At 42.4% G+C, this 115,343-nt stretch carries 84 protein-coding genes, 2 tRNA genes and 2 pseudogenes (2 of these 88 only partly in view); 35 read left to right on the top strand and 53 right to left on the bottom strand.

The features are described 5' to 3' along the window. The 3 genes from AACU32_RS24020 to AACU32_RS24010 all read right to left on the bottom strand — a co-directional run. Positions 1-464 carry the 5' end (the start) of a beta-ketoacyl-ACP synthase gene (locus AACU32_RS24020; RefSeq protein WP_096608150.1) on the bottom strand. Its footprint begins 754 nt before the window's first position, so the window shows 464 of its 1,218 coding nt (coding positions 1-464); its start codon is at positions 462-464; its stop codon lies off the left edge, out of view. Positions 465-505: 41 nt separating this feature from the next. Beyond that, positions 506-1,306, bottom strand: coding sequence for a peptidylprolyl isomerase (locus AACU32_RS24015; RefSeq protein WP_096603723.1), 801 nt, complete (start codon positions 1,304-1,306; stop codon positions 506-508). Positions 1,307-1,644: 338 nt separating this feature from the next. After that, complete coding sequence (locus AACU32_RS24010; RefSeq protein ID WP_096603722.1) at positions 1,645-2,238, bottom strand: photosystem I assembly protein Ycf4; 594 nt, start codon at positions 2,236-2,238, stop codon at positions 1,645-1,647. A gap of 560 nt (positions 2,239-2,798) precedes the next feature. Here AACU32_RS24010 and psbD point away from each other — a divergent pair. From psbD to AACU32_RS23995, 3 genes are all read left to right on the top strand, one after another. Further along, a complete protein-coding gene (gene psbD / locus AACU32_RS24005; RefSeq protein ID WP_096600033.1) occupies positions 2,799-3,854 on the top strand; it encodes a photosystem II D2 protein (photosystem q(a) protein) in 1,056 nt (351 codons plus the stop codon). Further along, positions 3,838-5,217, top strand: coding sequence for a photosystem II reaction center protein CP43 (psbC, locus tag AACU32_RS24000; RefSeq protein ID WP_096603721.1), 1,380 nt, complete (start codon positions 3,838-3,840; stop codon positions 5,215-5,217). Before psbD ends, psbC begins: the two co-directional genes overlap by 17 nt. A 220-nt stretch (positions 5,218-5,437) precedes the next feature. Continuing rightward, entirely contained in the window at positions 5,438-5,623 is a 186-nt protein-coding gene (locus tag AACU32_RS23995) for a PCP reductase family protein (protein WP_096603720.1), read from the top strand. 181 nt (positions 5,624-5,804) lie between these two features. On the opposite strand, the gene AACU32_RS23990 is transcribed toward AACU32_RS23995, so the two are convergent. The 6 genes from AACU32_RS23990 to AACU32_RS23965 form a co-directional block, all read right to left on the bottom strand. Next, positions 5,805-6,158 carry a CU044_2847 family protein gene (locus tag AACU32_RS23990; protein ID WP_096603719.1) on the bottom strand — a complete coding sequence of 118 codons (354 nt, stop codon included), beginning with the start codon at positions 6,156-6,158 and terminating at the stop codon, positions 5,805-5,807. A gap of 168 nt (positions 6,159-6,326) precedes the next feature. Beyond that, on the bottom strand, positions 6,327-7,163 hold the full coding sequence (locus tag AACU32_RS23985; RefSeq protein ID WP_096603718.1) for an SWIM zinc finger family protein: 837 nt from the start codon (positions 7,161-7,163) through the stop codon (positions 6,327-6,329). Between the two features lie 36 nt (positions 7,164-7,199). Next, positions 7,200-9,413 carry a tetratricopeptide repeat protein gene (locus AACU32_RS23980; RefSeq protein WP_096603717.1) on the bottom strand — a complete coding sequence of 738 codons (2,214 nt, stop codon included), beginning with the start codon at positions 9,411-9,413 and terminating at the stop codon, positions 7,200-7,202. Positions 9,414-9,501: 88 nt separating this feature from the next. Next, complete coding sequence (locus tag AACU32_RS23975; RefSeq protein ID WP_339378221.1) at positions 9,502-9,840, bottom strand: hypothetical protein; 339 nt, start codon at positions 9,838-9,840, stop codon at positions 9,502-9,504. A gap of 166 nt (positions 9,841-10,006) precedes the next feature. After that, positions 10,007-11,020, bottom strand: a complete 1,014-nt coding sequence (locus AACU32_RS23970) for a caspase family protein (RefSeq protein WP_096603716.1) — start codon at positions 11,018-11,020, stop codon at positions 10,007-10,009. A gap of 315 nt (positions 11,021-11,335) precedes the next feature. After that, positions 11,336-14,551, bottom strand: coding sequence for a DEAD/DEAH box helicase (locus AACU32_RS23965; protein ID WP_096603715.1), 3,216 nt, complete (start codon positions 14,549-14,551; stop codon positions 11,336-11,338). Positions 14,552-14,857: 306 nt separating this feature from the next. Here AACU32_RS23965 and AACU32_RS23960 point away from each other — a divergent pair, with 306 nt between their 5' ends. After that, the gene (locus AACU32_RS23960; protein ID WP_096603714.1) at positions 14,858-17,014 is read left to right on the top strand and encodes a polyribonucleotide nucleotidyltransferase; all 2,157 of its coding nucleotides are present in this window, start codon (positions 14,858-14,860) and stop codon (positions 17,012-17,014) included. Positions 17,015-17,392: 378 nt separating this feature from the next. On the opposite strand, the gene AACU32_RS23955 is transcribed toward AACU32_RS23960, so the two are convergent. Next, positions 17,393-18,472, bottom strand: coding sequence for a S1 RNA-binding domain-containing protein (locus AACU32_RS23955; RefSeq protein WP_339378220.1), 1,080 nt, complete (start codon positions 18,470-18,472; stop codon positions 17,393-17,395). Positions 18,473-18,839: 367 nt separating this feature from the next. On the opposite strand from AACU32_RS23955, the gene AACU32_RS23950 reads away from it, so the two are divergent. After that, positions 18,840-19,103 carry a DUF3146 family protein gene (locus tag AACU32_RS23950; RefSeq protein WP_045872646.1) on the top strand — a complete coding sequence of 88 codons (264 nt, stop codon included), beginning with the start codon at positions 18,840-18,842 and terminating at the stop codon, positions 19,101-19,103. Positions 19,104-19,126: 23 nt separating this feature from the next. On the opposite strand, the gene AACU32_RS23945 is transcribed toward AACU32_RS23950, so the two are convergent. From AACU32_RS23945 to ntcA, 3 genes are all read right to left on the bottom strand, one after another. Further along, the gene (locus AACU32_RS23945; RefSeq protein ID WP_096608149.1) at positions 19,127-19,573 is read right to left on the bottom strand and encodes a pre-16S rRNA-processing nuclease YqgF; all 447 of its coding nucleotides are present in this window, start codon (positions 19,571-19,573) and stop codon (positions 19,127-19,129) included. Positions 19,574-19,802: 229 nt separating this feature from the next. Continuing rightward, positions 19,803-21,296 (bottom strand): DUF3084 domain-containing protein, encoded by a 1,494-nt coding sequence (locus AACU32_RS23940; RefSeq protein WP_096603712.1) that lies wholly within the window; start codon positions 21,294-21,296, stop codon positions 19,803-19,805. A 384-nt stretch (positions 21,297-21,680) separates the two neighbouring features. Next, positions 21,681-22,352 carry a global nitrogen regulator NtcA gene (gene ntcA / locus AACU32_RS23935; RefSeq protein WP_010998529.1) on the bottom strand — a complete coding sequence of 224 codons (672 nt, stop codon included), beginning with the start codon at positions 22,350-22,352 and terminating at the stop codon, positions 21,681-21,683. A gap of 585 nt (positions 22,353-22,937) precedes the next feature. Here ntcA and fabI point away from each other — a divergent pair. The 6 genes from fabI (at position 22,938) to AACU32_RS23905 (ending at position 30,673) form a co-directional block, all read left to right on the top strand. Beyond that, the gene (fabI, locus tag AACU32_RS23930; protein WP_096603711.1) at positions 22,938-23,714 is read left to right on the top strand and encodes an enoyl-ACP reductase FabI; all 777 of its coding nucleotides are present in this window, start codon (positions 22,938-22,940) and stop codon (positions 23,712-23,714) included. Positions 23,715-23,844: 130 nt separating this feature from the next. Further along, positions 23,845-24,489 carry an imidazoleglycerol-phosphate dehydratase HisB gene (gene hisB, locus AACU32_RS23925; protein WP_096603710.1) on the top strand — a complete coding sequence of 215 codons (645 nt, stop codon included), beginning with the start codon at positions 23,845-23,847 and terminating at the stop codon, positions 24,487-24,489. A 251-nt stretch (positions 24,490-24,740) separates the two neighbouring features. Then, a complete protein-coding gene (locus AACU32_RS23920) occupies positions 24,741-25,727 on the top strand; it encodes an ABC transporter ATP-binding protein (RefSeq protein ID WP_096603709.1) in 987 nt (328 codons plus the stop codon). Between the two features lie 486 nt (positions 25,728-26,213). Next, a complete protein-coding gene (locus tag AACU32_RS23915; RefSeq protein WP_096603708.1) occupies positions 26,214-27,674 on the top strand; it encodes an SLBB domain-containing protein in 1,461 nt (486 codons plus the stop codon). Between the two features lie 118 nt (positions 27,675-27,792). Next, positions 27,793-29,457 carry an alpha/beta fold hydrolase gene (locus AACU32_RS23910; protein ID WP_096608148.1) on the top strand — a complete coding sequence of 555 codons (1,665 nt, stop codon included), beginning with the start codon at positions 27,793-27,795 and terminating at the stop codon, positions 29,455-29,457. Between the two features lie 373 nt (positions 29,458-29,830). Beyond that, positions 29,831-30,673, top strand: coding sequence for an SPFH domain-containing protein (locus AACU32_RS23905; protein ID WP_096603707.1), 843 nt, complete (start codon positions 29,831-29,833; stop codon positions 30,671-30,673). Here the strand turns inward: AACU32_RS23905 and folP are convergent. After that, entirely contained in the window at positions 30,670-31,512 is an 843-nt protein-coding gene (gene folP / locus AACU32_RS23900) for a dihydropteroate synthase (RefSeq protein WP_096603706.1), read from the bottom strand. The genes AACU32_RS23905 and folP overlap by 4 nt on opposite strands. A gap of 139 nt (positions 31,513-31,651) precedes the next feature. After that, positions 31,652-32,377, bottom strand: coding sequence for a triose-phosphate isomerase (tpiA, locus tag AACU32_RS23895; protein WP_096608147.1), 726 nt, complete (start codon positions 32,375-32,377; stop codon positions 31,652-31,654). A 484-nt stretch (positions 32,378-32,861) separates the two neighbouring features. On the opposite strand from tpiA, the pseudogene AACU32_RS23890 reads away from it, so the two are divergent. The 4 genes and pseudogenes from AACU32_RS23890 to AACU32_RS23875 all read left to right on the top strand — a co-directional run bounded on the left by AACU32_RS23890 (position 32,862) and on the right by AACU32_RS23875 (position 36,764). Further along, positions 32,862-33,463: pseudogene (locus AACU32_RS23890) on the top strand (hypothetical protein). 47 nt (positions 33,464-33,510) lie between these two features. Then, positions 33,511-34,965 carry a GTP-binding protein gene (locus AACU32_RS23885; RefSeq protein WP_096603705.1) on the top strand — a complete coding sequence of 485 codons (1,455 nt, stop codon included), beginning with the start codon at positions 33,511-33,513 and terminating at the stop codon, positions 34,963-34,965. Between the two features lie 255 nt (positions 34,966-35,220). Next, positions 35,221-35,913, top strand: a complete 693-nt coding sequence (locus tag AACU32_RS23880) for a histidine phosphatase family protein (RefSeq protein ID WP_339378218.1) — start codon at positions 35,221-35,223, stop codon at positions 35,911-35,913. Positions 35,914-36,404: 491 nt separating this feature from the next. Next, positions 36,405-36,764 carry a hypothetical protein gene (locus tag AACU32_RS23875; RefSeq protein WP_096603704.1) on the top strand — a complete coding sequence of 120 codons (360 nt, stop codon included), beginning with the start codon at positions 36,405-36,407 and terminating at the stop codon, positions 36,762-36,764. A gap of 72 nt (positions 36,765-36,836) precedes the next feature. Here the strand turns inward: AACU32_RS23875 and AACU32_RS23870 are convergent, their stop codons facing one another. After that, positions 36,837-38,027 carry an aminotransferase class V-fold PLP-dependent enzyme gene (locus tag AACU32_RS23870; RefSeq protein WP_096603703.1) on the bottom strand — a complete coding sequence of 397 codons (1,191 nt, stop codon included), beginning with the start codon at positions 38,025-38,027 and terminating at the stop codon, positions 36,837-36,839. Between the two features lie 186 nt (positions 38,028-38,213). Between AACU32_RS23870 and AACU32_RS23865 the strand changes: the two genes are divergently transcribed. The 10 genes from AACU32_RS23865 to ftsH2 all read left to right on the top strand — a co-directional run bounded on the left by AACU32_RS23865 (position 38,214) and on the right by ftsH2 (position 50,683). Next, positions 38,214-39,722: a TM0106 family RecB-like putative nuclease gene (locus AACU32_RS23865; RefSeq protein ID WP_096603702.1), complete on the top strand. Its 1,509-nt coding sequence runs from the start codon at positions 38,214-38,216 to the stop codon at positions 39,720-39,722. Positions 39,723-39,783: 61 nt separating this feature from the next. Next, positions 39,784-39,939: a hypothetical protein gene (locus AACU32_RS23860; RefSeq protein WP_339378217.1), complete on the top strand. Its 156-nt coding sequence runs from the start codon at positions 39,784-39,786 to the stop codon at positions 39,937-39,939. A gap of 40 nt (positions 39,940-39,979) precedes the next feature. Continuing rightward, positions 39,980-41,011: an esterase-like activity of phytase family protein gene (locus AACU32_RS23855; protein ID WP_339378216.1), complete on the top strand. Its 1,032-nt coding sequence runs from the start codon at positions 39,980-39,982 to the stop codon at positions 41,009-41,011. Positions 41,012-41,180: 169 nt separating this feature from the next. Continuing rightward, the gene (locus tag AACU32_RS23850; RefSeq protein ID WP_096603700.1) at positions 41,181-41,402 is read left to right on the top strand and encodes a hypothetical protein; all 222 of its coding nucleotides are present in this window, start codon (positions 41,181-41,183) and stop codon (positions 41,400-41,402) included. Between the two features lie 513 nt (positions 41,403-41,915). Then, the gene (locus tag AACU32_RS23845) at positions 41,916-43,532 is read left to right on the top strand and encodes a serine/threonine protein kinase (protein ID WP_096603699.1); all 1,617 of its coding nucleotides are present in this window, start codon (positions 41,916-41,918) and stop codon (positions 43,530-43,532) included. A gap of 85 nt (positions 43,533-43,617) precedes the next feature. Beyond that, positions 43,618-45,162, top strand: a complete 1,545-nt coding sequence (locus AACU32_RS23840) for a serine/threonine protein kinase (RefSeq protein ID WP_096603698.1) — start codon at positions 43,618-43,620, stop codon at positions 45,160-45,162. Positions 45,163-45,422: 260 nt separating this feature from the next. Next, positions 45,423-45,496 (top strand) — tRNA-Asp (locus AACU32_RS23835). Positions 45,497-45,630: 134 nt separating this feature from the next. Beyond that, positions 45,631-47,076 carry a glutamate--tRNA ligase gene (gltX, locus tag AACU32_RS23830; RefSeq protein WP_096603696.1) on the top strand — a complete coding sequence of 482 codons (1,446 nt, stop codon included), beginning with the start codon at positions 45,631-45,633 and terminating at the stop codon, positions 47,074-47,076. A 518-nt stretch (positions 47,077-47,594) separates the two neighbouring features. Then, positions 47,595-48,089: a hypothetical protein gene (locus tag AACU32_RS23825; protein ID WP_096603695.1), complete on the top strand. Its 495-nt coding sequence runs from the start codon at positions 47,595-47,597 to the stop codon at positions 48,087-48,089. Between the two features lie 707 nt (positions 48,090-48,796). Next, a complete protein-coding gene (gene ftsH2, locus AACU32_RS23820; protein WP_096603694.1) occupies positions 48,797-50,683 on the top strand; it encodes an ATP-dependent zinc metalloprotease FtsH2 in 1,887 nt (628 codons plus the stop codon). Between the two features lie 547 nt (positions 50,684-51,230). Here ftsH2 and AACU32_RS23815 read toward each other — a convergent pair. Next, positions 51,231-52,802, bottom strand: coding sequence for a WG repeat-containing protein (locus AACU32_RS23815; protein WP_096603693.1), 1,572 nt, complete (start codon positions 52,800-52,802; stop codon positions 51,231-51,233). Positions 52,803-53,206: 404 nt separating this feature from the next. Here AACU32_RS23815 and recR point away from each other — a divergent pair, with 404 nt between their 5' ends. Beyond that, on the top strand, positions 53,207-53,764 hold the full coding sequence (recR, locus tag AACU32_RS23810; protein ID WP_242045537.1) for a recombination mediator RecR: 558 nt from the start codon (positions 53,207-53,209) through the stop codon (positions 53,762-53,764). A 171-nt stretch (positions 53,765-53,935) separates the two neighbouring features. Here the strand turns inward: recR and AACU32_RS23805 are convergent, their stop codons facing one another. Next, positions 53,936-55,348 (bottom strand): sensor histidine kinase, encoded by a 1,413-nt coding sequence (locus AACU32_RS23805; RefSeq protein ID WP_096603691.1) that lies wholly within the window; start codon positions 55,346-55,348, stop codon positions 53,936-53,938. A gap of 584 nt (positions 55,349-55,932) precedes the next feature. Between AACU32_RS23805 and AACU32_RS23800 the strand changes: the two genes are divergently transcribed. The 5 genes from AACU32_RS23800 to AACU32_RS23780 all read left to right on the top strand — a co-directional run bounded on the left by AACU32_RS23800 (position 55,933) and on the right by AACU32_RS23780 (position 62,022). Then, positions 55,933-56,373 (top strand): BON domain-containing protein, encoded by a 441-nt coding sequence (locus AACU32_RS23800; RefSeq protein WP_096603690.1) that lies wholly within the window; start codon positions 55,933-55,935, stop codon positions 56,371-56,373. Between the two features lie 915 nt (positions 56,374-57,288). Further along, positions 57,289-59,028, top strand: coding sequence for a calcium-binding protein (locus AACU32_RS23795; RefSeq protein WP_096603689.1), 1,740 nt, complete (start codon positions 57,289-57,291; stop codon positions 59,026-59,028). A gap of 246 nt (positions 59,029-59,274) precedes the next feature. After that, positions 59,275-59,616 carry a microviridin/marinostatin family tricyclic proteinase inhibitor gene (locus AACU32_RS23790; RefSeq protein ID WP_096603688.1) on the top strand — a complete coding sequence of 114 codons (342 nt, stop codon included), beginning with the start codon at positions 59,275-59,277 and terminating at the stop codon, positions 59,614-59,616. A gap of 373 nt (positions 59,617-59,989) precedes the next feature. After that, on the top strand, positions 59,990-60,985 hold the full coding sequence (locus tag AACU32_RS23785) for an MvdC family ATP-grasp ribosomal peptide maturase (RefSeq protein WP_096603687.1): 996 nt from the start codon (positions 59,990-59,992) through the stop codon (positions 60,983-60,985). A gap of 65 nt (positions 60,986-61,050) precedes the next feature. Further along, complete coding sequence (locus AACU32_RS23780) at positions 61,051-62,022, top strand: MvdD family ATP-grasp ribosomal peptide maturase (protein ID WP_096603686.1); 972 nt, start codon at positions 61,051-61,053, stop codon at positions 62,020-62,022. A gap of 245 nt (positions 62,023-62,267) precedes the next feature. Here the strand turns inward: AACU32_RS23780 and AACU32_RS23775 are convergent, their stop codons facing one another. The 11 genes from AACU32_RS23775 to AACU32_RS23725 all read right to left on the bottom strand — a co-directional run bounded on the left by AACU32_RS23775 (position 62,268) and on the right by AACU32_RS23725 (position 87,251). Then, the gene (locus AACU32_RS23775; protein ID WP_096603685.1) at positions 62,268-66,254 is read right to left on the bottom strand and encodes a M10 family metallopeptidase C-terminal domain-containing protein; all 3,987 of its coding nucleotides are present in this window, start codon (positions 66,252-66,254) and stop codon (positions 62,268-62,270) included. 566 nt (positions 66,255-66,820) lie between these two features. Beyond that, the gene (locus AACU32_RS23770; protein ID WP_096603684.1) at positions 66,821-70,975 is read right to left on the bottom strand and encodes a DUF6519 domain-containing protein; all 4,155 of its coding nucleotides are present in this window, start codon (positions 70,973-70,975) and stop codon (positions 66,821-66,823) included. A 14-nt stretch (positions 70,976-70,989) separates the two neighbouring features. Next, positions 70,990-75,135: a hypothetical protein gene (locus AACU32_RS23765; protein ID WP_096603683.1), complete on the bottom strand. Its 4,146-nt coding sequence runs from the start codon at positions 75,133-75,135 to the stop codon at positions 70,990-70,992. Between the two features lie 254 nt (positions 75,136-75,389). Further along, positions 75,390-80,555 carry a putative baseplate assembly protein gene (locus AACU32_RS23760; RefSeq protein ID WP_096603682.1) on the bottom strand — a complete coding sequence of 1,722 codons (5,166 nt, stop codon included), beginning with the start codon at positions 80,553-80,555 and terminating at the stop codon, positions 75,390-75,392. 245 nt (positions 80,556-80,800) lie between these two features. Beyond that, positions 80,801-83,356, bottom strand: coding sequence for a putative baseplate assembly protein (locus tag AACU32_RS23755; RefSeq protein WP_096603681.1), 2,556 nt, complete (start codon positions 83,354-83,356; stop codon positions 80,801-80,803). Between the two features lies 1 nt (position 83,357). Further along, complete coding sequence (locus tag AACU32_RS23750) at positions 83,358-83,714, bottom strand: GPW/gp25 family protein (RefSeq protein WP_096603680.1); 357 nt, start codon at positions 83,712-83,714, stop codon at positions 83,358-83,360. A gap of 116 nt (positions 83,715-83,830) precedes the next feature. After that, the gene (locus AACU32_RS23745) at positions 83,831-84,154 is read right to left on the bottom strand and encodes a hypothetical protein (protein ID WP_096603679.1); all 324 of its coding nucleotides are present in this window, start codon (positions 84,152-84,154) and stop codon (positions 83,831-83,833) included. Then, entirely contained in the window at positions 84,154-84,978 is an 825-nt protein-coding gene (locus AACU32_RS23740) for a phage baseplate assembly protein V (RefSeq protein ID WP_339378214.1), read from the bottom strand. The genes AACU32_RS23745 and AACU32_RS23740 overlap by 1 nt, the downstream gene beginning before the upstream one ends. 30 nt (positions 84,979-85,008) lie before the next feature. Then, positions 85,009-86,163 carry a phage late control D family protein gene (locus tag AACU32_RS23735; RefSeq protein ID WP_096603678.1) on the bottom strand — a complete coding sequence of 385 codons (1,155 nt, stop codon included), beginning with the start codon at positions 86,161-86,163 and terminating at the stop codon, positions 85,009-85,011. Positions 86,164-86,197: 34 nt separating this feature from the next. Continuing rightward, a complete protein-coding gene (locus AACU32_RS23730) occupies positions 86,198-86,488 on the bottom strand; it encodes a hypothetical protein (RefSeq protein ID WP_096603677.1) in 291 nt (96 codons plus the stop codon). A 106-nt stretch (positions 86,489-86,594) separates the two neighbouring features. Then, positions 86,595-87,251, bottom strand: coding sequence for a CIS tube protein (locus tag AACU32_RS23725; RefSeq protein WP_096603676.1), 657 nt, complete (start codon positions 87,249-87,251; stop codon positions 86,595-86,597). Positions 87,252-87,833: 582 nt separating this feature from the next. On the opposite strand from AACU32_RS23725, the gene AACU32_RS23720 reads away from it, so the two are divergent. Next, a complete protein-coding gene (locus AACU32_RS23720) occupies positions 87,834-88,286 on the top strand; it encodes a hypothetical protein (protein ID WP_096603675.1) in 453 nt (150 codons plus the stop codon). An 82-nt stretch (positions 88,287-88,368) separates the two neighbouring features. Here AACU32_RS23720 and AACU32_RS23715 read toward each other — a convergent pair whose 3' ends face one another. The 19 genes and pseudogenes from AACU32_RS23715 to AACU32_RS23630 form a co-directional block, all read right to left on the bottom strand. Then, positions 88,369-88,515 carry a hypothetical protein gene (locus AACU32_RS23715; protein WP_339378213.1) on the bottom strand — a complete coding sequence of 49 codons (147 nt, stop codon included), beginning with the start codon at positions 88,513-88,515 and terminating at the stop codon, positions 88,369-88,371. A gap of 147 nt (positions 88,516-88,662) precedes the next feature. Further along, on the bottom strand, positions 88,663-89,445 hold the full coding sequence (locus AACU32_RS23710) for an eCIS core domain-containing protein (RefSeq protein ID WP_096603674.1): 783 nt from the start codon (positions 89,443-89,445) through the stop codon (positions 88,663-88,665). A gap of 69 nt (positions 89,446-89,514) precedes the next feature. Further along, the gene (locus tag AACU32_RS23705; protein ID WP_339378212.1) at positions 89,515-89,640 is read right to left on the bottom strand and encodes a hypothetical protein; all 126 of its coding nucleotides are present in this window, start codon (positions 89,638-89,640) and stop codon (positions 89,515-89,517) included. A 20-nt stretch (positions 89,641-89,660) separates the two neighbouring features. Next, positions 89,661-90,029 carry a hypothetical protein gene (locus AACU32_RS23700; protein ID WP_096603673.1) on the bottom strand — a complete coding sequence of 123 codons (369 nt, stop codon included), beginning with the start codon at positions 90,027-90,029 and terminating at the stop codon, positions 89,661-89,663. A gap of 24 nt (positions 90,030-90,053) precedes the next feature. Beyond that, the gene (locus tag AACU32_RS23695; protein ID WP_339378704.1) at positions 90,054-90,353 is read right to left on the bottom strand and encodes a papain fold toxin domain-containing protein; all 300 of its coding nucleotides are present in this window, start codon (positions 90,351-90,353) and stop codon (positions 90,054-90,056) included. 159 nt (positions 90,354-90,512) lie between these two features. After that, positions 90,513-90,722 (bottom strand): hypothetical protein, encoded by a 210-nt coding sequence (locus tag AACU32_RS23690; protein WP_339378211.1) that lies wholly within the window; start codon positions 90,720-90,722, stop codon positions 90,513-90,515. Positions 90,723-90,751: 29 nt separating this feature from the next. Continuing rightward, a complete protein-coding gene (locus AACU32_RS23685) occupies positions 90,752-92,731 on the bottom strand; it encodes an eCIS core domain-containing protein (RefSeq protein ID WP_096603672.1) in 1,980 nt (659 codons plus the stop codon). Beyond that, a complete protein-coding gene (locus AACU32_RS23680; protein WP_096603671.1) occupies positions 92,728-92,970 on the bottom strand; it encodes a hypothetical protein in 243 nt (80 codons plus the stop codon). Before AACU32_RS23680 ends, AACU32_RS23685 begins: the two co-directional genes overlap by 4 nt. Beyond that, on the bottom strand, positions 92,967-94,988 hold the full coding sequence (locus tag AACU32_RS23675; RefSeq protein ID WP_096603670.1) for an ATP-binding protein: 2,022 nt from the start codon (positions 94,986-94,988) through the stop codon (positions 92,967-92,969). The genes AACU32_RS23680 and AACU32_RS23675 overlap by 4 nt, the downstream gene beginning before the upstream one ends. Then, the gene (locus tag AACU32_RS23670; protein WP_096603669.1) at positions 94,985-96,199 is read right to left on the bottom strand and encodes a DUF4255 domain-containing protein; all 1,215 of its coding nucleotides are present in this window, start codon (positions 96,197-96,199) and stop codon (positions 94,985-94,987) included. Before AACU32_RS23670 ends, AACU32_RS23675 begins: the two co-directional genes overlap by 4 nt. Then, on the bottom strand, positions 96,196-99,273 hold the full coding sequence (locus tag AACU32_RS23665) for a hypothetical protein (RefSeq protein WP_096603668.1): 3,078 nt from the start codon (positions 99,271-99,273) through the stop codon (positions 96,196-96,198). Before AACU32_RS23665 ends, AACU32_RS23670 begins: the two co-directional genes overlap by 4 nt. A 28-nt stretch (positions 99,274-99,301) precedes the next feature. Then, positions 99,302-100,036, bottom strand: a complete 735-nt coding sequence (locus AACU32_RS23660; RefSeq protein WP_096603667.1) for a T4 family baseplate hub assembly chaperone — start codon at positions 100,034-100,036, stop codon at positions 99,302-99,304. Between the two features lie 336 nt (positions 100,037-100,372). After that, positions 100,373-100,903: a phage tail protein gene (locus AACU32_RS23655; protein WP_096603666.1), complete on the bottom strand. Its 531-nt coding sequence runs from the start codon at positions 100,901-100,903 to the stop codon at positions 100,373-100,375. Between the two features lie 109 nt (positions 100,904-101,012). After that, entirely contained in the window at positions 101,013-102,893 is a 1,881-nt protein-coding gene (locus AACU32_RS23650) for a phage tail sheath subtilisin-like domain-containing protein (RefSeq protein ID WP_096603665.1), read from the bottom strand. 36 nt (positions 102,894-102,929) lie between these two features. Then, on the bottom strand, positions 102,930-103,070 hold the full coding sequence (locus AACU32_RS23645) for a hypothetical protein (protein WP_339378210.1): 141 nt from the start codon (positions 103,068-103,070) through the stop codon (positions 102,930-102,932). Positions 103,071-103,683: 613 nt separating this feature from the next. Further along, positions 103,684-103,773 (bottom strand): annotated as a pseudogene (locus AACU32_RS40775) (hypothetical protein); the annotation flags it as partial. 64 nt (positions 103,774-103,837) lie between these two features. Beyond that, complete coding sequence (locus AACU32_RS23640) at positions 103,838-104,986, bottom strand: BMP family ABC transporter substrate-binding protein (protein WP_096603664.1); 1,149 nt, start codon at positions 104,984-104,986, stop codon at positions 103,838-103,840. Positions 104,987-105,081: 95 nt separating this feature from the next. Then, on the bottom strand, positions 105,082-105,453 hold the full coding sequence (locus tag AACU32_RS23635; RefSeq protein WP_096603663.1) for a TSUP family transporter: 372 nt from the start codon (positions 105,451-105,453) through the stop codon (positions 105,082-105,084). Positions 105,454-105,563: 110 nt separating this feature from the next. After that, entirely contained in the window at positions 105,564-106,550 is a 987-nt protein-coding gene (locus AACU32_RS23630; RefSeq protein WP_096603662.1) for an acetamidase/formamidase family protein, read from the bottom strand. A gap of 484 nt (positions 106,551-107,034) precedes the next feature. Here AACU32_RS23630 and AACU32_RS23625 point away from each other — a divergent pair, with 484 nt between their 5' ends. Next, on the top strand, positions 107,035-109,008 hold the full coding sequence (locus tag AACU32_RS23625; protein WP_339378209.1) for a M10 family metallopeptidase: 1,974 nt from the start codon (positions 107,035-107,037) through the stop codon (positions 109,006-109,008). A gap of 72 nt (positions 109,009-109,080) precedes the next feature. Here the strand turns inward: AACU32_RS23625 and AACU32_RS23620 are convergent, their stop codons facing one another. Further along, positions 109,081-111,027 (bottom strand): APC family permease, encoded by a 1,947-nt coding sequence (locus AACU32_RS23620; RefSeq protein WP_096603661.1) that lies wholly within the window; start codon positions 111,025-111,027, stop codon positions 109,081-109,083. A 300-nt stretch (positions 111,028-111,327) separates the two neighbouring features. Here AACU32_RS23620 and AACU32_RS23615 point away from each other — a divergent pair, with 300 nt between their 5' ends. Further along, positions 111,328-111,498: a hypothetical protein gene (locus AACU32_RS23615; protein ID WP_339378208.1), complete on the top strand. Its 171-nt coding sequence runs from the start codon at positions 111,328-111,330 to the stop codon at positions 111,496-111,498. Positions 111,499-111,690: 192 nt separating this feature from the next. Here the strand turns inward: AACU32_RS23615 and AACU32_RS23610 are convergent, their stop codons facing one another. The 4 genes from AACU32_RS23610 to AACU32_RS23595 form a co-directional block, all read right to left on the bottom strand. Continuing rightward, a complete protein-coding gene (locus AACU32_RS23610; protein WP_339378207.1) occupies positions 111,691-112,221 on the bottom strand; it encodes a PEP-CTERM sorting domain-containing protein in 531 nt (176 codons plus the stop codon). 328 nt (positions 112,222-112,549) lie between these two features. Next, positions 112,550-113,128, bottom strand: a complete 579-nt coding sequence (locus AACU32_RS23605) for a Uma2 family endonuclease (RefSeq protein WP_096603659.1) — start codon at positions 113,126-113,128, stop codon at positions 112,550-112,552. 95 nt (positions 113,129-113,223) lie between these two features. Beyond that, positions 113,224-113,296: transfer RNA gene (locus tag AACU32_RS23600), tRNA-Arg, on the bottom strand. 108 nt (positions 113,297-113,404) lie between these two features. Next, a complete protein-coding gene (locus AACU32_RS23595; RefSeq protein ID WP_096603658.1) occupies positions 113,405-114,577 on the bottom strand; it encodes a murein hydrolase activator EnvC family protein in 1,173 nt (390 codons plus the stop codon). Positions 114,578-114,886: 309 nt separating this feature from the next. On the opposite strand from AACU32_RS23595, the gene AACU32_RS23590 reads away from it, so the two are divergent. After that, a protein-coding gene (locus AACU32_RS23590) for an ATP-binding protein (protein ID WP_096603657.1) crosses the window boundary here: on the top strand, positions 114,887-115,343 show its start. It continues 1,817 nt past the right edge of the window; the window shows 457 of its 2,274 coding nt (coding positions 1-457); it begins with the start codon at positions 114,887-114,889; its stop codon lies off the right edge, out of view.

Raw genomic sequence — 115,343 nt, 5'->3', positions numbered from 1 at the left:
AATACGCTCCCAACTGCGCCGATTTGCCTGGCGGCGGCGATCGCATTCATATGCGGTAATGTCTCTAACCAATTTTCCATTTCCCTAGTTTTTAAGGGGTATGAAAGGCGATCGCTTTCGGACATTTGTCGCGCCAACATTTCCCACTCAGCTTGATGACTCCGACTTGAGCCGATGACCACAGCACAGTCAGCTAAAGGTGGTGATAACCCAGCATCTTTTAATGCATCTGAGACTACCAATTGTGTCAGTTTTTTTACTGAGGTTGGTTTTTCACCAATTAACCCTATAGGAAGAGGTTCTAGTTCTGGAAACAGTTGATGTAATGTAATTCCAGATTTACCTGCTATCAACTTTTGCCAGCTAGCTTCTAAACTTTCTCCTAACGCAGAAACTAAACCGATACCAGTGACAACTACCTTAACCAATTTGGGCTTTTGAATTGGGGATTTTGGATTGGTCATGGGTAATGAGAAAAAACTATTACCCATTACCCAATCGCTAACTATTGACCGGGGGTTTTTAAGTTTTCTGCGCCTTTGGTGACTTTAGCAGAATCAATGCGATCGCCTTGCTGAATCTTATTCACGACATCAAAGCCTTCGGTGACTTTGCCAAACACAGCATAATTCCCATCTAAAAAGCCCAGATCTGCTAGGGCAAAGTAAAACTGAGAAGATGCAGAGTCTGGTTGTTGCGATCGCGCCATTGCGATCGCCCCCTGTTTATGGGGCAATACAACAGCTTGAGCACTAGCATCAAATGTTTTATTGTAAAGCGGTGTATCTGAACCTTTTACCTTAATTTCTAAGGGTATATAGCGCGCGTTCTGGGTTTTAGGGTCAATAAAGCTACCCCCTCCCAGCCTATTTGCCGGAAATTTCGGGTCTTTACTTTGGGGATCGCCACCTTGAGCTACAAATGGTTGGGGATCGCGCACTACTCTATGAAACACTAACCCATCGTACACACCCCGTTGGACTAAATCTACGAAGTTGCCTGCCGTAATCGGCGCATTAGTACCGTCTACTTCGATAGTAATTGGTGAGCCTTTCACCGTCATCACCACCGTAGCTTGTCCTTCGAGCCGTGGTAAATCTTTCATTCCAGGAATACTCTCACTAGTAGTGTCTGATACGGACGTTGCTTCAGCGCTTGTTTTGCTGCTTGTCTCGGTTGCTGTTGAGGTAGCTGTTGAAGCTTGGGAAGAAGCTTTAGAAACAGCTTGCTGTGTTGAACATCCACCCAACGCCAACGCCCCAACAATTACAAGTGCAACCAAAAATTGTGGAAATTTTAACCGCATTACCAATTACTGACTCAACCAGAGTATCTTATCGTTACCCAACGATTATAGATTTTGAATTTACTCACTGAGCGTTTCAATTTGGGAGATGAGGGAAGGGGGAGTCTGGGGAATGTGGGGAGTTTTCTTCCCCATCTCTTCCCCATACCCAATGATGCCACTTGCTTCTCACTCGGGGAGACGCTGCGCGAACAAGCCGGGAAACCCTTTCGGCAGTTCCTCCTGGGGGAAACCACGCCACTTGCTCCACTTGGGGAAACCCCAAGACCGCAGTGGCTCCCCAAGATCGGACTGCCTCACCAACGCAGTGGCTCCCCAATGCCCATTGTTAAAATTCTTTACAAACCTTCTAGAGGTACGCCCAAAAAGCGAGCTAACTCTGCTCCTTGAATTTCTAATTCTTTTAAGGGTAAAGGTTGACCAACCCTAGTTAGAGGAATATCTCGTCGTCCTTTAACGCGTAAGTAGAGGGCGCGACGAGGATTTAGCCCTTCTTTCACAGTGAGTTGTACAGATTGCGCGTCTTGGATGCGATTTTCTACCTCAATTCGTCGGTTTTTCCCAGGAAATCCATTGCGAAAAATTTTGATTGTGCCGGTTTCCTGATTAAACTCGTTGTATCCGCCGCCTACATCCCATAAAATCACTAACCACTGGTATAGAGCTAAAAGTAAGCCAGCTCCTCCGTATAACCCCATGACTAAGCCTTGGGGGACAAAAACCAGTTGTGTTGGATCGGTAACTATGAGTAAATTAACTTGTAGGTAACTGGAGACCGCAGCCAATACAAAGCCTGTAGCTCCTAGGGTAACGACCGTTGCCCACCAGTAGTTGCTGAACCGACGAGAACCTAAAACATTTTGATGCAGAATCCGTGCCGTAGAGCGATCGCCATTAGGTGAATCGCCTTTGTTAATTGCTGATGCCGTCATGGAACTACCTTGGCCTGTGACATATACCCTTTAAAAGTCTGCCATTGCAGCAGTACCTATTGCAAGTTGATTTTGGGGATTGGGGATTGGGCAAGAAGGCATAGGCGAAACATTTCTTAATTCGTGAATTCTTTGCCTCCCTTGTCCCCTTTGTCTTCCTTCCCTCATCTCCCTCATCTTCTCATGATGCCCCATGCCCTATGCCCCATGCCCCATGCCCAATCCCCAATACTAATTGTTTAGATTTCTGAGAAAACTTGTGTCAGATTGTAAAATTTCTGATATTCATAATATTTAATAGCTTCGTGTTAAATCACCTGATTCACTTGCGTGGCTCGGTCAAAAACCCGAAGGAATGTGATAAGTTAAGAATCATTAAGTTACCACAAACTAGATTACTAGCTAATGGTACGGGTAATGGCATAACCCTGAGAAACGCTGACTGAATCAGCGGTAATTTCTCAGAATCTCAGTAGTTTTCTGGCTGCTGTAAATTGTCAAAAAAAACGTTAATTCCTCAGAAACGCTGAAATTTTAGTAAAAAAGAGGATTTTAGTGCAATGACCATCGCAGTTGGACGCGCCCCCAGTAGAGGGTGGTTTGACGTTCTAGACGACTGGTTGAAGCGCGATCGCTTCGTGTTTGTCGGTTGGTCAGGGGTACTGTTGTTCCCCTGTGCTTTCCTGGCACTAGGCGGTTGGCTCACAGGTACAACCTTCGTCACGTCATGGTACACCCACGGTTTAGCATCTTCTTATTTAGAAGGCTGTAACTTTATCACCGTAGCCGTATCCACACCAGCAGATAGTTTGGGACATTCCCTATTATTGCTGTGGGGACCAGAAGCACAGGGAGATTTCACCCGGTGGTGTCAACTCGGCGGCTTATGGCCATTCGTCGCCCTACACGGAGCCTTTGGATTAATCGGCTTCATGTTACGGCAATTTGAAATCGCCCGTCTAGTCGGAATTCGCCCTTATAACGCTTTGGCATTTTCTGCCCCAATCGCGGTATTCGTCAGCGTCTTCTTGATGTACCCATTGGGACAATCAAGCTGGTTCTTTGCACCCAGCTTTGGAGTAGCAGGTATTTTCCGGTTCATTTTGTTCGTGCAAGGTTTCCATAACTTCACCCTCAACCCCTTCCACATGATGGGAGTAGCAGGTGTGTTGGGTGGTGCATTGTTGTGTGCGATTCATGGAGCAACAGTCGAAAACACCCTGTTTGAAGACGGCGAAGCAGCTAACACCTTCCGCGCCTTCAATCCGACTCAATCAGAAGAAACCTATTCAATGGTGACAGCAAACCGATTCTGGTCACAGATTTTCGGGATTGCCTTCTCCAACAAACGCTGGTTACACTTCTTCATGTTGTTTGTACCAGTAACTGGACTGTGGATGGCAGCAATTGGCATCGTCGGCATTGCACTCAACCTGCGGGCTTACGACTTTGTGTCCCAAGAATTGCGCGCCGCTGAAGACCCAGAGTTTGAAACATTTTATACCAAGAATATTTTGCTGAACGAGGGTATCCGCGCTTGGATGGCTCCTCAAGATCAGCCCCACGAACAATTTGTATTCCCTGAGGAGGTTCTACCTCGTGGTAACGCTCTCTAATAGATTGGGCACTGGACGTGACATAGAATCAACAGGTTTTGCCTGGTGGTCTGGTAACGCTCGTTTAATTAACCTATCTGGCAAACTGCTTGGTGCACACGTTGCCCATGCTGGTTTGATCGTATTCTGGGCTGGAGCAATGACTTTATTTGAAGTCGCTCACTTCATCCCTGAAAAGCCCATGTACGAACAGGGCTTAATCCTCCTACCTCACATCGCTACTTTAGGCTGGGGCGTTGGTACTGGTGGCGAAGTCATCGACACCTTCCCCTACTTTGTTGTTGGTGTAGTCCACTTAATTTCCTCAGCTGTATTGGGTTTTGGCGGTATTTATCATGCCGTGCGTGGCCCAGAAACCTTAGAAGAGTATTCTTCCTTCTTTGGTTATGACTGGAAAGACAAGAACAAGATGACCAACATCATTGGGTTCCACCTGATCATCTTAGGATGTGGTGCGCTCTTGTTGGTGCTGAAGGCAATGTTCTTCGGTGGTGTATACGACACTTGGGCACCTGGTGGTGGTGACGTTCGTGTTATTACCAACCCAACACTGAACCCAGCTATCATCTTTGGTTATCTCATCAAGTCTCCTTTTGGTGGCGAAGGCTGGATTGTCAGCGTTGATAACATGGAAGATGTTATCGGTGGTCACATCTGGATTGCCTTCATCTGTATTGCTGGTGGTATTTGGCACATCTTCACTAAGCCTTTCGCTTGGTCTCGTCGTGCATCCATCTGGTCTGGTGAAGCTTACCTTTCCTACAGCTTGGGCGCTCTGTCTTTGATGGGCTTCATTGCCTCCTGTATGGTTTGGTACAACAACACTGTTTACCCCAGCGAATTCTACGGTCCTACTGGCCCTGAAGCTTCACAAGCTCAAGCTTTAACCTTCTTGATCCGTGACCAACGCTTAGGTGCTAACGTTGGTTCTGCTCAAGGCCCCACAGGTCTGGGTAAATACTTGATGCGATCGCCTACAGGTGAAATCATCTTCGGCGGTGAAACCATGCGCTTCTGGGATTTCCGTGGCCCTTGGTTAGAGCCTCTACGCGGACCTAACGGTCTTGACCTCGAAAAAATTAAGAATGATATTCAGCCTTGGCAAGCTCGTCGTGCTGCTGAATACATGACACACGCTCCTCTGGGTTCTTTGAACTCCGTGGGTGGTGTGGCTACTGAAATCAACTCTTTCAACTACGTATCTCCTCGTGCTTGGTTGTCAACTTCTCACTTCGTCTTAGGTTTCTTCTTCCTCATTGGTCACTTGTGGCACGCTGGTCGCGCTAGAGCAGCAGCAGGTGGTTTTGAGAAAGGTATTGACCGTGAGAACGAGCCAGTTATGTCTATGACCGAACTCGACTAGTTCAGAAGTTTTCTTTCATCACTGACAATTAAATGTTTCTAGCTCTTGTGTAAAAGCAAGAGCTTTTTTATTAATTGTTAATAGTTGCTACCGCTGCAATGTGACACAATCAAATTAATCAGAAACCAAATTTAAAAAATTAATCTTATTAATTTTTATTGCTCAGTTGTTATAGCAACTGCTACATAAAAACCGCAATTAAACAAAAGGAATCTTCAATATGAGTGACTCAACTTTTTCAGATGCTTTGGGCTGGACAGCAGAAGCCAAGGAAAAATTAAAAAATATTCCCTTTTTTGTTCGCACTCAAGCAAAAGCAAGAATTGAGCAGCTAGCCCGTCAAGCAAAGCAAGATGTTATTACAGCAGAGTTCGTTGAACAAGCACGATTGGAGTTTGGACAGTAAGGTATTTAACAGGAGTAATCACAAACTAGAAAATGGGCATTGGGCATAGGAAAGAGAGATTTTCATATTCTCGTTGTGTGATTTATCACATGACAGTCTAACTAGAAAATAGACGCAGAGAATGAGATTTTGATGTTTAGTTGTGAGATTTTCCTGTAATTAGCTAACTTGCAACTAGCATTTATAGAGATTCCTGCCTAAATTTTGAATTTTGAATTTTCAATTCTCCCACCGAATGTTGACCCCATTCTAAAGTAATCTCTAGATTGGCTGTAGAAGTACCTTTGACTAGTACAGGTGTGAGTTTACCTGATTCCATAGCAATTTCTATACCAAACTTAACACTAGCCTTATCTGGTTTAACGTTTTGGATTACTTCTGCAATTTCCTTGCTGAGAGATTCAATCGCGACGGTCACTTCATGAAACGGTCGGGTGGGGATACTAAATTTGCGTTCGCCAATTAGCGTAGCTTCGACTCTGACATTTGTACCATCAGATAGTTCTACTGTAATAACTTTATTTTGCGCTTCCATGTGGGTGTGACAGGATTACTCTGCATTTATATCATTCAATCATGTGTAATAAATATAACTACCCATACAAAATAACTTTTGTCATTGGTCATTTGTCATTTGTCATTTGTTCCCCTTGTCCTCCTTGTCTCCCTTGTCCCCCTTGTCCCCCTCATCCCGCCATACCCCTCATCCTTCTCCCACATTCATCGCGGCTAAAACAGCTTTCTGTCTGACATCTTGGTAAATTGTCTGCAAATACTTCATTACTACATCAGCAGAGGTGACATTTACTACATTTTCCTCTTCTTTGGCTAAGGGTATTGCGCCCAATACATCTAATACAGTCTCGCTGGCACTAGGCACAATTACTACTAAAGAAGAATCGAGTGGTTCGTTGTACTGCCAAAATGAGTCAAGTTTAATTGTGTTTTGATTGTTAGTAATTGGCTGTTGAGTATCAGATTTTTCTGTGGCGGAAACGTCAATTTTAGCGCTGCGTAATTGGCGTAAATCGCTGATAATTTGCTCTTTGGTACGTCCGCGCAATTTAAATAGGACAAAGGGGTCTTCGCTGAATCTATCGCCTAACTGATAATACACTGCACCTACGTGTTTACAAGGATTCGCTTTATCAGGGCAGGAACATTTGCTGCGGACATCTGATAAGGTAAAGGGAAATAAAGAAAGTCCATTAGAAGTGAAGACTTCTTCAATATTTTGGGGCATTTCTCCGGCTAATAATTTAGCAGCAAAAATCGCCTTTTTGGACATTGTTTCAATGACGTAACTCCATTCTTCATCGCTAAATGGATCTAAAGAAAGGGAAACTTTATAAGGTTCCACTTCGCTACCTTGTACCCTGGCTAATACTTTGGCTCCTTTAAATTCAATGCTGAGGACATTTCCCTGACGAGAATAGTTCCTTGCACGTTCCAAGCGTTTTTTAAAGCGATAGGAATCTAATAAATCCAGCCATCTTTGAGACCACCATTCACGGCTTGCTTGTAGGGTGTAATTAGTCATATTACGAATTATGAATTATGAATTATCAATTATGAATTATTGCTTTTCTGCCTTGCGCCGTAACCTCTCAACCAGTTGGCGCGTCCAATCCAAGCGACTATAGCGTAGACGCTCGCTAATTTCCAGAGCAGCCTGTGCCAAGGGTAGCGCCTCCGTGTAGCGCTTCTCTGCTTCCAGGACTTGCGCCAGCCCCGCTTGAGCATGAGCCACTAAGTTTTGTTGTCCCACTTCCTGCGCTAAGGCTAATTCACGCTCGTACCAGGGGCGGGCTTCTGTGGGCTGGTTGCGGTAAAAGGCGAGAAGTCCCAAGTTGCCGCAATAAGTTGCTTGTGTTTCTTTATGTCCTAGTTTTTCTGGGATCGCCAATCCTTGCTTGTAGTAGGATTCTGCGCGATCGTATTGTCCCTGCAATCGCGCAACTCTTCCCAGATCGTTGAGAGCGATCGCCTCATCTTGTTCCTTCCCCAACTCTCGGTAAATTGCTAACGCCTCCTGATACAGCCGCTCCGCCTCCGCCCAATTCTGGCGTTGCTCTGCAATTAATCCTTGAAACCGAATTGCAACAGCCTGATCCCGACGGCTACCGCCCCGTTCCATAGCCTCTGCCATCTGTGCTGCCCAAATTGCTGCCCGTTCCGTCTCAGCGCGATTGTAGTAAATAAAGGCAACATCATAGGCTCCCCAACCAGCATCACTCCACTGATTCAGCGCCTTTCCTGCCTGATATCGCCACTCACTCAAGCGCACCCGCTCATCCCAGTAACCGCGAAACCAGAGGAAGTTATACAAAGCTGTTTCCAAATCGATGAGCATCTGGGCAGCCTGTCGGTCTTTCAGCGTACCGGGGATACCGGCTATTTCCCGTAAGGTTGTTGCCACACTCTCTAGGTTTTGCCATTCGGCTTCCAGCTTGTCATAGGTTTTGTAAGTATCTTTACCGTCACCCCCATACTTTTGCGCGTAGTCCACCCAGTAGCGCAGGACTTTGCGTTGAGCAGCAGAGTCAAAGAGAATTTTACCAAGCGGCTGTGTTCCTATAATATCTGTGCCACCGATAGCTGCGCGAATATAGGTGCGGGTAAGGGGATGCAGTCCAAACCGTTCGCCATCCAAGTCATTTACTAAAGATAAAGTAACTAACTGTTCAACAGCAACTTGGATTTCAGTGGGGGCTAAATCTGTAGCATCTGCCAGCGCTGCTTTTGTTGCTGGTGTGCGAAATACAGCTAGGGCAGACAGCACTGTGCGGTCATTTTTAGAGAGAGTTTTGGCAGCATCGGCAAACAGAAAGGCGTAAATATCGCTGGATTTGGCAGCATCCCGCAACCGTTCTAGGGCAAAATTGATCGAGTAGCCTTTGTGTGCCACCTGTCCCAGAGTCCAGTCCAAAGCTAGGGGGTTACCACCAGCAGCTTCATATAAAGCGGTCAATATTTCTGGCTGGGTTGCGTTTAATTCTTGGGCTAGGCGAGGATATAACCGTCCCTTCGCTTGCATTAATTCTAAAGCCTCGGTTTGCGAGAGACGATCTAAGCGGATGGTGAGGGCGCTTTCTCCTGTACGGCGACGGCTGGTGATGATGGCTTTATTGGGGGTGGGCAGTTTCCGCAGAAACTCGGCAATCATCTCGCGTTCTTCTGTATTTAGGGTTTCCAGGTTGTCCCAAATTAGCAAGACACGCCTTCCCCGCAGGGAATCTAAAAGGGCGCGGCGGCGTTCGGTGCTATCAGTGATATTTACAATATCTGTTTGCCCTAAGCCTTTGGCAAATTCTCGGCAGAAGCTATCGAGGGAAGATAGGGCGAGGGTTTCTTGTCGTACTCCCTCAGTTGTCAGCCAAGTAGTCTTGGCAGAAACAAATAGATAAGCATCAAACAGCGCTTGCTTACGGGCTAGGTGGGCTACCTCCAGGGCTAAGGCTGTTTTGCCCATACCACCAATACCATCAATCGCCACACCCCAGCCCCGTTCCTCTGGTGAAAGTGCTTCCATGCAACGGGCAATTTCGGCTTTGCGTCCGACAAATACATCGGTGTAGCGGGGAAGGTTATCGGGCACTGTTACGGTGTTATTTCCCTGTAACTGATTTAATCGCGCTTCTAGGCTAGCTACTTCTTTTTGTTTCTCCTCTAGTTCAATTTGCAAATCTACTGGAACTCGAATGCCATAACTAGCTTTTTCTTCTTCTATTAGCTGGAGGGCGCGACGGGCACGGTTGAGTGTGCGCTGTAGTGCTTCTCGATCATCCATAAAGTTATATCAATAATAAAAAAATATGCAATTAATTGTGATGGAATTAGCTTTTTAGTTTATTTGTGTGCCTGGGTAGGGAAGATTTTCATCTCATTTGATTGTATAAGTTTTTCGCGGCATCCCTGGAAGGGGGAAGTTGGTGTTTGGAACTCGGCGTTTTGTGTTCAGAACTCGGCGCTTGCTGTTCGGAACTCGAAGGTTCGTGCAAATTACTCGGCGCTTGCTGTTCGGAACTTGAAAGTTTGTGTTCAGAACTCGGCGCTTGCTGTTCGGAACTCGAAGGTTCGTGCAAATTACTCGGCGCTTGCTGTTCGGAACTCGAAGGTTCGTGTAAATTACTCGGCGCTTGGTGAAATGAAGGCGAAAGTTTGTGTAAATTACTCGGCGCTTGGTGTTCCGTCGCCCGCCTTGGAATGAATTCCAAGGCTAATAGCCCAAGTCTACTAAAGTAGACTCAAGATTTTGAGGATATCTAGTCATCTTTAGATGACTTTCGCTATGAGCAAGGAACTTCAGTTCCTTGCGGTAAATGGGTTTCAGGTTAAGTTGACACCAATGAGCAATGCCATGCCCCTACCTGTGGACTTTAATTAATCTAATCCAGTTCTTTGATGTCGGGATTCTAATTCAATTACTTGTCGGCGTTTTTCTTCCAATTCAATCTGCAAATCTACGGGAATCCTGATTCCATAGGAAGCGGCTTGTTCTTCCAAAATAGCTAATGCTCGTTTTGCTCTTGCGAGTGCTGGTGTGACGACTTCGCGATCGCTCATAATTTTAGGCAAGTCTGGGGTTGCGTTTGCTAGTCCTTTTCCGCCGCGCAACATCGCAATGGGGAAATCTTCCATTGCTGTATCAAAAAATGGCGTTTGTTCTTTTCTACACAGGGTTCTAGCGCTTTCTGGCACAGTTTTCCCTAAATGATTGATCAGGTTTGAGAGCATAACTGTGGTGTCTCCTGGCTTGTTAGCGGCTCCCTGCAATGCTTCCATGAGATGATAAGTGTAGACGCTCATGGTAGCATCAGGGCGAATGTAAGAACTCTGATTACCCCTGGATGATGTAAAGACTGCCCTTCCTTCCCCATGCTTCAAGTCATCTATAACACCCTTAGGTAAGGCTGTGGCGATAAAATCCGCAGGTAGTTCGCCTTTGGAAGTAGCCATACCTTCTGCATGACAGCTATCAATTACTACCCACAACCGCTTTGCTGGAATTTGTCGCAAGGCTTGTGTAAATTCTGGGGCAGATAGGGCGGTGTTAGCAATATCTGAGGATTTGAAGTCATGTTGCAGTAAGTAATAACACTGGCTTGCTAAGTCAAAGCATCCATGACCAGAGTAATAAACTACTATTGTGGCATTGCGATCGCCTGCTGCTTTTTCTTGTAACCAGGTTAATCCAGCGACAATTGCGCTACGTGTTGTTTGCTCATTCTGCAATAAGCGAATATTTGCAGAATTATAGGCACACAAATTTGCATCGGTTAGCACGGTTTTTATTGCTTGCACATCTTTGACTGTAACGGGTAATGACCATTTTGGTTCGGCTGTTCTACCAACTCCAATTAACAAAGCATAACCGTGGGCAAATTGGTTAGACATAATCGTAGAGTCTAGAGAATAAAGGTATGTTATTTTCTATTAAATATAAATTTGTATTTTGTGTTATTGCTGAGGGTATAGCACCTTAAATTTTGAATGGTGCGGCGCTTGGCGACAACACACCCTACATTGAGAATTATTAAGTCCTGAATAATTTGGTTGTAATACCAATTCTTTATGAAGCTGCATAGAATTCGATCCCCCCTAACCCCCCTTAAAAAAGGGGGGAAAAGAATCAAAGTCCCCGTTTTTCAGGGGGATTTAAGGGGATCAGGATATGTGCAACTTCACATTAAATTGGTTGAAACTCCGAAATTATTCTGCATCTTCTTCAATTACAGAACTGCGATCGAGTAAAAGTAAATTGCGGAGTTGGTCTGTATCTAGTTCAGTGAGCCAATCTTCCCCAGCACCTACTACTTGTTCTGCTAGTTGTTTTTTACTTTCAATCATGTCATGAATCTTTTCTTCCAATGTGCCAGTACAAACAAATTTATGTACTTGGACATTGCGGGTTTGTCCAATCCGAAATACTCGGTCTGTAGCTTGATTTTCAACTGCGGGGTTCCACCATCTATCAAAGTGGAAGACATGATTTGCTCTGGTTAAATTTAACCCCACACCACCAGCTTTTAAAGAAAGAATCATAATCGGTGGCCCTTGGGGGTCGTGTTGAAAACGGTCGATCATTTCCTCACGTTGTTTTTTGCTGGTGCTACCATACAAGAAAAAGATTTCTTTTCCTAGCTGCTTTTCTAAATGGGGTTTAAGTAACTTACCCCATTCGGCAAATTGGGTGAAGATTAAAGCGCGATCGCCTTCTGCTAATGCCTCTTCTAACATTTCATCCAAGCGCTGAAGTTTGGCTGAATGATATTTTCCTAACGAACTTTCTTTTAAATATTGGGCTGGATGATTGCAGACTTGTTTTAGCTTAATTAATAAAGCTAAAATCATTCCCCGGCGTTGTAATCCTGTAGCGGTATCAATTTCAGCTAAAGACTCTTCCACGACTTTTTGATAAAGTGTCGCTTGTTCAGGAGTAAGTCCACAAAATACCGTCATTTCTTGCTTTTCTGGCAAGTCTTGAATAATATCACGGTCTGTTTTCAGTCGCCGCAGAATAAACGGTTGGACTAAGGAACGCAATTGATTTAAAGAAGAGGAATCACCATACTTTTCAATTGGCATAGCAAACCGTCGTTGAAAGAATTGCTTATTCCCTAAATAACCAGGATTGAGAAAATCTAAAATAGACCAAAGTTCTTGCAATCTATTTTCTACTGGTGTACCAGTCAAAGCAATGCGGAATGCTGCTTCTAATTGTCGTACTGCTTGAGATTGCTTGGCATCAGAATTTTTCACATTCTGTGCTTCATCTAATACTATCGCTTGCCAATCAACACTTTGTAATGATTTAAGGTCACGATGAATTAGTGAGTAACTTGTGACGATTAAATCATACTTTTTCACTGCATCTGTAAACGCCTTACCTTTGGGGCGCTTATCACCGTGATATTGTAAAATTTTGAGTGTGGGAGCAAATTTTTTAACTTCTCTTTCCCAGTTACCTAATACAGAAGTCGGGCAAACTAGTAAAGTGGGTTTTTCTAATGCATCCTCTTCTTTGAGGTGTAGCAAAAATGCGATAAATTGGATGGTTTTACCTAAACCCATGTCGTCTGCGAGACATGCGCCCAAACCCCAACGTTCTAGGAAAGCTAGCCAAGCAGCACCTCGCTGTTGATAAGGTCGCAACTGTCCTTTAAAGTTAGCTGGTGTGGGTAAAGGTGCGATCGCCTGATTATTGGTTAACGCCCCAATTAATTCTTGTAATGCACCAGAGGCTTCAAAGCTGACTACTGGTAATTTTTCAATAGCTTGGGTATCTCCTGTACTTAAGCGTAAAGCATCTTCTAAGGACAGGGACATTTTCTCTTTCCGAGAGGCAAAAAATCCTTGGGCTGTTTTAATATCTTGGGGACGTAACTCTACCCACTCGCCGTTGATTTCTACCAGTGGGCTATTTAATGCTACCAGCCTGTCAAATTGCGCTTTAGAAATTGTTTGCCCACCGATCGCCAATTTCCACTGAAAATTTAGCAAACTCTGTAATCCTAAGCGTCCCTGTTTTTGATTTGGTGTTTCCGCAGTTATTTTCAAGCCTAAACGGTTCGCCCATCCCTCACGGTTCGCTAAACTCGTTGGTAAAACCACGCCTAAACCGCTATCTTCCAAGCGCCAAGCCACAGACTTAATAAAATCGTATGCTTGGATGGGGTTAAGACTTAAAGATTGGGGATATTCATTTTCCAAACTGGATGCGATCGCCGGATACAATCGGGAAGCTAACCCCAAACCCCGCATAAAAGTTTCTTGGGGTTGTTCGATGGTGCGATTTTGATAGATTAATTGTTCAACTGGATGCTGCCAAATTGTTGCTGCATCTACTAAAAATTCTGGATCGTCCGCAGCTTGGAGATAATATACCAATTTCCATTCTGATTCCCCAACTTCTGGCGATCGCAATTCAAAACAGGTGCGAAATAGCGCTTTATGAGTTAATTGATATTGTAGCGGCATCGTCCAAGCTGTCAGTGCCGCTTGTAGTCTTTCTACTCCCATTGCATCTGCACTAACTATTGGCGATTCATTCGTTAAGCCTTGCAACCACTGTAGCACTGCCGCTGGTAGGGAAGCCATAATCTTGGTTTCAATTGGGAGTTGAGAACCTACCATTTCCCGGACTTGGGCATCAATTGTACTATTGAGAAATCCTAAAAGTAATTCTTGTGGCTGCAAAGGTAAGTCTACATATAGTTGAGATTGAGTAAATTCCTCACTCCCCAGTCCTAGTTGATACATCCGACAAGCCAATGGCATCAACCCAGAAAACTTTTCTAATCTTGTCCCATCAACAGCACTATCTAAAAGTACTTGCCAAGTAGCAACTATTGAACTATCCGCTTGTTTTTGGGTTGTAGGTAAAAACTTACACCGAGAAATTAAATCCAAACTCCAACGGGCTACCTGTGACCAAAAGCGTAAATCTCCTGCTAAAAATGCATCATCGCCGCTAATAGTACTGAGAGGAAGAGAGGAAAGAAATTTTATGGCTGCGGTAGGATGAAGACAAAAACCCTCAACTCGCCAAGGGTATAGGTATGGTGCGGAGTCTGTTTGTGTTTCCACAACAGCCGAATGCAGGGGAAAAATGCTGCTTGCTGATATTTGAGATGGTAAAGCAATTATTTGAGATTGTGTGGCTAGGACTTCAGTTACACTTGCACTTTGACGTTTTCGCCCCGCGCTAACAGCCACCTGGGGTTGCTGAATCAAGTTGGCAATTTTGAGATTTTGGGAACGCAACCACTCACTTAACTCCACTGGTGTCATTGCCAATGGATGTGGTGGAATATCAAAAGCGGCACTAGACTCAGAATTGACCTGTGCAGAACGCCAAGTTTCCCCCCAAATAAATAAACAACCATTTTGCTTTTTATTTAACCAAATACCGTGTAAAATTGCCATTTTTCCACTACCGATCAACTATTTATCTGTATTGCTGCAATCAAGTATCAATTCGTAAATATATGCCTGCGTGTCATAGTTTTCTAGTGAGGCTGTCAATAGTCAATAGTCAAGAGATTCTCGATTATGGACTATGGACTATTAACTCTTGACAACCTTAACCTTTATTTATTGTGCCAGTTGCGTCAGTCCTATTGAGATTGACAAAGTTGTGGATCTTTGTATTTACCTAAAGCCAGCTAGAGTGCATAAATGTTAGGATTGCCACAGAGAGAGAATAGCGTGCATAGAAGGAAAAAAAACTGAATGACAGAAGTTGATAAGTCAATATCCTTTGACGGACGGGATATTCGACTGAAGGTAGGCCTACTAGCACCCCAAGCTGGTGGGTCGGTTTTGATACAATCAGGGGATACAGCTGTTTTGGTGACGGCTACGCGATCGCAAGCCAGAGAAGGCATTGATTTTCTTCCCCTCACAGTAGATTACGAAGAAAGACTGTATGCTGCGGGTAGGATTCCCGGGGGGATCATGCGGCGTGAAGGTCGTCCACCAGAAAAAACAATTCTTACCAGCCGTCTGATTGATCGTCCCCTGCGTCCACTGTTCCCTTCATGGTTGCGGGATGACTTGCAAATTGTCGCCTTGACATTGTCAATGGATGAGCAAGTACCACCCGATGTGTTAGCTGTGACAGGTGCTTCAATTGCTACCTTGATTGCGCAAATTCCCTTTCATGGGCCTATGGCCGCAGTTAGGGTAGGTTTAGTAGGTGATGATTTTGTCATTAATCCTACCTATGCAGAAATCGAAGCTGGAGACTTGGATCTGATCGTGGCAGGTTCACCAGACGGTGTGATCATGGTAGAGGCGGGAGCCAATCAGTTACCAGAAAGAGATATTATCGAGGCGATTGATTTTGGCTACGAAGCAGTCAGGGATTTAATCAAGGCGCAACAAGATTTAGTTGCAGAACTGGGTCTAGAAATTGTGCAAGCAACACCCCCAGAAGTAGACCAAACTTTAGACAAGTTTATTAGCGATCGCGCTAGTCAAGAGATTAAGAAAATTCTCGCGCAATTTGAGTTGACTAAGCCAGAGCGGGATGCAGCTTTGGATGTAGTTAAGGATAATATTGCTAATGCGATCGCTGAACTTCCTGAAGAAGATCCCATTCGCGTTGCTACCACCGCCAATAGCAAAGCCCTTGGTAACACCTTCAAGGAAATTACCAAACACTTCATGCGCCGTCAAATCATCGAAGACAACGTTCGGGTTGATGGTCGCAAACTCGATGAAGTGCGTCCTGTTTCTTGTTTAGTTGATGTCTTACCTAAGCGTGTCCACGGTAGTGGCTTGTTTAATCGGGGACTCACCCAGGTATTATCCGCCTGTACCCTAGGTACACCCGGAGATGCGCAAAACCTTAACGATGACCTGCAAACAGACCAATCCAAGCGCTACTTACACCATTACAACTTCCCACCCTTCTCAGTCGGGGAAACTAAGCCGATGCGCGCCCCAGGAAGGCGGGAAATTGGACACGGCGCATTAGCCGAGCGAGCGCTGTTACCTGTGCTACCTGCGAAAGAAGATTTTCCCTACGTAATTCGCGTCGTATCGGAAGTTCTGTCCTCCAACGGTTCCACCTCGATGGGTTCGGTATGTGGTTCCACCCTGGCATTAATGGATGCTGGCGTGCCAATTCTCAAGCCCGTCAGCGGTGCAGCAATGGGTCTAATTAAAGAAGGCGATGAAGTCCGTGTTCTTACTGATATTCAGGGTATCGAAGACTTTTTAGGCGACATGGACTTTAAAGTTGCCGGCACAGATAAGGGGATTACAGCCTTACAAATGGACATGAAAATCTCCGGTTTGTCTTTGGACATTATCGCCCAAGCCGTCCACCAAGCCAAATCAGCTAGGTTGCACATTTTGGACAAAATGCTGCAAACCATCGACCAACCGCGCACAGAAACTTCACCCTATGCCCCACGTCTGTTGACCATTAAGATCGATCCAGACATGATTGGTCTGGTGATTGGGCCGGGAGGCAAGACAATTAAAGGCATCACTGAAGAAACAGGTGCAAAAGTTGACATCGAAGATGATGGCACAGTCACAATTTCTGCTGTGGATGAAAGCAAAGCTAAGAAAGCCAGAAATATCATCCAAGGCATGACCCGCAAACTGCACGAAGGTGATGTGTATGTGGGACGAGTGACTCGGATTATACCTATAGGTGCTTTTGTGGAATTTTTGCCTGGGAAAGAAGGTATGATTCACATTTCTCAACTCGCTGACTACCGGGTTGGCAAAGTTGAGGATGAAGTAGCTGTTGGTGATGAAGTGATTGTCAAAGTACGCGAAATTGACAACAAAGGTCGGATTAACCTCACACGTTTAGGTATCCATCCTGACCAAGCAGCTGCGGCGCGAGAAGCAGCAGCAGTAAATCGGTAAATCGATTTGGGATTTTAGATTGAATCTAAAATCCGCGATGCCTTAGGGCAAGGCATCGCTGTATGCTTCTCTAATTCAGCTTTTAAAATTATTAAAGCCGCAGGACTGAAGTCGCGGCTAAAAAACTAACCCTGTGTAGACAGGCTCGATGTAATTAAGTTTAGGTGAATCGCAGCCGCACGACTGAAGTCACGGCTACAAGAATAAAGCCTGCGGCCGCAGGCTAGTGGTTCATCGCATAAGTTATGAAGCGTTGCGAGGGTTCAGATCCCCGACTTCTTTAAGAAGTCGGGGATCTAGCAGCAGAGCAAAATTAATGCGATGAACCACTAGATTGAATTAAATAACATTTTGTAGTCATAAAAAACGTGACTGGCACTATTCACTTTCCAGCTTTAATACGACGTTCTGATTGTATCTTGCCGCCATTTCTTCGGCTTTTTCATAGACAACCAATGGGTCTTTTAACATATCACCTGGTTCAGGCTCTAAATCGCTAGTCGAGAGTGATACTCGCCCTTTTTCAACATCAATCCAGATAATTATTGCTCTTACCCAGTGACCTACTTGAAAAACCTGCTCTGGATGCTCAACAGTTTGTTGAGAAATTGCGTTTATATGTAGTAGCGCAAAATATCCCCCAATATCAACGAAGACACCATACCACCTAATTCCACGGATACTGCCATCTACAAGTTGACCAAGCTTAAACGTTTTCAATCTTGCTTTTGCTAAAGCACTACGATTATAAGATGTTCGTCTTTCTATAAAGTTCTCATGCAGTCCATATTTTTTGTTGATTTCAATTCTTCGCTTCTCATACCAACTTGCATCAAATTCACCTAAAGCAATATCGATTGGTAAATTTTTGTAGAAGCTGACAAGTGCATAAGCTTCTGTGATTTGACCGTTAGCTGTTAATTGTGTAGTCCATAGCAGTACATCATGTAGAATTACCAGCCATTGCTGTTCTAGGGTGAGTTGGTTCCATACGGTTTCACGTCCAGTTTCGGGAACCCTACCATGTCCTCCCCTGTAAATTGCTAAACGTGTTCGCCAATTTTGACCAGATATATTATATGGTTTGAGCAAAGCTCCCCAATTTGTATTGCTCAGATCATCAATGTCTGACCATTGTAATGGTTGATACTCATCTTGAATAAATTTGATGATTCCATGATGAAAAGCCTCGATTAATTCAGAACGCTCAGTAGTAATCTTGAGGCGTGTTGTAGTATCATTCCCACACATCCACGGCTCAATTCGGAATTGCACAAGTAGATCGCTCAAATACTCAGCTATCAGCTCTACTCCATGACCTTCCTCATCTATTATCATTTTTGCGGGTAGTTGGGAGTCTCGAATTTGCCCCAGCCAGATGTACAGTTCTTGATAAGGATCGAATATACATGATGTCCAAATTTGAGTGCAAATATCATCAGCTTCTATCCTGAGCAAAATCGATCCTCGGAAAATACGTTCATTCGAGGATTGCTTCAGGGTCACTCTCATTGATTCAAAACAATATATGGTGAATCACTCACAGTCAAAACCAATTTAGCACAATCTTTTTAAATGTATTGATTGCACTTTGGGGTTGTCAGCCAGCTTCCCGATCAAGGGGAAAATTAGCTCAGCATATAAATGCTGTACAAGCCTATACCGCCACGCAATGCTTCGCGGCACATTCTCCGTATTTATAGGGTATTTTCCTATTCTCTTTTCAAAATACTCATTTTGTCAGTTTCTCAATTTACGCTATGTTTGGTATTAAAAGAATTAGCCTACGTGGTTAACTTTAATTCCCAACTTAACATACAGCATTGTGAGTGCTAAACGTCTGCCAGAAACCATCGCCCATGTCAAAATTACCCGCCAATCTTGGCAACACGGCTTCCTTGAGGGCGAAGTGAGTGCGGGTGAGTATGAATGGCAGTTCCAATGGCATTTTCGCCGGGGAGAACTGTCTGTGAAGCCTTCCCAAGGTCGCGCTTTAATTAAAGAACCTCTGGGGCGCTTCTTGGAGAAACAAGATTACCAGTTGGAGCCTGGAGGCGACTATGCTTTCACTATCCGCGCTGAACTTTAGGTATTCCTAACTATTGTTACCTGTTAACTGTTAACTGATTCGGCTAAACGATTTAAGTACCTTTCAATTAAAAGAATGGCAACAATATCATCTATCGGTCGTGGGGGTTGTCGCATACCCTGGGGTAATAGTTTTGTCAGTCCTTTGGGAGGGTACATTTGCCAATAGCGATCGCGTGCTTCTAAAGTAGTGTAGCGTTCATCAATTAACACAATATTTAGCGGTTCTACTAATTCTTGAAGCAGTCTTTTTTTCCACTGCTTCGCTGTAGTTTGGTCGCCCATCACCATTAAGGATATAGGGAACTGCTGACGAAGGGTTTCAATGGTAGCGATCGCTTCATTTGCAATCACAACTTGGTGATAATGTATTTGCCGATCCAGTCCGATCACCGCCATACCACACTTATCTCGACCGGGATCAAAGCCTAAAATGACTGGTTGTGTCGGTGAGAATTCACGAAGAGTCATAAGCAATTCAAAATTTAAACAATTGGGCATTGGGCATTGGGCATGGGGCATTGAAAACAATTTTGGATTTTGGATTTTAAATTTTAGATTAGAATCCAAAAGACGCTCGTGGACTCGCTAACGCTGCGCTATCGCAAATCTAAAATCTAAAATTCCTTGTCCTCCTTGTCTCCCTTGTCCCCCTTCCTTCATCTCCTAACCCCTCGCCCCTAATCCCTGAATACTTTTTTTAAGTGCTAAAAATAACTTGACCGTTAATTATTGCCACTAACTTTACTCTCAGTGGCCCGGCTGTAAAAGTGTCTTCAGCCGCGATCGCTTTAATCTCTAAAGGTTGATCAAATTGTTTGAGTTGGGCAAAAAAGCGCAGAAAAGTACCTTCTACTTGCACATTTTCAATAATTCCCGCATTACGGGCACGAAATTGGGAAGCGGAAATCAGCAAATCAATCCGCTGTCTTAGCTGATAAGATGTCATGATTTTGGGATCGGCGGTAGTCGTAGCTAGTACCTGTCCCCCAGAAAAGACTAGTTGGTTTTTTGCTGTATCGGTAAAAAATTCTATCTGCTTTTCACCCCTCACGTAATTACCAGCAGAGAAAATTCGGATGACATATTGACGACCATCATTAATCTGCTTGATCAATTGCTCGATTCTATCCTGGGTAACATGGAGTATTTGGACATTATTTCCTGTATTTGTCCCAGGTTCAGCTAATTCGAGGATAGCATTTTGATTAGCTTCGTTGAGCAGTTGGATAACTGCTTGACGGGCTTCTGTGGGTTGGTTAACCTGAACCACAGCCGCAGATAGAACTTGGCCTCGCACCAAAGCCAATTTCCCTAAACGTAGGTCACGGTAAGACTGATAATATTTTTCCAGCCTAGCAACTTCCTGCTCTAGGTAGTTCTGTTGCTTTTCCAATTCTTTGAGACGAGATTCTCGTTTAGCAATTACCTGTTCACGGGTTGCAACTTCTAAATTGCGCTGTTGAATCAGTTTATCTAACTGGGAAATTTTTTGGTCTCGCTGTTCAATTGCTTCTTGGCGGTTGGCGAGTTCGCGATCGCGGTTAGCAATAGCTGTTTTGGCTTCGTCAATCGCTTTTTTTGCTTCGGCGTAGAGTCTTTGGCGTTCTATCTTCCGTTGTTCGATTTCCGCCAAGAGATTCTTTTTCTCGTCGTAAACGCTTTGCAGTTCCGCTATTGCTTTTTGATATTGAGCTACAACTTGTCCTAGTTGAGTTTGAGTGCGGTTTAATTGAGCTTGGGTTTGGGCTTGTTGAGTTTGAGTACGGTTGAGTTGGGCTTGGGTAGCCTGTTGTTTAGCATTCGCCGCTTGTAAGGACTGATTAATCGCTTGTAAGTCTTTTTGAGCTTGGGCTTGTGCTGTCCTCGCTTGGTTCAACTCACTTTCTACTTGACTTTTCTGGGTTTCTGTGGTTTTTAGCTGTTCGCGTTTATTTCTCAGATCCCTTTGAATATCCTCTAACTCAAAAACCCCTTTGCGCAATCCTTCATCCGCAGCAAATAAAATTGCCAGAGTTGATGCTGAAATTAAAGTACCAGTAAAAATAGTTACTACTACTGCCGTATTTTTAGGACGTAACTTAAATAGAGAGAGGCGCGCCTTGCCAACTCGTGTGCCGATGCGATCGCCGACAGTGGCAAGCATGCCCCCCAGAATTAAAATTGCTGCAATGAGGATGTACCCGGTGGTCATCTTCAGCTACCGAAATGCTTCCAGATACAGCCTACTACTTTCAACCATTTTTTGTGGGGGATATAGAGATTGACAATAGCTGAATTTACTTGCTTGGCGTGTCATTTGTCAGTTATAGGGGTTTAGCAATGCTAAACCCGTACTTGTCAGTTGTTTTTGATGAAAGTTTTATGCACCGTTTCCTTGTCGCAGCCCTGCGGTCTTTTTGGTTTCCACTCTGGAGCAACTGGACTGGCGGTACATAGATTCAAAGCAACTGACCGCTGACAACATCAAGAGTCCGCTTTTGGGTGGAGATATTTAGTCAATTTTGAGATCTACCTCCATTATCGGTGTTATCTCTCAAAACACAACACCTGCCACCTCTGCTTCCCCCAATTGCTTTTAAGTGAATTGCCTACTTAAGGTAACAGGTTTATGCACAGTAATCTTTTTTTTGTGGATAGAAATCATTTTTTTCTCACGTAAATCTCCAAGTAACCTAGTCACCGTAACGCGAGTAGAACCGATTGCTTCCGCGATCGCCTGATGAGATAGCTTCAGATCAATTGTGATCCCATCAGCGCAAGGAACACCAAAATCTCGACAGAGAATTAACAAAAAACTTACTAACCTTGAACCCATATCTCGGTGTGCAAGAGTTTCAATCATCATCTCTGTTTGTAAAATTCGCGAAGACAGACCTCGCAGCATTAACATTGATAATTCTGGGTTTTCCTTGAGTGCTTGCTCCACCTGTTCAATTGGAGCTGACAGTAATTCTACAGGGGTAAATGCAACGGCATGGTAAAATCTATCGGACTTGTTTCCTGTCAGCAATGACAGCACACCAAAAACGCTATTTTCCCGCAGCAGTGCTACTGTGATTTCTTCTCCTGCTTCATACACCCTAGAAAGCTTAACAGCACCTTTTAAAAGAAAATAAACTCTTTCAGCAGGATCGCCAGGAAAAAAGATCGTTTTATTGCGTTCAAACGTTTCTACAACCGGCGGAAACGCTCCAGTTGCCATCTGACGAAAAACATTTGCTAGGGCTTTATCTTGTGTCACGATCATCTCCCTTCCCCTACCCAATGCCGGAAAAACAAAAACTGATTACCTAAGAATACACCTGAAAAATCAATAAAGCACCGTCAACCTTTCTGTACTTTCCTATACTCAAAATTCCTGCTTCCCAGTTATTTGTTTATCATGATACATAATTATTGATATTTTTAGCTAGTACTTTTTGAAAAGCTACATATCATAGGTGTATTCAACAGGTTTTTTAAAGATAAAATCAAGATATCTTGAGAATTTATTAAGAAATAAACAGTAATTTTATTGCATTTCGCGTGTCAGTTGTCATTTGTCAGTTGTCAGTTGTTTTTTTGGATCTGGTTTAATACCACGTCCCCTTGTCGGCGGTTTTTATATATTTTTTCCACTGTCCACTGTACGGGCGGGTTCACAGATATCCTCACCGATCAACAATGATTTAAATAAACCCGCCCCTACAAAAACTCCGATTCTTGAGTGGAGTTTTTTATTGTTGTAAATACTCTTACCAATAATCATTTTTACAAATCCTGTGTAAAACAAAGTCAAAGTAGCCTCAGATTCTAGTATGCTCTAGCATGATTGTTCACATGAAAAATTTATATGCTCAATCTGACTGGAAAAAATGCCCTAGTTACAGGTATTGCAAATAACCGCTCAATCGCCTGGGGAATCGCTCAACAACTACACAAAGCTGGAGCGAACTTAGGTATTACCTATTTGCCAGATGAGCGAGGCAAAATGGAGAAAAAAGTTGCCGAATTGGTAGAACCCCTCAACCCCAGCTTATTCCTGCCATGTGATGTCCAAAACGATGAACAGATTCAGTCTACCTTTGAAACCATCGGCAGTCAGTGGGGAAAGCTAGACATTCTTATCCACTGTCTTGCTTTTGCTAATAAAGACGATTTGAGCGGAGATTTTAGCCAAACATCACGTACTGGCTTCAGCACAGCACTACAAATTAGTACTTATTCACTAGTACAGTTAAGTGGTGCAGCCAAACCGTTAATGACCGAAGGCGGAAGTATCCTCACCCTCTCATATTTAGGTAGCATTAGGGCAATCCCTAATTATAACATTATGGGAGTCGCCAAGGCAGGTTTAGAAGCAAGTGTACGTTACCTAGCTGCTGAACTCGGCCCACAAAATATTCGGGTAAATGCCATCTCTGCTGGCCCCATTCGTACTTTAGCCTCTAGTGCGGTGGGAGGCATTTTGGATATGATTCATCATGTGGAGCAAGTTGCACCCCTGCGACGTACAGTCACCCAGTTAGAAGTAGGAAACACTGCGGCTTTCTTATGTAGCGATTTGTCCAGCGGAATTACTGGGCAAGTCATATATGTGGATGCAGGATATGAAATCATGGGAATGTAGTTAGTCATTGGGCATTGGGCATTGGGCAATAGTCAATAGTCCTCCTTGTCCCCCTTGTCTCCCTTGTCCCCCTCATCCCCCTCATCTCCCTCATCCCCCTCATCTCCCTCATCCCCAATCCTCATTAGCTATGCAAATCAGTGATCGTCAAGTTAACATCTCCCAATACGACCAATCTAGTCCCAGCCCTCGGATTGCTTCTGTTCATCGCACTACTGGTGAAACCGATGTTCAAGTTACGGTTAACCTCGATGGTACAGGAATCTGTAAGGCAGCAACTGGCATTCCATTTTTGGATCATATGCTGCATCAAATTGCCTCCCACGGTTTGATTGACTTGGATGTACAAGCAAAGGGAGACTGGGAAATTGACGACCACCACACTAACGAAGATGTGGGCATTACCCTAGGGCAAGCTTTGAGTAAAGCCCTAGGCGATCGCAAAGGCATTATCCGCTTTGGCAATTTCCTGGCACCACTTGATGAAGCATTAGTTCAAGTAGCACTGGACTTTTCTGGAAGACCTCACCTCAGCTATGGTTTACAGATTCCTACCCAGCGGGTGGGAACATATGATACCCAATTAGTACGGGAATTTTTTGTAGCAATAGTGAACCATAGCCAATTGACACTGCACATTCGTCAGCTAGATGGCATTAATTCCCATCACATTATTGAGGCAACATTTAAAGCTTTTGCTAGGGCAATACGGATAGCTGTGGAAATAGACCCCCGTCGTGGGGGAATGATTCCCAGTTCTAAAGGGGTTTTGTAAAGCAGGCAGGGGAGCAGGGGGCAGGGGGGACAAGGGAAGGAGGATAAGGGGGACAAGGAGGACAAGGGGGACAAGGGGGACAAAAAAGACAAGGAGGACAAGGAGGACAAGGGAAACCTATGCCCAATACTTCTACTTGCGAGAGTACAAGTGCCCCATGCCCCATGCCCCATGCCCATGTTAGTTCTTGCTAATCAATGGGTAACCTGTAATTGATAACAAGTTACTGCCATAAGGTGCATGGAAGCAAGATGAAGTCTGTTGTAGATGCTCCTGATTCTCAACTGAATACTCCCGATACTCCGCCAGTAGTATTAACTTCTGAGTTGCGAAAAGTCTACCGTACTGGCTTTTGGATGCACCAAAAAGTTGTCTCGCTCAAAAGTTGCTCTTTAATTGTTTACCCTGGAGAAACTTTTGGACTATTGGGACCGAATGGTGCAGGGAAAACTACACTGTTAAAATTATTACTGGGAATTATCCGTCCTAGTTCTGGGCGGGGATTATTGCTGGGTAAACCATTAGGCGATCGCAGCGTGAAGCAATATATTGGTTACCTGCCAGAAAATCCTTATTTATATGACTATCTCACTGGCTGGGAATTTTTGCAGCTAGCAGCGGGGCTATTTCAAATTCCCCATAGTTTACAACGTCAACGCATTCCCCAACTCTTAGAATTAGTTGGTTTATCTCAAGCTGATGCGCGAAAAAAACAGATGCGTCGCTACTCCAAGGGGATGCTACAGCGTGTAGGTATGGCACAGGCCTTGATTAACGATCCGGAGTTAATCTTTTTAGATGAACCCATGTCTGGTCTTGATCCTGTGGGACGCTACCAAATGCGAGAAATTATCCTCAAACTCAAAGCCGCAGGTAAGACAATATTTTTCAACAGCCATATTCTCTCTGAAGTAGAACAATTGTGCGATCGCGTTGCAATTCTTTCCCAAGGTGAATTAATTTGCACTGGTTCTTTCCAGGAACTTTTAGGAAATGAGAGCGTTTATCATATTAAAGGGATAGGTGGCGATCGCGAAATTATCCAACAATGGATACCCAGTATCGTCTTTAAGGCTGATGGTTCTTGGCAAGGTACACTACAACAAGATAATTACTATGATTTTCTTGCTAGTCTTCGTCCTAGTGGTGGACAAGTCGTTGCTATGAACTTGTCTCGTACCTCCTTAGAAGAGTTTTTCATCCAACAAATTCAACAAAAAAATCATCCTGTTAAATAATTCAACTAGCTAATAACTAAACACTGGCTGGAAAATAGGGCATAGCGCATTGGCTTAGGCTGCGCTCAGGACAAGGGTCGTTGGTAGGGATGGCAAGCTTTTTGATATTATCTCCAAACTCCCTCATCGCCCCTGATCTCTCTATTCCCCACTTCCAGTCATCACCAGATAAATAGCAACTTATGTTAATATCATTTGTCTGTGAAGATACAATTAAATATTCATAAACCAACCGCCAAGATGCCAACAACACCAAGGAAAATATCGGTGTTAATTAACTGCAAGTTTATAGAGAATTTTTATCAGTTGCTTCAACTTTAAGTTAGCTTTACTAAAATTTTAAGCTGAATCAATAAATACCCCTCCGGAAGGTCAAGTTTTTCTAAGAAAATAAGAATGTTGGAGAGCTTGAATATTTAAGTATAGTCACGATTAAAATGTTTAGACAGTACTTTAGCAATTGTCGTTTGAGAGTCTCGGGTAAATATGCTTAATACAGGTTTGCTGAAAATCCTCATCCAATCAAGTCTGGGTGTGGTCATATTAACGGCTGTCAATGTCGCTGCGCCATCTGCCAGCCTAGCTCAGCGACAACCAGTATCCCCTACTACACCTACAACACCACCAGTATCCACACAGTTGGATACAAATTATACATTAGGAGGCGGCGATCTCATACGTGTAAACGTATTTGAAGTACCAGAATATACTGGTGAATACCAAATTCCTCCTGGTGGCTCGATTAATTTACCTTTAATTGGCAGTGTCTCAGTTCTAGGGCTAAGTACCGAACAGGCTGCTGACGAAATTGCTCAAAGATACGCCCGCTTTTTAAAACGTCCCCTAATTTCCGTTAACCTGTTATCACCTCGGCCAATCAATATTTTTGTAGCAGGGGAAGTGACACGCCCAGGAGCTTACACTCTCAGCTTACAGGGAGGAGCCGGAAATAATCCTGGTGTACAATACCCAACTGTATTAGCAGCCCTCACCACAGCTCAAGGCGTAACATTGGCAGCAGATGTCACTCAAGTTCAATTACGTCGGAAGCTAGGACGTGCTGGTGAACAAACAGTTACACTCAATTTGAAAGACCTGATTCAAACTGGCAGAATCGGACAGGATATTACCTTACGGGATGGAGACACCATTGTTGTGCCAACTGCCCCTACCTTCAACGTAGCAGAAGCACGCAATTTGTTTGCCGCTAACTTTGCCGCTGACCCCAGCAGACCACGTACGGTGGCAATTATTGGTGAAGTTAACCGTCCTGGATCGTATCTGGTGACAACAGGTTCTACCGGAGGGCAAGATGGCGGGGCTGCCGGTAGCGGTTTACCAACTTTAACACGGGCTATTCAACTAGCTGGAGGCATTACAGCACAAGCTGATATTCGTACTCTTAAGCTCCGCAGACCTACAAGAACAGGCTCAGAACAAACCATAGATATCAATCTCTGGCAACTATTACAGAGTGGTGATGTTAATCAAGATGTGATTGTGCAAGATGGAGACACAATTGTTGTTCCCACTGCTACTGAGATTAACCCCGCAGAAGCCACTCAATTAGCTACTACTACCTTCTCTCCCACCAGCATTCAAGTTGGTGTGGTTGGCGAAGTCAAAAAACCTGGTTCTGTAGAACTGAAGCCCAATAGTTCTTTAAATCAGGCATTGCTGGCTGCGGGCGGATTTAACGATGCTAGAGCTAAAAGCGGTGCTGTAGATTTGATTCGCCTTAACCCCAATGGTTCTGTAACTAAGCGTGTCGTACAAGTAGATTTCTCCCAAGGAATTAATGAAAAAACCAATCCGATACTCCGCAATAATGATGTGGTGGTAGTCAGCCGCAATGGCACAGCTAGGACTGGCGATACCTTGGGTGTATTGTTCAATCCTATAGGTTCTATCTTGGGTATTCTCAGAACTATATTCAACGGATTTTAGATCTGGCGTTCAACTGGGGGTTTTGGTTACAGATTACTACCCCCAGATTGCAACAAAACCAACTCTTGGTCAGTCAAAGTTATGCGTTATCATTGGTAACTCATAGCTAATGGCTAATATGCATTTTCGACTTGGCAGACAGCAGCGTAAAATCTCTTGGGTGCAAGGGTTACTGTGTAGCATGACCATTGCGCTGAGTTGGGGTGTGGCAATGCCTTCTACTTTAGCAGCGCAAAAGGTGACGATCAAGTTAGGGCCATTTCAGCAATCAATAGCGATCGCTGATTTAGAAACATTTGCGAAAACAGGAAAACTACCACAACACCTGCAAATTTTTGGGAATTTATTGACCCCCCAAGTCCGAGAATTGTTAAATCGCCGACTGGAGGTAGATCCAGCGGTTGCAGATAAATTCTTCGTTGATTTGGTGCGATCTCCACAAGGTCAACAATTAATTGCTTCTTTAGGAGTAGCCATCCCAGGTAGTACGGTAGAAGGACTGCAAGCAGCACTCAACCTTTCGCTACGTCAAGTTAATGGTTTAAGTTTCGTGGGATTTTTGCGAGCTTACCCAGAGGAGAATGTCACTGTAGATGCAACTCAAGCCCTGCAAATCGCCATAGGGTTGAACGCCAATTACTTGCAAAGCCAAGCTTTAAGCGCTTTATTAGAACGGGATCTTTTTGTCAAAAACACTACAGCTTTTCAACCAAGCTTCGATCCGGCGGCGATTGGTAAACAAGTAGTACAGCAGCAAACCCTAACTTTACAAGACCAACAACGCAAAAGAATTATTCCTGTAGATATTTATTGGAGTCAGGGTGACGGGCGTTGGCGAAGCCTGCCGAAGGTATCGCCTCTAGTTGTCCTTTCCCACGGCTTTGGTGCTAACCGCAAATTTTTTGGCTACTTGGCGCGTCATCTCGCTTCCCACGGTATCACTGTTGCAGCCATTGAACATCCAGATAGTCAAGTAAACTCTGTTAAGAAAAGCTCACAACCAGAGAATTTAGCGCAACTGCTAGCCCCTAAGGAATTTATTGAACGACCAAAAGATATTAGTTTTTTACTCAACGAACTAGCAAAGCGCAATAATCAGCCAGGACAACTGCAAGGAAAATTCCACACCGAAAATGTCACTGTCATTGGTCACTCCTTGGGAGGTTACACAGCTTTAGCGTTGTTAGGGGGAGAAGTAGATTTAGAAGCAGTACGACAATTCTGTAAAAATTCTCTCTCCTTAAATGAATCTCCTGGGGATTGGTTACAATGTGCAGCAGCTCCTTTAACAGAGAAAAAACTCCAGTTAAAAGATGAGCGAGTTAAAAGTGCGATCGCATTTAACCCACTAATCGGTAAACTCTTTGGCAACAAAGGTCTCACGCAAGTTACCAAGCCAGTATTATTTTTAACTGGAACCGAAGATTCCCTGACCCCAGCATTCAAGCACCAAATAGCACCTTTTGCCCAACTGCGGGGCGACAAATATTTGGTAACTGCGATTGGTGGTACTCACTTAAGCATTAGCGATCCCACCTATAGCATGAGTACAGTCACTACCATTGTTAAAGAAAAGCGCGGCGAAGAAACCAATTCCCTCCGCCAGTTGACTCGTGGTGTCACCTTAGCGTTTGTGAAACAGTCAACACCAGAAGCAAAAATTTATCAACCATTTCTGACATCAGCTTACGCTCAATCACTTTCTACATCTCAATTACCCCTACGTCTGAATTCTGATTTACCAGGAAGTATCAAAACTTGGCTGAGTTTGGCAGCAAATTAACGCAAGTTTGATACATAATAATTTTGACTCTAGAAAGGCTCCAGCCCAGTCCCAATGAAAAAATTTTCTTGCCCACTAGAGCTTTTGTGCAAACTCTTACAGGAGCAAAAGTAAGCCAAGACTACTAGCCAGAAACCTCGGATTTCTCATACCAGGTGTGACTCAACTTGCCAGGATGTAATCAAGATGCTTTAATAGCGGTTGCATTCAGCTAAACTGTCCTGAATAGACAAAGCGAGCTGATACGGGCAAGCCGATGTTACAGTTGGTGTTCGGAAAATTACAGATTTAAAACATTAGACTTAGAGATAGGACAAGATAGTACGATGTCCTTTAAACTAAAATTTCTCCAAAAGCAAGCATAGGAGCATCTATGGAGCCAATCATTGCTATAGTCTTAGCGCTTATAGGTTACGCTTTAGGATCAGCAAAATTAATTAACCAAGGTAATGTTGCTTTGGTGGAAAGATTAGGGCGATACCATCGAAAACTTAATCCTGGGTTGAACTTTATTGTTCCCTTGGTAGATCAGATTGTCATGGAAGATACTAACAGGGAGCAATATATAGACATTAAGCCCCAGAATGTAATCACCAGAGATAATATTTACCTGGAAGTTGATGCTATCCTCTATTGGCGCATCAAAGATATAGAAAAGAGCTTTTACGCAATTGATGACCTTCAAGGTGCACTTGTACAGCTAGCTCACACTACACTTCGGGAAGTTATCGCTCAGAATAGTGTAGAAGAAACCAATGTCTCGCGATCGGAGATGGATAGAGCCATCTTAGACCAGTTAAATGAGACAACGGCAGGTTGGGGAGTGGAAATTATCCGCTTAGATATTCAGCGCATTACCCCGCCTGAGAGTGTGCGCAAATCAATGGAAGAAGAACGCGCTGCGGAAATTAAAAAACGGGCGCTAATTTCGGAAGCCGAAGGAGAAAGACAAGCTGCAATTAAGAAAGCTGAAGGAACTATGACCTCGATGCAGATAATTGCTGAGGCTTTGCGTACCAACCCTGAAAGTAAGGAAATTCTCCGTTATCTTGTTGCTCAAGACTACATCAATGCTAGCTACAGGCTAGGAGAAAGTCAGAATGCCAAAGTTGTGTTTGTAGATCCAGGTAAAAGTGCTGACTTGATGAAAGAGGTAATTGCTGAGTCAGTCAGTCATGAAGGAAATGGTAAGGAATCTGGAAATGGTGGTGCTTAGTGCCTATATATGGCATCAGTAACCAGTGATACATCGCGCATTTCTTTCACATCATGAACTCGGAGGATATCAGCGCCATTAAAAATCGCAGCACTACAAGCCGCAGCTGTTCCCCATACCCGTGCTTTGGCATCTGGTTGATTTAAAATTCGACCAATGAAACTTTTACGGGATGGACCTACTAAAATAGGACAATTGAGCGCTTTCAATGACCGCAAGCGGCGAAAAATTTCTAAATTTTGCTCATAGTTTTTGGCAAAACCAATACCAGGATCAATAATAATTTTCTGCTGGTCAATGCCCACAGCCGTTGCAGCAGCTATTTGCTGTGCGAGAAAATTATAAATTTGTGTTATTAAATCTTGATAATCAGTTTGTTGTTGCATATTCTGCGGATTTCCCCGGATGTGCATCAACACAATTGGCACACCCAAGCGTGCGACTGTTGGTAACATTTGCGAGTCAAACGTGCCGCCAGAAATATCATTGATTAAATCAGCACCAGCATTGACAGATGCTTTAGCTACATCTGCCCTAGTTGTATCTACAGAAATCGGTATAGTAATTTCTGAGCGTAACGCCTGCACAACTGGTAGCACGCGCTCAAGTTCTTTCGCAAGACTTATTTGCTCTGCGCCTGGTCGAGTTGATTGACCACCTACATCAATAATGTCAGCACCAGCTGCTACTAGTGCTTGTGCTTGTGCTACAGCCCTATTAGTAGTGTTAAACTCACCACCATCACTAAAGCTATCTGGTGTGACATTTAACACACCCATGAGATAGGTCTGCTGTCCCCATTGGAAACAGCGTCCCCGAATCATTAGGTTATTAGACATGGGGCATGGGAGATGAGGGGGATGAGGGAAGGGGGACAAGGGGGACAAGGGAACAAGGGAGACGAGGGAACAAGGGAGATGAGGGAACAAGGGAGATAAATAAGAAATGCCCAATGCCCAATGCCCCATGCCCAATGCCCTACTTATAGTTCACAATCCTGGCGAAACTTTCAGGTTCTAAGCTTGCGCCTCCCACAAGAACACCATCAATTTCCGGTTGAGCCATAATTTCATCAATATTATTGGGCTTAACTGAGCCACCATATTGAATTGAAACGTTGGGATTAGTCAACTGGTTACGAATCAAACCAATTACCCGATTGGCTTCTGTGACTTCACAAGTGTCACCTGTACCAATCGCCCAAATCGGTTCGTAAGCAATCACCAAGTTATCCTGATCAACATTTACCAGGCCTTTCTCTAGCTGACTGAGAATCAACGATTCGGTTTTGCCACCATCGCGTTGTTCTTTAGTTTCGCCGACACAGAGAATTGGGGTAAGACCGTACTTCTGCGCAGCTTTTAGGCGGAGGTTGACAGTTGCGTCTGTTTCGCCAAAATATTGTCTGCGTTCGCTATGACCGACAATAACAAAGCGCGCACCTATTTCTGTGAGCATAAGGGGAGAAATTTCACCGGTGTAGGCTCCATTTTCTTCCCAGTGGACATTTTGCGCTCCCAGTTGTATACGGCTACCATGCAAATACTTGGACAAAACGCTTAAGTCAGTGAAAGGAGGACAAAGTAATACTTCGCGTTCGTCTGGTGTGTCCTCTAGGTGGGGCAGAAATCCGCGTAAAAACTCTTCGGACTCTGCCTGAGTTTTGAACATTTTCCAGTTACCGGCAATAACGATTTTCCGCACAGGTGATTTAGTCAAGTTCCTAACGCTATTAGATGCATTTTTCAATGTACTACTTTTTCGGACACTCCTCTTCCCTCAAGCCCGGAAACTACGTGTTTGGTAGATGAATTGTCAGTGCATTAAGTATATATTTGTCAAATTTATTACTTAACATTGATGATTTTAAAATAATTTTCGGTCAAATAGTTTACCAAAAAATCGGGCTTATCTACGATAAAATACGCCTTCGACTCCGCTCAGGCTTCGACTAAGAGCCAGTGGTTTGAGCGGAGTCGAAACCCACGATCCTTGAGATGAGGTAATTTATTTCTCTGCATATTCCTAACGATCGCACTTTTGGGAAGCGATCGCATCTCTTAAAGACAAAATATACATATTAATATACATGAATGTACATAGAATAAGCGATCGCACTGGGGATATTTCGACTCTTGTTGAAACGCTAGGCTAGGAATACAATTGCTGGCTACTAAAATTTAAAACTATGCCCTACAGTCAATTTACCATTGAAAAAGTGAAACAAGATTTTCACCTCAATACTGTAGAGGGAGTACGCTTTTTTCCTGACTCGATTGAAACTATACATCCTAGTCCCAGACTGCAAGGGATTTTAGAGGATTTACCTTGGGCAATTGCAGTGGATACTGAGAAAGCCCGTTCCGAGGTGATTATTAATCCTGTACTGTTGGAAGTGCGCCGCATCCTCAATTCCTCTATTAGCGTCTTTTCTGGCGAGGAATTTAATGTGGATGGCAGTATTGGACTCAATGGTGTATGTGATTTTTTAATCAGCCGTTCCCCCGAACAATTAACAGTGGAAGCACCTGCAATTGTCATTGTTGAGGCGAAAAAATCTGATTTAAAATCAGGACTTGGACAATGTATTGCAGAAATGGTAGCTGTACAACGATTCAATGAAGCCAAAGGACAATCCATCACAGCAGTTTATGGGACTGTCAGTAGTGGTACTCAATGGAGGTTTCTCAAACTTGAGGACAAACAGTCACAATTGATTTAACTGATTATCCGCTACCACCGCTAGAAACAATTTTGAGTTTTCTGGTGTGGATGGTGAAAGCCGGTTAAAAATAACTAGGATCAGATCTGAGGTAAATCCAAAATTTAAAATTCCCATGACTTCGATATTACCCGAACCTCATCACAGCAATTCACCCAACTGGGAGGAAGAACTAGATAGTGCCATTTTTAGTTTTGAAGATATTCAAACAGAACTCAACTATAAAAGGGCACAAACAGCGTTACGAAACTTAGTAGCCAATCTTGACCTCTCCCCCCAAGAAAAGCGGGGTTTAGAGACAGAAATTGAGGATTTGGAAACCATGCTAGGGAAGTTGGACCGCATGGTGGTGCAAATTGCTGCTTTTGGGATGGTGGGACGGGGGAAATCTTCTTTACTGAATGCTTTAGTTGGACAACCAATTTTTGAAACTGGGCCTTTGCATGGCGTGACTCGGGATGCGCAAACAGTTAATTGGACTATTAGCGAAGAGGTAATTGGCGAAACAGAACGCGCTTTGCGAGTTACCCTACCATCTGGGGGTCAATCGCAGGTGGAATTAATTGATACACCTGGATTAGATGAAATTGATGGTGATACCCGTGCTGCTTTAGCTGAACAGGTAGCAAAACAGGCAGATTTAATTCTGTTTGTGATTTCTGGTGACATGACAAAGTTAGAACATCAGGCGCTTTCTCAGTTGCGGGAAGCTGGTAAACCGATAATTCTGGTGTTTAACAAAGTTGACCAGTATCCAGAAGCGGATAGGATGGCAATTTACCATAAAATTCGGGATGAGAGAGTTAAGGAATTAGTCTCACCCTTAGAAATTGTTATGGCTGCGGCTTCACCGTTGGTCAAAACGGCGATTATGCGACCTGATGGGAGTCGAGGTATACAGTTACGCACAGGTAATGCTCAAGTTGATGAACTGAAGCTGAAAATATTGGAAATTCTCCAACGTGAAGGTAAAGCTTTAGTAGCTTTAAATACTATGCTTTACGCGGATATAGTGAATGAGCAATTAGTGCAGCGAAAACTGATGATTCGGGAACAGAATGCCAATCAGCTAATTTGGAAAGCTGTGATGACCAAAGCATTAGCGATCGCACTTAATCCGGTGACAGTTGTCGATATACTGAGTAGCATTGCCATTGATATTTTTCTGATTTTGGGATTATCTAAACTCTACGGTCTGCCCATGACTGAGGCTGGGGCTGTGCAACTGCTGCAAAAAATTGCTCTGAGTATGGGTGGTATTGGTGTGAGTGAATTACTGGCAAATTTGGGCTTAAGTGGGTTAAAAACTTTACTTGGCATTTCTGCAACCGCTACGGCTGGCGCTGCTATTGGCCCTTATATATCAGTAGCCGTCACCCAAGCTGGTGTTGCGGGTGTTTCTTCCTATGGTATTGGACAAGTGACTAAAGCTTATTTAGCCAATGGTGCAACTTGGGGGCCTGATGGGCCAAAAGCAGTAATCAGTCGAATTTTGGCGACTTTGGATGAAACTTCGATTCTCAACCGCATTAAAGAGGAATTGCTGCTCAAAGTAAAAGTGAAAAATTGAGCGCTAGAAACAGAAATCTGAGAGATAACAACAGATGGTTTTTAACATCTATCAAAGTCTCCCTTGGAAAGAGGAGAAAACTTCTCAAGGTCCCCCTTAAAAAGGGGAGCCACTGCGCCCTTGCGGGTTCCCCGACTTGTAGACGCGGAGCGGCTTCCCGCAGGGTAGCAAGTGGCGTGGATTTAGGGGGATCGAGATATGTGCAACTTCACATGAAATTGGTATTAGATGTGTTTTAGCTAATTACAGTATGTCATGATGCGTCCCTATCTTATCTTTGGTCTTGCTGCTGTTGCTCTATTGTTAATACTTAAACCTTTCTACAACCCTAAAACTCCAGAAAAGCCAACAGTCGCAACTGTTCAAGAACCTCAAAAATCTGTTACAAATAACAAAAAAAATTCAAATACAACTGCTAAAACTAATGTTTCTGCTAACTCCGAAGCAGAAATTTGGTCTCGTCTTCGCGAGGGAAGAGGTTATATAGTGATGATGCGTCATGCTTTAGCCCCAGGAATTGGCGACCCACTCGATTTTAAACTTAATGATTGCTCTACGCAACGTAATCTCTCGGATGAAGGTAGAAAACAGGCTATCAGAATCGGAACGGCTTTTAGAAGCAAAAAAATTCAAGTTTCTCGGGTTTTGTCAAGCCAATGGTGTCGCTGTTTGGAAACGGCTAAACTTCTGAATTTGGGTAAAGTTGAGCCTTTCCCGGTAATAAATTCCTTCTTTAATAATTACAAAACCCAATCTCAGCAAACAGCAAAACTGCGTCAGTTTATTGTCAATAACCGTAATACTTCTGGTGTGATTGTGATGATCACTCACGAAATCATCATTACAACAATCACGGGTGATATTTACCCAAAATCTGGAGACTCTGTGGTGTTAAAAGCTAACGCTCAAAATAAAATTGAAGTGGTGGGACAAATTAAAGGTATTTGATGTTTCTCGTAACTGGCTATCTATTAATACTTCTGGCAGATGAATTATATTCTAGTCTATGTTAACAACGTAGCTACAATAACATCAAAAAATTTACTATTTGTCAGATGTCATCATTAATATTTATCAATACATTGTTTTATTTTGCTATTTTTGGAAATTTTCCCAAAAATACAATTTAAATTTTAAGAAAAATTAGCAATTATTGACTGCTTAAATAGCGTTCATTACAATTAATTGCAAGAGGTTGTTGGAAAAGTCAAAATGTATACTAAAAACCTCACTTTCATTCCTTTATCTTGCTCTTGAGAGGTTTTTAAACCCCTTTCCCTTGTAGGGAAGGGGGCTAGGGGGGTTAGGTTTTTGAGGTTTAGATGTTACCAATTATACTTTTCAAACATTTTCTAAAGTGTAACCTATAATAAGGTTCACAAAAATAAGTTACTGAGCAAATCACAACGATTAATATATAAAGAATTGGGATAAAACTTATGAACGCTAGAATTGTTGCTTTGTTGGCAATTATGACAGCTTTTGCAAGCCTAGGAAACCCGGTTCAAGCACAGTCATCAGCAGCATCAAACCAAAATACAGAAAACTATTCAATCACTGGTGATTCGTTAACCGGAATTGATAATCGAAATTCTCAGCAAGACTTTAACAAATTTTTTGAGCTACAAAATCCCGCCATTGTTCCCAATGAGAATCAAGTAAACACTAGAACTGCGGAAGATTTACGCTTGAGAGAAGCACTCTCAGCACCCAAAGATTCTGTTTTCTTTGTACCTGTTGAGTCTTTCAATGGGAATGACGGAACGCAAGTACAGTTTGATTTTGGTAATAGTAAATAGTTAGTTGTCAGTTGTCATTTCTTTGCGTCCCCGCCTCCCCCTATCTCCCTAGTCTCCTGCGTCCCCCAATATCTAAGCCAAGGAAAATCTTTGCACGGACTCAACTAATTGGTCGATTTCCGATTCTAAAGTAAAGTAATGGACACAGGCGCGGACACAATCGGGATCGCGAATTTGGCGAATGAATGATCTTTCTGACTCTAAGAATTGGACTAACTTTAAAGTAGTGTGGGGTTTTTGGTTAACTAGTTGAAACGAAACTAAACCGCATTCGGGAGGAGATGTCCGCAAACATTTGACATTGGGTAAAGCTGCTAACTTTCGCCACAGGTATTCACTGTGGCGACAAATTTGTTGATAACGTTGTTCTGCGGTTCCCCATTGCTGATGAATAGCGATCGCCTCTTTTAAACCAACGTACAATGGATAATCCGATGTCGCGACTTCGTATTGACTCCCGTCTGGATTCCAATCTATTGGCTGGTTGCGATCGTCTAAAATCACACTACGCCAACCAACAAAGGTAGGTTTTAAACTGGCTTTGGCTTGGGGTCTAACATACAAACCGCCTACACCAGCGGGACCGCATAACCATTTGTGACCAGTGAAAGCATAGAAATCTACGCCTAATTGATCTAAATTTAAAGGCATAGCCCCTACAGACTGGGCTGCGTCTACCAAAATTTGCGAATTATTATTCCTGCATACTTCGGCAATTTTGTCTAGAGGTAAAAGTTGACCTGTATTCCAGAGGATATGACTTAACACCACCAGGCGAGTATTCGGGCGTAAATGTTGGTTAATAACTTCTACAGGGTCGCCTGTATTTAAAGTATCCATCAGGGGACAAGTGGTAACTTCTACACCAAACCTGCGACTGATTTCTTGGGAGATGGCGATGATTCCCTGATGTTCGCAATCGGAGAGTAGTATATGATCGCCAGAGTGCCACTCAATACCCCACATCGCAATATTGCAACCAACAGTGACATTTTCGGTCAGCGTGATTGTGGTTGGTGCTACATTCAGATCAGATGCGATCGCTTCTTTTGCTGCTTTCACATTTAATCCAATCCAGCGCCCAACTTCATTACCAAAGGGGCCTATGTTTTGGATTTGGGCTTGAGTTTCGGTCATAGCATCCATTACGCCTTGAGGCATCGGCCCTTGACCGCCATAATTAAAGTATGCCTTATTCGCTAAAGCGGGAAATTGCTCTCGATAGCTATGCACATTCTTTTGTGTGGCAGAAAGATTAGTCATACTAATTTTGGATTAAACTGGCAAAAATAGTGCATGGTTAATGGTCAATGGTCAATGGTCAATGGTCAATGGTCATTGATCAAGAAATTTTTGACTATGGACTCTTGACTATGGACTTTTGACTATAGACTTTTGACTATAGACTTTTGACTCCCAGAAAATACTAATTCTTGCTAGCGTAAAGGAATGTTAATTAATGCTGATCTGTTACTTCAATATCAACGCTGTAAGCGCCGCCCTTTTTTAGATAGTCACGGTGATAAAAACCAGCGAGACACTCCCAATGAGTTGCTGCTAAAACTACAACAAGACAAAATCGCTTATCAAAAGAGTATTTTGGCGAATTTGTCTTACCATCAGCCGGATTATCCCAGAAGAGACTGGCAAGCAGGACAAGCAGCAACCGTAGAATTAATGCAGCGTGGAGTTGAGTACATTCATCGGGGAATATTGTTAGTTAGTTACGACGATTGGGTAAATACAGAAAGTGAAAATTTCTCTGCTTCCCCAGATTATCAAAAATATACCCTGCTCAGTTGTCCAGATTTACTGGTAAAACAGCCAGGAGAATCTCGGTTTGGAGATTGGATGTATGTACCAGCAAGTTTGGAAATGGGTAAACGTCCCAAGCAGGAATATCAAGTGGGGGTTGCATTTCATGCTCAGGTCTTGGCAAAATTGCAGGGAACCTCGCCGCCAACAGGTTTGCTGAAATTGCGTACCAGAGAAAATAGTTATTCAGTAGATTTACTGAAATGGACGCCACAGATGCAACTGATTTTGGCGGAATTGATTCAAGCTTTAGAGTCACCGGATGGTGCAGAAGTATTTATTTCTCGCCAAAAATGCAATCTTTGCCATTGGTATAGTAAATGTTATGCGATCGCTCAATCAGAAAAACATTTGTCTTTACTACCAGGAGTCACACCAGTTCGCTATACTCAACTGCAAGAACTTTCTTTAACTACACTGGAATCCCTGGCTAGTACTAGTCCCAGCATACTAGAAAATCTGACGGGTTTTGACCATGAGGTAGCACATAAATTAGTAGTACAAGCTCAATCTGTACTACAAAATCGTCCGTTTATCTTACCTTACCCCCTACCACCAGAAACTATCACTTACACAGCCCCCATTGAGATTTATTTTGATATTGAGGCACAGCCAGACTTAAATTTAAATTATCTGTTAGGGGTTTTGGTAGTCAACAGGCAAACCAATACAGAACAGTTTTATTCTCTCTTGGCAGAAAAACCAGAAGACGAAGAAATAGTGTGGCGACAATTTCTAGATTTGGTTTGGCAATATCCCGAAGCACCAATTTATCATTTTTGCGCCTACGAATTTGATACAGTCAAACGGCTAGCAAAGCTTTACCAAACTCCCTATTCTTCAGTACGTCCTGTATTAAATAGATTTGTGGATGTTTATGAACAATTAACCCAAAGCGTAGCATTACCCATAGAAAGCTATGCCTTAAAAGCCATTGCTCGATGGTTAGGGTTTGAATGGCGCGATAAAGAAGCTAGTGGAGCTAAGTGTATTTACTGGTATGATATGTGGTTAGAGACAGGTGATCGCACTTTATTGGAGATAATTCAACGCTACAACGAAGATGACTGCCGTGCTACGCGCAATGTCAAAGACTGGCTCGTGGAATTTTTCCAAGAAGAGTATTATTTGCGTCCTGCTTAACAAGAGTCAACAGTCAACAGTCAGTTGTTCCTTCTGCCATCTGCTTTTATTCAATGATATTGTGTTTGGTGACTTTGACACTTTAACTTTAGCGATCGCTATCAATGCAGTTCATCAAAAAAATCTTAACTTGGCGAAGAATTATTTATTTTCTTATCCCCATATTAATTATCAGCCTTTGCTGGAGCAATTTAGCATCGGCGTCTGTCAGCGTTAGTGAGATCCAGTTTATTGGACAAGCAACTCTTGCCAAAGGATTGTCCTTTCAAAAAACACCCGTTGGCGGTTTATCAGGAATTACCTATGATGCCAAAAACAACCTTTATTATGCCATTTCTGATGACCGTAGTGAAAAAGCTCCCGCCCGTTTCTACACTTTCAAAATAGACCTCAGTACAGGTTCACTCAAAAATAATGGTGTTGTTCCTGTTGGTGTCACAACACTTTTTAATGAAAATGGTAACAAATTTGCTAGAGCTACCAGCGATACCGAAGGAATTGCTTTTACTAGCAACAACAGTGTCTTTATTTCTTCTGAAGGTGATGTTAAAGAACTAGTTAATCCTTTTATTAAAGAGTTTTCTTTATCTACTGGTAAGGTAATCACAACACTACCCATACCAAAAAAGTTTTTACCCAATAAAAATGGTCAGTATGGTATCCGCGACAATTTGGCTTTTGAAAGCCTCACCATCACGCCCAACGACAAAAAACTTTTTACAGCCACTGAAAATGCTCTAATTCAAGATGGTGTAGAAGCTCAACCTAATACCAGCACTTCTTGTCGGATAATTCAGTATAATTTACTGACCAAGCAGCCAGAAAAAGAATTTCTTTATCAGACTGAACCGATATCATCTTTTTTAAATTTTACTGGTAAGTTTGCTAGCGGGTTGCCTGATTTAGTCGCCCTTGACGATCAAGGAAATTTCCTGAGTTTAGAAAGGTCATTTACAGGCTTAGGATTTGCTATTTTACTATTTCAGGTTTCTTTAGAAGGCGCTGATGAGATTCAGCAGATAGATAGCCTTTTAAGTATTAACTCCCAAAAAATCAAACCTGTTGAGAAAAAACTGTTGTTAGACTTGAGAGGTTTAGATGTACTGCTTGACAACATCGAAGGCTTAACTCTTGGCCCTACATTACCCGATGGTCAACGCTCATTAATACTTGTCAGCGACAATAATTTTAATTCTTTACAACGTACCCAGATACTAGCCTTTAAGCTAAAAATTGAATCACCGCTGATGAGAATCTTACGCCGTCTCATCCCCAATCTTAAACGCTAAATTTATACTGCTGGTAATAAGTTCGTAGTCAGGACTTTAGTCCTGGATTTTAGTGCTGACTACAAAATTAAGACTTATACCAATTCACGACAACCCTAACACATATAATTTTTTGTAAGCGTAAAGCTCAATGCTTATACATGTATAAATTAATTTAGGAGTAATTACAATGAAATGGATGAAAAACGATGACAATTCCTACAGATTTGAATCACCAGCTATAGAGGCGACAATCTACTGGGATAACGGAGGATGGATCATCAAAATCATCAGCGCTAATGAGAAAGTTCTCACACCCCAGTCTAAAAGTTTAGAACAGGTCAAGAAATACGCTGAAAACGCAATTAGAATCATCATTACTGAGACCTTGCAAGCAATAGATGATTTTTAAAATTAAGCGTGACAGAGAAAAATACCCAGATTTAACCAAAAGCCCCTATTAGACGGCGGCTTTGAAAACACGCCCTAGTACACCGGGCGCGTCAATAAACATACCATTCCAAATGGCGCAAAAGCCGAGAATATAAATCTTTTAACTTTTGACTTTTGATTTTTGATTTTTGACTTACTCGGCAAGCGATAGTAGTCCCCTACACCCGTGTTTCTTGAACGGATTTGGCTAATTTACGTATATTTACTGATAATATTAGACAAATATATCTGCCCGTTGTGCGGATTCAGTGAAATCTCCCATACGTTTTAGATGGTAAATATGTTACACAATGTTTAAGAACTGTTACTGTCTATGTTTCCGTAATTTTATTAAAAATTCATCAATAATTGTAGTAACTTTTACTTCAAAAGATGAATTCTATAACATTATTGATATTGTTTATAGATACAATAAAGTTTTAAAGAAAGTTATTTTAATAATTTTCTAATTTTATTATTAAAAAATAATTTTATGGTGCAGAACCCAATTCCAAATCTAGCTAACTCCAAGACTGAATTAGATATTTATATTGGAAAATTTTTAAATAATCGTTATTTAATTAGAGATTTAATTGGCAAAGGAGGAATGGGTAGAGTTTACCTAGCAGAAGATGTTGCCAAAGGTGGGATGGCAGTTGCAGTAAAAATACTATCACTTAGTCTGGGAAGTCAGCAAATATCCCAACGCTTTGCTAGAGAAATTTTTATTGGCGCTCAATTGGGACGTAAAAGTAAAAATATTGTCCGAGTATTTAGTTATGGTGTCACCGAGGAAAATATTCCCTATTATGTAATGGAATATCTTCAAGGTAAAAATCTCAAACGTATCCTCAAAAATCAAACATTAACTGTAACAAAAATTTTAGACATTTGTTATCAAATTTGTTTGGGATTACAGTGCGCTCATCAAGGTATCATCCTTAAAGGTGAGAACTATCCTGTTGTTCATAGAGATATCAAACCGGAAAATATTTTCCTAATTGAAGATCTTAAAAAAGAGAATGTAGTTAAGATTCTTGATTTTGGTATTGCTAAATTTTTAACAGAGCGCAGTGGGATGACTCTCACTGATTCCTTTATAGGTAGTTTACCTTACTGTTCTCCAGAACACATGGAAGGTCGCAAACTATTGGATGTGCGTTCTGATATCTATAGTTTAGGCATACTTATGTTTGAAATGCTGGCTGGGAAACATCCATTTCAAACAACAAGTAACTCTTTTGGTACTTGGTATCAAGCTCATCACTTTCAAACTCCACCTGCGTTTACAGAAATAAATCCGCAATTAGTAATACCGCAAAAATTACAAAAATTGGTGATGAGTTGTTTAGCCAAAGAAGTAGGCGATCGCCCGCAAAATATTAAAGAAGTAATATCAACTTTAGAACAAGTAAAATCGCAAATAGATAATGCGGATAAAATTAAAAATAATGGTCAGTTAGCAGCTTCTACATTACAAATAGTACCTGTAACCTCATTATCAGAGAAAGAGTGCTTCCAAAAAACCTGGCCTAAGAATAGACCAATTGCACCGATTGGTTTCCCTTATTTATTACATACATTGCAAGGGACTATACCAACTTTCTGGGCAATGTTACCCCAACAAGAAATTTCCAAATTTGCCGACAGTAAACATGGCACTGAATTCATTGCTAAGATGAATATATATCCAATGATATTATGGGTAACATTACTCTATAATGCCAAAATATCTCAACCGAAGTGGCTATCTTGCTTTTTGGATATGAATGATATCCGAGGGCAAAAAATAGTGCGGAGTTTGGCAGAAGCAGGCTACTATCATTTACTATTTTTTTCTTTAGAAGAACCACATAATTGCCAACAGGTAATGACATTAACTCTTAATGCTGTCCAGCGTCAACAGCTAACAGATTGGTTAGCAATGAATCAAGATTTTCAAGAGTTTATTTCTACAAAACAAGCAAAAATTATTTTGAAAGCCGAGTATGAAAGACTAAAAGCCGGCATCATCCGCAAATTAGTAGCAATTCCAGAAAATAAAGAAATAGGTTTAAAACCTTGTGTGGTAAAACTATATGATTACTTGTTAAGTAAATTGCTCAGATGAAGCTGAATGAGAAATGCTACGTTTAATTTGATATTTAGAAATTTAAAAATCCGTTAAAATTCGGGAGGATTTAGAGGTTGTAAAAGTGGATAAAAGCTCCTTTGCATCTCCAAAAAATACAGGTTTACTGGCCAATCGTTATCAAGTGATAAAGTTAATTGGCAATGGAGGCATGGGCAAAGTGTTTCTAGCACATGATATGTTGCTAGGAGGAACACCAGTTGCAATCAAATTCCTGGCGCACACTCTTGACGAAGCGAAGATGCAAAAGGATTTTGTCAGAGAAGCATTGATGAGTGCAGCTTTGAGTCAAAAAAGTATACATATAGTTAGGGCATATGATTATGGCGTAAGTGAAAAAGGTCACCCCTTTTACGTCATGGAATATTTATCAGGAAAATCCTTAAAAGAATTAATTCCTGTGAATGTGCCAATGTTTATGACTTTGATACGTCAGATTTGTTTGGGCTTACAATGTGCCCATCAAGGTATAAACATTGATGGCAATATTTATCCGCTAATTCATAAAGATATCAAGCCAGCTAATATATTAGTTATTCCCGATCCGATATTGGGTCAGTTAGTAAAAATCCTAGATTTTGGCATTGCTAAATTTTTAAATTATGCCGTAACTAACAGTACAAATAAGGGAGTTCACGGCACATTGCCTTATTGTTCACCAGAACAGCTAGAGGGAGAAAAATTAGATAGCCGCTCTGATATTTATAGCCTAGGGGTGATGATGTTTGAAATGCTAACAGGTGAAAAACCTTGGCAACCAGAAACAGATCACTTTGGTGCTTGGTATAAAGCACATCACTTTCAAGCACCAAGAGCGATCGCCCAAGTCAAGCCTGATTTGGAATTACCAAGAGAATTAAATGACTTAGTAATGGCTTGTTTGGCAAAAAAAGCCAGCGATCGCCCTCAAAACATGGCGCAACTGCTGCAAGTCTTGGAGAATATCGAGCGATCGCATTATCTGGGCTTACCGTCAACTATCCACAGAGCGCAAGTACCCAGTAATCGCCCACCAGAATCGCCCAATAACTCTGAGTTACCTATAGCTGTAGAACAAGCCTGCTGGAAACTTACCTGGCCTGAGAAAAAACCAATTCAAGAAATTGTCTTTCCCCAACTTCTAAATACTGAACAAGGCTCTGTAGCATCACTGTGGCTGATGTTGTCCACACCAGAAATCAAAAAATATACTCGTTCTTTACGTTATAACAAGTTTTTGTTCATCAGTTCCCCTCATCCCATGCTACTGTGGCTGACTGTCTTATATAATCGGATACTTACCCCTAAGTGGCTACCTTGCTACTTAGATATGCAAAACCCGGAAAATCATCGCTTGGTAACTTCCTTAGCAAAAAATGAACGTTACCCTTTGATTTTATTTAGTCTTGAACCGCCTCATTCTTGTATCAGCGTAATCAGCAGTTACATTGATCCCACTGAGCGGCAACTCTTGAACACTTGGGTAAAACAGAGTCAAAGCTTACCACATTCTTCTCAAGCCCAGTTGGGCAAAAGCATATTAAAGCAACAGTATAAGCAAATGCAATCCCAGATCCAGCAGCATCTAGCATCACAGCTACAGGCTGTAGTATCAAGTGTTTCGGGATGAGGGGCAGGGGGGCAGGGGAGCAGGGGGGACAAGGGGGACAAGGGGGACAAGGGAGACAAGGGAGTTTTCTTCCCCATCTCCCCTCTCCCCCCCCATCCACCCCCAATCCCCAGAGGGAGATCCGAGTCCCCCATCTCTTCGCCATGCCCAATGCCCAATGCCCCATGCCCAATACCTGCTAAAAATTTTTCTCTTTGAGATACTTGACAACCCCAAAAAAAAGGTAAATAATAACAAAGTTGCCAAGTGAAGGCAATCAAGGGACTGTAGTTCAATTGGTTAGAGCACCGCCCTGTCACGGCGGAAGTTGCGGGTTCGAGCCCCGTCAGTCCCGTTAAAGTAGATGAGTAAGAGTCCTGAGTAGATCCGGGTTAGGTAAATTGATTTTCAAAGTCTACCCTATTTAGCGATCGCCCAAAACTCAGCACTTGTTATAGTGATCATGCTTTGAGAAAGAGAGAAAGAACTGTGACAGTTAGAGTTCGTATTGCTCCCAGTCCCACGGGAAACTTACATATTGGTACAGCTAGAACGGCTGTATTTAACTGGTTATTTGCCCGTCACCACGGTGGGACATTTATTTTGCGCATTGAAGACACAGACCTAGAGCGATCGCGTCCCGAATACACCGAAAATATTCTGTCAGGACTGCGCTGGTTAGGTCTGAACTGGGATGAGGGGCCATTTTTTCAATCTCAACGCCTGGATCTCTATAAACAAGCAGTAGAAAAGCTGTTGGAGCAAGGGTTAGCTTATCGCTGTTATACCACTTCTGAAGAACTAGAAGCTTTACGGGAAGCGCAAAAAGCTAAAGGGGAAGCACCGCGTTATGATAACCGTCACCGCAATCTTACCCCAGAACAAGAAGCGGCTTTCAAAGCTGAGGGGCGTAGCTTTGTGATTCGCTTCAAAATCGAAGATGAGCGCGAGATTATATGGCATGACTTAGTCAGAGGTAAAATGTCTTGGCGAGGTAGCGATTTAGGTGGTGATATGGTGATCGCCCGCGCTTCCGAAGCAGGTGTTGGTCAACCACTGTACAACTTTGTTGTTGTGGTTGATGACATAGATATGCAAATCACCCATATCATCCGGGGTGAAGACCACATAGCCAATACAGCTAAGCAAATTCTCTTGTACGAAGCTTTGGGGGCAAAAATCCCAGAATTTGCCCACTCACCGCTAATTTTGAATATGGAAGGGCGCAAACTATCTAAGAGAGATGGCGTGACTTCGATTTCCGACTTTCAAAAATTAGGCTTTACTTCTGAAGGTTTAGTTAATTACATGACTTTGTTGGGTTGGTCTCCACCAGACTCCACTCAGGAAATATTTACCTTAGAAACAGCAGCCAAAGAATTCAGCTTTGAGCGTGTTAATAAAGCAGGTGCAAAGTTTGATTGGGCAAAATTAGATTGGTTAAACAGTCAGTACATCCACAGTACCCCAGTAGACAAGCTGACAGATTTACTCATCCCTTATTGGGAAGAAGCAGGCTTTAAATTTGATAGTGGACGAGATCGCCCTTGGTTAGAAAAACTAGTAGCTTTAATTGGCCCTAGCTTAACTCGCCTCAAAGATGCGGTAGAGCAGAGCCAACTGTTTTTTAACGATACAGTAGAATTTAGCGAAGAAGCAGTGAAACAATTGCAGCAAGAAGGTTCTGCGGCTGCGCTCCAAAATATTCTCACAGCTTTAGAAAATCAAGCGCAATTAGAGGAAGCCAGCGCTCAGGAAATTATTAAGCAGGTGGTAAAAGCGCAAAATGTCAAGAAAGGATTAGTAATGCGATCGCTCCGATCTGGCTTAACTGGAGATGTTCATGGCCCTGACCTGATTCAATCTTGGTTACTACTCAACCAAATTGGTTTAGATCGATCACGCTTAAGTAAAGCTATAGCAGCTGGTAGTTAGCTTCAATAGTTTATCGCATTAATTTTGAGGCAAGAATCAATTCGTAGTCAGGATTTTAGTCCTGAATTATAAAGCACTAAAGTACTGACTACGAACCTATCAAATCTTTTGGGACAGACTAAAAGTCTTTGGAAATATTTTAGATTTTGAGAGGCGTACCTAGGTGCGCCTCTGTTGATAATAAGAGCAAGCAGAACAATTGTGGCAAATTGGCGACTGGAGATGAGGGAAACTGTTGAGTGTTGACCGTTGACTGTTGACTGTTGACTAGACTTCTTGCGGAAGTGGGAAAAAGGTTAAGGCGTAAAGGGCAAATGGGTAAGAAAAAAGCTTTTCCCTTGCACCTTTTCCCTTTCCCCTCTTTTGGAAAAATAGTTTTGCAAAAGGTCTACCTGTTGACAAATGACAACTGACAACTGACAACTGACAACTGACAACCTAGTTAATTCTTCTATTTTTGGGAACTTGATGTGTAAAATTAATGTCTTAATCTCCACTTAGATAACCATGTAATTAAAATGCCGAAAAGAGCGTTCAATAAAGGGATAAGATTATCGTTGTTGATATTTACACTCATCGTCACATCGACAACTAACACCAGAGCGGATACTCAACAAACGCCACCCATATTTGCAGATGTCAATATTGGCAAGAATTTTTCTCCAGATCCCTTTACTGTTCGGGGTATGAGTGGCGGATCAGTCTCTGGGAATCAAGTGGCGAAGCGACCAGACACTCCCACTGGCCCCTGTACTGGATTTGTGGATGAAACACCAGACCATAAATTGGAATTAACTAGTAAATTTGACTACTTGAAGCTGCAAGTACAAAGTCCTGAAGATACTACGATCATCATCAAGGGGCCTGGTGGTACATGGTGCAATGACGAGTTTGATGGTAAAAATCCTGGCATGGTTGGTGAATGGCTTCCAGGAACTTACCAGATTTGGGTTGGTTCCTATGTTAAAGGCCAGTATTTTCCTTACACTCTCCAAATTACAGAAGTGAAATAAGGGCATGAGGCATTGGGCATCGCTTTGGCTTCGCGATAATCGAGTTTTGGCTTCGCGGTAGTTGAGCGTTCGCGTAGCGTCTCGCAGAGAAGTCGAAACTACCGCGAAGTCGAGATTGAGTCCAAGTGGTCATGGGTCATGGATTAGGGATTTTTTTGCTTGGTTGTAGGCGCGATGTTTGTCACTTCAAATACATCAACCTCAGCGAGAGGATTTCAGCATCCAAAATCGGGCATCCACAATAGGATAGAGGAGTAGAGAAACGCCAATGATTCAGGAAGCAGGCTTTGAGAATGCTTCCTCATCTTGACTTTTCTCAATTCTGGTTGCTTTTGTGGTGTAATATTGTATTAAAATTAAGTTAACTTTAATTAAGATTCGTGTTGTCGTTAGGGATTTGCTGTAATGACCTTAGAGCTGCCATAGCGATGCACGCAAAACATCAGAATTAAGCAAAATGGATTGATCAAGATCCGTTTCACAGCGAATTAGCAACCAATAAAGGATGGATGATGACAAAAAGTTTTGAATTCCCAGATTAAAAGCCCTTTGGGCAGTGTCACCAAACGGTAGCGCTGCTTGCAGGGTAAGTTAGGTTGAAAAATTTTATAGTTTTTACTCCACTCTCATCCTGAAATGAAAAGGATGATTGCATCATTTGGTTGCTACAGCTGATGAGTTTTATTGGCATCTAGAGGCAGATAAAGATGAAATTTTCTTGGAAAGTCCTACTACTTTGGACATTGCCTGCTTTGGTAATTGGCTTTTTCTTTTGGCAAGGGGCATTTGCTAGTGCGCCGGCTGATATGACGAAAAATGCTGCCAATACCCGCATGACTTATGGTCGCTTTCTGGAATATTTGGACGCTAATCGCGTCAGTAGTGTAGATCTTTACGAAGGCGGCAGAACAGCAATTGTCGAAGCCGTGGATCAAGACATCGAAAATCGTGTCCAACGGTGGCGGGTAGATTTACCTGTGAACGCGCCTGAGTTAATCAGCAAGCTGAAGGAAAAAGGAATTAGTTTTGATGCCCATCCGATGCGCAATGATGGTGCTATCTGGGGTTTGTTGGGCAATTTAGTTTTCCCAATTTTATTGATTACCGGATTGTTCTTTTTGTTCCGTCGCTCTAGCAACCTTCCAGGGGGCCCCGGTCAAGCGATGAACTTTGGCAAATCTAAAGCGCGTTTTCAAATGGAAGCCAAAACCGGGGTGAAATTTGACGACGTAGCAGGTATTGAAGAAGCTAAAGAGGAACTACAAGAAGTTGTCACCTTCCTCAAACAGCCAGAAAGATTTACTGCTGTAGGTGCGCGCATTCCTAAAGGTGTGCTGCTAGTAGGGCCTCCCGGAACTGGTAAAACTTTACTAGCAAAAGCGATCGCCGGGGAAGCTGGTGTACCTTTCTTCAGTATTTCCGGTTCGGAATTCGTGGAAATGTTCGTAGGTGTGGGTGCGTCCCGTGTCCGCGATTTGTTCAAAAAAGCCAAAGACAACGCTCCTTGTATCATCTTTATCGATGAAATTGACGCTGTAGGTAGACAGCGGGGTGCTGGTATCGGTGGTGGTAACGACGAAAGAGAGCAAACTCTCAACCAACTACTGACCGAAATGGATGGTTTTGAAGGTAACACAGGCATCATTATTATTGCTGCCACCAACCGTCCCGACGTATTAGACTCAGCATTGTTACGTCCCGGACGCTTTGACCGCCAAGTAACCGTGGATGCACCAGACATCAAAGGACGTTTGGAAATCTTACAAGTCCACGCCCGGAATAAGAAATTAGACCCCAGTGTATCCTTAGATGCGATCGCACGCCGCACTCCTGGATTTACTGGTGCAGATTTAGCTAACTTGCTCAACGAAGCTGCAATTCTCACCGCCAGAAGACGCAAAGAAGGAATTACCCTCAGCGAAATTGATGATGCTGTGGATCGGGTAGTTGCAGGGATGGAAGGTACTCCCTTAGTTGACAGCAAGAGCAAGCGCTTAATTGCTTACCACGAAATCGGACACGCCTTAGTGGGAACACTGTTAAAAGACCATGACCCAGTACAAAAAGTCACCCTCATTCCTCGTGGACAAGCACAGGGTTTAACTTGGTTTACTCCCAACGAAGAACAGGGTTTAATTTCCCGTTCTCAACTAAAAGCGCGGATTACTGGTGCTTTAGGTGGACGCGCCGCCGAAGAAGTAATTTTTGGCGCTGCTGAAGTTACCACTGGTGCTGGTGGCGACTTACAACAGTTGTCGGGAATGGCGAGACAAATGGTCACCCGGTTTGGGATGTCAGATTTAGGCCCCTTGTCCTTGGAAAGCCAACAGGGTGAAGTGTTCTTAGGCCGTGACTGGACAACCAGATCTGAGTATTCTGAATCTATTGCATCTCGGATTGATGGTCAAGTCAGAGCGATCGTCGAAGACTGTTATCAAACAGCCAAGAAAATTATTCGTGACAATCGTAGCGTCACCGATCGCTTAGTCGATCTACTCATTGAAAAAGAAACCATTGACGGCGCTGAATTCCGTCAAATTGTGGCTGAATACACCGACGTACCTGAGAAACCTCAGTATGCGCCACAGCTATAATCACTGATTGAAAATTTGTGAAATCGATGGGTATGGTGTTCCATACCCATTTTTATTTTGTTGTCCAAATTACTTTTAAATTGCCCAACCCGCATTTCTCGCAAGCAGTAGGGGCGGGTTTACAGATATGATAAATCATTCTTGAAAATATCGCTGAACCCGCCCCTACAAACTCTGGATCAAGGGAAAGTCATTTGTGTCGTTACTAAAGTTTTCATGTATTTAGACCACAATGAAAAGACCTAACCTCCAGCCTCTTCCCTACTAGCCTTGGGGAGAAAATCAAAGCCTCTCTCCTCTTAGAGGATGCTTGAAAAGTATTGTTTATTACCCAAAAACTTTGGAAACCTAACCCCCCAGCCCCCCTTCCCTGCGAGGGAATGGGGGTTTCAAAGCCTCTCTCCTTCCAGGAGAGAAGTTTGGAGAGAGGTCTTAAGTAAAATTTGCCATTTTCCAAACAACCTCTTAGGAGAGAGGTTTGTTTGTGGTTTATTTACCTGAAAATTGCTGTAATTACGAATTACGAATTACGAATTATTTTAAGATGTTATTTTGCTTTAGCAACATAACCCCATTTACCGATAAAATTTTGTGAATTCAATTGACCACCTACAAATACCCCAGCTAAACCTTCCGAAAAAGCATCAACATTCGCAAAATAGCGGGGTTTAATTAACAAATTACCATTGAAATTAATATAACTCTGTTTCTCACCAATGCTAACCCAGGCAACACCATCATGAAATTCTGATACTGAATCAAATTTATTTTGCAGAACAAATTTACCATTTGTATCAATAAACTGTCTTTTATCATTTATAGATACTACTGCTAAACCTTCAGAAAAATTTGAGGCATAGGGAAATATTATAGGAAATGCCTTTTTGCCAGTTTTATTAATAAAAACATAACCACCGTTGACTGGAAATCTTGCCAATCCATCATAAAAAGGGCTGCTGACATCTACTGTATCTAATTTCTCTACATCAGTAAATTTACCTGATTTATCAATAAAACCAAAAACTGAACCTGTTGAAGCAAATGCTACACCATTAGAAAAAGCATCAGCCCAGAAAAATTGCGGCTTAATGATAAATTTAGCATTTTTATCAATAAAACCAACTTTTTCTTCATAGCCAACTGCTGCTAAACCTTCAGAGAAATTTGCAAAACCGAATAAACCTCTTGGAGAATCAAATTGGGGTTTAATGACAATTTTACCTGTGGTATTAATATAGCCTATCTTGCCATCAACTATAATCGCGGCTAAATCTTCATAAAAAGGAAAAGCCTTATCGAAATTTTGTGCGATCGCTATTTTACCTGTCTTGTCTATATAGCGATACTTACCGCCAATAGTTACTAATCCTAACCCATAAGAAAACGGATAATGCTCATAATATTGCGGGGCTATAATTATTTTTCCAGTTTTATCGATTACACCCCATTTATTGCCAATTTGCACCCAAGCTACACCATCAGAAAAAGGTTCTACTGCATCAAACTGCGGCTGAATTTTAAATATATCGCTGCCAACTACATATTTTGATGGCACTAAATTCCACATAACCAAAGCTTGACAAATTAAAGCCGCAAATTCGCCTCTAGTAATTGATTGATTGGGACGTAGCCTTCTAACATTCGGATAATTGACAGCGAGAAAGTTTTGACAAGCAGTTGCGATTGCGGCTTTAGCATAATCAGGAATTTCTTTCGCATCATCTAAATATTCTGCCAGAATTGCATCAGGGCTTTGCACTAACTTAAAATTTACCCCTTTTACCAAAATAGTTATTGCTTGCACCCTTGGTAATAATTCATTGGGTTTAAAAGTGCCATCAGGATAACCTTGGAAAAATTCTCTAGCACTAGCAAATTCAATTGCTTGTTCTGCCCAGAAATTCGGTGAAACATCCGAAAATTTAATCGGATTTCGCCTTGCAGGTAGAGTAGAAAAAGCGTTCATTAAAATGGCCGCAGCTTCAGCACGAGTAATTGTCTTTTCTGGGAGAAATGTACCATTGGGATAGCCGTTAATCACTTCGCGCTTTGCTAATTCTCTGATACATTTTTCTGCCCAATGGCTTTGAATATCACTAAAATTGAGAAAATTTGACATATCTTAATAATCTCCCAATATATTAATTTAAGTAGAAGATTCCATTCAAAAAATACCCTACTGATAGGATATTTAAGTAAAAAATACAACTATGGCAATATAAATATATGGGAATTAGGCGATGTCTACGACAAGCCCTACCCTTCGGGAACGACTTCGTCGAACGGGTTCGAGGGTGACGCTCCTAACGTCGCTAACGCTACGCGCTTCGCAATCGACGGGAACCGCCCGCCGAAGGATGCCAGAAGGGCTGTAGATTGCGACCCCCTCACCGCTATGCATCTACGCAATTCGGGCAATTATCCATCCAAAATTTTGTAACAATGTCATCATAGTTAAGGTAAAAACATTCTGGAGATAAAGCCACGGTTTACGCACGTCCTTTAGCACGGTTAATTGAGCAATTGCAACGCCTACCGGGAGTGGGGCCTAAGTCAGCCCAGCGCTTGGCTTTGCATATTTTGAAGCGACCAGAAACAGAAGTAGAGGCTTTGGCACAAGCGCTGATTGATGCTAAAAAACAAGTGGGCTTGTGTTCTGTCTGCTTTCATTTATCTGCTGAACCAGTTTGTGAAATCTGCCGCAATCCTAACCGTGATATTAATACTATTTGTGTGGTAGCAGATTCCCGTGATGTGATTGCATTGGAAAAAACCCGTGAGTACAAAGGTAAGTATCACGTTTTGGGTGGGGTGATTTCGCCAATGGATGGTATTGGCCCAGAACAGTTGACTGTTCAAGCTTTAGTGCGCCGGGTGAGTCAACAAAAACCCCAGGAAGTTATTTTGGCTATTAGTCCCAGTGTGGAAGGGGAAACCACGACGCTATATATTGGTCAGCTATTGAAACCATTTACTAAGGTGACGCGGATTGCCTTTGGTTTGCCTGTGGGTGGGGATTTAGAGTACGCTGATGAGGTGACTTTGGCTAGGGCTTTGGAAGGGCGACGAGAGTTAGATTAGGGTAATTGCGGTTGAGGGGCGATCGCATTCCCTAGCAAGATCATCGTATCAATTCACAAGGCGTAGGCGCGGATTGGCTTGTCGTAGACATCGCATCAAGTAAAAATCAATAGCCTCAGATCCCCGACTTCTTAAAGAAGTCGGGGATCTACGCACCTTTGTAATTTTTCGTTACCATTGCTTCGCACTAACTTCCAATGGTAAGAAAATAGTCAACACTTCCCCATATTGCGGACGCTGACGCACAATCAGCTTGCCACCAATTGCTTGAAACAAATGCTTAGTTGCTGCAATGTTGAGACTAATTGTACCCGTTTCTGGTTGGAACATCAGCAATTGACCCAAAGCTTTGCGAATCGGTGGTGTTGGTGTTGTCGCTTTACTCCGATCTTCGCACTGGGGTTGGGGTGATAATTGTAACTTTAATTGATCTCCTGCCGGGATCACTTGAACTTGAATATGGCTACCAGCAGGTAAACTGCGGGTAAAATTTTCAATCAAATTAGTCAGTACCCGGTCTAACATCGTCGGATTACTGACAACAGTTGGTAGTTGTTGGGGTAAAACCACATCCAAAGTTAAATGCCGTCGATTTGCAGATTGTTGCCAACGTGGAATACTCTGCTGCAAGACTTGATCGAGAGACATTGGTGTTAGTTGGGTGTGAGCAGATTTTCCCAAGTTAGAAGTTTCTAATTCTGCGGCTTTAAATAGCAACTCCATCCGGTCAATTTGCTCAGTACACTCGTGGTCAATCACTTCTAAACGACTGATGACATTGGCAGGTAAATCTCGTCGTTTCAGCAGTAAGCGAGTCATCGTGCGAATGGTAGTCAACGGAGTCCGCACTTCATGGGCAAAAGCCTGGAGTAATTCTACATCGGGACGGGAAGAAGGTGTTGAAGGTTGGGAGACAGGAGGAGAAGCCGACGAGATACTCTCTTTATCTGGTTCGGGTGCTAATGCTTGCAGCAACAACTGGCTAAACTGCATAACAGTGCGGTAATCTGGAGCCACAGGTGCATATTTTTGTACTAATGCATCCAAATCAGTGCAAAAATCTGGGTTAGTCAGCATCACACGCGCCCCTAAAGCACGCCAAGCCTTTTCTACTACCTCTGGCTCAAAAGAAAATGAAAATGTTGTTTGGCTGTTGTGTTCTGCTAAAACTAATACTAATCTAAATTTATCTGTAAAAACTAAGCAAAATTTCTCTGTGCCTAGAGGATCGGCAGGCAGTAAAGGCAGCACTGATTCATGAAGCGCAGGTTCCTCTACCTTTTCCTCAGATGCGGGCATTTCAAATGGCATCAGCGCCAAAGGGTTAAAAGGCTTTGCCGTGAATGTTACCGTTTGTAAGCTTTGAGTTAGTGTTGCTGGGCTAAACAGGGGTGCTGGTGCAGCTAAAACTAATCCTTGGATGGCATCAGATGCAGCAGTTGCTAAAGTATTGATGAGCAATTGTTCAGTTGCTGCTAAGCTAATGCGCCACTGCCACTCTGCTTTTGCTGATGAACATTCAGCCACGGTTGACTGACTTTCAGCTAAAATTTCCCTCAGACTTGGCAATATCCATTCGTACACAAGTTTTCACCCCTAGATTGAAGAGCAACTTACAGCGACTAAGTGAGGCATTTCACTACTTACTTACGAGGTTATAGTCATTTGCCTCCTGGTGACAGTCGTATAACCGAACAAGATAGGCGCAATTCCCCCTGTCATCTCGAAAATACAGGCGGGGGATGAGGAGGTAGCGCCTCTGCTCCGCTCGGCGACCTGGAGCAGAGGGGACAAATGACAACTGACAACTGACAAATCAGCAATTATCGATCGTTAAAATTTTCAAGGATGATGTGCCAAATTTCCGTAAATCTGATATCATCTAATGTCTGTTGAGACACTAATATAGCCTACCTTGAAAAAACCTATTTGGGGTTTGCGTTCAACCAAAAGAGAACTATCAAGTGCAGGCAAAGTCTGACTCATCAGTAGCCGTAACTGAAATGGAATCGATGCTTCTTTCATTGGCTCAAATATCCGTCCCTGAAGAAGTGCTCGAAATTTCAGAGTTCAATCACCTGTGTAATTTTAATTGTTTTTTAACATTCGCTCCTCAACATGACAGACAAATCAATTAATCGCTTCAAGTAATCAATTCGGAGATTGATATGAAAAAGCTCATCCCATTGTTAGTCAGCAGTATTCTAGTAATTGGTGCAGTTGGTTGCCAAGAGTCAAAAAATGCAGAAACTCCAAGCACCACCAATGAAGCCAGCCAACCAGCAAAAGAAGCATCTGCGAATACCAAAACCACTGCTAAAACTACCACTGAAACTGGCAAAACCGCAGTCAAAGAAACTGCTGCAAATACCAAAACCACTGCTAAAACTACTACTGATAGTACTGCTAAAAGTGCAATTCTCGGCAAGTTATCAGAAAAAATTCCTGGTAGCAAGTTAGTAGTTGAAGACAAAGATGGTGTTGTTACAGTCACCGGAACAGTTCCGACTCAGGCTGACATCAAGAAAATTGAACCTTTAGTGAAAGAACAAAAAGGTGTCAAGAGCGTTAAAGTAGAAGTAAAACCTGCATCTGCAAAAGCTCAATAGCAGCATATAATATATCCAATTAAGAGTTTGATAACTCTCAACAGGGCTTACCTTGGTGTAAGCCCTGTTTTTTTCTTTTTCTGTAGATAATGACAGGTGAAAAAAATAATTGTAGTTATACGATTTGGGATTTTGGATTGAGATTCGCCTTCTATCGTAACAAGATGTTTTCAAAACTATATTTGTTACCCAAAATATCTAATACTCCCTAGTGCATTGGAGCGGAAAGAGTCTCTTAAAGCCCCGTTTTAACGTGAATTCGACAAACCTCACTCAGCCAAACTCCCTTTCCTACAAGGAGAGAGGAGTAATGAAAAATTAGGCTTTTCGCTACCCTCTCCTAACAAGATAGGGGCTGGGGATGAGGTTAAAATAATGTGCATCGAACTCACGTCTTAATATCAAGGGGTTCGGTTGGGTAATATCAGAATTTTATGTGCTATAAGACACTTCTTAAACATCCTGTAAGGGCTTTATGAATTCATCTGTCAAAATCATTTTTCAAAATTAGAGGTGTCACAACCATAAAAAAACTAAATACTAGCCAAAATGGCTACACAAATTGGCTATACAGGTGTTTAATTTAGATTAGTTGATGATGTTACTCAGCGAATATAGCAAGCTCAAGTTTTCCCTAATAAAATAGGAGATAAAAATCCTTATTTAACAATAAATACCACATTTTTCGATTTTTACTGCTCATTTTTTCAGTTCCAATTTTGGGCAATTAATTGCGGTTCTACAAAATACATTTAGGACTCGAATTATAAATAAAATATTATTATAGGCTGTGTTTTTTATGGGGATTAGGTTTTAGGTGTTTGAGTTTTATATATAAAACCTTGATTTTAATACCGTCACATCAGGTGATAGGTAGAACCTTAATTGCGACCAAATATCAGGAGCAAATAAATCATGGCATCTCCAAATCTACTTCCAAATCTAGTTGAATTGTCTCCCGAAGACCAACAATTAGTCAACTCTGGGATAGAGACCCGAACTGAAAAATCTGATGCAACTTCGCTGAGCTCTAAGTCTGAGGAGGAGATAAAAAACTTACTTCCTGAACCACCACCATCGTCTCAAACAGTAGTTCCAAATGGTTCGGAATCAAAATTTACAAATGTTTCCATAACAGGTACAACTACTTCCGTAACAGGTGTAGTTGAATCCTACTCCACAGGTAAAACTCCAGTCAAATACCCATATTTCCGCCCCTTATACCTGATTGAAGGTACTTCTGAGTCTGACTATCTTACCGACACTCGCAATAACGATTTAATTTTAGCCAGAGGCGGAGATGACTACGTTATAGCTTGGCGTGGTGGTTCTGACCAAATTTACGGTGAGGAGGGAAATGATTTTCTCTTCGCTGGGGCTGGAGATGATTATGTGTATGGTGGTAACGGTAATGACCGTGTATATGGTAGTAGCGGCAATGACTTTCTGTATGGTGATTCTATCTACTATTATCCGCCATATTTAACGCTAGATACAGCTTCAGTAGCAAATACTGCTACTTTAGACACAACACAAGCATCTTTTGATAGTAGCTTGTCTAAACCTTACCCATCTGTTACCTGGGGCGACGACCGGATTTATGGTGGCACTGGCAACGACTATATTTATGGTGGCGGTGGCAATGACTATATTGAGGGTGGTAGTAATGACGACGTTATCTATGGCGACTCTGGAAACAACTACTCCTACTCTTATTTAAATGCTATCTCTCCCTATCCCTATACTGTGGGAGGGAACGATACAATAAAAGGCGGTAGCGGTAACGACATTATATACGGAGAAGATGCCAACGACAGTCTATATGGCGGTAGCGGTAACGACAGTATATATGGCGGTAGCGGCAACGACAATATATATGGCGAAAGCGGTAACGACTATCTTGACGGTGGCAGTAGTAAGGATCAAATTGATGGCGGTGACGGTAACGATACTATCGTAGGTAGTAATCAAACATTTTTTTGGTCGTACGTCGATACACCGATTTTAAACAGCACTGATACATCTGTAGCGGCAGTCGATACACCGATTGCAGGCAGCACTGGTATCTCTGTAGCGGCAGTTGCTGTATCGACAGGTAAGACTGCTAATATAACTGCAAAAGTCGTCAGCGCAGATAATCTGGAATTGGATTTAACGAAGAAGATTTTGCCAATAGAACCGCCAATTTCCGATTCTGATCAAGATGTTCTGACGGGAGGTAAAGGAGCAGATAAATTTGTCTTCTACGATGAGTATAGCGGAGTTGATGCGATCGCAGACTTTAACAGCAATGAAGGCGATCAGATTCAAGTTTCCCGTTCTGGCTTTAGTGACGGACTTTTTTATGCCGTTGGTGACGGATTTACGAAAGACATTGACAACGGATTGATTCAAGAAATTGGCAGCGGAGTTACTAAAGGTATTGGCAGCGGATTTACTAAAGGTGTTGCTAGCGGACTTACTCTAGGCATACTCAAAGAAGAGCAATTCACCCTCGGAACATCAGCCTCTGATGCTAGTGACCGATTTATTTATAACAACAAAACAGGTGATTTGTTCTTTGATCGTGATGGTAACGGCAGTCAAAAACAAGTACAGTTTGCCCAATTATCTGGTGCGCCAAATCTTACATACAAAGACATTTTCATTATTTAGGCATTCGGGGTTTGGATTCTGATATCTTGCAGAGAATTTTGACCAAGAAACGCTCCAGGTTAGAAGGCAGGAGGCAGAAGGAAACCATTTTCAAAAAAAGCAATTCCTGATGATTTTAATGAGGGAATAGAGGGATGAAGAGTAATCCCTTTCAGGTTTACCCCTGGAAAAGTAAAATTGTAGATTTGTCTATATTTTTACAAACTCTGCTCAATTACATTACTAACTAACCAAAAGAGGAAATTTATGTCGGATATCAAGTTAGAAGATTTAGATTCACCAGCAGTACCATTCTTTGCTCGCTATCTTGAAGGGCAATATTGCGAAGATTTATCTGAAGAAGAATCTTCAGCAGTCGGAGGCGGCACTACTTTATATACAAAGAAGTATCCCTCCGATCAAGAAGAGAGCGGTTGTGTTACTAATAAATTCAAAGATCTAGCACAAACCCTCAAATATCCTTCCGATCAAGAAGATGGCGGTGGTGTCACTAAAAAGTATCCTTCTGATAGTGATGAGGTTGCTGTCACACAAAAATATCCATCAGATGGTGACGATAATGTTGTAACTATAGATACAATAGCTTAAGAAACCTGGTCAGGGCGGGGAGACCCATACGTGTCAACTTAACGCCAAACCCTGATCAAGACGTAATTTTGAATTAAATCGCCTACCATCAAGATCCGCGTTACCCCACCCCGGCTTTGCTGACGCAAAACCTCCCCTCCCCGTAAACGGGGAGGGGATTGAGGGGTGGGGTAAAATGCATGTGGAATAAGCGTTTGAGCTTAAGTTGACACCAATGGGGGAGACCCCGCCCCTACGACAATTGGAAATTACATCAAAGAACCTGGATTAGTATCACTTCGTCAGACATTTTTTCTGACATTTTGCATCTGCTAAGTATGCCTGGTGCTGAATGTCGCGGGTAGTCAAAAAATAAAATCTGGTTAGATGTTGTATGCAACTGTCGCGTGATGTTGTTTTATTACTCACCCACAGTGGTGACTACTTCACTATCGATAGAGTTGCAGCAGCTCTATCTAGAAGAGGTGTAAAACCGTTTCGCCTGAATACCGATCAATTTCCGATCGCAATTCAACTCCAAGCTCATCTGGGCAATAATGGAACTAGTCACCGACTAGAATTTGGCGATGTGTCAATTAGTACAGAACAAGTACAAGCTGTATGGATGCGGCGAATTTGGCCACCCCAGCTGAGCCAAGAATTAGCTCCCCAATTCCAACAAGCCTGCATCCGCGAATCACTAGCAACTTTGGATGGTTTCTGGGATAGCCTCCAACATGTGCGTTGGGTGGATAACTTGCAACGCATCAGCGCTGCAGAAAACAAGCTACGCCAACTGCGAGTAGCTTCTGAGGTTGGGCTGGAGATTCCGCAAACTCTTGTTACTAATAAACCTGAGGAAGTACGAGAGTTTTTTGCTCAGGCGGATGGAAAAATGGTAACAAAGCTATTGACACCTCTTTCCTATAGTATGGAAGGTTCCTCTTTCTTTCTTTACACCAGCGTTGTCAAAGAGGAAGACTTAGCAGATTTGGGAACACTGCGTTATTGTCCAATGGTTTTTCAAGAACAAATTCCCAAACAGCAAGAACTGCGAGTGGTGTATGTGGATGGGAATGTTTTTGTCGGCGCACTAGATGCATCAAAATATAATGCATCGACAGTTGATTGGCGACGGGGGACATCAGAGACTTGTGTATGGCTAAACCATGAACTCCCTGAGGAAATTATCCAGCGTCTTCAAGCTTTTATGGCAAAATTTGGCTTAATATTTGGGGCATTTGACTTGATTCAAACACCATCTGGAGCATACGTCTTTTTGGAAGTGAACCCGACAGGGGAATGGGGAATGCTGGAGCGAGATTTGCAACTCCCGATCTCAGAAGCGATCGCAGATGCTTTACTCAAGGATGAAGGTAATAGGCCATAGTCAAAAGTAATTAACTTTGACCAATGACCAATGACCAATGACCAATGACCAATGACCAATAACAAATGACTGTTTTAATTATTACCCATAGCCAAGATAACGAAAGCATCCCGATGGTTATGCAAGCGATCGCCGATCGGGGAGGTAAAGCATTTCGCTTTGATACAGATAAATTTCCCACCCAGGTACAGCTGGATGTCTACTACGGCAAAAATGAGCGCTTGATACTCACCGATGGAGAGCAACAGCTAGATTTACATGCAGTATCTGCGGTTTGGTATCGGCGAATTGCGATCGCGGCGCAAATTCCCACGACAATGGATGCACAATTGCGACAAGCTTCTGTACAAGAATCTCGTGTCACTATTCAGGGAATGATTGCTAGCATCCGGGGCTTCCATCTCGACCATATACCATATATTCGCCGCGCTGACAATAAGCAATTACAACTACAAGTTGCCAGAGAAATAGGTTTGGATACACCGCGTACCCTGACGACCAATAACCCAACAGCAGTGAAGCAATTTGCTGAAGAATGCGAACAGGGTATGATTACCAAAATGCTTTCTTCCTTTGCGATTTATGATGAGCAAGGAGAGGAGAAAGTTGTGTTTACTAATCCTGTGACTGCTGAAGACTTAGAAAATCTTGATGGGCTGCGTTTCTGTCCGATGACCTTTCAGGAAAAAATCCCGAAAGCGCTAGAATTGCGGACGACGATTGTCGGTAAACAGATATTTACTGCCGCCGTTGACTCCCAAGCCTTAGCAAAAGCACAGTACGACTGGCGACGACAGGGAGTGGCTTTACTAGAAGCTTGGCAACCATATCAATTACCCGAAGATGTAGAATCAAAGCTGCTGAAACTCATGGCAGAATTCGGGTTGAATTATGGTGCAATTGATATTCTGTTGACACCAGACAATCGTCATGTCTTTTTGGAAGTGAATCCAGTTGGGGAGTTCTTCTGGTTAGAACGCTGTCCTGGTTTACCGATTTCCCAGGCGATCGCGCAACTATTACTCAAAATCAACTAACACTTTCAGATCAGCTTTTACTGATAACAACAAGATCCCCGACTTTTTTGAAAAGTCGGGGATCTGTGTTTTAGTTAATTAATCCATGACACCGTAAAAACCAATACGGTTCAGTTAACGTTTTAATCTTCTTAAGATCCCCCCAACCCCCCTTTTCAAGGGGGGCTAATAACCCTCTGTTACCCCCTTTTTAAGGGGGTCGCCGCAGGCGGGGGGATCTTAACTGAACCGTATTGCCGTAAAAACTAGGCAACTAAACTGAAATCGCTACTGCTCAAAGTAATATCAGGATTTCCTAAACGGGCAAATTCAAACACTTTGCCTGTACCTAAAACATTACCATCCTGATTGTAGAATAGACTACCACTACCTTGGCTAAAGACAATCCGCGCACTACTAGCGTTGATAAATTCATCATCAGTGACAACCGCAAAGTCAGTTAAAGCTTGTCCAGCAATATTAGTAACAGCGCTAAAAGTAGTTTTACTGAGAACAATTTGGTCTTGTCCCTGCTCAAAATTGCTAATGTAATCAACGCCTAAAGTACTACTAAAGGCACCACTACCTTGGAACAGATACTTATCTTTACCACTTCCGCCAGTGAGAATATCATCGCCCAGTCCGCCCACAAGGGTATCATCTCCCGCTAATCCTTGCAGTTGGTCATTGCCTGCACCACCTGAGAGATGATTATTTAAGGCATTACCTGTAAGACGGTCATTACCTGTACCACCTTTGGCATTTTCGATGACGTTGTTACCAGAGAGAATCAGTTTGAGATTACTATTCACGGTTTGTGATGTGGTCACACCCAAATTCACCTTAACAGCAACAGTACTAGCACTGAAGTCAATTGTATCAATACCACCTGTGGCGGTTTCGCTAATTGTATCAGTCCCTAAAGCAGTATTCGCTGCAAAAGCATAGGTGTCATTTCCTGCACCACCTGCGAGAGTATTATTGGCACTATTACCCTTGAGGATATTATTGCCTGCATTCCCTGTACCGTTGATTGCTGCCGTTCCTGTGAGGGTGAGGTTTTCCACGTTAGTTGGCAAAGTCGTGGTGACAGCAGAACTGAGGGTATCGGTGATAGTGGTGGTGACAGTACTTGTACCCAGACTCGCATTAGTGGGAGTTGTCAGCTTCAGGGTGAAGGTTTCATCTGCTTCACTAATGGAATCATTGAGAATGGGGATATTGATAACTTTACTGATGTCGCCTGGATTGAAAGTTAGGGTTCCAGTAGTGCTGGTGTAGTCTGAACCGGCTGTAGCTGTGCCGTTAGCGGTAGCATACTTAACAGTGACAGTTTGGCTGCTGGCTTGGGAGAGACTAACGGTATATGCTGCGTTTTGCGGACTGATTAAGCCTTCGACGATTGTCTGGCTAGGACTGAGGTTGATGGTGATACCAGAGGGATCATCATTGGTAATCGTGCCGGTGACTGCTGTTGTCGTGCCGATGGTGTAACCTGTTCCTGTTGCCAGAGTTAAAGCGATGGTTTCATTAGCTTCAAAGGTGGTGTCTGCGCTGGGGTCGATAGTTAGGGTTTTTGTACTACTTCCCGCAGCAAAGGTAATGCTTCCTGTGGTGGCTGTGAAACTGGCTGCACCGCTTTGGGTGTAGTCTGTGTTGAAGGTGGCTGTACCAGCAACGTTATAGTTAACAGTTAAGGCGTTGGTAGTGCTTCCGGTTCTGGTGAAGGTGTAAACCAAATTAGCTGTCCCATCTTCTAGGACGCTGCTTGGAGATACAGCCAGGGTAATGCTGGGGGGGGCATCTAGGGTGAGAGTTTGATCGGAAAACTGGATTCTTTCGAGATCATATAGTTTATCGATGCCATCACGATTAGCCACTGAATCGGTAACTGTATAAACACCTCCACTACTAGTTACTTGATATTGGGAACGAGTACCTGAGTAAACAGCGATATCATTACCAGTCCCACCGTAGAGAGTATCATTACCTAAACCACCCTGTAAACGGTCATCACCTTGTTCACCAAACAGGACATCATTACCAGCTAATGCGTTGATGGTATCATTACCTAAACCACCGAATAATTGATCGGGGTAACTCGAATAATTACTACCATTAACAGTATCATTGATATTCGCAGCGTTGAAAATGAAATCACTGGCTTGTAGTAGGCTGGGATTGATGTTAAGGAGTTTGATTTGGGACTGATCGCCACTAAAATAAGTCGTAATCAGCGCATTGTTTTCACCATCATTACTAATGAGTAATTTCAGGGTATTCCAATCACTAATTTTCAGGTTTCTGACATCAATTCTGTCTTGTCCTTGAACAAAGTCTATGACGACATCGTTGCCTGGATCGTATTGCAAGTTGAAGACATCATTACCTGTGCCACCGTAGAGAGTATCATTGCCTGCACCCCCGTCTAAACGGTCATCACCTTGTTCACCAAACAGGACATCATTACCAGCTAATGCGTTGATAGTATCATTACCTAAACCACCGAATAATTGATCGGGGTAACTCGAATAATTACTACCATTAACAGTATCATTGATATTCGCAGCGTTGAAAATGAAATCACTGGCTTGTAGTAGGCTGGGATTGATGTTAAGGAGTTTGATTTGGGACTGATCGCCACTAAAATAAGTCGTAATCAGCGCATTGTTTTCACCATCATTACTAATGAGTAATTTCAGGGTATTCCAATCACTAATTTTCAGGTTTCTGACATCAATTCTGTCTTGTCCTTGAACAAAGTCTATGACGACATCGTTGCCTGGATCGTATTGCAAGTTGAAGACATCATTACCTGTGCCACCGTAGAGAGTATCATTGCCTGCACCCCCGTCTAAACGGTCATCACCTTGTTCACCAAACAGGACATCATTACCAGCTAATGCGTTGATAGTATCATTACCTAAACCACCGAATAATTGATCGGGGTAACTCGAATAATTACTACCATTAACAGTATCATTGATATTCGCAGCGTTGAAAATGAAATCACTGGCTTGTAGTAGGCTGGGATTGATGTTAAGGAGTTTGATTTGGGACTGATCGCCACTAAAATAAGTCGTAATCAGCGCATTGTTTTCACCATCATTACTAATGAGTAATTTCAGGGTATTCCAATCACTAATTTTCAGGTTTCTGACATCAATTCTGTCTTGTCCTTGAACAAAGTCTATGACGACATCGTTGCCTGGATCGTATTGCAGGTTGAAGACATCATTACCTGTGCCACCGTAGAGAGTATCATTGCCTGCACCCCCGTCTAAACGGTCATCACCTTGTTCACCAAACAGGACATCATTACCAGCTAAGGCGTTGATAGTATCATTACCTAAACCACCGAATAATTGATCGGGGTAACTCGAATAATTACTACCATTAACAGTATCATTGATATTCGCAGCGTTGAAAATGAAATCACTGGCTTGTAGTAGGCTGGGATTGATGTTAAGGAGTTTGATTTGGGACTGATCGCCACTAAAATAAGTCGTAATCAGCGCATTGTTTTCACCATCATTACTAATGAGTAATTTCAGGGTATTCCAATCACTAATTTTCAGGTTTCTGACATCAATTCTGTCTTGTCCTTGAACAAAGTCTATGACGACATCGTTGCCTGGATCGTATTGCAAGTTGAAGACATCATTACCTGTGCCACCGTAGAGAGTATCATTGCCTGCACCCCCGTCTAAACGGTCATCACCTTGTTCACCAAACAGGACATCATTACCAGCTAATGCGTTGATAGTATCATTACCTAAACCACCGAATAATTGATCGGGGTAACTCGAATAATTACTACCATTAACAGTATCATTGATATTCGCAGCGTTGAAAATGAAATCACTGGCTTGTAGTAGGCTGGGATTGATGTTAAGGAGTTTGATTTGGGACTGATCGCCACTAAAATAAGTCGTAATCAGCGCATTGTTTTCACCATCATTACTAATGAGTAATTTCAGGGTATTCCAATCACTAATTTTCAGGTTTCTGACATCAATTTTGTCTTGTCCTCGAACAAAGTCTGTGACAATATCATTGTCTTGTTCGTATTGAAAGTTGAAGACATCATTACCTGTCCCACCGATTAAGGTATCATTACCTCGACCACCTTCTAAACTGTCATTTCCACCTGATCCAGAAAGTGAATCATTACCACCGGCGCCTTGGATAGTATCGTTTTCCGAATTCCCAGTTAAAGTATCGTTATTGTTGGTTCCTGGAATAAGAGCCATAGTTGTAATATCCTTGTTGGGTTTGAAGATTGTTCAGATATCAATCGATGAATGATGGAATGACCTGTAAATTTCATCAAAATTCCCTCAATACCTTTGTCAAGAACAGAGGTAAATGGTTACGCAAAATGATTTATGCGATCGCACGCGCGATCGCATGACAAATGCTTTGATGATCAGTGAGGATAGCCCTGCTAACGTAAATAAGTAATTATTCTGAAGGTAGATGCAACATTTAAGTAATCAATTAGCTTCTTCACAGGAGTTTAGCCAGATTTCGGAGAAGTATATGTAAAGATTATGTAAAATTCCCCGTAAATTATAATTTTTATGCAAATTCCGTTAAAAATCAATTCGGAGTCAGGATTTTATTCTTGAGTGCGAATTACAGCATGTTTCTCTAAATCGACCATGCTGTAAGGGTAAAGCACATTGCTAAACTCCTAGGTGGATATAACCTCAAGAGTATTTGGCTACATTAATTTTGCTGAGTTGCAAGATACCCGACTTCTTAAAGAAGTCGGGGATCTGATAAGGAGCAACACTTTATACTAGCGTTTCAAGTCTCAATTTTTTGCTTTCTGTGTTAATGCGGCTATTTGTCGCTGCTGTTCTTTAACAACAAGAGATAATGTTGTAATCATTGCTTGTTGGTCTTTAACGGCTTTAGCTAATACCGCCAAAATATTAAAGGGTTGAATTGCTGTTTTATCCGCCGATGCTAAAATATCAGGGACTTGTTCAGCAATAAATCCTAAGTGCAATTTTTGCTCAGTGTCGTCTTTATAAATGTATTTCACTGGATTCAAATTTTTTAATATTTCCGCAACTTCTTGCTGAGAAAGGTCTGTAATCTGGTCTTTTAATTCTATGGATGAATCTTGAAATAAATCGCCATAAACTCTGACATTTCCTTGGATATGTAGCTTGGTATCTAAATCGGGGGTAGGTGTACCAATCCCGACATTACCTGTGGCGGTGACAATGAATTGAGTCACGCCGTTACTATCTGCTAGGCGAGTAATTGGCTGTTGATAGGTAAATTGAGTTGCTGTGGTTAAGGCTTGTGCAAAAGCTTTATTAACTGTGAAAGAATTACCTTCTGCGGCAATTTTGGTAATTAGTCTCGCTTGTGTTGTTGAGCCATCAGTGACTGATATTATATCACCAATGTTCAATTCTTGGATAAATGTTGTGCCACTTCCCTTTACAAGATCACTATTGCTCGTAATTTGCCCTTGACCTGTTAAAGGTGCTGCACCTTGATTATGCAATCTTGCTAAGGGTTTTTCGATGCCGATACCCACATTGCCGTTTGTCTGCAATAATGTCATGCGGGTTTTATCTGCCGTTTGCAATGACAAGTTGGCATTGTTGAAACTGCTAATTACCCCAGAAGAAATTGCGATCGCTCGATCAAAATGATAGCCTGGGCGATCGCTCTTGAAATGTACCCAATTCTCATCTTGCGGCCCAATATCTACATAGCCATTGCCAGTATTAATACGTAATGCGCCTGATTGATTGCCTCTAATCGCACCATTGATATGTAGCTTTTCTTGAGGAATATCTACGCCGATGCCAACATTACCAGTATCATGGGCTACTGTAACTTGATTTGTGCCTGCTGTTTGCAGTGATAGGTTAGTATTGCCATCACTACCAATTCCACCAGCGACGATGACGGGTTTGTCGAAGTGGTAGGCTGGGCGGTCTGTGACAAAATGTGACGAATTGGCATCTTGAGGGCCAATATCGACATAACCATTCCCAGTATTAATCCGTAAAGCGCCTGACTGGTCACCTCTAATCGCGCCACCGAGATGCAGTTTTTCCAAGGGCTGATCTACACCAATGCCCACATTTCCCGTATTATAGGAAAGTTTAAAGTGGGTTGTACCTGCGGTTTGCAGAGATAAGTCTCTATTTCCTAAGCTGGTAATTAATCCTGATTCGACGCGAATATCTTTGTCAAAATAGTAACCTTCCAAGTCTGTTGTGAAATGTATCCATTTATCTTCTTGGGGTGCAATATTCACAAAGCCAAACTTGTTACTAATTCTGACCGTCCCCGCAACATGAAGTTTTTCTTGAGGAGTATCTATCCCAATCCCAACGTTACCGCTTGTTTGCAATAGTGTCACTTGGGTGATACCTGCTGTTTGCAATGATAAATTACTATTTGCATCACTGCTAATTACACCAGTTTTCAGGGTAATTCCTTTGTCAAAATGGTAGCCGGGACGGTCGGTAACAAAGTTGGAGAAATCAGCATTTTGCGAACCAACATCGACATAACCTGTACCGCTACTAATTCTTAAAGCACCAGATTGATTACCGCGAATCGCACCATTTAAATGTAATTTTTCTTGAGGAATATCAATACCGATGCCAACATTACCATTTTTATTAGATACTGTAATTTGAGTTGTGCCTGCGGTTTGTAAAGATAAGTTTGTATCTGAATCGCTGTTAATTACGCCAGTTTTCAGGGTAATTCCTTTGTCAAAATGGTAGCCGGGACGGTCGGTAACAAAGTTGGAGAAATCAGTATTTTGCGAACCAACATCGACATAACCTGTACTGCTACTAATTCGTAAAGCACCTGATTGGTCGCCGCGAATCGCACCATTTAAATGTAATTTTTCTTCGGGTTTATCTACACCGATGCCAACATTACCATTTTCATGAGATACTTTAATTTGAGTTGCGTCTCCAGTTTGAAGTGACAAATCGGTATTTTCATCACTGCCAATTAAACCAGTTTTGACGGTAATTCCTTTGTCAAAATGGTAGCGGGGGCGGTCGGTGACAAAGTGTGAGAAATTTCCATCTTGAGGACCGACATCAACAAAGCCATTCCCAGAATTAATCCGTAAAGCACCAGATTGATTACCGCGAATTGCACCATTTAAATGTAATTTTTCTTGGGGTGTATCTAGACCGATACCAATAAAACCTTCTTCGGTAACTATTAGCTGTGTTTCTTGGCTACCATTGGTAAACCGTGCAATGGTTGGCTGTTGATAAGTAAAGTTGGCTGCTGCTAAAGGCGGTTCAAAGGCTTGATTAACTGTTAGAGATTGATTACTAGAATCGATGGTAGCGATGATTCTAGTTTGACCATTAGCTGTAATAGCATCGCCTACACGTAATTCTGTTTGAAAAACAGTATCGTTACCTGTAACTATTAAACTACCAGTGGTATTAAAAATTGTACCTGTACCAGATAAGGAAGGCGCATTGTGAATGTGTAGTTTTGCTTGGGGTGATTTTGTCCCAATCCCGACTCTACCAGGAATATATTTACCCTCATCCTGTTTACCAGTGACATAAAGATTAGCCTGGATTTCTAAATCTCCAGTCATGATCCCGCCGGTTTTATCAAAACAATTCACCAACAGCGGAAATATTTCACGGTAGTCTTCAATGATGGATTCTGTGCTGTCATAAAAAGCTAGTGGACTGTAATAATGTTGAATACCTTGCGCTGGTTGGGGGATGAATTTTTTGGCTTCCTCGTCATAAGGTAATTCAATCTTGGTTTGACTTTGCGGACGTAGTGGTATTAGCCAGTAATCACCTGTTTGATAGCTAAGATTTGTGTCGGAAAAACTCACCTGAATCCCAGCGTCTAAATTAATCCACTGGGAACCCGGGCTAGTTTGATTAATGGGGATAGTTCCTGTATTAGTTGTTTGATCCCAACGGCGAACTTTTGGTTTATTCTTGAGGGGAAAATTGTCAAGAGTAATGGGTGTATCTCCGACTCTTGATGAGGGGTCAAAAACTAGTTTTTTATCGGATGTCCCAGCCATTAAACGGACTAAAATTCCCGGTTCACCTTTAAGTTCTCGTTCTTTATCGGTAATTTCTACCCATTGATTTGCTTGAAATGATTGCGCAGGATCGCGACCGGGATTATCTATAGTAATGTTATTACGTTCAATGTCTCGAATCTCACTCACAACAATGCCGTTATCTCGCGACCATTTAAAGGTGGCAATGCTACCCTCTTGACTGGGTTGGTGAATTTCAACGCGATATAATCGATTATCTAAGGCGTTGGTATTGCCTGTATTAGTTGTGTTATCAAAATTAACAGCGAGGAGTTTCTTTTGATTATCAGCTTTGTTAATTAATTTTTCTAATTCCTTGAGTACAATGGCTTTACGTTGGGCTTTAATTTGACTAATTGCATCTTCTGTGGTGGCTTTTTGTTCATCTTCCAAAAATTTTGCATCGAATTTAATTTCTAGCAGCTTGACTTGCCAAACTGTCTTTGTGCGGGTGGTAGTATCAGGTACAGATGTATCTAAGGCGATTTCACGAATTTCTGGATCTTCCAGGACAGTTACGTGACGTTCCCAGACATCAAGATAGACTAAATACTTACCTGAATTTATTTCCAAGCTAGGATAATCTGGCTGATGTTTGTAAGTGGTATCATTGTCTTCTAACTCGCACAGTAAACCACTAACATAAATTTGACCAGGGGCAATTTTTAAATCACCATCAATAATACTAATTTTAAAATTGTCAGCGGTTTTATTCGCTCCTGTGGTGCCAATAATATTTTTGCCTAGGGATTGATGCAGGTAATTTTGAATATCAACTTGTTCATTCCAATCAGCGTCTAGTTGCACCCTTCCCTGTTGCATCCAAACGCCATTATAGTGTTTACGGGGTTGAAAACTTAAACGGGTAAAATCTCCCTTCATAATATTTAACTTCCTTAAGTATTGTAAAAAATATTTGCTGTAATTCCGAAACGTAAATATTCATTCAGGCTGGCTTGCAAGCTAGCTTGACGCTGTGGTTGTTCTAAGATATTAAATACACCAATTTCTGCACCATCTTCCGCACCTTGAGAAATTTCTAACGCCACGTTTTGACTCAGTTGGGCATAGGCTGGATTACCATAAGTTGTGGAGGTAAAACTAGGTTGGAGACTGGTTAAAATGACTATTTTTTGCGTGACATTTGATAAACCTTGATTGGCTGGTAACCAATTCATCCCATCATCTGTTGATTGTAAAATGCTACCGATCGCAGTTCCCGCAAATATAGAAAGATTTTGCTCAGTCTTGTTCACAGCCAAGGACGTAATATTACTATAAGTCCCATTGACTTCGCTAAGTTCCCAACTGTCGCCGTTATCTTGGGAACGGAAGATATCGCCGCTGCTACTTCCCGCTATCAGGTAGTTAATCGTAAAGGTAGTACCAGTAGTAGGTAAGTCATTACTCAAGGCGCTATCTATATATATAACTTCTTGGTTAGCTGGGATATCAATTACAGTTCTGGTTTCATTACCAATGGTAATTACACTACCTTTAGCGAGTTCTTGGTGAAATTTTGTCCCCTGACCAATTAATTTACCATTTTCGCTGGTAATAGTTCCACTGGCAGTTTTTTGATAAGCAACTAAGGCGGTAATATCTGGATTGATTAAGCCTTGATTGATGCGTCGCCATTGTTCACAATCTGCTTCCCAGCGATAAATCCCCCCACCAGATGTGGCGGCGAAAATTTGTCCGTTATTTTGATTGATTGCTAAGGACGTAATTTGCAGATTTCTCAGGTTATAGTTTAACGCTTTCCAGTTTGCACCATTATCTTGAGAAACAAAAACTCCACCCCCCGCAGTTCCGGCGAAAATTTTGCTGTTGTTGATGTCAACAGCTAAAGTAATGACGTTGAGATTTTTTAACCCAGTATTCACTGACTTCCAAGTAGTTTCATTTTCGGGAAGGCGAAAAATCCCATTGCCAAATGTAGCTGCAAACAAATAACTTTGACCGTTAAATGTGAGACGATTAAAGGCTGTGACATCTGTATTCACCGGCGAATTTTTATCCGCAAATTCAGTGGGTGCAATCGCCTCTGTGTCATTATGTAATTCCAGACGCAGAATCCCGCCATCTGTTGTCCCTGCTAATAAAATATTGTTGTAGGTGAAAAGAGCGGTAATATATTGATCTGCGGTATTGTCATGGAAAGGCAACCATTGATTGTTGATGTAACGTAAAATTCCGTTACCTTCTGTCCCTGCAAAGACTTCTTGATTGTTAAGATTCACAACTAACGCCGCAATTGGGGCGGGTAATTTTCCGTTTAATTCTTTTTGCAGTTTCTCTAAAGCTAAGTCAGGTTGACAACGATAGCGACGTGGTGTCCGAGAAGCATTTGGGACAAAACAAAATCTCATACAACCATCTTGTCGCCGTAATACTGTGACTTTTTCTGTAAAAATGCTGTTGCTACTTTCTAGACTCCTGACTGTTGTCATCCCGAAAATAGTTGTGCGATAGATTTCTGTGTTAGTTCCAGGTGCAGCAATTGTTAAAGGATTTTCTGGTTTTCCGCGATCGATAATACTGTCGGTAATCTCCAAATATGACACTGTATCAGCTAAGGCGATCGCACCGCAAATACTTTCACCAATTGTAATACTTAAATTTTGATTATCTTCGAGATTAATATCTGTGGCATCAGGTAAGATGCGATCGCAAAACTTTTTACTTTCGTCTTCTTCCTCCTCACTCATTTGGGGTAATGCACATTGCCATTGATTCAGCACTGTCTCTAGAAACGAGAATACACGAGAAACTTGCCGCAGCGCTAGTTGCAAGAGTCTAATTAAATTATTTTGGGAATTGGGACTATCGACACCAATACCTAAATCAATGATTTTGTGGATGAGGTTGAGACAGTAAATAATCATTGCAATCAGCGAAAATCCGTCATCTGCTGCTGTGATGGGCTGATTATCTTCATCGGCTTTCATTACCTTGAATCCACCATGTTTGGGGACTAAAGTACTATGGAATATTTCTAATTTTTTCAAATTTCCAGGGAGGACAGTTAGTTTACCTTCAACCAACAAACCGTTGAGAGTAAATTTTCCCGGATCTGTTCTGTCTTTGGCAATACCTTTAATTGATAAATTACCTAATAAATGGGGACGATATTCATCAGCAGCCACAATTTGTAAATGTTTACCGGCGGGAATGTTGAGAGTTAAATCTCCCTGATAGGTATGATTATCTCTGAGAACAATTACCCCCATTTCGTCATCACGAATTAAAGCAACTTTCGCTTTAGGGGTAATATATAACAGCCAATGTTCGCCTTCATAACTTTGAGGAACATCGGGGAGAGTTGTATTGTTTTTTAATTCGATGAGTTTACCATTGCTATTCACCGCCTTACCAGCAGTTAAGATTTTATTTCGGAAATCAATGGTTAATCCTGAGAGGACACCCGGTTGAAACTGCGGCGAAATATTCGGATCTGACTCGAGAATTTTACCTTTAACATCGATTGTCAAACTTACCAGGGGAACAACAGAATCAGGAATTTTATTGGGATATTCGCCGATTTGAATTTCCCATTGAGGTGGTTGTTCTGCTGCTTTATAGATAATAACGATGAGAATTTTTTGCGGATTTTGGAGTTTATTTTGTTTGGCGTAGTCTTTGAGGTCGATGCGATAATTAATGGTTAAATTTATATTATTCCCGGCGTTATCTACCGCAGTTCCCCGATAAATAATTACCTGATTTTCGCCTACAGTCGCGGTGACATTTAAACCTGTGAAAATTCCTGGTTGAAATTGCGGCGGTTCATAACCTGTGGATAAAATTCTTTGATCGTCGGGATTCCTCACTAATCGCTGGAGGGGAATATAGAATAATTCTGCACAATATTCCCAAATTTTGACATTGTTGTTCCAATTTTGGACTGCGGTTAACAGTGGGTTTTCCGTGATTAATATTGATTGTGCCACATCCCAGGTAATGCGACTGACAGAACGGGATATGGTGTTGAGAAGTGACTGAGTGCGATCGTAAGTTCCACCGCCAATATTGTGACTAAAAGCGTAGGAGTAACTGACTTCTACAGTTTTTGGTATAGTTTGGGTTGTGAAAGCTAATCGACCTGATTTTAAATCGACAATAACTTTTGGGGAAAAATCAGTAGGAGGAATTTCCCATTTACTTAAATCACCGATAAAAATTTCTTCTGGCTTGATTGGTTGTTCGTCAGCAAAAATTTTTAAAACTGGTGGATCGTTATTAAAGAATCCTTCATCTTCTGGCTGTTGTCCAGCTGCGATCGCTTTTCGTCTTGCAGATAATTCCGCAGTAATTGCATCGCGATCTGAGTATAAGTCACCAGGAAGATTAATCGGTTTAGCTAAACTGGTAATTTCTGTTTCTGTTTGCGGTTGATTAAATAAAGGTATGTCATCACCAAGGGGATTAAAACTATAGAATAGTCCTTGATTTTCATTTTCATATAACCTGGCTGTTACCTTTTCTATAGGATAGGTTTTAAGCCGCCAAATTAAAATATTAATACTACCGAGATTAGCACTTCCCTGTCCAGAAGTGCGACGAATATCTAAAGTCCGCGCCGGATTCTGTGTTGGTTTACGCAGGTTGAAATTGACAACATCCAGACGGAGATTGTTAAGATTTTGCGTAGTGGCTAAAGATTTAAAATTCTCGACTACCTTCGCCCGCCAACCAGTGATATCAAATACTAATTGTTCTAAAATTGGGACTGTGCCTTTACGCGATCGCAAGGCTAAGGTGTTGGCAATATAGGCGCGTCTGGCTTGCCCAAATGTCCGAAAACCTTGGGAATATAATTTTACATCTAATAAATCGCCAATATAAGGTACTACCCATTCGTCGCAGGTTTCAATAAACCAGTTTTCGTAGAGGTTTTCAATATCATCTTCTATTTGAATGAGTTCTTTTTCGATGACACCAAGTAAGGCGCGTAATGTTCCATGATGCAATTCTTCATCGCGGATGCGGTAAATTGCTGGTAGGAGTTTGTATAAACGTTCTTCTGGTTGGTAGTTCATAAGGTGGGAGAAGGCAGAGTGCAGAAGGTAAAATTATTTTTTATTGGTATCTTGGTGTGTGAAAAATTATTTAAGTAACGAACCGCCAAGGACGCAGAGGACGCGGAGGTAGAAGAGTTTGAGAGAGATTTTGCATAATTGATGAAAAGGTTAAATAAAATTCTCTTCCTCTCTGCGCGACGGACACTTTGCTCAAGTCGGCAAAGCCGCCCACGCAAGTGTCCTCCTCTGCGCCTCTGCGTGAGAAAAATTCTTTACGTTGTCCATATTTCACCGGTTAAAGTAATCCCGTTGGGATTGAGTAATAACATTTCGGCGGGTGAAATTTGGTTCTTTTGTTGATTCCATGTCGCTTCTTGGGCGATTAAAGATTCTTCGACAGTTTTGCTAAAACCTCGCAGATATAGTCCATTCAAATCGACAGCTACCACACCAGGGACAGATTGCATGGCGGCGATCGCTTCTGCTGAGGTGACAGGTTGTGCAAATAGCCGATTTTCAAAGGCAAATTTGGCTTTAATGGCTTGTCGCACTGCTGCTAGTACGGGTTCGGGCTGTCGTTTGGAATCTATAATAATCTTGGCATCAACGTTAAAGTATAGGGGTTTGTAGGATTGTACTTGCACTGCTACCTGGACTGGATCGCGGGCTGTATCTATGGCTGTGACTAAGTTCTGGTAAAGGCTGGATTCTGGTAATACAGCTGCACCTCCTATGGCGGCTATGGTCAGATGTACTATTTGAGTAGCCCCAATTTGTACTACTTTTACCTGGGCTTTCCCAATACCAGCAAAGGCGCGGGTAAAGTCTTCAAAATCTTGCCGAGACACGATGCGATCGAGAGTTCGTACTGTCAAAGGGGCGCTGATGCGGGCTTCCTCCATTGATTCCCTAGAAGCTGCACCGGTGGCTGGTACGGGGTTTGTTACGCCTTGAATCCCTAAGGGTCGAGTTTTTAACTGAGTTAGCAAATTTTGATTGATGTTTCCCCCTAAGCCAATTCCCGTGCGATAGATGGCGGAGATGTTTTCTTGTCCTGTAGGCAGACGCGCCCCGCTTTTACCATCGCCGAAAATTACTCTGGTGCTACCATCGTCATCGATGCGGGTGATGTAATTTTGGTCAAGGTTACTCAATCCATACAAAAAGCGAACTTCTTCCCAACGCACTCCATCAACATACACTTCTAAGGTGCTTTGATTACCGCTTGGTGTCGGTGCGGCTACGTAGGTTAAGGGTGGTTTCTTTAAGGTGAAACGCTGATTTTTTAATGTACCGTTCCCGCTTCCTAAGACTTCGGGGATTGTCTCGCCTTGGGTAGCTGCGACTACATTAGCATAGACAATTGTTGTCTCTGGGTCATAGCAATTTTGCAGTGGTTGCTGTAGTTTGAGGATGGGTAATATTTGGTCTTCTGGTGGTGTGGCGATCGCACAAACTTCGCTGACTGTTTCGTCATCAACTTTGGCTGGTTGTAATTCGATGTCTGCTGTGTCGCTAATTTCTCTGCTAATTTCTATATAGCCGTCAACGCCATTGCGATCGCGTAAATGCCATTTTTTTAATTTTGGGTTCTTTTCGTTAACGATGGGTACAGACATTACTTGGAGTAAATCGCCAATTTTTAAATCTACATAGGAGAAGGTATCGGGGGAAGTTAAAATACCAATGCCACCGATATAAATCTGATTGTTATATTTCATAATCGTCTTGACATCGATATTTCTTAAATTCTGATTTCTCTCTTCCCATTTTTTACTATTTTTCCCCACCCGGAAAACACCACCGCTATCTGTTCCTACAAAGATGTTATCTCCCCCATCAACGATGAGACAACGGATATGTACATCTTGAAGATTGTCGTTAAATGGTTCCCATTTTTGCGTTTCTTGTAGAAATCGCTGCACTCCACTATCAGCAGTTCCCGCAAAAATATCTCCGTTTTTATTTATATCTACTGCTGTGACATTGATATCTGATAATATTGATTGCCAACTGCCGATATTATATTGATAACGAGAAAGTCCCCCATTTGTCCCAGCAAATAATAAGTCTAAGTTATTCTGAACTCTAAATACCAGACAGTTAATATCACCATTTGTTAAGCCATTGTTGTTGTTCGCCCAACTTTCACCATTATCGGTAGAGAGATAAATACCGCCTTTAGTGGTTCCCGCAAAAATCCGCTGATTTCTATCTACAACTAAAGCAGTAATGTTTTTATTTGTTAAATTTTTGTTGACTGCCTGCCAAATAGTCCAATCCGATTTTAAACTGTCAAATTTTAACCGAAAGATCCCATCTGACGTAGTTCCCGCAAAAATATCGCCTGCTTGATTAATTGCTAATGCAGTGATATCTCTACTCGTCAACTCTTCGTTGATTGGTTCCCAATTTTCACCGTTATCTTTTGATTTAAATACGCCACCTTCAGTCCCCGCAAACAGATAATTCTTTCCGGCGGTGGAAAAACTGACAAGCGATCGCACTGCGGTATTGCTTAAGCTGGTATTTCTCCGTTCCCAGGTTTCGCGGTTTAAGCAATAGACTCCACCAATATTTTTGATGACAGCGCGGATATATTTACCGCTAACTATCAAAGTTTTATCTACTGTTAATCCTGGGACATATTCTTTCAGGTAAATTTGATTCTCCTGAATTGGATCTTGAAAAATTTCCTGCTGTTTAGCGACAACTGTCAAGGGTTCTGCAACTAAATTTAACTGTTCGCTGTTCACTAACACAACCGTCTCCCGCAAACCAAAATGATTCCGGGAAGTAACATCAGTCTTAGTTTCAATTTCTGTAACTTTGGCGGTTAAACCAAATTTTTCCAAGGACACAGTTGATGTACTTTTAACTTGACAAGGTTTGGTATCAGTGTTGTCTTCCCTCACCAAAACAATCCAGCTATCTGGTAAAATTTTTGGATATAAAGTATCTAAATCTAGCTTTTGATTGCCATTCTCTTTCTTGGCTTCAATTTTAAAATTAGGCCATTCTGGTTTTTGTGAATCTACACTTTTATCTTCCACAAAACCCGCAAACGGTGTACCAGCAAACACATATCTGATAGTAAACGGCGTACTGGGAGTTAAAGGCGGGATAAAATCACTATCAACACTGATATGAGTATCATCTGCGATCGCAGTAACGGTTTTGCTTTGACTTTCCACAATGATGCGATCGCCTACTTTTAACTCTTGGGTAAATTTCGTCCCGCTACCAGTTAAGACTTTAGCCGCTTGACTAGCGATCGCCCCTGTACCCAGTTTACTAAAAGCAGTCAGCGAAGTAACGTTATGATTTGACAAAGCAGTATTAATTGCTTCCCAGCTATTGCTATTAGCAACATAACGAAAAACACCACTCGTAGTCCCTGCATAAATATCGCCGTTAGTCTCATTCACAGCTAGTGCTTGCACATCTAAAATATTTGAACCTAGATTAAACTCCTCCCAAGTATTAACGTTATGAGTGAACCCAAAAACTCCGCTATTCGTACCCGCTAAAATCTGGCGTACACCATTGTAATTATAGGTAATTAATGAACGTACAGATTTACCTTGTAATTTTCTCAAATTCCAAAATACATCTTGGTTCTGAAATCCATAAATCCCATCATCGGTGCCGGCTAAAATGTAACTATCACCAATAAAAAATGTAGTTCCACTAGCTAAATTTGAACTAAAAGCAGAATCAATCGTCAATTCTTGATTATTCGCTGCTATGCTAGAAATAGTGCGACGTTGACCAGCCGCAATAATCACATCACCTACTTTCAATTCGTCCGCAAAATTTGTGTTAGTCCCTGTTACTGTAGTGTCTGTACTGGAAATTGTTCCTTTACCTTGCTGGACATTACAGGTAACTAGTGAACGAATTACTTTAATTAATGGTTTTTTCTGCCAATTCTTTCCTTGATCGGCCGAGTAATATATACCATCATCAGTACCAAGGAAAATGTAATTACCGCTAATAGAAAAAGATGGAATATTCGATAAATTAGAATCAAAAGCGGAATCAACCTTTAAAGTTGTATCATTAGTGATTTCAGTTACTATTTTTGATTGCCCTGCGACATTAATAACATAGCCAATCGCAATTTCTTTAGTAAATGCTGTGCTATTACCTGTGATGTTAATCCCATCGCTGCTAATTGTCCCTGTACCGATAATTGTAGTGGAATATTCGTCAATTGCCCGGACAACTGTATTTGGTAAACCTGTATTTATTGATTCCCAATTATTTGTACCAGCGGATCTAAGTCCAACAGTACCGATATTTAGTTGTGCCCAATTTTCACCATTATCTTTTGAGGAAAACACGCCACCGCTAGGAGTTCCCGCAAAAAGATAGCCGTTAGTATCAATATATAAAGTTTGAATATTGAGATTCGTTAAACCAACATTGACAGCTAGCCATTTTTCTTGGTCTTCTTGATAGCGAAATACACCGCTACCTTCAGTTCCCACAAATAGCTTGCCACTAATTTGATTAAAAGCTAAAGTCCGAATATCTGTAGTTGGCAAGCCTTTATTAAAAGCTGTCCAATTTTGACCATCGTTACTGGTGCGAAAAATACCACCATTAATTGTACCGCCGAAATTCCGCTTGATATCATCAGGCATATCTTGCCACTTCGGGGCATTATAGCCAAACAACGTCGCCCGTTGCCGAAAAGCGAATACCTGCGGTTGCAAAAGTGGAGATAACCGCAGATTTTTGTCCCAAGTAATAGCGGTATATCCCGCCTCTGGCTTGATTTCCACCGTTACCAAAGTGAGTAAATACCAAAGTTCCGCCTGTTGTGCGTCGATTAGCAGAATGCGATCGCCTGGTTGTAATTGCGTTGCAATTCCCTGCAAGTATAATTTTTCTGTCGTAGCATTAATCACCTGGGGTTTTGCCAATCGGGGTTTTAGTCCATTCCACTCCACATGGGCGATAATTTCGGCACTGGTTTCAAAAGTTTGGGGTAACTCGTCCCCCTGAGGAACACTGACAACTTGAGTACCCTTCGGCACTTTCGCCACATCAGGACTATTGGGAGTATCCTCCACTCCAAACGCCAAAAAAGTACTAGCCGCCACACCTGGGTTAAGTTCATAACCAATACTGCGAGCTAATTCCAGCACCGAACGCTGTTCAATAGCCGTGTTAATATAGCCTTCATTGGCGATCCGTTCTTGGTAAAAAGTCAGCACATCCGCTACCATTGCCCAAGCATCCAAAAGAGCGATCGCGGGATCGTCATTCGCCCGAGTATTGAGTTTAGCCAGAGGGCGATCGTCTGGTTGTGCTGGATTTCCTGGCTGCTTTGAGAGATTAGCTAGCATCCTTTGGCGAAAAGTCGCCCAATCACCAATGCGGTAACTGAGGGCGGGTAAACCAGGGCGATTGTAGATTTCTGAATTCATAGTTGTCAGTTGTCAGTTGTCATTTGTCATTGGGCATTGGGCATTGGGCATTGGGCATTGGGCATTGGGCATTGGGCATTGAAAACAATTTTGGATTTTGGATTTTAAATTTTAGATTAGAATCCAAAAGACGCTCGTGGACTCGCTAACGCTGCGCTATCGCAAATCTAAAATCTAAAATTCCTTGTCCCCCTTGTCCCCCTCATCCCCTTCATCCCCCCTCTGCCCTCTGCCCTCTGCCTTCTTCACAACCCCCCCTCCATCACAAACTCAATCTTCCCTTTAGTTGGTGTATTTGGATCGTTTTCCAACAAAGCAATTTCTAACCGCCCAATGTTAATTTGACCGGCTTGAATTTCCAACTGTGAACTTTGTTGTTGCAGATTCCAACGTTGGAATTTCGTTACTTTCACAGAAAGCACACCCGCTACTTGCATAGCCGTCGCTATCACTTTACTTAAAAAGACAGGTTGGGCAAAGGTAAAATTATCAGGGTGAAAAAATCCTAATTGTCCATTGCGTAACACTCGATTACTAAATACATTCAACAGTTCTTCTTTGACTTGACTGCTAAAATAATCCGGGGCAACTTTCACAGTCATTGCAATATCTAATGGCACAAATATCGGCCCGTCAATTCGGATATCTTGTCCCACTAAACGGTAACTTTCTAAAAAAGTCGCTAACTTATTCTTAAATTCGTCAACATCATATACCTGTTTACCACCCTCCCGGTCTACAGTAATAAAAATTGTGTACCAACTACCAGTCCACCGCCTCGTGGCTACTGCTTTCCGCACACCAGGAAAACGTTGGGTAATAGTTGCATAGTCTGCTTCTGTGACAGCCCGCTTTTGGGTACGAAAGGCTTGGGGTGCATATAGTCGCACTTGTTCAATGGCTTCTGGTTCAGTACCACCCCTCGCCGCTAAGGGGTTGCGGACTTTTTCGATCCAGTTCCGTAGTTGGGTGGTGTTAGGATCAATTTGGTTAATCGCTTCGGCGGCGACATTGCCAACTGTACCATTACCAATACGATAAGTTACTAAAAACTGGGTTTGTGGTTCCGGTTTTTTACCTAAAATATCATCGCCAAACCGCAGATAAGCACCACCATCGTCTTCTGTCTCCACGACAAACTCCCGCGCAAAGCTGTCACTGTTGAGTAAATCCCGTTGCGATCGCCAACATTTCCCCACAGAAAAGGTGTTTGGTAAGGGCGATGTCGCTAGGGGAGAAGAAATCCCAGATGGGTTAGATAATGCAGTGATCTGTCGCAACTGCGTTACACCCAATCTCTTTCTCCCGGTTTCGGCGATTTCTTGTAACCAAATTTGCGGTAAAACATAACGCAAATCTTGTTGCAACGCCTCACTAGCAGGTGCTTTGGGGTCAAAAGGACGTTTGCGGTTCTGTACATAAGCTTGTTGTGTCAAAGGCCCAAATTGCAATCGTGGGCGATAACGTCCCTGTTCGGGTACTTCTGGAAGTTGTTCTTGTACGGTACAGCCATGATCTGCCAGGACAATATTACCCCGCGCAACACTCACATCGGCTACTGGTTTATCATCAACTATGGTGGCAATGCACAAAGCAAAAGGTAAGGCATCACTAGCAGCCCATTCAATTTCTAATAACTCTTTATTGTTATGTAATGGGTCAGTATTTTTTGTAATATTTGTCAACCGCACCACATGGCGATGATTGCTATCTGCATCTATTGTTAAGCCTGTATCTATTCCCTTAATTTCCTCGAAAATCAAGACATCTCCGACTTGCAGCTTGAGATTTTTATTCTCTAACGTTGCTTTCGTCGTCCCTGTTTTTAAATAAAATTCCTGAGCATCCCAAGTATAAAATTTAATCTGATTATGTGATTTATATAAAATAATATCGTGCATGGTTTCAAATATCTGCACCCCAGCATTCACAAGTGTTGGGTAGTCATCAAGAGTAAATTGTGATGGTAGGGAAGCAACTCTGGTATATAATCTGGTTCCTGGTGGCAACTTTTGACCATTCCCTTGATCGTTGACGGCGATCGCCACCCAAGCGCGGGCATTGCAACCATCATGCATGGGATAATCCAACAGCCGCGCATGACGACGAATGGAAACTCGCCTTCTGGCTGTACCTAAATAAGCCTCCGTGGCAACAGCATCTTGAAAATAGCTTAGGCGATCGGCAGCATAGGCGAGTAACTCCACCAACATCACACCAATATCAGAAGGGTTCCGTTCCTGCCATTGCGGTATAGTCACAGTCATCCGGTCTAGCATTAACTGCCGGAAACTCGCATAATCTTTAGCTAGGTAATCAATAATCGGTGGTGTTGTCCTCTCTTGATTCGAGTCCACCACAGGCTGACAATCAAATTCACTCCTACTATCAACCCGAAACGAAAATTCCACCACCGACAACTGGGGATCAAAGCCTGGAGGTTGTTTCGATTGATCGTCGGTATCTACTATACGCAATGTATAAGTAGAGAATTCATCGCCTGCGGTATTGACTCTTAAAGTTAAGACATTGGCAAAACTACTCACAGATATGACAGAAATATCCTTAATTGTCACACCGCCGGCGATCGCCAAATTTTCCTCAGTTAAAGACGATGAATTTGCTGGAACAGCATCTTCCTGTCCGGGGAGATTATGAATAAAATGCACCAGCAGAGTTTTTTTGTCTCTTGCCAACTCTATATAATCAATGCCATTCAGGCTTTTTTGATTCCGAACTATTTTCCGTCGTTGTTCGCTACCAGCCTGATGCTTGAGAACTTGATTTTGGGAACTTACCATCTCAAACCTCACGAGAGAACAGTTCAATTTTTCGTTCTTGAGTCCGACGGATCAAGAACCTAATAGTGATTTCTAATTTGGAGTCTATAGCTTCTACCCGCAAAGCCTCCACCTGAATCACATCACCTAGCCATTGTTCTAAAGCACCTTTAACAATAAACTCCGTAGCCGCAGCCAATTCCCCACTATTAGGTGCAAAAATTAATTGCTGCAAACCACAGCCAAAATCTGGACGATTGACTCGTTCACCAGGGATAGTAAATAGTACCTGCTCAATCATTTGCCGAACATGGTCATTTTCCGTAGCATCAGCTACGCGTCCACGTCCATCAATCCGAAAGGGATAAGCGATTTCCATAATTAGTCATTAGTCATTGGTCATTGGTCATTGGTCATTAGTCATTAGTCATTGGGCATTGGGCATGGGGTATTGGGCATGGAACAAATGACAACTGACAACTGACAACTGACAAATCACATTCCCCTCACCCGCATCTGAGTTAATACCACTGTTAACGGTGTACCTGTTGGCACACAAATAGCCTGACTATCCATCAACAGCACAGGCATTCCCATCGATTTGACACGGAGAGCGGCTACAATCCAGTTACCAAGAATACAAGGGCCTACATTGACGGGTGGTGGGGGATTGACGCACCCAGCGATGATATAGGGAGGCCCTTGGGTTGCTGTTGGTAAACCCATTGCTTTCACCCGCAGATTCGGAACAGACGGTTTAGCCTGTCCAGCGTGGACGCACAAAACAGTGCTACTCAAATTGAGCAAAAAACCAGGCATTAAATCACCTCCAATGCACCATTATTGACATTAACTGTAGCGGGCGACATTTTGATACTCGCTGCACCAACAGTTAACTCGATACTTGTAGGTGTCAGCTTTGTATTTGCCGCCGGATTACTCAATTCAATACCCGTAGCTGCTTGTAGCTTAATATCTCCTGGTGGACTTTTTAATTCAATTTGATTGCTAGTCAGATTCACCTCTACAGTGCCTTCTTTGACTTGAATACTATCGGTTCTGAGGGTAACGGTAGAATTAGCCCGATTTTTTAGTTCGATGATATCTGCTGTAATTTTTATAGTCAGTTCATTATTATTATTTATTTCAATTCCTTGGGGATTAAAAACCATTTTTAGTGGTCTATCTACTACAGGTTCTTTGACTTCAATAAATAAGCCTTTATTATCTAAATTATTCCAAGTAAATGTAATTCCATTGGTTTTCAAAACTTGCACTTTATCTGGTTCGCTAACCCTAGCTGCTTGTGGTAGTTCGCCTTCACCCCAAAAGCAGCCACTCCAAATCGGATAATCTGTGTCGCCTCCCTCGAACTCTACCCAAACATTTGAACCTACGGGCGGAACTGTAAAAAAGCCGATATCTTTTCCTGCATAAGGTGTTGCAGGTAATGCCCAATTCTCTATACCTTCCCCATAAATAGCTGCTACTCGCACCTGAATTCTTCCCAAATTCAGAGGGTCTTGAGAATTTGTAACTTGACCGCGATATTTCCCAAAAAACTTTTCCATACTAGCTACTTCCAAATAATTATCAAGTATTGGGCATTGGGCATTGAGCATTGGGCATGGGGCATTGGGCATTGGGCATAAGTCATTTCTCCCCACACTCCCTCATCCCCCAGCCCCCATCTGTAGCTGTTTCGTCGTTGTCTCCAATCCTTCGCGAGTCATGGTAAAACTTTGCTTATACTCACCTTTTTTGAGTTTATGAGTTACAGATTTGACATAATAAAAACCATCATATGTATACCCTACACCTCGCAGCCCCACGATTCCGCGCAGTCCTAAGATTGCACCGTAACGGATTGTATCTAATTCCCCACTAGCAGTTACTACTTTTTCGACAGAATTATTGACCATTGCTTGGGCGTGGGCTTGTGCTTGTAGGGTCAGCCTAGCTGTTTCGCGAAATATGGTTGTGCGTTTAAAAGCTTGGTTTTTTAGGGCTGGTCGATTTGATAAATCTTCGCGATCGCTACTTTCAAACTTTACCGACGCGATCGTGTTACCTTTGCGGTCTTGAACCTGTCCGACTACAGTAGAAGCAGTGAGGGTATCATGCTGAAAATTAATTGACTCAACATTCGTATATGACCCCATATTCACTGTCAGTGGGGGTAGGAAGCTTTTTTTCCGCAAGGGTTTTCCCCAATAAGCTGTGTTTTGTTCAACTCCCGGACCAGGTGTGATATAAAACACAAAATCATAGCGACTTGCCAGGGATTGGATATATTGCAAGTCTGTTCCCTGCTGGGTTTTAATTCGTTCTTGCTTTGTTGGTCTATCTTTTATTGGCGCTGAATTTACATCGGGAATTAGCTGATAATTAGCGTATTTCGAGTCCGAAAGAATTTTGGTGATAATTTGTTCGTCTTGTTGTTCGGGGTGTGAAACTGACTTTTGCTCCAAGTCCATCATCACACTAATATCCTCACCAGTCACAGTGAAAGTAGAACTACCAACCTGCATCCCTGGTGATAACTGTTGATGAGTAATTATCCCATCCATGAGTATTTCTGCTCTGGCGTTAATAATTACAATCAGAATGACGCGGTTGTAAGGTGTTAACAGTGGATTCACAATCAACTGGTAATCCCGTAAATCTATAGCACCAGCACGACCTACACTAAAGGTCATCTGAAACCCAGATTTTCCTTGATCGCTGTGAGTAACTTCCACACTCTGTAACGCCTCCATCAGTTCAAAAGATGCAGGTGCTGGCTTATTTCGCCCAATTAATACTTTCAAATCAATGCCCAGTGGCATAAGCAATACCAAAACTATGAATGATTAACAATTCCTACACTTGGGGGACTGGAACTCGTATCCTTTGTCCAGGTTCAGCAGTGAGTTCATCAGGGTTCATCGTGTTGTTGGCATCACAAATTTGCCAAAACTGTTCGGAAACTCCGAGAGTACGCGCAGTAATTAAATCTAGGCGATCGCTATCTTTGACAATAATTTCTACATACAATGGCATATCCTTAGCTTGCGGTAAAAAGCGGCGCCGCTTGTAAGCAATTCTTTGACCATTAGCAGTTGTGTATTGTGCTGTTTCTAACTTGTAGTAGCGGCTGGTATGTTCAAACATGGCATTTTCTCAAGAATAGGAGATGAGGAAGATGAGGGAGATGAGGGAGATGAGGGGGACAAGGAGGACAAGGAAGACAAGGAGGATGACAAATGACAAATGACTATCACGTAATATTCACTGCGGTAGTTCCACCTTGGTTATTGACATTGGCTTTTTTCGCCATTTCTTCTTTTTCTTTGTGGTGATTGAAAAATAGCTTGGAACTACGCATATCCCAAGGCAAATCGTTATAGCTCAGAACACGCAATCCGAGAGACATTTTGGCACGAATTGGATTGAGGTTTACGTCATAAGCTTCTTCATTAATACTAAAATCGGTCAAGCGTACTGGTAATTTCCTTTTGTTTCCCCACACTAGTAAAGTCAATGGTGCTTCGTAGGGTACAATCTCCACAATTCCCTGCTTTGCCTGATCCATATTCGTTTTCACCTGGCTACTTTTCGGGTAAATTAGTGTCTCTAGTGCTGCCAATTGCGGGTAAATTCCATAATCAATTGCTGTCCGTTCTGCTTTTTCTAGTTGATCTGTGGCATCAATTTCTATTTCCAATTGGAAAGTTTCCACTGGCGCGCCTTGCAAGCGTAAAGCTTCACTGTGAGATCCCCCTTCACCACCTATAGCTTGTACTTGCAATTTGCGTGAGAACGATTCTGGATTATATTGAAAAGCGATCGTACTGACTATCACATAAGTTAAAGTATCAATGGCGATAATCTGCCCTTTAGATGGGAGCGGAGAGCCAGGAAAGGTGGTAGTCATAGGCAATTATCCTTGCATCAATGAAGGAAAGAATCTTGTTTGGGCGATGCACCCATAGGTAGCCTCATAGCTGCACCATTTGATGATTGCTATACTCAGTATGTAAATCTCAAATCTTCTTCTTGTGAAATAAGATACCGTTTTCCTGACAATTAGACTGATTATGTAACTATAGTTCACAAAACCAAATCGGAAATTTTACCTTATTATACTTACGTATACATTAAATATTGTCAAAAAAGGATTTTTTAAATAATATTTAATCAGTACATAGTATAACTAAATACTAGTATAAGTAACTTTGACAACTTGATACAAATTGTTGCTGACAAAATTCATTCTGATGTCAAATTTGTCATTTACAATTAAATTCAGTAATGGTTAGTACTTAAACCAGTCATCCCAGTTTTTTGAAACCAGGTGTCCAATAACGCAATACTCTAGAAGGGTATCGCTAGAGAAACTAAGCCTCCCTGTTCTTTAGAGAGTAATGTGTATTTTATGAAGAATTATTAAATTAACTCAACATAAAAATTTGCTCGCATCCAATAACTCAATTACTGACAATGGAGACAAACAATTATGAATCCGATCCAAAATCAAGCTACGGAATTATGGCAGAATCTATCTGATCAAAACACAGCCTTGACCTTAAAAAAAGGTTTAGAAAAGCTTTGGGAGTTGGTACAGCAAACATTACAACTATTATTTTTTATTATTCTGTTGGGTGTGGCGTTGGTGATTTGGTTTTGGAGTGTTGGTTACCAAAGCGGTCGCGCCTTCCGCAGTTGGACGGAAAATGATGTGACATCACCAGATGACTTAGTTACCCAAGTGGTAAATGCACTGCTAAAGCCTTTGCAAGTGCTACCAGATTGGGCGAAATCTCAAATTCAAGAATTATTGGGAATTGAATTGAAAGCCCTACCATCGGCAAAAACCCAAAATATCTTACCTACTTCAACAAATACTAGTCTTCCGGTAGATGTCAAAAGTGAAGTAGTCAGTGCTGAAACTTCCACCTTGCGCAAGTGAGATCAGAGGCGATCTGCACCGACATTCAATATTTCTTTCTCTAGAAGACGTTCTATGGGAACGTCTTTTCGATTTTTCCCCGTCACTTATCTAAAGTTGCTGTTTTACCTTTGTCTTGTGCAGAAGACTGGGATTTAGGAGCAAAATCAGACCAAAGAAATCCGATGACTAAAGCGGCAACGAAGAGAAATATCAAAGCTTCTAGAGTTGATGTCAAAATAGAAAGCATAAGTTTTTATTCCTGTTTTGTAGGGTTTGACGTTAAATTGACATGTGCGATCGCTGTTTCTTCCCAGATCATGCGATCGCTCTGTGTTGGGAAACAATCCAAAGGTTGAAGAGTGAAACCCAGCCTACAGGCTGTTTGCTCCTACTTTTAGTGCTTCTTTCCTGGTTGTGTCTGCTGCACTACATGAGTTAATTCATGGGCGAGCAACTCTTTCCCTTGATGGGAATTATGCTCGGATTTCCCAGAGCCAAAGTAAATATCATCACCATGAGTAAAAGCTTGGGCAGTTAATGTCCGATTCATCTGTACCGCTGCATTATCAGTATGTAAGCGCACATTGCTAAAATCGACACCAAAGCGTGGTTCCATGAAAGTACGTACCTGATCTGGTAAAGGGCTACCACTACCTTTAGTTGTCTGCAACTGCGCCTCTAAATTTTCATCTACTTGGGAATTTTCCCCTGAGACAAGTTTAGTTTGTAGAGTTTCGTCTTCTTTTTTCTTCTCGTCTTCTGGTATCATTTCTCGTTGCACCAGTGGTGTAATAGCAGCAGCTAAAGGTTTAGTTTGTACTTCCTCTTGCTGGTTTTCATCTTCTGGCATCACGTCCCTTTGTAATTGCTTAAAAGTAGGTGTTGACATAGACATAACTTGAGATGCGATCGCATCCGCTTGTTGCTCATACTGATCCCCAGGCGCACCAACTTTCAGCTTTGCTTGTATCCCCATCGCTGAAGGTGCATGAACCTTAATCTGAGTTAAATCAAAACCGCGATCGCTGCCTGAAAACTGAGATTTCTGTTGCACTGCGACATCAGGAGATGGTGAAGATAAACTACGCAGCCATGAGGAATTTTTCTGTATAGAAGCTAAAGATGGCGGTGAAAAATGAGACGCAGGTTTTTTTTGCACTTGCCGTTGCTTACTCATATCCTACCTCTGCTTTTATACTGAAATTGTGAATCTACTTTTAGTTTGACACTATACATTTGCTGAAATTTAGGAAGGGGCAAAAAATTTTACACCGATTTGGAAATAACAGAGAGCGATCGCTTGAGTTGGAAGACAGTGCGATCGCCTAGTTTTTTCGAGAATGCGATCGCTTGACTTTTTAGGCGATCGCATTTTTGAAGCTCAATCTTACTTCATGCCACTTTATTGATATTTTGTGTGGTTGATTCGGCCAAAATTGGATCGATATCTTGGCTTTTGTCTCGTTGAATAAACTCATCCAAAAGTTGAAAGAAATAATCAAACCCTGCTTTCTCATCAATACAGGTGAGCAAAATAATTTTGTCCCAAGCGTTAACAGTACGGATTGATAAGCGGTTTTGCAGCCAGGGTTGAAAGTTTTTGTAAAAGTCACTTTCGGCTTCAGTATTGGTAATACCTGCTTGGGATCGCGCAAAGCGATAGCCAAGAATAAACATCCGCAGATTTGTAATGGAAGCAGTTCCTAGATATAGTCCTGGTTTGCTTTTAATTTTTTCTAGTAGCTCAAATAACGTACTCATTCTTAGCTCCATGAAATCACATCTTTAAAACTCTTCAATCACTTCAGCAACAAAATCATTAGATTGGGAAGTAAAATCTTTAACCCAATTTTCTGGTGAAAGCCCTTGTCTTGAAAGATTGTCAAAGATTTTTCCATAAACTTCAACACCATAGTGAACACCATTTTCAGTAATGCTTTCAGAGCAACCCTGTTGTTCAAGGCGATCGCTCTTGGTAAAATCTTCATGGTCGTATCGGGTAGAAATTCGCCAAAGTTTTCCTGGTACTCCACGTTGTTTGAGCCATCTTTTAAGAGTGCTGGCACATTCTTGACAGTGAAGCAGAGGAAATCGGATGACAATATTGCCTATGGCTTCGTAAAGTTCTGCAATGGCTGCATCATCTACGGGTTCTGTCAGGTAAAGTACCGCCTGAACAAAAAGTTGGTTTTATTGTAGCGTCTGAGTGCTCGCATTTTGCGTGAGAATGGAGAGTGCGAGCGCTCAAAAAAACACCATAGGTGACGCATTTTTGGTGAGAGAGCATCGCCCTGAATCAATATGCCCAAAGATTTGGTGGTTTACGTCGCAGGGCACCTGATGATTGGTTCGGTGCGTTACTTCGTTAACGCACCCTACAAGATCGGGCGATCGCACTGACGTTCCTTGCAAGATAGCGATCGCACTGATTGGGTTATGAGTTGTGCGTTGCATTGCGTTAATGTCTCCTCAAAGAGCAACAATCAGGGTGTAGCCACACTATCAATGATATCTGTAACTCGCTTTGACCATCCTGGCATACTTGTGAGAGCACCTTGTCTCAGTTTAGAGAGTTGATCACTACTCAAACGCTTTACTCTATTTAATATGTCATCATTATTAAACCCATTTAGAAACTCCGCAGCACCCCCCCAATTTCCTAGGGTTTTTGAGCGTTCATAGTTGAAATCCAGATAAATTGCTCTGGTCAATTCTGCTACCTGAGATTTAGGACCAACGTTGGGGTTATTAAGCGCACCTTTGTGAATATCAGCAATTTGCTCTTGCCTTAACCGAGCTAATCTTGCAAGAATATCATCTCTGTTAAATCCATTTAGAAACTCCGCAGCCTGTTGCCAATTTGAAATCTTGATAGCATTTTCATACGCCTCGTTTAATGACAGATACTTGACTTTTACTTTCGTGAGGCCAATCACGCTATGGTAGTTCAACTGTTTGATAGTTGCTAAATTTGTCCAGTCAACATGAACGCAGCCGTGCGAGCTGAAGTTGAGGGGTCCGGCATGTAACGCCTCGCCTTTGTTGTAAAAAACTGCATAACTCATATTGGCTGCTAGATCTTTTGAATATCGTTTATTGGGGCCTTCTCTGTTAGCTAGGTCAAAATCAACCCCTGGTTGCCCAGAGGCTGTGCCGCTGTTATAACCGATACCCTCAATGCGCGAGACTGTAAAAGTGCCGCTGCCAGTTTTACCGAGAGTCTGAGAGCCTCCACTAACGGTAAAACTGAAATCAGGGAGCTTTACCGGATTATCGTGATATTGAACGGAAGCAGTTCCCGATGAGTATTTGTTGCCGCCGCTATCCGTTTTCAGCGAATCGAACTCGACAGTAATTTGTTTGATCCAGGGCTTGGTTTCCTTGTCCTTTTTGACATTAAAGGAATCTTCAATAAGCGTGGCGTCGTCTTGTTTCCCAAAATTAAATGCTCCCGTGTTCCGGTATCGCCTTATTTCCTTACCCTGCTGTACCACATGAGTTAATTCATGAGCAGTCAATTCATCTTTAGCAGGAGCCTTGCCCTGACCAAAGTAAACATCCTGTTTGTGAGTAAACGCCTGAGCATTCAACGCATGGTTCATCTGCACTGCCGTGCTGTCGGTATGAACGCGCACCTGACTAAAGTCAGTCTTAAAGCGCGGTTCCATGAACGATCGCACCTCATCTGGTAATGGACTACCCCCTCCTTTGCTAGCATTCAGTCGACTTTCCAAATCTGCTTGGACTTGAGGAACTCCATTAGGCGATCGCTGGACTTGCGCCTCTTTTTCACAACTCTCACACTTTGCTTGAATTGGCTCGTCTTCTTCTAATGTTTCCTGACGCTGCACAATCGGCGTAATGGTTTCTACCAAAGGTTTGGTTTGAACCTCTTCCTGCTCCTCTTCAGTCTGGCGTTGAATGTTGGGAGTTGCTGGAGGAGCCATACTCATTACCTGTTCAGCAACGCGATCGGCTTCCTGTTCATATTGGTCATTTGGTTGTCCAATCGTCAGCTTGGGCTGAACAGGCGCTGCTGGTTCAGTTACCTGTGTTGATTGAGCATTACGAATGGCTTTGAGATTATCCGGTAATCCTGTTTGATTAGGGATTTTTGATTCTTCCTGAGGCTTAAGTGATTTACTCTCAGGTTTTGCCTGTACTGCCTGTGACTGTTTTTGAGTTGACTGGGCAAAAGCGGACGCATGGATCTGTTCTACCTCATCTTTTGCCACTCTGTCTGTTTCTTGCTCATACCTATCTGTCTGAATGTTTGGTAAACTCCCGCTATGAATCGGCACCTGACTAAAGTCATGCTCAAACCGCGATTCCCTCAATATTCCCGGCTGTACCTGTTCCCGATCAGCAATAGAACGCACCGCCGCACGCTGTAAAATCCCACTCACCAGAGGAGTTTCACCCTGCGACTGCCGATTAATCTGCCTAATTTGCCGACTAGTCATAGATTCATTCCTTGATAAATAGCTTGAGCAATTTGTTGTCCCATCTGGCTGGGATGGCTTTTAGGGGCTACTTCAATGGTCGGGATAGATACATTTGGTTGCCAATTTTTAGGTAATTCTTGGGATGCTAACAATTTTCCTAGTTCTGTTTCTACTGTGGCTTTTAATAATTCGCGTTGGCTGCGGGGAATATCCAATCCATCTAAAATTAACTTTTCAATATGTAAATTAATATTCATATCTTTGCTCCTGTAGTTTCTGAAGCGCGAAAATCGGCTTCATTAATTGCTCGCTCTAATTTCCTGTACTCCATTCTGGTGGCTGCAAGTGCGATCGCCATTGTCACCGCAGTTCCAACATTAGCAGCCATAAAGGCCGCATTTAACACAATGTTATGGATGCTACCTCCGGCTAAATTAAACTGACTCAGGCGGTTAAAATCTAAATTCTCTATTGGTGTTGCGGCTGGAAATGCTTTCTGCCAAATCAGCTTCCGTTCTTTCGCACTCGGAAAGGGAAAGTTAACAATAAACCGCAGACGTCGCATAAATGCAACGTCTAAAGAACTTTTCATATTTGTCGCTAGGATAGCTAAACCTCGATATGCTTCTATGCGCTGTAATAAATAGTTAATTTCAATATTAGCGTAGCGGTCATGGCTGTCTTTCACTTCACTGCGCTTGCCAAATAAAGCGTCTGCTTCGTCAAAAAACAAAATTGCACCGCCGTCTTCGGCTGCGTCAAATAACCGTCGCAGGTTTTTCTCGGTTTCGCCAATGTATTTACTCACGACCGACGATAGGTCAATGCGGTATAGATTAAGACGTAATTCATTAGCAATTACCTCAGCCCCCATTGTCTTACCAACGCCGCTTTCCCCAGCAAATAAAGCACTGATACCCATACCTCGGTTCATGCGTTGATGAAATCCCCACTCTTCGTATACTTGATGGCGCGATCGCACTTGGTCGGCTATTTGATGTAATAAGTTAGTCTCTTCTTTGGGTAAAACAATATCATCCCAAGTGGCTTTGGTATCTATTCTTTGCGCTAAGTTCTCTAGTTGCGGACGGGTAATCAAAAGACAAGCATCCCACAGGGAATTTTGGATTGTAGAATCAGTATCTGTACTGTTTGTATAATCACTAAATGTTTCTATTTTTACTTGCTGAGCAATCCGATCAATGGTGACTGAGTTGAGGTTGAATTGACCTGCGAGTAATTGGGGTGTGCTATTAGCTACTTTTCCCAGCACAGATTGCCAAGCTGTTACTTGTTCTGTGGCGCTGGGTTTGGTAATATCTATATTAATGCTGGGACGACTCAAGCGTTGCTTTGGTTCGCGAGTATCGAGAAACACCAGGCTGTCGCTGCGAGCGAGAAAGCGGTGCAGTGGCGAGGCTAAACCTTGACTTGCTGATGCACCTTCTACTTCGTTAGTATCCAGATATAAGGCTATGGGTAAAAGTAAAGTTTCTCGCTGCCAAAGTCGGGCAAAGATTTCCAATTCACTGGCTTGGGTTGGTAGCAGTTCCACGGGTAAGCGGTAGAGATGCAAACCCATTTCTGTGGCTGTTTGTTGGGCGATGAGTTGTTTGCTGAGGGAATCTGCGCCTAATAATTGAATTATCGGTGGCGATCGCCAATAGGTAGAATGTTTGAGTTGCTGAATTATCGCTGCTGCTAACTTTTGCTGGGAAGGTGGTAATCCAACTTCGCTCTCAGATGTTTCCAGCGGTACTAACAGCGGGGCGATGCGATCGTCTAAATATGTTAATCCTTTGATATAATTAACAATGCGTTCGTCTGCTCTTAATGCACTCGTAGTCAGAGGTTGGGCAGCAGGTTGATTGATTTCGATTAATCGCCAGTAACGTAGGGGTCTTTCTGGTGAAAGTACATCCCAAACTGGTTCATCCAAGCAAGCAAAAGCTAGGGCAAAGGTGGGATAAGGGCGATTGAGGTTGTCTTGGGCTTCGGCGCAAAGGTTAGCAATCCTGGTGTCTAGTTCCATCGCTGCGCACAGTAGCAAAACTGTCTGTTCAAACTCGGAGAGTCCAAACCGTTGAGCAAGCAGTACCAAAGCTGGGGGTGTTTGGGTGTTTTCTGCTGCTGACATCGCTGCTTTTGCGTGGGCGATTTCTGCGTTTGAGACTTTTTCTAAATGCGCAATTTGCTGTAACCGCAGACGTATCCATTTGACAGCGACTGAAAGATAATACTCGTTTTCTGTTTGCCAGCGTTCCATGTCGTTCATGACAATGTTACCTTTTGTCTGGGGTCAAAGACGGGGGGTTTGACAGAACGGTCAATTAATAAGCTATCTACACCATCAACACGCAGGCGGACAAAGTAATTACCTACAGGAACTTTTGTCAAGTCAAATGTTAGGGTATTAGTTTTGTCTAGTAATTCTGCGTCTGTATCTTGTTCGGGTAAAATTTCGCGATCGCTCAATAATAATGCTACACTTTGCTCTCGCCAAACTTGGGGGCTAAAGGTGAGATTGAGCGATCGCCCATTCAAGGTAATTTCTTGCAGTTGCGGTGCTACAGTTAAGGGTAAGGTGTTGGTAATTTGCTCTTTACCATTTCGCAGCAGTTTCACCTTCACTGTATAAAATCCGGCTGGTATATCTGCTGCTTGGTTTGGTAACTCAAATGTCATGGATTGAGATTTCGTTTGTTGCTGGAGTTGGATTTGAATTGGGTTTGACAATCTGGGATTTTGCAAAAATACGATCGCTCTTTCATCCTCACTGTCTAAATGATGACCTTCTATGGTGATGGTTTCAGCCAAGCGGGCGCTTGGTTGTTGGTTAGGAATTTGCAATGTTTCCAAGGTGGGGAAGGGGGGAATTAAGTCAGTTTGCGCATATACGCCATAATCCCCAACCCCTCGCGTTAACACTGGTAAAGGTGATTTGATTCTTAAACCACTGTCAATCAAAACTACAGAAGCTTCATAAGCAGCAGAAATCCGGTATTGAGTTTGAAAAGTCGTCCACAATTTCGATATATCTTCTAAATTCAAAGGTTGCAGTGTCAGGCGGACTTTTTCGATTTGATTTTGTAAATCGCTTTCACCCAAGGTATTTTTAATTAATACTGGGTCTAATACTGGGTAATCGTGTAACACTTGCATGGCTTTACCTAACAGCCGATGACTCAAGACATCATCATTATCTTTGCCGTAAGCAGTCAGCAGATAGTTAAGATTCAACGCTAAGGGCGGTTGTCCGATTTCCCCAGGTTTGACTCGCGGCGGAAAATCCCGATTTCGCAAAGCCGCATTCGGGAGAACCTGATAAAGAAAAATATTAATTTGATTGCCATTGTCGCTATTTTCTCTGGCTTTATCTGGTGGTTGCGTTGTCACTACACCACTTCCCAATTCCTGGGCGATCGCAGAGGCGATCAGGTTGCGTAGTGTCGCCGTCACAGCGGCGATCGCCACAGAGTTACTCATGCTTTACCTCCTTGGCGTTGCTTTAGGTAATCTTGCAAAGAGACAGATGGCTGACGAGGAGTAGATTTATTTTTTGCTGTTGCTGCTGTGGGCGCAGGTTTTGAACGCACTTCAATCTTGCCAATTGTTACTGTTACAGTCGGTGGTGAAGCTCTCGAAGTTTCTTGCCCATTTTCCAATTGAGTATCATTTTCTAAATAAGGCGATCGCTCAAAGGACATGACAACTAATGGCTTGATTTTTGTGTCGTTTTGGCTTATTATAATTTCCGACGGTACTCTAGCTTGAAATTCCAAATTATGAGAAAAGCGATCGCTTTTCAGCATCCGTCTATCGACTAAGGGAGTAACCGCAGTGGAAGTAGTTACAGCCTGATTGCTTTGAGGCTTTTGAGAAAATCCAGAATTTGCCGTTACAGGTAAAGGTATAGCTGCACTCACCTGGGAAGTATGTTGTGCTAGCTGGCGCTCTTTGGGTGGTGTGATATCAGGTACTGCACCTATTACCGATGGGAACTCCGAAGCCCCTACAGCGAGGGTGACTTTTCCTGAGTCATCTTGGCGTGGAGAAACAACAGGCGCGACAGCATTTACCGGTACGACAGATGGTGGTGATAAGTTCGAGTTTGAAGCCGTGGGATTGACTGTAATTGCTGGTGTTGAGGAGTTATTTTGGCGTGAGGAAATAAAGGGCGGTTGATTCTCTAGCGGTGAGACTAATGGAATCGCCGCATTTGCAGAAACCATAGATGGCGGTGATGCAGTTGACGGTGAAGAATCAAAACCTGGAATATCTTCTGATTGTGAAACCAAAGGCGATTGATTTTCTCGCGGTGAAACTACAGATGACGGTGATGTGGTTGAAGGTGAAGAATCGAAACCTGGGGTATTTTTTGGTTGCGACACTAAAGGCGATTGATTTTCTCGTGGTGAAACTACAGGAATCGCCGCATTTGCAGAAACTACAGATGGCGGTGATGCGGTTGAAGGTGAAGACTCCAAACCTGGGGTATTTTTTGGTTGCGACACTAAAGGCGATTGATTTTCTCGCTGTGAAACTACAGGAATCGCCACATTTGCAGAAATTATAGATTGCGGTGATGCGTTTGAGGGTGACGATTCAAAACCGGGAGTATTTTCTATTTGTGAAACCAAAGGTGATTGATTTTCTGGCGGTGAAACTACAGATGACGGTGATGCGGTTGACGGTGAAGACTCCAAACCTGGGGTATTTTTTGGTTGCGACACTAAAGGCGATTGATTTTCTCGTGGTGAAACTACAGGAATCGCCGCATTTGCAGAAACTATAGATAGCGGTGATGCGGTTGAAGGTGAAGACTCCAAACCTGGGGTATTTTTTGGTTGCGACACTAAAGGCGATTGATTTTCTCGCTGTAAAACTACAGGAATCGCCACATTTGCAGAAATTATAGATTGCGGTGATGCGGTTGAGGGTGACGATTCAAAACCGGGAGTATTTTCTAGTTGTGAAACCAAAGGCGATTGATTTTCTCGTGGTGAAACTACAGATGACGGTGATGCGGTTGAAGGTGAAAAATCGAAACCTGGGGTATTTTTTGGTTGCAAAACCAAAGGCGATTGATTTTCTCGCGGTGAAACTACAGGAATCCCTGCATTTGCAGAAATTACAGATGGCGGTGATGCGGTTGAAGGTGAAGACTCCAAACCGGGAGTATTTTCTGGTTGCGACACCAAAGGCGATTGATTTTCTCGCGGTGAAACTACAGGAATCGCCGCATTTGCAGAAACTACAGATGACGGTGATGTGGTTGACGGTGAAGACTCAAAACCTGGAATATCTTTTGGTTGCGACACCAAAGGCGATTGATTTTCTCGCGGTGAAACTACAGATGACGGTGATGCGGTTGACGGTGAAGAATTAAAACCGGGAATATTTTCTGGTTGTGAAACCAAAGGCGATTGATTTTCTCGTGGTGAAACTACAGGAATCCCCACATTTGCAGAAACTATAGATTGCGGTGATGCGGTTGCGGGTGAAGATTCAAAACCTGGAGTATTTTCTGGTTGTGAAACCAAGGGCGATTGATTTTCTCGTGGTGAAACTACAGGAATCGCTGCATTTGCAGAAACTATAGATTGCGGTGATGCGGTTGATGGTGAAGACTCAAAACCTGGAATATCTTTTGGTTGCGACACCAAAGGCGATTGATTTTCTCGTGGTGAAACTATAGATGACGGTGATGCGGTTGCGGGTGAAGAATCAAAACCGGGAGTATTTTCTGGTTGTGAAACCAAAGGCGATTGATTTTCTCCTGGTGAAACTACAGGAATCGCCCCATTTGCAGAAATTACAGATTGCGGTGATGCGGTTGCGGGTGAAGAATCGAAACCGGGAGTATTTTCTGGTTGTGAAACCAAAGGCGATTGATTTTCTTGCGGTGAGACTAGAGGTAAATTTACCTGATTTATGAAAGACTCAGAACCCTCTAGAGATTGGGAAGCTAAAGGTGTAGCCGCATCTACTTGTCGTTGCACAATATTTTGTGTAGACGTTGTAGGTATCATATTAGACCCGTTATCAGCCGATGCAAACGCTGGAGATGGATTTAATATAGAGTTTTCATTATCTATATATTGTGATAAATTTACATTATTATTCTGTGTTTCTACTAAAGACGCGATCGCCTGCGAGTTTGCATCACCTACCTCTGATTGTTCATTCTCAGGATTAGCTTGCCACATTTGACTATAAAGCAATCTGGATATTGCGCCTGAAGAATTATCACCTGGAACAAAAGAAGATGAGGAATTTTCACGATCGTGCATCATCAAACTATCTTCCCCTTTGCCCTCTGTCTGCTCGCTGAGCGAAGTCGTACCCCTTCGGGGAAGCAAGCTACGCGTAGCGTCTCCGACAGGAGAAGTCTGCCATCCGCCTTCTTCTATAATGGGTGAATAGTCGCTATTGATAGAAGATTGGGGAGCGAATAAAGAAGCGATGGCTGCGCCAAAGCCCCCGGCTAACGCAGGTTGGATGACTGGTGTTAAACCCAGAGTACGTGCAGCCAATGTAGTCAGAAAATCAGCAGACATATCCGCCTTTGATAATAATTGTGAAAAATCAACTTAATAAATCCAAATAAAAGTTTCGTCGGGTTGTACTCATAGATAATATATCTACTTCCCGCCAACCATAATATCGCGCCAGTGTATGAACTTCCCTGAGCAAGCGTTTAGCTTGTGTATTCAGTTCACTCCAGAAAAAAGCGACAATATCAAATAACACCTCACTCGAATGACTACAACTCGGACAAATCAAATTTAGTAAAATTTCCGCTTGCGAGTCATATTCAGCCATAGATTTTGCTAACTGGGTAATCACAGTAGCAGGTAAATCACTGTAATTAATCTCAATTCCTGCACATTGAGTTTGCAGCACACAACGCTTTCCAATTAAATTACGCACCACATTTAAATCTTGATAACCAACCACAGCCGCCAAATCCTGACTATTAGGTAAGCGAAACCTTAATTGATATTCACCAGAAATTAACGAATATTCTTGTTGTACTGCTGTTAATTGTTCTGCAATTAAAATATCTGCCACACCTAGAGTAAATTCTAGACGTTCACCACATTTTGGACATTCAGCATAACTTTCCATCTGAGAACCGAAAGTAAGTTTTCTCAGATTTAAAAGATATGCATCTCGTTGTCCAATACTTAAATTAGCTAATTCTGATGCCGATTTTTCTGGACAAGCAAAAGCCAGGAAAGTCAGCGCCCGATCAATAGGATGTTGAGTCTGAGCAATTTCCCAGATTTGTAAAATTTGATAACCAGTCAAAGAACGCATAACTCAAATAAAAAACACTCGTAGTCTTCGCGCAGCGTCTCGTTCGCCGTAGGTGTCTCGTAGAGAAGAGAGGACTTCAGTCCTCAAAATTTGGACTAAAGCCCCGACTACAAACCAACATCAATACAGAAGGTAAAAAACCTTTCAACAAAAAAATTGTTTTTTTCCTTGTACTTTCCAAGTAAAAAAATATTCCCTTCCCATTGTCAACAGTTAACAGTTAACAGTCAACAGTCAACCGCGCCGCACTGAGCTTGTCGAAGTGTTAACCATTAACCGTCAACGAATTTAAGCGGAATAATTTATTTTTTGGAGTTCCCTAACGCTAATTAATCTTTAAGATGGTTCGACGAAACTTGGCTCAGTTGGTTCAGTCACATCATAATCACGTTCCCAACCTTCATTTTGCAATTTAATGCTTTGAATTGCCACAACATTAGCATTAGCATCTAAGTCAGGTAAAGCTTGAAATTCTGATACCCAACAGCGGAATACTTTATAGGTTATAGCCACCTGTCCCGCCTCATTCATCAATTCAATAATGATGTCCTTACGAAAGTCTTTGAGAGATACTTCTGCACCTAAGCCAGAACCATAATTCCAGACTTTATTAGCCCATTGTTCAAAGTCTTTATCATGGGTAACGCCCCGTTCTAAAGTAATCGCTTCATACTTGGTTTGTCCTGGTGAATGACGGGGACTGCTGGGGTCGCCGCCTTCGCGGTGGGTAACTACTTCAGTGGTGCGTTTAAGCGCACCAACTTTACTGATTCCAGCCACATATTTACCTTCCCACTTCACACGGAATTTGAAGTTTTTATAGGGATCAAAACGTTGTGCATTAACAACAAATTGGGGTTGCGGCATAAATTTAAGTTTCTCCTATTGAGTCGGACAAAAATGACTGTTAACTGTTAACTGTTAACTGTTAACTGTTAACTGTTAATAGCTTTATAGTGTAAATATGTACACTATACTAAGTAGCAATTTGACCAGCAATTTGCTGGAACTTAATAATTACAAACTCAGCAGGTTTTAATGGTGCAAACCCAACTATAATATTAACGATACCAAGGTTAATATCATTCTGCGTAGTTGTTTCACTATCGCACTTGACAAAATAAGCTTCTTTAGGCGTTTTTCCTTGAAAAGCTCCTTGGCGGAACAAATTATTCATGAAAGCGCCGACATTCAAGCGAATTTGCGACCACAGAGGTTCATCGTTAGGTTCAAAAACTACCCATTGTGTACCTCTATAAAGACTTTCTTGTAAGAACAACGTCAGACGACGCACCGGCAGATATTTCCATTCCGAGGCTAAACGGTCAGCACCTTTGAGGGTTCTTGCACCCCAAACAATATTTCCATATACCGGGAATGTCCGCAAACAGTTGACACCCAAGGGGTTTAACTGACCATTTTCCCCATCTGTTAGTTTGTCAGTTAATTGTCTGACTCCGTTAAGAACAGCGTCTATTCCTGCGGGTGCTTTCCAAACACCACGCGCCGCATCTGTACGCGCCATAACACCCGCTAATACGGCGGAGGGAGGAAACTCTTCTAAGCGGTTTTCTTTGAGGGGGTCTGGTATTTTCACCCGTGGGAAGTAGAGAACTGCGTTTTCATTTCGCAAATCAGCCACAAAATTATCTAACCCGCTTGTGACATCAGCAGCTGTTCTCCAGCTAGATGGCGGGTCAACCAGGAGGATTGCACGCCGTTTTTTACAATAAGCAAGTGCTTGAGACCAGGTACTACTACTAATGTCCTTGTCACGATTTACAGGTGGGATGCACAGTAAATTAAACAAGTCTGCTTTTTCTAAGGCAAAAATTCCAGTTTTGGCACCTTCTTGCCCAACATAAAAACTATCGTCTAGTAGTGGGTCGCCATTGCTACCTTTACCTGTTAATTGGTCACTTGGGGGATTTCCATCCCGATCGAGTGTTGTTTCATCTGGTCGTCCAGGTATGGTTTGGGCTGGATTAGCAACACGTACAAAGCTTGATTCTACCTTCAGGACATCGACAACATAGCGAGTTGAAGAAGAATTGATCGAAATATTGCGAATCTTCTCAGCCGCTATCTGTTCACCGTCAACATATCGAACTGTGAGGTTAAATAATTCTTTGTCATCCGAGTCAGCAGTGTCATAATCAACTATTGCTTGGAGATTGTTACCCCACTCTCCTTCACTTGATGCTTCTAGGACTAAGTAATCTTTAGTCTCCGTACCTTGAGAGTCTTTAGTTGTTCTTGGTAGGCTGATGGTAGCTGCTACTCCTGGATTCCTACTACCTGAGAATGCCTGATCCGTAACCGCATCTGGTCGGGTACCAGGTGCTTGGCCTTTGACACGCACAACTTTACTTGCGGACTCATCGGCCTTCAGTCTGTTAGCAACTTCATCAGGTTTGATATCGTTAATAGTGGCAACAGTCTCAGTATCCTTTTTGATAATCAAATTGAAATTATCTGCGCCGTTATTACTAACAGTCGCTTTCAACTTTTCACCTTCACTCCCAGGTTGAACAGCCTCCAAAGTTAGGGTGTCGTTACCAGCTTTTAATTTAGTAGTAGCCCTGACTCCCGGATTAGCTACACGCACAACTAGAGCATCAGAACCGCCGTTGAGGAAGAATTGCTGTATGGCATAACTCATTGTGCTATCGATGGAGAGACCGCCAAATTGACGCTCAAAGTCGCCAAAATTTTGAATTCTCACCGGTTCGTTGACAGGCCCTTTGAATGCTGTCCCAATGAAGGCGGTAATTGAGGTTGCTACCCCAACTATAGTCCGAACGCCACTAGGTATCTCCTCAATGTAAACACCAGGATAGGTTGGTGTAATTGGCATAATTAATTCCTTTGATTAGATATCGTAAATTCCAGTTCACAAGCGATCGCTCTTTGCTGCAAGTTCAAGCAGTTGCAAGGGTGCAGCCGTTCGATGATTTGCTGACACACCTGACAAATTGGGGATTTCTGCCAATAAATATCCCTTACAGCCTTTTGCTGAAGTGAGTTTTTTCATCCAACCTCACGCCCAATCCCTCTTTTATGAGGAGAAGAGAGCAAAAAGACTAATTTTTTCTTACTCCTCTTTTTCCTCATAGCAGAGAGAGGGAGTGTGAGGTTTATCGAATAAGTCCGAAATCAGTTGTGAAAATCTCTCCTTTGTTTTCCTGTATGTACTCTGGGCAAGGCACATAGATACATCCTGAGTGTATTGGTTAAAAACCACACTAAGTTGTTAAGTCTGCACCTCTATGTATTGTTTGACTACCGAGCTTTGACAGGCACCGAAAATAAATGTAGTAATAAGTACTCAACTTTGTTAATAAAAGCTGAGATGTAACCGAAGTTAGCCATGAAAATGACCCATTAATAATAAAAGCAGGTTTTAATAGAAAAAAGACAATTTTGTAAAAAAACAACAAACTTCCTTTACATATCATGTAGTAATATTCACCATCTATTACAGAGATGGGGGCAGGGGGACAAGGGGGACAAGGGGGACAAGGAGGACAAGGAGAGAAGTCTGAGCGCCGATGTCCGGCGTTAGCGAGGTACGAGCGTCTGGTTTCTCCCAAGGGGAGACGCGCAAGGGACGGAGGGACAAGGGAGAAGTAACCATTGACAACTGACTAATAACTCACTTGCCAAATTCTGATCGTCTTATCCTCACTGGTACTGGCTAGGGTTTGCCCATTGGGACTCATATCCAACGATAATAGACCGCCAGTATGTCAGGTGAGAGTTTGCAGATGAGGAAACCCCGCCCCGACAATTTGGGATAATTTATCCTAAAATTTCTGCTCTTGGAATTGAGCCTTCAATTCCCTCAACATACCAATCCATTTGCATTTGTCCTTGATCGTCCAGCACTTTGCCTTTAGGAACACGTACTACTCCCGTTTGGTCTTTTATCGGGCCATTAAAAGGATGAGCAGTACCTTGAATAAATTGTTCCCGTTTAGCGTTGACTAATTGCTGGACATCGCTAGGAATTACCTGATTCATCGGGGAAATATCTACCATACCTTGACCAATACCACGCCAAACCTTTTGCGGCTTCCATGTATTGTTGATCGCAGCCAAGGCTGTATCTGTATAAAATTTTCCCCATTTATTAATTGCTGATGTCAGGTGTGCTTGGGCTGCAAATTTACTCATATCGGTATTGTAGCCAAAAGCATAAATACTTTTCTCAGCGGCTAGTTGCATAACAGCAGCAGAGTCAGTGTGTTGTGTCAGCACATCTGCACCTAAATTGATTAAAGCTTGGGCTGCTTCCTTTTCTTTCGCTGGATCGAACCAACTTTGTACCCACAGTACCCTAACTTTCGCCTGAGGATTTGTACTTCGCAGTCCTTGGGTAAATGCGCAGATCCCGCGAATTACTTCCGGGATGGGATATGCACCAATAAAACCAATAACATTGGATTTTGTCATCTTACCGGCAATCATGCCAGTTAAGTAGCGTGGTTCTTCCAAACGTCCTAAATAAGTGCCGACATTAGCAGCAAGTTGGTATCCTGTACAATTTTCAAATATAATCTGCGGAAATTCTTTGGCAACCTTAATTGTTGGGTTCATGTAGCCAAAGGAAGTTGTAAAAATCAATTTATTACCATCTAGCGCTAATTGCCGAATTACTTTTTCAGCATCAACACCTTCTGGGACATTTTCAATAAAAGTAGTTTTAATTTTATCTTGAAGATTCGCCTCCATTTCTCTGCGACCGAGATCATGGGAGTAAGTCCAGCCAAAATCACCAACAGGTTTTACATACACAAATCCCACTTTTAGGGGTTCGGTGACTACTACAGGTGAGGCTTGAGGAGTGGCTTCGCTTTGTGATGGAGAATTTCTAGGTGAAAGACAACTATTCAAAGCCAAGCTATAGCCTGCTAAAGTCGCATATTTGAGAAAATTCCGACGATCCATTGTTAAGCAATTGAACATCCATAACATTTGCTGCTAATTGTATTTAGGCGATCGCTTGCCAAATACCTGATAATGGCTATTACTTAAAGGATTCCTCAGCGATTGAGTAAATAGCGCGCACCTAAAAGTAGTAAAAAAATGCCATACAGTTTCTTCATAGTTTCGCTGCTAATAAACGGCTGATTTGCAAACAAAGCGCCAAATAAATTGCCCACTACTAAACCAGCTGCAATAATCACAGCATATTTGATATTTAGTTGACCATTGCGATAGTAAACTGCTGCTCCTAAAATCCCAATTGGTAAAATTTGTGCAGCAATTGAAGTACCTGTGGCAAACTTTTGATCTAGACCCATTATTAACACCATTGCTGGCACCATGATTGCGCCGCCACCAATACCAAACATCCCACCAGCAACACCAGCTACTAAACCGATTACCAACAATTGAATGAGAATATTAGACATAATCAATGCTCTTTAGATGTTAATTTACTGGGCTTTGTGTCAGTTGTCAGTTGTCTTTCATGTAAATACAGTTGACTAATAACCAATGACCAATGACCAATGACCAATGACTATTGATTATTGACTATTGACCAATCAGCAATTTCCTGAGATAAAATAGATTTAGGCAGCATCCCATGCACTCCTTTTTGGGGACTGTTAACCACTTGCGTAATCCGAAAATTTATAGCTAAACTACATAATACATATGCATCCTCTGGTGATAAATTAACGAAGCGTTCCAGGAAATTAATCATATTATTTAAAGCTTGTTCTAAGGCGGCATCTAAAGTTTCACCAAAGCCCATTGTGATAATATCAGTAGGAGTTTCGCCAATTGGTGTTTTTAAATCCCAACCTTGACGAAGATTGAGCTTGATTGTACCATTCATAGAAGTTTCAATAGCCGTGACATTCACTTCCCCATCACCTTGTGCTGCATGACCATCACCGAGAGAAAATAACGCACCAGGAACAAAAATTGGCAAAAATATCCGACACCCTGCTTGTAGTTCTCGGTTATCAATATTACCTCCATAAGCACCAGGGGGAATAGAAGTCCGAGATGTTTCTGGGGTAGCAACACCAAGGATACCAAAAAATGGTTTGAGGGGAATTTTAATACCACTACCACCAGGAAACTCAGCAATATTATTTTCTAAATCGAGGGTAATAAATCTTAAAGCTGGTTGATTAAACCTTTGTGGTAAAGCGCCCCAACCTGTACGAATTGCATTGAAGCCTACAGGTAGACTGGGAGCGATCGCTTCTAATTCTACTTCTAAAACATCTCCAGGTTCCGCACCCCGCACATAAATTGGCCCTGTAAGTAAATGAGGCCCCCCCGCAATCTTACGTTCTGAGGGCAAATTTTGGCAAATATCGAGAAATTCTGGTGTAAAAAACTCTGGTGGTGCTTTGTCATAGACGTAATAACCGCTGTAAGTTTCCACCTCAATTGTGTCACCTGAATCAACAGTTAGTGCTGGGGTTAGCAAATCAGAAAAACCACCAAGATGAACTGTTTGTTTGGTAGCTTTTAAAATATGATGAGTCATCTTACCATGATTCTGATTCTGTAGTATTAGTTAAATTAATATACAAGCAGATTGCAGATTTATACAGTAGTTTCTTAACCAGTTTTGCTATTACATTTAGTAACTACCCCAAAAAAATAGGATCAAGCAATCGCCCGCTTAGTTAAGTTATTCTGCATCTGGCAGTGAACCTGTGATCCCAGAACACAACTCTACAAGCTGGCATTTATGCCAATCATTTCAAATCATCGAGCGACAAAAAAATATACATAAATGTTTCAAATATTACTACAAAATCTGAATAAATTCGCAAAATTACTCGGAAATTATCGGCATATATTAATTGAATTGTATACATCCTCCATCAGATATATTTACTAAATAATACACGATAATTTTCGTTTTTTCCGGGCATTGCTTTTATCTCAGGAAGTTATGAAATAAATGCCCGATTAAGTTAAGTCGGTGTTCTAGATGTAACATATTAACTTTATAGGAGTTGATAATGAGTCCATTGACTGCTGGAACAAATAGTCACAATTTCCTCCCTCTTACACAACTAAAACTCCCAGCAGAAGGGTCTGATGCTTATGGAAGCAATACATCTATAACAAGGACGACAAAAACTAACGTTAACAACATTGATGGTTTGTTAATAGGAACTGAATGGTTGTCGAACACAGTGACCTTCAGCTTCACTAACAACTTTACCAACGATTACGAAGATGAATTGGATTATCCGAATTCGGCGGTACATGCTGCTAGCTTCCAAACCCTGAATCCTAGCCAACGCGCTGTTGCACGCCAGTGGTTTGATATGTACGAGTCTGTCTCTTTCCTCAATATGGTCGAACTGAGCGGTGAGAGCGATCGCGATGCTACCATCCGCATAGCAAAATCAAACCGATATAGCACCGCTTTTAGCTATTACCCTGGAACCACTTTCAAAGCAGGCGATGTCTGGTTTAATCCATCCCTTTACAACAGCCCCGCAATCGGCAACTATGCCTATCACGCTTTAGGGCATGAGTTGGGACATTCACTCGGACTAAAGCATGGTGATGAAACTGGTGGGATCTCAAACGTCGCAATGGATGCTAACCGGGACTCTATGGAGTTCTCCATCATGACCTACCGCTCTTATGTGGACGACCCTCTCAGTGGTGGCTATTCTAACGAGACCTGGGGATATGCACAATCGTTGATGATGTACGACATCAGAGCGATTCAGCAGATGTACGGCGCGAATTTTAACTACAACTCAGACAACACGACTTACACTTTCTCGACCAGAACTGGAGAAATGTTTGTCAATGGCATTGGACAAGGTAAACCAGGTAGTAACCGCATCTTTCGCACGATCTGGGATGGTAATGGCATAGACACCTATAACTTCTCCAACTACACTACCAATCTGGCGATCGACTTAGAACCAGGCAGTTGGACTAATCTGAACGTCGGTGGTAATCTCCAACGAGCCAATCTTGGTGACGGCAACTATGCCTGTGGGCATGTGTTCAATGCCTTACAGTTCAACCACGACACCCGCTCATTGATCGAAAACGCCAACGGTGGCTCAGGCAACGACAGTATCAAGGGCAACAGTGGCAACAACGTTTTGCTGGGCAATGGGGGTAACGACACAATCAGCGGTGGTAATGGCGATGATTACATGGACGGTGGTGCGGGGATAGACACCGTTGATTACACATATTCGACTGCTAGCGCCACTTATAATCTCAACGCTGGTGTGGCATCCTTTTCTAGCTTACATAAAGAGGAGATTCTTAACTTTGAGAACATCCTCACCAGTAGCGGCAATGACAACGTGATTGGCAGTGCGGCAAATAACCGCATCATCACTGGTGCTGGTAACGATACGGTCAGCGGTGGTAGTGGCGACGATTACATGGATGGTGGTGCAGGGATAGACACCGTTGATTACACTGACTGCAATAGTGGCGGCACTTACAACCTCAGCACTGGTGTGGCATCCTTTCCAGGCTTGTATAACGAGGAGATTCTTAACTTCGAGAACATCCTCACCGGTAGCGGCAATGACAATGTGATTGGTAGTGCAGCAAATAACCGTATCAGCGCTGGCGAGGGGAATGATACAATCGTCGGCGGATTAGGTAACGATAGCTTGACTGGTAATGCAGGTGCAGACTGCTTTCGGTTCCAGTCTTTGAGTGAAGGCGTTGACAGAATTACAGATTTCAGCGTCCTCAATGACACCATTGATGTCTCAGCGGCGGGTTTTGGTGGCGGATTAGTAGCTGGAGCATCCATTAAATTAGCTCAATTTGCGATCGGTGCAGTTGCGACTGATGCACTTGACCGATTCATCTACAACAGCGCCAGTGGCGCTTTCTCTTTTGATAGAGATGGAAGCCTGAGAACCTTTAATCAAATTCAGATAGCTACACTTAGTCCTGGACTTGCCATGACAAATAATGATATTTTCGTCATAGCATAGCTTTTGGCATGGGGCATAGGGCATTGGGCATTGGGTATTGGGCATTTGTCTTCATCATCCCCCCACACTCCCTCATCCCCCTACATGAACGCCGGGACGCTTTTGGGGATTTTTTTCCGCTCGACGCAGAACTTCACGAGTGACTACAGCTATATCACCTTCACCAAACAAGATAAAACGTAGTAAGTATTGTATGGGGTTTCCCTCAACCCAACCGAAGTATGCATGGGGAATTTTACCTGTTTGATCGCGAATATAGAGAAGTACAGCGGCGATCGCATTAGGGACTGCTGCACTCTCAGCACGTAGGATGCGATAATCACCAACTTGTACTCCTCTTACTTTGATAATATCCGCAAATTCCGAAGCATCGGATATGATAATTTCTAAAAACAGGATGGGATCGTTGGCGGGAATATGGTTATCTTCGCGTACTTCTTTCTCTTTTAAAAAATACTCTTCCGCATCGCCTACATTTAAGCGATTAGCAATTAACCTAATTGCCCCTTGGCTTTCTTCGGCAATGAATTGGTGAGCATGATCGTCAATTTCAATTTGCTCTACTCGCAGTTCTGTGGAACGCCAAACGCGAGAAATTAGGGAAGTGATAATGATAGTACTGATGAAGAACCCAGCAATTCTAATACCTTCTGGTCTTTCAATGATATTGACAATGGTAGTATATATAAATACTAAAGTGATAATAGCAAAAACAAAGGTTCCTCGCGGCGATCGCTGACGATGGACTGACAAGGTAACAGCAAAGGCAGCAGAAGTAATTAACACCAGCACGCCAGTAGCGTAAGCCCCACCTTGGGCTTCGACATTTGCCCGAAAGATAATTGTGACAATAAAGGCGATCGCTGTATAGACTAACACTAAAGGTCGGGATGCTCGTGCCCAATCTGGTGCCATGCCATAGCGTGGCAGGTAACGCGGGACAATATTCAGTAGCCCTGCCATTGCCGATGCACCTGCAAACCAGAGAATGGAAATAGTGCTGAGATCGTAAACTGTGCCAAAGCCATTGCCTAAATACAGATGTGCCAGGTAAGCAAGCGCCCTTCCGTTAGCTTTACCGCCGGTGGCAAATTCGGCGGCGGGAATTAGTAGAGTAGTGATCAAGCTACTGGTGAGCAAAAAGAAGCTCATAATTAAAGCCGCAACAGTCAGTAGCTTACGGGTATTGCGAATACGTCCTCTGGGATGCTCATGGTTATCGCTGCTGTCACCTTGAACAAGTGGCATTACAGTTACCCCAGTCTCAAAACCGGATAATCCTAGTGCTAACCTGGGGAATAACAACATAGCTGCACCGATCATTAGCAAAGGGTTAGAATGCTGTGCGAATAGTGCAGTCTGCCAATCGGCGATCGCGCCTGGGTGAATAGCGATCTGATACATACCAACGCTAATCACAATCACGTTTAACAGCAAATAAACTCCCACCAAAAAGACGGCAATACCGATTGCTTCTTTAAAACCCCTAAGAAAAACTGCGCCTAGTAATGCAATTAAAATCAGGGTGATAGCGATCGCCTGGTTGTGAAGTAGATCTGGGGTCAGCGGATTTTCAATAATATGGGCTGTAGCATCAGCCGCCGATAGGGTAATAGTGATGATAAAATCGGTTGCTACAAAGCCGAGTAGACACAGCACAAGTAGTTTGCCTTGCCACCAAGAAAGCAAGTGTTCCAGCATCGCAATCGACCCTTCGCCACGAGGGCTTTTGCCAGCAATGCGTCGGTAGATTGGCAAAGCCCCAAACAGCGTCAGCAAAACCAGAATTAGCGTCGCCACAGGAGAAAGCGCACCTGCGGCCAATGCAGCAATCCCTGGTTGATAGCCAAGAGTGGAAAAATAATCCACACCCGTCAAGCACATAACCTGCCACCAGGTATGCTGGCGATGTGGTTCTTCTTTGCGGTAAGGCCCTGGCTTCTGTCTTCTGCTTTCTTCCAGTAACCAGCGCATGAACCGTTTACTGAGCTTTTTTGGGGAAACAATTGATTTAGCCATCAAATACGCTTGCTTATGTTGCAAAACTCAGCTTTGTGATTTCTTCAAGCCTTCGTAGTCTATTAAAATTTTGGACTATAAAGACACAGTAATATCATTTATTTTTGGTTGAGCATACTATAGGATTTACCAAAAAATAGCAACTCCTTCTAGTCCCCTGGGGAATAGAGGCACTGCTATTTTTGCCTATAGCCCATAGCCATAAGCCAGCGCATCACCTAAAAGTTAGGACTAAAGCCGCGTGTTTCGCGATTTTTGGTTGAGGCTGTCTCAATGCGATCGCTCCGATCATCTTAACCTATGTCTAAAAGAATGTTATCAATTAGCAGTAAGCAAAAAGACAGAAAATTCTTCTTTCTTAATACAAATGTACTATTAAGAGGCGATGCCTACGGCGGGCTGCGCCTACGCACCTACTGCGGCTTTGCAAGACATTGCGCGATCGCACCTCTAATATTTTTATCTTTTTAGGACTTACGCACAACACAACGGAAGTAGAGGTAATTCATGAATTACCTCTACGCAACAATAAGATTTTCAGCGACATCTTGCGTAAGTCATACTTTTAACGAATTTATGTATTTAAGCAATAAAAAACCCAAATAACAAAGGTTACTTGGATGCTGTGTTTTTAATAAAAATTGTATTTTAAGTTTTGCTTGTTTATGCTGTTTGTTTTTCCACCTTTTTAGAGTAGCGCTTCTTGAGGTTTATTCCCATAGCTAATGCTGTGGCTGAACCCAGAATAGTCAGTGGTTCAGGTACTTTTTTACCATCTTTTGTCCAATATCCAGAGACTTGTAAATTTTCAAAATTAGGAGTCTGTCCAGCATTAAATATATCATTATTATCATATACAACCCAATTTAATATACCAGGAAAAGGGTATGTTCCACCTGGTTTAATATTCTGAAATTTGTCATTATAACTTCTATTTAGTGTCTCAATAGGATTTCCATCATCATCCAAATATTGAATTGAAAGATGAATATCATTAACTTCAACTTTAGTCTTATTTATGCAGTTTTTTGCTAATAATAATCCTCCTGTTGAAAAATCAGTAAATTCGCAGATACCACCTTGAATTCCAATATTAGCAGCAAAAACTGGTAACGAAAAAAGAACAGTAATAGAAGTTGGTATGCTTATAACTGTAGAAAAGAGTATTTTTGAGGAAAGAGATTTGAATTTCATTATGTTCATCCCAATTAACTAAAGGTTTAAACAAACCATAGCGAACTCAACCGTGAATGTACTAACATCACAGTTATCTTCATCAAAACTTTATATAACTACTTAGAGAAAAATTAATTAGCACAAAAACCTGTAATTACATGAAGATTCAGTAAAATTACTTATAAAGTATTGTAAAGTTTGAGATTTTATTCCAAGAGCGATCGCATCTTGCGTTGATGTTCAAAGGCGATGTCTACGACGGGCTTACGCCTACGCACTGGTTCCGCCAAGAATTGAGCGATCACTTTCATAATTGGGTTACTATCTTGTGCTGCTCATCAGCCATCTATGCAAGAATTTGCTGTAAATTTACAACAAAACCAGGGAGAACATCTTCACCAGATAAACTTGTGGGAGATTGTAAAATTTCCGGTGCTTGATGGGGGCGATAAATTTCTACTTGTTTATCTTGAGGATTAATTAACCAACCTAAACGCAACCCATTGGTTATATACTCTCGCATTTTGGCGCGAATCTCTTCCAAATCATCACTTTCGGAACGTAGTTCTATCGCAAAATCAGGGCATAAAGGCAAAAATTTTTTTCTTTGTTCTAAGGTAAGAGTATCCCATCTTTCTATCTTGACCCAAGAAGCATCAGGTGAACGAGTTGCACCATTGGGAAGTTTAAACCCAGTGGAAGAATCAAAAGCTTTGCCGAGCTTATTTTGACGGTTCCAAACGCCTAAATCAAGATACAGTTCAAAATTACGGTTTCCGGTTTCTCCTCCAGTAGGAGCCATGATAATCAATTCCCCTTCAGCAGTTAATTCCAGTCGTAATTCTTTATTTACAGCAACAATCTGTGCAAATTCCTCATCAGTAAATTTCAGATTAGGAGGTAATTGCAAAGTTAAAGCAGTCATAATTAATTGCGCTCCACTAAAATCCTAGTTTAATCAAACCCATGTTCTACTCATGGATTTAACTTAGGACAAATAATTTGGCAATTTACAAAAAACGAGCGCGGAGGGATTTGAACCCCCGACCCACAGAACCGGAATCTGTTGCTCTATCCACTGAGCCACGCGCCCTTGATTTTTTGTATTATAGCACATTTGTCATTGGTCATTTGTCATTTGTTATTTCTCCTCTGCATCCTTCCCTTGTCCTCCTTGTCCTCCTTGTCCCCCTTGTCCCTACTACAGATAACTGGCGGGATCTACAGGCGTGCCATCGCGCCGTACTTCAAAATGCAGGTGAGGCCCTGTAGATAAACCGCTGGAACCGACAGCGGCGATCGCTTGTCCGCGTTGTACTCCTTGTCCTTCGGTAACGTACAATTCACTGGTATGACCGTAAAGTGTGGTAATACCGTCGCCGTGGTCGATGATTACAGCTTTACCATAACCGCCATACCAGCCAGCAAAAATTACTGTTCCTGAATCAGCGGCACGAATTGTACTACCATAGCTAGCGGCAAAATCGAGTCCTGCATGAAAGCGACGATAGCCGAGAATTGGGTGTATCCGCCAACCGAAGGGACTGCTGGTAGGTGCATCACTGGGATATGCCAACATTCCAGTTCCGCGAATAATGATATTTTTACTGCTGCTGTTGGTTTTCGCCTGTGCCTCTGCTATCTTTTGTTGAATCAGCACTTCTAGATTTTGGGAATCTTGCTCTAGCTGGTTTTGTGCTGCTTCTAAAGCCAAGCGATCGCTATTTAACCTTTGGATCAATTCGGCTTGAGACTGCGCCTGTAGTTGATAATCGGCTTTTTGTGCCAGGAATTGCTCTCTAATCAAAGCGATTTCGTTTTTTTGCTGTTCTACTGCTGTTTTTTGCTCGGTAATCAAATTTGCTTGTGCATTGAGTGTTGTCAAAATTTGCTGGTCTGCTTGGTAGACTAACTTTAATTGATAACGCCGACTGATAAAATCACTGATATTTTCGCTTTGCAGTAACACTCCCCATCCCATACTTGCTGGCGATCGCTGAAGAAACCGCAATCTTGCAACTGTAGCTACTTGGCGTTGTTCAAAGGAACGTTCCGCCACGGCTAAATTAGCCTGCAATTGCTGGAGGCGTTCGGAAGCTAGCTTTAATTGGGATTCACTGTATTGGATATTGCTGTTAGTAGTTTGCAAGTTTTGGTTAATCCCAGTCAGGCGATTTTGCGCGGCTTGTTGGAGATTATTCAGGCGATCGCGTTCTTGAACCACATTTTGCCGTTGTTGCTGAACCTGTTGCTGTTGTTGTCGTAAATTGTCAATTGTCGGTGAAGGCGTTGCATTTACCGGTAGCCAAACCAGCAACCCACAAAGTATCAACATCCACCAAAATGTCATGAATAGAAGAATTCGCGCTTTCATGCTGTTAAGTAGGGCGGTGCAATTAAAGATAACTGGCTATGGCTGTCATTAGTCATTAGTCATTGGTCATTGGTCATTGGTAAGGGTTTCAAGCCTATTTACGTAAAGTACATAGTTTGGTTGATCTCCACCTACTTACTTTCAGCCAAGAATTGTAAGCATTGTGCCCAAAATTGAGGCAGATCTATCAGGGGCTAGGGATGAAAGGGACAAATGACAAATGACAAATGACCAATGACCAATAACAAATGAAGAAATGTAAAATTTAATTGCGGTATTGTTAAAAGAAGCTTGCTATTAAATTAAGTTATGAGCCAGTCAGAAGACAATCTTCCCCCAACAGCTTCTTTGACTAACCACGATCGCAAACCAATTCACATACCTGGCTCAATTCAACCTCATGGTGTATTACTAGCTCTTAATCCCCAGCTAGATATACTACAAGTTAGTAACAATACCCAAGATTTTTTCGGTAAATCTCCTCAAGAGTTGCTTGGTCAACCGCTAACCAGCTTACTGGAAGCTCAACAAGTTGAAGCTATCAGGCAATGTTGGTTAAAAAATATTGGCATTTATACTACTTATAAAGTAGCTATACATACTTTGTATGATGAACGATATTTTGACTGCATTGTGCATCGGATAGCAGATGCTTTGATTGTGGAGCTAGAGCCGATAGAATCTATATCTGAAGTGAGTTTCTTAAGTTTCCATGCTTTAGTCAGTGAAGCGATCGCCGATATTCAAAGAACATCAAACCTGACAG

This window comes from Calothrix sp. NIES-2100 (assembly GCF_963875285.1).
In the GTDB taxonomy this organism is placed as follows: Bacteria; Cyanobacteriota; Cyanobacteriia; order Cyanobacteriales; family Nostocaceae; genus Aulosira.
Note: the sequence above shows the minus strand (reverse complement) of the source record. Positions and strands in the feature narration are given on the sequence as shown.

Excerpts from the sequence above, each read along its gene's own strand:
- AACU32_RS24015 (WP_096603723.1), bottom strand. The coding sequence starts at position 1,306 with ATGCGGTTAAAATTTCCACAATTTTTGGTTGCACTTGTAATTGTTGGG.
- AACU32_RS24010 (WP_096603722.1), bottom strand. The coding sequence starts at position 2,238 with ATGACGGCATCAGCAATTAACAAAGGCGATTCACCTAATGGCGATCGC.
- psbD (WP_096600033.1), top strand. The coding sequence starts at position 2,799 with ATGACCATCGCAGTTGGACGCGCCCCCAGTAGAGGGTGGTTTGACGTT.
- AACU32_RS23995 (WP_096603720.1), top strand. The coding sequence starts at position 5,438 with ATGAGTGACTCAACTTTTTCAGATGCTTTGGGCTGGACAGCAGAAGCC.
- AACU32_RS23990 (WP_096603719.1), bottom strand. The coding sequence starts at position 6,158 with ATGGAAGCGCAAAATAAAGTTATTACAGTAGAACTATCTGATGGTACA.
- AACU32_RS23985 (WP_096603718.1), bottom strand. The coding sequence starts at position 7,163 with ATGACTAATTACACCCTACAAGCAAGCCGTGAATGGTGGTCTCAAAGA.
- AACU32_RS23980 (WP_096603717.1), bottom strand. The coding sequence starts at position 9,413 with ATGGATGATCGAGAAGCACTACAGCGCACACTCAACCGTGCCCGTCGC.
- AACU32_RS23970 (WP_096603716.1), bottom strand. The coding sequence starts at position 11,020 with ATGTCTAACCAATTTGCCCACGGTTATGCTTTGTTAATTGGAGTTGGT.
- AACU32_RS23965 (WP_096603715.1), bottom strand. The coding sequence starts at position 14,551 with ATGGCAATTTTACACGGTATTTGGTTAAATAAAAAGCAAAATGGTTGT.
- AACU32_RS23960 (WP_096603714.1), top strand. The coding sequence starts at position 14,858 with ATGACAGAAGTTGATAAGTCAATATCCTTTGACGGACGGGATATTCGA.
- AACU32_RS23945 (WP_096608149.1), bottom strand. The coding sequence starts at position 19,573 with ATGACTCTTCGTGAATTCTCACCGACACAACCAGTCATTTTAGGCTTT.
- AACU32_RS23940 (WP_096603712.1), bottom strand. The coding sequence starts at position 21,296 with ATGACCACCGGGTACATCCTCATTGCAGCAATTTTAATTCTGGGGGGC.
- ntcA (WP_010998529.1), bottom strand. The coding sequence starts at position 22,352 with ATGATCGTGACACAAGATAAAGCCCTAGCAAATGTTTTTCGTCAGATG.
- fabI (WP_096603711.1), top strand. The coding sequence starts at position 22,938 with ATGCTCAATCTGACTGGAAAAAATGCCCTAGTTACAGGTATTGCAAAT.
- hisB (WP_096603710.1), top strand. The coding sequence starts at position 23,845 with ATGCAAATCAGTGATCGTCAAGTTAACATCTCCCAATACGACCAATCT.
- AACU32_RS23920 (WP_096603709.1), top strand. The coding sequence starts at position 24,741 with ATGAAGTCTGTTGTAGATGCTCCTGATTCTCAACTGAATACTCCCGAT.
- AACU32_RS23915 (WP_096603708.1), top strand. The coding sequence starts at position 26,214 with ATGCTTAATACAGGTTTGCTGAAAATCCTCATCCAATCAAGTCTGGGT.
- AACU32_RS23910 (WP_096608148.1), top strand. The coding sequence starts at position 27,793 with ATGCATTTTCGACTTGGCAGACAGCAGCGTAAAATCTCTTGGGTGCAA.
- AACU32_RS23905 (WP_096603707.1), top strand. The coding sequence starts at position 29,831 with ATGGAGCCAATCATTGCTATAGTCTTAGCGCTTATAGGTTACGCTTTA.
- folP (WP_096603706.1), bottom strand. The coding sequence starts at position 31,512 with ATGTCTAATAACCTAATGATTCGGGGACGCTGTTTCCAATGGGGACAG.
- AACU32_RS23885 (WP_096603705.1), top strand. The coding sequence starts at position 33,511 with ATGACTTCGATATTACCCGAACCTCATCACAGCAATTCACCCAACTGG.
- AACU32_RS23880 (WP_339378218.1), top strand. The coding sequence starts at position 35,221 with ATGATGCGTCCCTATCTTATCTTTGGTCTTGCTGCTGTTGCTCTATTG.
- AACU32_RS23875 (WP_096603704.1), top strand. The coding sequence starts at position 36,405 with ATGAACGCTAGAATTGTTGCTTTGTTGGCAATTATGACAGCTTTTGCA.
- AACU32_RS23870 (WP_096603703.1), bottom strand. The coding sequence starts at position 38,027 with ATGACTAATCTTTCTGCCACACAAAAGAATGTGCATAGCTATCGAGAG.
- AACU32_RS23865 (WP_096603702.1), top strand. The coding sequence starts at position 38,214 with ATGTTAATTAATGCTGATCTGTTACTTCAATATCAACGCTGTAAGCGC.
- AACU32_RS23850 (WP_096603700.1), top strand. The coding sequence starts at position 41,181 with ATGAAATGGATGAAAAACGATGACAATTCCTACAGATTTGAATCACCA.
- AACU32_RS23845 (WP_096603699.1), top strand. The coding sequence starts at position 41,916 with ATGGTGCAGAACCCAATTCCAAATCTAGCTAACTCCAAGACTGAATTA.
- AACU32_RS23825 (WP_096603695.1), top strand. The coding sequence starts at position 47,595 with ATGCCGAAAAGAGCGTTCAATAAAGGGATAAGATTATCGTTGTTGATA.
- ftsH2 (WP_096603694.1), top strand. The coding sequence starts at position 48,797 with ATGAAATTTTCTTGGAAAGTCCTACTACTTTGGACATTGCCTGCTTTG.
- AACU32_RS23815 (WP_096603693.1), bottom strand. The coding sequence starts at position 52,802 with ATGTCAAATTTTCTCAATTTTAGTGATATTCAAAGCCATTGGGCAGAA.
- AACU32_RS23800 (WP_096603690.1), top strand. The coding sequence starts at position 55,933 with ATGAAAAAGCTCATCCCATTGTTAGTCAGCAGTATTCTAGTAATTGGT.
- AACU32_RS23795 (WP_096603689.1), top strand. The coding sequence starts at position 57,289 with ATGGCATCTCCAAATCTACTTCCAAATCTAGTTGAATTGTCTCCCGAA.
- AACU32_RS23790 (WP_096603688.1), top strand. The coding sequence starts at position 59,275 with ATGTCGGATATCAAGTTAGAAGATTTAGATTCACCAGCAGTACCATTC.
- AACU32_RS23785 (WP_096603687.1), top strand. The coding sequence starts at position 59,990 with ATGCAACTGTCGCGTGATGTTGTTTTATTACTCACCCACAGTGGTGAC.
- AACU32_RS23780 (WP_096603686.1), top strand. The coding sequence starts at position 61,051 with ATGACTGTTTTAATTATTACCCATAGCCAAGATAACGAAAGCATCCCG.
- AACU32_RS23775 (WP_096603685.1), bottom strand. The coding sequence starts at position 66,254 with ATGGCTCTTATTCCAGGAACCAACAATAACGATACTTTAACTGGGAAT.
- AACU32_RS23770 (WP_096603684.1), bottom strand. The coding sequence starts at position 70,975 with ATGAAGGGAGATTTTACCCGTTTAAGTTTTCAACCCCGTAAACACTAT.
- AACU32_RS23765 (WP_096603683.1), bottom strand. The coding sequence starts at position 75,135 with ATGAACTACCAACCAGAAGAACGTTTATACAAACTCCTACCAGCAATT.
- AACU32_RS23760 (WP_096603682.1), bottom strand. The coding sequence starts at position 80,555 with ATGAATTCAGAAATCTACAATCGCCCTGGTTTACCCGCCCTCAGTTAC.
- AACU32_RS23755 (WP_096603681.1), bottom strand. The coding sequence starts at position 83,356 with ATGGTAAGTTCCCAAAATCAAGTTCTCAAGCATCAGGCTGGTAGCGAA.
- AACU32_RS23750 (WP_096603680.1), bottom strand. The coding sequence starts at position 83,714 with ATGGAAATCGCTTATCCCTTTCGGATTGATGGACGTGGACGCGTAGCT.
- AACU32_RS23745 (WP_096603679.1), bottom strand. The coding sequence starts at position 84,154 with ATGCCTGGTTTTTTGCTCAATTTGAGTAGCACTGTTTTGTGCGTCCAC.
- AACU32_RS23740 (WP_339378214.1), bottom strand. The coding sequence starts at position 84,978 with ATGCCCAATGCCCCATGCCCAATGCTCAATGCCCAATGCCCAATACTT.
- AACU32_RS23735 (WP_096603678.1), bottom strand. The coding sequence starts at position 86,163 with ATGCCACTGGGCATTGATTTGAAAGTATTAATTGGGCGAAATAAGCCA.
- AACU32_RS23730 (WP_096603677.1), bottom strand. The coding sequence starts at position 86,488 with ATGTTTGAACATACCAGCCGCTACTACAAGTTAGAAACAGCACAATAC.
- AACU32_RS23725 (WP_096603676.1), bottom strand. The coding sequence starts at position 87,251 with ATGACTACCACCTTTCCTGGCTCTCCGCTCCCATCTAAAGGGCAGATT.
- AACU32_RS23720 (WP_096603675.1), top strand. The coding sequence starts at position 87,834 with ATGAATCCGATCCAAAATCAAGCTACGGAATTATGGCAGAATCTATCT.
- AACU32_RS23715 (WP_339378213.1), bottom strand. The coding sequence starts at position 88,515 with ATGCTTTCTATTTTGACATCAACTCTAGAAGCTTTGATATTTCTCTTC.
- AACU32_RS23710 (WP_096603674.1), bottom strand. The coding sequence starts at position 89,445 with ATGAGTAAGCAACGGCAAGTGCAAAAAAAACCTGCGTCTCATTTTTCA.
- AACU32_RS23705 (WP_339378212.1), bottom strand. The coding sequence starts at position 89,640 with ATGCGATCGCCTAAAAAGTCAAGCGATCGCATTCTCGAAAAAACTAGG.
- AACU32_RS23700 (WP_096603673.1), bottom strand. The coding sequence starts at position 90,029 with ATGAGTACGTTATTTGAGCTACTAGAAAAAATTAAAAGCAAACCAGGA.
- AACU32_RS23690 (WP_339378211.1), bottom strand. The coding sequence starts at position 90,722 with ATGCAACGCACAACTCATAACCCAATCAGTGCGATCGCTATCTTGCAA.
- AACU32_RS23685 (WP_096603672.1), bottom strand. The coding sequence starts at position 92,731 with ATGACTAGTCGGCAAATTAGGCAGATTAATCGGCAGTCGCAGGGTGAA.
- AACU32_RS23680 (WP_096603671.1), bottom strand. The coding sequence starts at position 92,970 with ATGAATATTAATTTACATATTGAAAAGTTAATTTTAGATGGATTGGAT.
- AACU32_RS23675 (WP_096603670.1), bottom strand. The coding sequence starts at position 94,988 with ATGAACGACATGGAACGCTGGCAAACAGAAAACGAGTATTATCTTTCA.
- AACU32_RS23670 (WP_096603669.1), bottom strand. The coding sequence starts at position 96,199 with ATGAGTAACTCTGTGGCGATCGCCGCTGTGACGGCGACACTACGCAAC.
- AACU32_RS23665 (WP_096603668.1), bottom strand. The coding sequence starts at position 99,273 with ATGTCTGCTGATTTTCTGACTACATTGGCTGCACGTACTCTGGGTTTA.
- AACU32_RS23660 (WP_096603667.1), bottom strand. The coding sequence starts at position 100,036 with ATGCGTTCTTTGACTGGTTATCAAATTTTACAAATCTGGGAAATTGCT.
- AACU32_RS23655 (WP_096603666.1), bottom strand. The coding sequence starts at position 100,903 with ATGCCGCAACCCCAATTTGTTGTTAATGCACAACGTTTTGATCCCTAT.
- AACU32_RS23650 (WP_096603665.1), bottom strand. The coding sequence starts at position 102,893 with ATGCCAATTACACCAACCTATCCTGGTGTTTACATTGAGGAGATACCT.
- AACU32_RS23645 (WP_339378210.1), bottom strand. The coding sequence starts at position 103,070 with ATGAAAAAACTCACTTCAGCAAAAGGCTGTAAGGGATATTTATTGGCA.
- AACU32_RS23640 (WP_096603664.1), bottom strand. The coding sequence starts at position 104,986 with ATGGATCGTCGGAATTTTCTCAAATATGCGACTTTAGCAGGCTATAGC.
- AACU32_RS23635 (WP_096603663.1), bottom strand. The coding sequence starts at position 105,453 with ATGTCTAATATTCTCATTCAATTGTTGGTAATCGGTTTAGTAGCTGGT.
- AACU32_RS23630 (WP_096603662.1), bottom strand. The coding sequence starts at position 106,550 with ATGACTCATCATATTTTAAAAGCTACCAAACAAACAGTTCATCTTGGT.
- AACU32_RS23625 (WP_339378209.1), top strand. The coding sequence starts at position 107,035 with ATGAGTCCATTGACTGCTGGAACAAATAGTCACAATTTCCTCCCTCTT.
- AACU32_RS23620 (WP_096603661.1), bottom strand. The coding sequence starts at position 111,027 with ATGGCTAAATCAATTGTTTCCCCAAAAAAGCTCAGTAAACGGTTCATG.
- AACU32_RS23615 (WP_339378208.1), top strand. The coding sequence starts at position 111,328 with ATGTCTAAAAGAATGTTATCAATTAGCAGTAAGCAAAAAGACAGAAAA.
- AACU32_RS23610 (WP_339378207.1), bottom strand. The coding sequence starts at position 112,221 with ATGAAATTCAAATCTCTTTCCTCAAAAATACTCTTTTCTACAGTTATA.
- AACU32_RS23605 (WP_096603659.1), bottom strand. The coding sequence starts at position 113,128 with ATGACTGCTTTAACTTTGCAATTACCTCCTAATCTGAAATTTACTGAT.
- AACU32_RS23595 (WP_096603658.1), bottom strand. The coding sequence starts at position 114,577 with ATGAAAGCGCGAATTCTTCTATTCATGACATTTTGGTGGATGTTGATA.